The organism is Flavobacterium sedimenticola (assembly GCF_030053345.1).
GTDB classification, from domain to species: Bacteria; Bacteroidota; Bacteroidia; order Flavobacteriales; family Flavobacteriaceae; genus Flavobacterium; species Flavobacterium sedimenticola.
In genome coordinates, this window is the sequence record NZ_JASGBP010000005.1 from 57672 (window position 1) to 173014 (window position 115343).

108 protein-coding genes and 4 tRNA genes (2 of these 112 cut by a window edge) are annotated in these 115343 nt (G+C 40.9%); 15 read left to right on the forward strand and 97 right to left on the reverse strand.

Going from position 1 to position 115343, the window contains the following annotated elements; all coding sequences use genetic code 11:
• Positions 1-718, reverse strand: the beginning of a protein-coding gene (locus QHT84_RS09235; protein ID WP_283239276.1) for a tetratricopeptide repeat-containing sensor histidine kinase. 1292 nt of this gene lie to the left of the window's left edge; only the first 718 of its 2010 coding nucleotides appear in the window; it begins with the start codon at positions 716-718; its stop codon lies off the left edge, out of view.
• Positions 719-1049: 331 nt separating this feature from the next.
• A complete protein-coding gene (typA, locus tag QHT84_RS09240; RefSeq protein ID WP_283239277.1) occupies positions 1050-2846 on the reverse strand; it encodes a translational GTPase TypA in 1797 nt (598 codons plus the stop codon).
• A gap of 165 nt (positions 2847-3011) precedes the next feature.
• On the opposite strand from typA, the gene QHT84_RS09245 reads away from it, so the two are divergent.
• Entirely contained in the window at positions 3012-4730 is a 1719-nt protein-coding gene (locus QHT84_RS09245) for a PAS domain-containing sensor histidine kinase (RefSeq protein WP_283239278.1), read from the forward strand.
• Between the two features lie 7 nt (positions 4731-4737).
• Positions 4738-5151: a response regulator gene (locus QHT84_RS09250; RefSeq protein WP_283239279.1), complete on the forward strand. Its 414-nt coding sequence runs from the start codon at positions 4738-4740 to the stop codon at positions 5149-5151.
• 55 nt (positions 5152-5206) lie between these two features.
• Here the strand turns inward: QHT84_RS09250 and rpsT are convergent, their stop codons facing one another.
• The 5 genes from rpsT to proS form a co-directional block, all read right to left on the reverse strand.
• Positions 5207-5458, reverse strand: coding sequence for a 30S ribosomal protein S20 (rpsT, locus tag QHT84_RS09255; protein WP_131475973.1), 252 nt, complete (start codon positions 5456-5458; stop codon positions 5207-5209).
• A 150-nt stretch (positions 5459-5608) separates the two neighbouring features.
• A tRNA-Glu gene (locus QHT84_RS09260) sits at positions 5609-5680 on the reverse strand.
• Positions 5681-5702: 22 nt separating this feature from the next.
• Positions 5703-5774 (reverse strand) — tRNA-Glu (locus QHT84_RS09265).
• A 22-nt stretch (positions 5775-5796) separates the two neighbouring features.
• A tRNA-Glu gene (locus tag QHT84_RS09270) sits at positions 5797-5868 on the reverse strand.
• Positions 5869-5950: 82 nt separating this feature from the next.
• The gene (gene proS, locus QHT84_RS09275) at positions 5951-7429 is read right to left on the reverse strand and encodes a proline--tRNA ligase (protein WP_283239280.1); all 1479 of its coding nucleotides are present in this window, start codon (positions 7427-7429) and stop codon (positions 5951-5953) included.
• Between the two features lie 100 nt (positions 7430-7529).
• Here proS and QHT84_RS09280 point away from each other — a divergent pair, with 100 nt between their 5' ends.
• The 3 genes from QHT84_RS09280 (at position 7530) to rimO (ending at position 11473) form a co-directional block, all read left to right on the forward strand.
• Positions 7530-8480, forward strand: coding sequence for a hypothetical protein (locus tag QHT84_RS09280; RefSeq protein ID WP_283239281.1), 951 nt, complete (start codon positions 7530-7532; stop codon positions 8478-8480).
• 69 nt (positions 8481-8549) lie between these two features.
• The gene (locus QHT84_RS09285) at positions 8550-10046 is read left to right on the forward strand and encodes an OmpP1/FadL family transporter (protein WP_283239282.1); all 1497 of its coding nucleotides are present in this window, start codon (positions 8550-8552) and stop codon (positions 10044-10046) included.
• Positions 10047-10171: 125 nt separating this feature from the next.
• Positions 10172-11473, forward strand: coding sequence for a 30S ribosomal protein S12 methylthiotransferase RimO (rimO, locus tag QHT84_RS09290; RefSeq protein WP_283239283.1), 1302 nt, complete (start codon positions 10172-10174; stop codon positions 11471-11473).
• Here the strand turns inward: rimO and QHT84_RS09295 are convergent.
• The 32 genes from QHT84_RS09295 to idi all read right to left on the reverse strand — a co-directional run bounded on the left by QHT84_RS09295 (position 11470) and on the right by idi (position 42521).
• Complete coding sequence (locus tag QHT84_RS09295; protein ID WP_283239284.1) at positions 11470-12336, reverse strand: TorF family putative porin; 867 nt, start codon at positions 12334-12336, stop codon at positions 11470-11472. The genes rimO and QHT84_RS09295 overlap by 4 nt on opposite strands.
• Positions 12329-14428, reverse strand: coding sequence for an ATP-binding protein (locus QHT84_RS09300; RefSeq protein WP_283239285.1), 2100 nt, complete (start codon positions 14426-14428; stop codon positions 12329-12331). Before QHT84_RS09300 ends, QHT84_RS09295 begins: the two co-directional genes overlap by 8 nt.
• A 97-nt stretch (positions 14429-14525) precedes the next feature.
• The gene (locus QHT84_RS09305) at positions 14526-16706 is read right to left on the reverse strand and encodes a B12-binding domain-containing radical SAM protein (RefSeq protein ID WP_283239286.1); all 2181 of its coding nucleotides are present in this window, start codon (positions 16704-16706) and stop codon (positions 14526-14528) included.
• Positions 16707-16734: 28 nt separating this feature from the next.
• Complete coding sequence (locus tag QHT84_RS09310; RefSeq protein ID WP_283239287.1) at positions 16735-17448, reverse strand: DUF4369 domain-containing protein; 714 nt, start codon at positions 17446-17448, stop codon at positions 16735-16737.
• An 82-nt stretch (positions 17449-17530) separates the two neighbouring features.
• Positions 17531-19393: a M61 family metallopeptidase gene (locus QHT84_RS09315; RefSeq protein WP_283239288.1), complete on the reverse strand. Its 1863-nt coding sequence runs from the start codon at positions 19391-19393 to the stop codon at positions 17531-17533.
• 95 nt (positions 19394-19488) lie between these two features.
• Entirely contained in the window at positions 19489-19770 is a 282-nt protein-coding gene (locus QHT84_RS09320) for a TIGR03643 family protein (RefSeq protein ID WP_283239289.1), read from the reverse strand.
• Between the two features lie 53 nt (positions 19771-19823).
• A complete protein-coding gene (locus QHT84_RS09325; protein ID WP_283239290.1) occupies positions 19824-20099 on the reverse strand; it encodes a TIGR03643 family protein in 276 nt (91 codons plus the stop codon).
• Between the two features lie 99 nt (positions 20100-20198).
• A complete protein-coding gene (locus QHT84_RS09330) occupies positions 20199-21029 on the reverse strand; it encodes a sterol desaturase family protein (protein WP_283239291.1) in 831 nt (276 codons plus the stop codon).
• A 36-nt stretch (positions 21030-21065) separates the two neighbouring features.
• On the reverse strand, positions 21066-21668 hold the full coding sequence (locus tag QHT84_RS09335; RefSeq protein ID WP_283239292.1) for an alpha-ketoglutarate-dependent dioxygenase AlkB family protein: 603 nt from the start codon (positions 21666-21668) through the stop codon (positions 21066-21068).
• Between the two features lie 66 nt (positions 21669-21734).
• Positions 21735-22442: an aquaporin Z gene (gene aqpZ, locus QHT84_RS09340; RefSeq protein ID WP_283239293.1), complete on the reverse strand. Its 708-nt coding sequence runs from the start codon at positions 22440-22442 to the stop codon at positions 21735-21737.
• A 180-nt stretch (positions 22443-22622) separates the two neighbouring features.
• Complete coding sequence (locus QHT84_RS09345; protein WP_283239294.1) at positions 22623-23957, reverse strand: DUF6986 family protein; 1335 nt, start codon at positions 23955-23957, stop codon at positions 22623-22625.
• A gap of 140 nt (positions 23958-24097) precedes the next feature.
• Positions 24098-24946, reverse strand: a complete 849-nt coding sequence (gene uraD, locus QHT84_RS09350) for a 2-oxo-4-hydroxy-4-carboxy-5-ureidoimidazoline decarboxylase (RefSeq protein ID WP_283239295.1) — start codon at positions 24944-24946, stop codon at positions 24098-24100.
• 6 nt (positions 24947-24952) lie between these two features.
• Positions 24953-26365, reverse strand: a complete 1413-nt coding sequence (locus tag QHT84_RS09355) for a urate hydroxylase PuuD (RefSeq protein ID WP_283239296.1) — start codon at positions 26363-26365, stop codon at positions 24953-24955.
• Positions 26366-26370: 5 nt separating this feature from the next.
• The gene (alc, locus tag QHT84_RS09360) at positions 26371-27387 is read right to left on the reverse strand and encodes an allantoicase (protein WP_283239297.1); all 1017 of its coding nucleotides are present in this window, start codon (positions 27385-27387) and stop codon (positions 26371-26373) included.
• On the reverse strand, positions 27369-28694 hold the full coding sequence (allB, locus tag QHT84_RS09365) for an allantoinase AllB (RefSeq protein WP_283239298.1): 1326 nt from the start codon (positions 28692-28694) through the stop codon (positions 27369-27371). Before allB ends, alc begins: the two co-directional genes overlap by 19 nt.
• Positions 28695-28788: 94 nt before the next feature.
• Positions 28789-29793, reverse strand: a complete 1005-nt coding sequence (gene moaA / locus QHT84_RS09370; RefSeq protein WP_283239299.1) for a GTP 3',8-cyclase MoaA — start codon at positions 29791-29793, stop codon at positions 28789-28791.
• Positions 29783-30697 (reverse strand): bifunctional molybdenum cofactor biosynthesis protein MoaC/MoaB, encoded by a 915-nt coding sequence (gene moaCB, locus QHT84_RS09375; RefSeq protein WP_283239300.1) that lies wholly within the window; start codon positions 30695-30697, stop codon positions 29783-29785. Before moaCB ends, moaA begins: the two co-directional genes overlap by 11 nt.
• A 3-nt stretch (positions 30698-30700) precedes the next feature.
• Complete coding sequence (locus QHT84_RS09380; protein WP_283239301.1) at positions 30701-31144, reverse strand: molybdenum cofactor biosynthesis protein MoaE; 444 nt, start codon at positions 31142-31144, stop codon at positions 30701-30703.
• A gap of 3 nt (positions 31145-31147) precedes the next feature.
• Positions 31148-32221: a HesA/MoeB/ThiF family protein gene (locus tag QHT84_RS09385; protein WP_283239302.1), complete on the reverse strand. Its 1074-nt coding sequence runs from the start codon at positions 32219-32221 to the stop codon at positions 31148-31150.
• Positions 32222-32230: 9 nt separating this feature from the next.
• Positions 32231-32482, reverse strand: a complete 252-nt coding sequence (locus tag QHT84_RS09390; protein WP_283239303.1) for a MoaD/ThiS family protein — start codon at positions 32480-32482, stop codon at positions 32231-32233.
• A gap of 3 nt (positions 32483-32485) precedes the next feature.
• Positions 32486-33229, reverse strand: a complete 744-nt coding sequence (locus QHT84_RS09395; RefSeq protein WP_283239304.1) for a sulfite exporter TauE/SafE family protein — start codon at positions 33227-33229, stop codon at positions 32486-32488.
• Between the two features lie 35 nt (positions 33230-33264).
• Complete coding sequence (locus QHT84_RS09400; protein WP_283239305.1) at positions 33265-34434, reverse strand: molybdopterin molybdotransferase MoeA; 1170 nt, start codon at positions 34432-34434, stop codon at positions 33265-33267.
• Positions 34431-35342: an XdhC family protein gene (locus tag QHT84_RS09405; protein WP_283239306.1), complete on the reverse strand. Its 912-nt coding sequence runs from the start codon at positions 35340-35342 to the stop codon at positions 34431-34433. The genes QHT84_RS09400 and QHT84_RS09405 overlap by 4 nt, the downstream gene beginning before the upstream one ends.
• A 10-nt stretch (positions 35343-35352) precedes the next feature.
• The gene (locus QHT84_RS09410) at positions 35353-37602 is read right to left on the reverse strand and encodes a xanthine dehydrogenase molybdopterin binding subunit (protein ID WP_283239307.1); all 2250 of its coding nucleotides are present in this window, start codon (positions 37600-37602) and stop codon (positions 35353-35355) included.
• Complete coding sequence (locus QHT84_RS09415) at positions 37599-38999, reverse strand: FAD binding domain-containing protein (protein WP_283239308.1); 1401 nt, start codon at positions 38997-38999, stop codon at positions 37599-37601. The genes QHT84_RS09410 and QHT84_RS09415 overlap by 4 nt, the downstream gene beginning before the upstream one ends.
• A 6-nt stretch (positions 39000-39005) precedes the next feature.
• Positions 39006-39485: a nucleoside deaminase gene (locus QHT84_RS09420; RefSeq protein WP_283239309.1), complete on the reverse strand. Its 480-nt coding sequence runs from the start codon at positions 39483-39485 to the stop codon at positions 39006-39008.
• Between the two features lie 166 nt (positions 39486-39651).
• A tRNA-Thr gene (locus tag QHT84_RS09425) sits at positions 39652-39725 on the reverse strand.
• Between the two features lie 79 nt (positions 39726-39804).
• On the reverse strand, positions 39805-40071 hold the full coding sequence (locus QHT84_RS09430; RefSeq protein ID WP_283239310.1) for a hypothetical protein: 267 nt from the start codon (positions 40069-40071) through the stop codon (positions 39805-39807).
• Positions 40072-40125: 54 nt separating this feature from the next.
• Complete coding sequence (locus QHT84_RS09435) at positions 40126-41088, reverse strand: type I phosphomannose isomerase catalytic subunit (protein ID WP_283239311.1); 963 nt, start codon at positions 41086-41088, stop codon at positions 40126-40128.
• Positions 41089-41108: 20 nt separating this feature from the next.
• Positions 41109-41558: a peroxiredoxin gene (locus QHT84_RS09440; RefSeq protein WP_283239312.1), complete on the reverse strand. Its 450-nt coding sequence runs from the start codon at positions 41556-41558 to the stop codon at positions 41109-41111.
• Positions 41558-41968, reverse strand: coding sequence for a 6-pyruvoyl trahydropterin synthase family protein (locus QHT84_RS09445; protein WP_283239313.1), 411 nt, complete (start codon positions 41966-41968; stop codon positions 41558-41560). The genes QHT84_RS09440 and QHT84_RS09445 overlap by 1 nt, the downstream gene beginning before the upstream one ends.
• Before the next feature lie 25 nt (positions 41969-41993).
• Complete coding sequence (idi, locus tag QHT84_RS09450) at positions 41994-42521, reverse strand: isopentenyl-diphosphate Delta-isomerase (protein ID WP_283239314.1); 528 nt, start codon at positions 42519-42521, stop codon at positions 41994-41996.
• A 161-nt stretch (positions 42522-42682) separates the two neighbouring features.
• Between idi and QHT84_RS09455 the strand changes: the two genes are divergently transcribed.
• Positions 42683-43774 carry a bifunctional methionine sulfoxide reductase B/A protein gene (locus QHT84_RS09455; protein ID WP_407649241.1) on the forward strand — a complete coding sequence of 364 codons (1092 nt, stop codon included), beginning with the start codon at positions 42683-42685 and terminating at the stop codon, positions 43772-43774.
• Between the two features lie 34 nt (positions 43775-43808).
• On the opposite strand, the gene QHT84_RS09460 is transcribed toward QHT84_RS09455, so the two are convergent.
• The 7 genes from QHT84_RS09460 to QHT84_RS09490 all read right to left on the reverse strand — a co-directional run bounded on the left by QHT84_RS09460 (position 43809) and on the right by QHT84_RS09490 (position 53359).
• Complete coding sequence (locus QHT84_RS09460) at positions 43809-45389, reverse strand: NADP-dependent glyceraldehyde-3-phosphate dehydrogenase (protein ID WP_283239315.1); 1581 nt, start codon at positions 45387-45389, stop codon at positions 43809-43811.
• 94 nt (positions 45390-45483) lie between these two features.
• On the reverse strand, positions 45484-47766 hold the full coding sequence (locus QHT84_RS09465; protein ID WP_283239316.1) for a TonB-dependent receptor plug domain-containing protein: 2283 nt from the start codon (positions 47764-47766) through the stop codon (positions 45484-45486).
• Positions 47763-48668, reverse strand: a complete 906-nt coding sequence (locus tag QHT84_RS09470; RefSeq protein ID WP_283239317.1) for a FecR family protein — start codon at positions 48666-48668, stop codon at positions 47763-47765. The genes QHT84_RS09465 and QHT84_RS09470 overlap by 4 nt, the downstream gene beginning before the upstream one ends.
• A gap of 8 nt (positions 48669-48676) precedes the next feature.
• Positions 48677-49201: an RNA polymerase sigma factor gene (locus QHT84_RS09475; protein WP_283239318.1), complete on the reverse strand. Its 525-nt coding sequence runs from the start codon at positions 49199-49201 to the stop codon at positions 48677-48679.
• Positions 49202-49277: 76 nt separating this feature from the next.
• The gene (locus QHT84_RS09480; protein ID WP_283239319.1) at positions 49278-50600 is read right to left on the reverse strand and encodes a hypothetical protein; all 1323 of its coding nucleotides are present in this window, start codon (positions 50598-50600) and stop codon (positions 49278-49280) included.
• Between the two features lie 83 nt (positions 50601-50683).
• Entirely contained in the window at positions 50684-52273 is a 1590-nt protein-coding gene (locus tag QHT84_RS09485) for an NAD(P)/FAD-dependent oxidoreductase (RefSeq protein WP_283239320.1), read from the reverse strand.
• Positions 52274-52306: 33 nt separating this feature from the next.
• A complete protein-coding gene (locus QHT84_RS09490; protein ID WP_283239321.1) occupies positions 52307-53359 on the reverse strand; it encodes a DUF2891 domain-containing protein in 1053 nt (350 codons plus the stop codon).
• A 57-nt stretch (positions 53360-53416) separates the two neighbouring features.
• On the opposite strand from QHT84_RS09490, the gene QHT84_RS09495 reads away from it, so the two are divergent.
• Entirely contained in the window at positions 53417-53656 is a 240-nt protein-coding gene (locus QHT84_RS09495) for a hypothetical protein (RefSeq protein ID WP_283239322.1), read from the forward strand.
• Between the two features lie 28 nt (positions 53657-53684).
• Here QHT84_RS09495 and recQ read toward each other — a convergent pair whose 3' ends face one another.
• Positions 53685-55880: a DNA helicase RecQ gene (gene recQ, locus QHT84_RS09500; RefSeq protein WP_283239323.1), complete on the reverse strand. Its 2196-nt coding sequence runs from the start codon at positions 55878-55880 to the stop codon at positions 53685-53687.
• An 86-nt stretch (positions 55881-55966) separates the two neighbouring features.
• Here recQ and QHT84_RS09505 point away from each other — a divergent pair, with 86 nt between their 5' ends.
• From QHT84_RS09505 to QHT84_RS09525, 5 genes are all read left to right on the forward strand, one after another.
• The gene (locus QHT84_RS09505) at positions 55967-56932 is read left to right on the forward strand and encodes a KpsF/GutQ family sugar-phosphate isomerase (protein ID WP_283239324.1); all 966 of its coding nucleotides are present in this window, start codon (positions 55967-55969) and stop codon (positions 56930-56932) included.
• The gene (gene tatC / locus QHT84_RS09510) at positions 56932-57762 is read left to right on the forward strand and encodes a twin-arginine translocase subunit TatC (RefSeq protein ID WP_283239325.1); all 831 of its coding nucleotides are present in this window, start codon (positions 56932-56934) and stop codon (positions 57760-57762) included. The genes QHT84_RS09505 and tatC overlap by 1 nt, the downstream gene beginning before the upstream one ends.
• The gene (locus QHT84_RS09515) at positions 57746-58099 is read left to right on the forward strand and encodes a carboxymuconolactone decarboxylase family protein (protein ID WP_283239326.1); all 354 of its coding nucleotides are present in this window, start codon (positions 57746-57748) and stop codon (positions 58097-58099) included. Before tatC ends, QHT84_RS09515 begins: the two co-directional genes overlap by 17 nt.
• 72 nt (positions 58100-58171) lie before the next feature.
• The gene (gene lptB / locus QHT84_RS09520; protein WP_283239327.1) at positions 58172-58912 is read left to right on the forward strand and encodes an LPS export ABC transporter ATP-binding protein; all 741 of its coding nucleotides are present in this window, start codon (positions 58172-58174) and stop codon (positions 58910-58912) included.
• Positions 58913-58929: 17 nt separating this feature from the next.
• Positions 58930-59157, forward strand: a complete 228-nt coding sequence (locus tag QHT84_RS09525) for a DUF5808 domain-containing protein (protein ID WP_283239328.1) — start codon at positions 58930-58932, stop codon at positions 59155-59157.
• Between the two features lie 9 nt (positions 59158-59166).
• Here QHT84_RS09525 and QHT84_RS09530 read toward each other — a convergent pair whose 3' ends face one another.
• Positions 59167-59928: a CDP-alcohol phosphatidyltransferase family protein gene (locus QHT84_RS09530; protein WP_283239329.1), complete on the reverse strand. Its 762-nt coding sequence runs from the start codon at positions 59926-59928 to the stop codon at positions 59167-59169.
• A 108-nt stretch (positions 59929-60036) separates the two neighbouring features.
• Here QHT84_RS09530 and QHT84_RS09535 point away from each other — a divergent pair, with 108 nt between their 5' ends.
• Complete coding sequence (locus tag QHT84_RS09535; RefSeq protein ID WP_456071409.1) at positions 60037-61104, forward strand: putative type IX sorting system protein PorV2; 1068 nt, start codon at positions 60037-60039, stop codon at positions 61102-61104.
• Positions 61105-61109: 5 nt separating this feature from the next.
• A complete protein-coding gene (locus tag QHT84_RS09540; RefSeq protein ID WP_283239330.1) occupies positions 61110-62228 on the forward strand; it encodes a lipoprotein N-acyltransferase Lnb domain-containing protein in 1119 nt (372 codons plus the stop codon).
• Here QHT84_RS09540 and QHT84_RS09545 read toward each other — a convergent pair.
• The 29 genes from QHT84_RS09545 to QHT84_RS09685 all read right to left on the reverse strand — a co-directional run bounded on the left by QHT84_RS09545 (position 62208) and on the right by QHT84_RS09685 (position 92604).
• Positions 62208-63602: an exopolysaccharide biosynthesis polyprenyl glycosylphosphotransferase gene (locus QHT84_RS09545; protein ID WP_283239331.1), complete on the reverse strand. Its 1395-nt coding sequence runs from the start codon at positions 63600-63602 to the stop codon at positions 62208-62210. The genes QHT84_RS09540 and QHT84_RS09545 overlap by 21 nt on opposite strands.
• 45 nt (positions 63603-63647) lie before the next feature.
• Positions 63648-64658, reverse strand: a complete 1011-nt coding sequence (locus QHT84_RS09550) for a glycosyltransferase family 4 protein (protein WP_283239332.1) — start codon at positions 64656-64658, stop codon at positions 63648-63650.
• Positions 64630-65970 carry an O-antigen ligase family protein gene (locus tag QHT84_RS09555; protein WP_283239333.1) on the reverse strand — a complete coding sequence of 447 codons (1341 nt, stop codon included), beginning with the start codon at positions 65968-65970 and terminating at the stop codon, positions 64630-64632. The genes QHT84_RS09550 and QHT84_RS09555 overlap by 29 nt, the downstream gene beginning before the upstream one ends.
• Before the next feature lie 4 nt (positions 65971-65974).
• Positions 65975-67048 (reverse strand): glycosyltransferase, encoded by a 1074-nt coding sequence (locus QHT84_RS09560; RefSeq protein WP_283239334.1) that lies wholly within the window; start codon positions 67046-67048, stop codon positions 65975-65977.
• A complete protein-coding gene (locus QHT84_RS09565) occupies positions 67045-68163 on the reverse strand; it encodes a glycosyltransferase (RefSeq protein ID WP_283239335.1) in 1119 nt (372 codons plus the stop codon). The genes QHT84_RS09560 and QHT84_RS09565 overlap by 4 nt, the downstream gene beginning before the upstream one ends.
• Positions 68164-68169: 6 nt before the next feature.
• Positions 68170-68985 (reverse strand): class I SAM-dependent methyltransferase, encoded by an 816-nt coding sequence (locus QHT84_RS09570; protein WP_283239336.1) that lies wholly within the window; start codon positions 68983-68985, stop codon positions 68170-68172.
• 4 nt (positions 68986-68989) lie between these two features.
• Positions 68990-69982, reverse strand: a complete 993-nt coding sequence (locus QHT84_RS09575; protein ID WP_283239337.1) for a glycosyltransferase family 2 protein — start codon at positions 69980-69982, stop codon at positions 68990-68992.
• Position 69983: 1 nt separating this feature from the next.
• Complete coding sequence (locus QHT84_RS09580) at positions 69984-71516, reverse strand: glycosyltransferase family 2 protein (protein ID WP_283239338.1); 1533 nt, start codon at positions 71514-71516, stop codon at positions 69984-69986.
• Complete coding sequence (locus QHT84_RS09585) at positions 71513-72679, reverse strand: glycosyltransferase family 4 protein (protein ID WP_283239339.1); 1167 nt, start codon at positions 72677-72679, stop codon at positions 71513-71515. Before QHT84_RS09585 ends, QHT84_RS09580 begins: the two co-directional genes overlap by 4 nt.
• A 2-nt stretch (positions 72680-72681) precedes the next feature.
• On the reverse strand, positions 72682-73665 hold the full coding sequence (locus tag QHT84_RS09590; protein ID WP_283239340.1) for a class I SAM-dependent DNA methyltransferase: 984 nt from the start codon (positions 73663-73665) through the stop codon (positions 72682-72684).
• 19 nt (positions 73666-73684) lie between these two features.
• Positions 73685-74248 (reverse strand): serine O-acetyltransferase, encoded by a 564-nt coding sequence (locus QHT84_RS09595; protein ID WP_283239341.1) that lies wholly within the window; start codon positions 74246-74248, stop codon positions 73685-73687.
• The gene (locus QHT84_RS09600; RefSeq protein WP_283239342.1) at positions 74248-75648 is read right to left on the reverse strand and encodes a glycosyltransferase family protein; all 1401 of its coding nucleotides are present in this window, start codon (positions 75646-75648) and stop codon (positions 74248-74250) included. The genes QHT84_RS09595 and QHT84_RS09600 overlap by 1 nt, the downstream gene beginning before the upstream one ends.
• Positions 75649-75762: 114 nt before the next feature.
• Positions 75763-76626 (reverse strand): FkbM family methyltransferase, encoded by an 864-nt coding sequence (locus QHT84_RS09605; protein ID WP_283239343.1) that lies wholly within the window; start codon positions 76624-76626, stop codon positions 75763-75765.
• A gap of 1 nt (position 76627) precedes the next feature.
• On the reverse strand, positions 76628-78322 hold the full coding sequence (asnB, locus tag QHT84_RS09610) for an asparagine synthase (glutamine-hydrolyzing) (protein WP_283239344.1): 1695 nt from the start codon (positions 78320-78322) through the stop codon (positions 76628-76630).
• A gap of 1 nt (position 78323) precedes the next feature.
• Positions 78324-79262: an NAD(P)-dependent oxidoreductase gene (locus QHT84_RS09615; protein ID WP_283239345.1), complete on the reverse strand. Its 939-nt coding sequence runs from the start codon at positions 79260-79262 to the stop codon at positions 78324-78326.
• Positions 79243-79941: an acylneuraminate cytidylyltransferase family protein gene (locus QHT84_RS09620; RefSeq protein WP_283239346.1), complete on the reverse strand. Its 699-nt coding sequence runs from the start codon at positions 79939-79941 to the stop codon at positions 79243-79245. Before QHT84_RS09620 ends, QHT84_RS09615 begins: the two co-directional genes overlap by 20 nt.
• Entirely contained in the window at positions 79941-81101 is a 1161-nt protein-coding gene (neuC, locus tag QHT84_RS09625; RefSeq protein ID WP_283239347.1) for a UDP-N-acetylglucosamine 2-epimerase, read from the reverse strand. Before neuC ends, QHT84_RS09620 begins: the two co-directional genes overlap by 1 nt.
• A complete protein-coding gene (locus QHT84_RS09630) occupies positions 81098-82105 on the reverse strand; it encodes an N-acetylneuraminate synthase family protein (RefSeq protein ID WP_283239348.1) in 1008 nt (335 codons plus the stop codon). Before QHT84_RS09630 ends, neuC begins: the two co-directional genes overlap by 4 nt.
• Before the next feature lie 30 nt (positions 82106-82135).
• The gene (locus tag QHT84_RS09635; protein WP_283239349.1) at positions 82136-83047 is read right to left on the reverse strand and encodes a glycosyltransferase family 2 protein; all 912 of its coding nucleotides are present in this window, start codon (positions 83045-83047) and stop codon (positions 82136-82138) included.
• A 3-nt stretch (positions 83048-83050) separates the two neighbouring features.
• Positions 83051-84067 (reverse strand): glycosyltransferase family A protein, encoded by a 1017-nt coding sequence (locus tag QHT84_RS09640; RefSeq protein WP_283239350.1) that lies wholly within the window; start codon positions 84065-84067, stop codon positions 83051-83053.
• A 42-nt stretch (positions 84068-84109) separates the two neighbouring features.
• The gene (locus tag QHT84_RS09645; RefSeq protein ID WP_283239351.1) at positions 84110-85126 is read right to left on the reverse strand and encodes a glycosyltransferase family A protein; all 1017 of its coding nucleotides are present in this window, start codon (positions 85124-85126) and stop codon (positions 84110-84112) included.
• Positions 85123-86283, reverse strand: a complete 1161-nt coding sequence (locus tag QHT84_RS09650) for a glycosyltransferase family 4 protein (protein WP_283239352.1) — start codon at positions 86281-86283, stop codon at positions 85123-85125. Before QHT84_RS09650 ends, QHT84_RS09645 begins: the two co-directional genes overlap by 4 nt.
• A gap of 11 nt (positions 86284-86294) precedes the next feature.
• Entirely contained in the window at positions 86295-86996 is a 702-nt protein-coding gene (locus QHT84_RS09655; RefSeq protein WP_283239353.1) for a class I SAM-dependent methyltransferase, read from the reverse strand.
• Positions 86997-87008: 12 nt separating this feature from the next.
• Positions 87009-88289, reverse strand: coding sequence for an ABC transporter ATP-binding protein (locus QHT84_RS09660; protein WP_283239354.1), 1281 nt, complete (start codon positions 88287-88289; stop codon positions 87009-87011).
• Positions 88290-88340: 51 nt separating this feature from the next.
• Positions 88341-89231 (reverse strand): glycosyltransferase family A protein, encoded by an 891-nt coding sequence (locus QHT84_RS09665; protein ID WP_283239355.1) that lies wholly within the window; start codon positions 89229-89231, stop codon positions 88341-88343.
• A complete protein-coding gene (locus QHT84_RS09670) occupies positions 89231-90040 on the reverse strand; it encodes a class I SAM-dependent methyltransferase (protein ID WP_283239356.1) in 810 nt (269 codons plus the stop codon). The genes QHT84_RS09665 and QHT84_RS09670 overlap by 1 nt, the downstream gene beginning before the upstream one ends.
• Position 90041: 1 nt before the next feature.
• Entirely contained in the window at positions 90042-91322 is a 1281-nt protein-coding gene (locus QHT84_RS09675; protein WP_283239357.1) for an ABC transporter ATP-binding protein, read from the reverse strand.
• A gap of 8 nt (positions 91323-91330) precedes the next feature.
• Positions 91331-91702 (reverse strand): four helix bundle protein, encoded by a 372-nt coding sequence (locus QHT84_RS09680; RefSeq protein WP_283239358.1) that lies wholly within the window; start codon positions 91700-91702, stop codon positions 91331-91333.
• A gap of 44 nt (positions 91703-91746) precedes the next feature.
• The gene (locus tag QHT84_RS09685; protein WP_283239359.1) at positions 91747-92604 is read right to left on the reverse strand and encodes an ABC transporter permease; all 858 of its coding nucleotides are present in this window, start codon (positions 92602-92604) and stop codon (positions 91747-91749) included.
• A 160-nt stretch (positions 92605-92764) separates the two neighbouring features.
• Here QHT84_RS09685 and QHT84_RS09690 point away from each other — a divergent pair, with 160 nt between their 5' ends.
• Complete coding sequence (locus QHT84_RS09690; protein WP_283239360.1) at positions 92765-93502, forward strand: tyrosine-protein phosphatase; 738 nt, start codon at positions 92765-92767, stop codon at positions 93500-93502.
• On the opposite strand, the gene QHT84_RS09695 is transcribed toward QHT84_RS09690, so the two are convergent.
• The 20 genes from QHT84_RS09695 to QHT84_RS09790 all read right to left on the reverse strand — a co-directional run.
• A complete protein-coding gene (locus QHT84_RS09695; RefSeq protein ID WP_283239361.1) occupies positions 93485-95884 on the reverse strand; it encodes a GumC family protein in 2400 nt (799 codons plus the stop codon). The genes QHT84_RS09690 and QHT84_RS09695 overlap by 18 nt on opposite strands.
• A 3-nt stretch (positions 95885-95887) precedes the next feature.
• Positions 95888-96658, reverse strand: a complete 771-nt coding sequence (locus tag QHT84_RS09700) for a polysaccharide biosynthesis/export family protein (RefSeq protein WP_283239362.1) — start codon at positions 96656-96658, stop codon at positions 95888-95890.
• Between the two features lie 54 nt (positions 96659-96712).
• A complete protein-coding gene (locus tag QHT84_RS09705) occupies positions 96713-98659 on the reverse strand; it encodes a nucleoside-diphosphate sugar epimerase/dehydratase (protein ID WP_283239363.1) in 1947 nt (648 codons plus the stop codon).
• A gap of 53 nt (positions 98660-98712) precedes the next feature.
• Positions 98713-99849 (reverse strand): DegT/DnrJ/EryC1/StrS family aminotransferase, encoded by a 1137-nt coding sequence (locus QHT84_RS09710; RefSeq protein WP_283239364.1) that lies wholly within the window; start codon positions 99847-99849, stop codon positions 98713-98715.
• A gap of 132 nt (positions 99850-99981) precedes the next feature.
• On the reverse strand, positions 99982-100527 hold the full coding sequence (locus QHT84_RS09715) for a sugar transferase (RefSeq protein ID WP_283239365.1): 546 nt from the start codon (positions 100525-100527) through the stop codon (positions 99982-99984).
• A 3-nt stretch (positions 100528-100530) separates the two neighbouring features.
• Positions 100531-101451, reverse strand: coding sequence for a hypothetical protein (locus QHT84_RS09720; RefSeq protein ID WP_283239366.1), 921 nt, complete (start codon positions 101449-101451; stop codon positions 100531-100533).
• A gap of 15 nt (positions 101452-101466) precedes the next feature.
• Complete coding sequence (locus tag QHT84_RS09725) at positions 101467-102912, reverse strand: MBOAT family O-acyltransferase (RefSeq protein ID WP_283239367.1); 1446 nt, start codon at positions 102910-102912, stop codon at positions 101467-101469.
• Between the two features lie 8 nt (positions 102913-102920).
• Positions 102921-103976 carry an ATP-binding protein gene (locus QHT84_RS09730; protein ID WP_283239368.1) on the reverse strand — a complete coding sequence of 352 codons (1056 nt, stop codon included), beginning with the start codon at positions 103974-103976 and terminating at the stop codon, positions 102921-102923.
• A gap of 17 nt (positions 103977-103993) precedes the next feature.
• Positions 103994-104599: a sugar transferase gene (locus QHT84_RS09735; RefSeq protein ID WP_283239369.1), complete on the reverse strand. Its 606-nt coding sequence runs from the start codon at positions 104597-104599 to the stop codon at positions 103994-103996.
• Entirely contained in the window at positions 104592-105587 is a 996-nt protein-coding gene (locus QHT84_RS09740; RefSeq protein ID WP_283239370.1) for a sugar-transfer associated ATP-grasp domain-containing protein, read from the reverse strand. Before QHT84_RS09740 ends, QHT84_RS09735 begins: the two co-directional genes overlap by 8 nt.
• Entirely contained in the window at positions 105584-106102 is a 519-nt protein-coding gene (locus tag QHT84_RS09745) for a GNAT family N-acetyltransferase (protein WP_283239371.1), read from the reverse strand. Before QHT84_RS09745 ends, QHT84_RS09740 begins: the two co-directional genes overlap by 4 nt.
• On the reverse strand, positions 106099-107214 hold the full coding sequence (locus tag QHT84_RS09750) for a hypothetical protein (protein ID WP_283239372.1): 1116 nt from the start codon (positions 107212-107214) through the stop codon (positions 106099-106101). The genes QHT84_RS09745 and QHT84_RS09750 overlap by 4 nt, the downstream gene beginning before the upstream one ends.
• Complete coding sequence (locus tag QHT84_RS09755; protein WP_283239373.1) at positions 107211-108425, reverse strand: glycosyltransferase family 4 protein; 1215 nt, start codon at positions 108423-108425, stop codon at positions 107211-107213. The genes QHT84_RS09750 and QHT84_RS09755 overlap by 4 nt, the downstream gene beginning before the upstream one ends.
• Positions 108426-108446: 21 nt before the next feature.
• Positions 108447-109505, reverse strand: a complete 1059-nt coding sequence (locus QHT84_RS09760) for an NAD-dependent epimerase/dehydratase family protein (RefSeq protein ID WP_283239374.1) — start codon at positions 109503-109505, stop codon at positions 108447-108449.
• 28 nt (positions 109506-109533) lie between these two features.
• Positions 109534-110619 (reverse strand): glycosyltransferase family 4 protein, encoded by a 1086-nt coding sequence (locus QHT84_RS09765; protein WP_283239375.1) that lies wholly within the window; start codon positions 110617-110619, stop codon positions 109534-109536.
• Between the two features lie 85 nt (positions 110620-110704).
• Positions 110705-111469 (reverse strand): class I SAM-dependent methyltransferase, encoded by a 765-nt coding sequence (locus QHT84_RS09770; RefSeq protein ID WP_283239376.1) that lies wholly within the window; start codon positions 111467-111469, stop codon positions 110705-110707.
• Between the two features lie 46 nt (positions 111470-111515).
• The gene (locus tag QHT84_RS09775) at positions 111516-112571 is read right to left on the reverse strand and encodes a glycosyltransferase (RefSeq protein WP_283239377.1); all 1056 of its coding nucleotides are present in this window, start codon (positions 112569-112571) and stop codon (positions 111516-111518) included.
• 16 nt (positions 112572-112587) lie between these two features.
• Positions 112588-113715 (reverse strand): polysaccharide (de)acetylase, encoded by a 1128-nt coding sequence (locus QHT84_RS09780; protein ID WP_283239378.1) that lies wholly within the window; start codon positions 113713-113715, stop codon positions 112588-112590.
• 48 nt (positions 113716-113763) lie between these two features.
• Positions 113764-115020 (reverse strand): EpsG family protein, encoded by a 1257-nt coding sequence (locus QHT84_RS09785; protein WP_283239379.1) that lies wholly within the window; start codon positions 115018-115020, stop codon positions 113764-113766.
• Between the two features lie 3 nt (positions 115021-115023).
• Positions 115024-115343 carry the 3' portion of a glycosyltransferase gene (locus tag QHT84_RS09790; protein ID WP_283239380.1) on the reverse strand. The gene runs 847 nt beyond the window's last position, so 320 of the gene's 1167 nt are visible here — the last part of the coding sequence; the start codon falls outside the window, past its right edge; it ends in the stop codon at positions 115024-115026.

Here is a 115343-nt window from a genome sequence, read left to right on the forward strand (position 1 = left end):
GATGCGATTTGCCGATGCTGACGAATAACAATACTTTTTGAATGTTATCCTGAAAACTCAGGTCGGTTTTATTGTAAAAGGTATAGTAGGCTTTGAGGTAATAATGAAGCGCCTGATGGTAATTTTTTTGTTCGAAATACAAATTGGCAATGTTTTGCAACGCATAGGAAATATAGCCTTGATGGTTGTATTTCTCAAAGATGTGGAGTCCTTCGAAATAGTTGTGAATGGCTTGTTTGGTGTTCCCGATTTTGTTGTACATGATACCCAAACTGATGAGCGAAAAACCGCGAGCCGACAAATATTCGTTGGTAACATAGTATCGGGCGTCGAAATAGTCGAGACTTTTGTGCAGGTTTTTGATGGTGGTAAGATAATCGCTTTGCATGGTTTTATAGGCTTCGTTTACATAGTAAACGCCTAAGGCATCGTAGGCTTTTTCGCGAACCAATTTAGAATGACTTTTGGTATTGATAATGGTAACTGCCAGCTGCTTGAACAGTTGGTTGTACTTTTCCCGTTCGGGGGAAGCGCCGGAGAGATTGATGATGATGTAACTGATGGTTTTGAGTTTGGTGGTATCGTGAACGCGACTGTTGAGTACGGTTTTAAGCGAATCGATGTTGTAGTTTTGAGCGCTGACCTGTTGGTTTCCGACAAAAAGCATGCTGCAAAGCAGCCAGAAAGTGGTAAACAGCGTTTTCGGGGAAAAGGGCATACTACAATTTGTTTTGCGTTCTTACAAATGTATTTATTTTTTTTAACGATTAGCGTGCGATAGCGGTTTACGGAAAGTAATGCTTCGTTAGTGCTCACCATGCCCTAGCCCGGATTAGAGCGGCATCCTTTTTTGCCGTTGGCGTTTTTGGCTTCTAAATACATGCTGACAGATTGAAATCCTCGAAGTGGGGACTTACCCAAAAGCGAGAGTTGAAGGGAGCCAAAAACGCCAACAAAAAAAAGATACAGCGGAAAGCCGGAATAGCTACCAAAAAAAAAAATCCCAAACTCGGTTGCGAATTTGGGATAGTTTATGGGGATAAAATCCATTAGATTTTGAAACGCTTGCGGTCGTTTTCGTTTAGGTAAATTTTACGCAAACGCAAGGATTTTGGCGTTACTTCCACGTACTCGTCTTTTTGGATGTACTCTAAGGCTTCTTCCAAGGTAAACTTGATGGCCGGAACGATTTTGTTTTTCTCGTCGGCACCGGCAGAACGGAAGTTGGTTAACTGTTTCGTTTTGGTGATGTTTACCGTCATATCGTCGCCGCGAGAGTTCTCGCCTACTACTTGACCTTCGTAGATATCTTCGTTCGGATCGACAAAGAACTTGCCTCTTTCCTGTAGTTTATTGATAGAATACGGAATGGCTTTTCCGTTTTCCATAGAAATTAACGAACCGTTGATACGACCGGAAATCTCGCCTTTGTACGGTTCGTACCCGATGAAACGGTGCGCCATAATGGCTTCTCCGGCGGTGGCGGTTAACAATTGATTACGCAACCCGATAATACCGCGTGACGGAATATTGAATTTGATAATCATACGCTCGCCTTTTCCTTCCATAGACAGCATTTCACCTTTACGTACCGAAACAAATTCTACGGCTTTACCGGAAACGTTCTCCGGTAAGTCGATGGTTAATTCTTCGATAGGTTCGCATTTTACGCCGTCGATTTCTTTGATGATTACTTGCGGTTGCCCGATTTGTAATTCGTAGCCTTCACGACGCATGGTTTCGATTAACACGGATAAGTGCAATACCCCGCGACCGAATACCATGAATTTATCGGCCGAATCGGTTTCGGAAACACGAAGGGCCAAGTTTTTCTCTAATTCTTTGGCCAAACGATCTTTGATGTGGCGCGAGGTCACAAACTTTCCTTCCTTACCGAAGAACGGCGAATCGTTGATGGTAAACAACATACTCATGGTTGGTTCGTCGATGGCAATGGTTTGCAACGCTTCCGGATTTTCAAAATCGGCTACAGTGTCGCCAATTTCAAATCCTTCAATACCTACGATGGCACAGATATCACCGGCGGTTACTTCGGCCACTTTTTTACGGCCTAAGCCTTCAAAAGTATGCAATTCTTTGATGCGTGATTTGATGACTTTGCCGTCTCTTTTTACTAAAGAAACCGGCATGCCTTCTTTTAACGTTCCTCTTTCCAAACGACCGATAGCGATACGACCGGTGAATGAGGAAAAGTCTAAAGACGTAATTAACATTTGCGGTGTTCCTTCGGACACTTTAGGTGCCGGAACGTGTGCTACCACCATGTCTAATAAAGGCTCGATGTTAGTGGTGATGTTTTTCCAATCTTCGGAAAACCAGTTATTTTTAGCCGAACCGTACACGGTTGGGAAATCGAGCTGCCATTCTTCGGCACCCAATTCGAACATGAGGTCGAATACTTTTTCGTGTACCTCTTCGGGTGTACAGTTTTCTTTGTCTACTTTATTGATAACCACACAAGGTTTTAGTCCTAAATCGATGGCTTTTTGCAGCACGAAACGCGTTTGCGGCATGGGTCCTTCGAAAGCATCTACCAACAAACAAACTCCGTCGGCCATGTTTAATACCCGTTCTACCTCGCCACCGAAATCGGCGTGACCCGGAGTATCGATAATATTGATTTTAGTGCCTTTGTATACTACAGAAACATTCTTGGAGGTAATGGTAATGCCACGTTCACGCTCTAAGTCGTTGTTGTCGAGGATTAAGTCGCCCGTATTTTCGTTTTCACGAAAAAGTTGGCAATGGTACATGATTTTATCAACCAAAGTAGTCTTACCGTGGTCAACGTGGGCAATAATTGCAATGTTTCTGATAGATTCCATCTGTGCTTTTTTTGAAGGTGCAAAGGTACACTTTATTTTCGGATAAAAAACCCTTAACCGATTAGTTTACATTTTGATAAAAAAGGCACGGCATCGTTCATAAAATCCTTAATAAGTTTTGGAGCAAGTTTTAAAACTAATTTGAAAATATATATATTTGAGGTAATGAAAAATAATTCGAATAAAATAACATTACTATACGTCATTATTTTAATGTTTGTGGCTGTAATAGGTCATCAACTATTCTTAAATTACACTACCGATAATCCGGAAAACGTATCGTTCTATTTTTACATCCGGGATTTTATTTTTATTGTGATTTCAGGTATTATTTTAAAAATAATTCTTCAACGAAATGAGGAAGACAACCAATCGGTTTTTGAAAAATTACAGATAACCAATAACGAAATTTTAGAATCTAACGAACGTTACGATATTGTAGCCAAGGCGACCAGTGACACTATATGGGATTGGAAAATTGAGGACGACAGTTTTTTATGGAATAAAGGAATACAAGGCGTTTTCGGGTATAAAAAAGAAGATGTCGGCAAAACCTCAAAATGGTGGTTTGAGCGCATTCATCCGGAGGACAGCTTGAAAATGTCGGTAAAACTCTATTCCTTTTTGGAGCAAAAAACCGAGAAATGGCAAGACGAATACCGCTTTCAGTGTGCTGACGGCAGTTATAAATACGTGTTTGACCGAGGCTTTTTGGTTAAAGATAAAGAAGGGAAACCCATCCGAATGATTGGAGCCATACAGGACATCACCAAGCAAAAAGAAGAGGAGCAGCGTCTTCGATTATTGGAAACGGTGATTACGCAGAGCAAAGACGCCGTCATGATTACCGGCATTGACACCACAGACAATGTAATTCCGAATATCATCTTTGTCAACTCCGCCTTTACCGACATGACCGGATACCAATCGGGAGAAATTGTTGGCCACTCTCCGGAATTGCTTTTTGGCCCTAAATCGGATTTTTTGGAATTTGACAAACTCAAAACGGCTATACAAGCCTACAAAGAGTGCTTTGTAGAAACAATAGCCTATAAAAAGAACGGCGATGAATTTTGGATTAACTTTTCGATGATACCGGTCACCAACAAAGACGGAGAACATTCGCATTGGATTTCGATTCAAAGAGATGTAACCGAAGAGAAAAACAAAGTCAAAGAGCGCGAGCAGCTAATTAGAGAACTAACCCAGAACAACAAAGATTTAAAGCAATTCTCTTACATTACATCACACAACCTACGCGCGCCGTTATCGAATTTGACCGGTTTGTTGAATTTAGTGGAAGACATGTCGATAGAAGATCCGGAATTAAAAGAAATCATAGCCGGGTTTTCAAAATCGACGCATCTTTTAAATGAAACCATCAACGATTTGGTGAAAGTGGTGATTATTAAAGACAGTCCTTCTATTCAGAAGGAAAAAGTACTCATCAAGGAAATTTTTGAAAACGTTTTTAACCAATTGAGTTTTCTGATAGGATTGCATAAACCGATTTTGAAAATAGATTTAGAGGAAGTATCTATTTTAAACATCAACAAGTCGTATTTAGAAAGTATTTTTCTAAATTTACTGACGAATGCTATCAAATACCGCTCCGAGAATAAGCAACTGCGCGTCAACATATCTTCTAAAGTAGTCGATGACAATTTGATTTTAACTTTTAAAGACAACGGAATCGGTATTGATTTGGCCAGAAATAAAGATAAAATATTCGGATTATACCAACGATTTCACAACCACCCTGACAGTAAAGGACTAGGGTTGTATTTGGTCAAATCACAGGTAGAAGCCATGGGCGGCACCATCGATGTGTCGAGTGTGGTAGGCAAAGGGACCACTTTTACCATTACTTTTAAAAACCAGTAAATTGTATATGCTCGAAAAAATATTTTGTGTAGATGACGATCCGATTACATTGATGCTTTGCCGAAAGGTTATTGAAAGAGTTGCGTTTGCCAAAGAAGTGCTCACTGCAAAAAATGGCGAGGAAGCCTTTGCTTATTTTAAGGGTTTAGCCCAACAACATCTTGAAAATAAAGACATGGCATATCCCAAACTGACGTTACTGGATTTAAACATGCCGGTTATGAACGGTTGGGAATTTTTAGACCAGTATTTGGCCTACGGGTATCAAGATCTTTTTAAAGAAGCCAAGTTTATTGTGCTGTCATCCACTATAGATCCTCAGGATGTTGAAAAGACCAAAAACTATCCGATGGTAAGCGATTTTCTTTCAAAACCCATTACCCGAGAAGTCTTGGAAGAGCTCAAATTGAAAATGAAATAAATAAAAAAAGCACTCTTTAACAGAGTGCTTTTTTGTATTGGATAGCGTTATATTACTATAACTTAGCAACGTGTTTGGTTAATTTCGACTTTAAATTAGCCGCCTTGTTATCATGAATGATATTTTTCTTAGCTAATTTATCAATCATCGAAATAACAACTGATAATTTGGCAGAAGCTTCCGATTTATCTGTAGCCATTCTTAACGCTTTGATAGCATTACGTGTGGTCTTGTGTTGGTATCTGTTCAACACTCTTTTCTTTTCGTTGCTTCTGATTCTTTTTAAAGCTGACTTATGATTTGCCATTTTCTTGTAATTTAATTGTAATTAATAAAAATTATTAGTTAAAAAAGAAAAACCTCCCACAATTAAAAAAATCACTTTGGTTTTAACTAATAAAACAAAAATCCGAGACACTGAATTGCTGTTTTATAAAACTAATTTACAACTAATTTGTAGCCCGTAGGGGAATCGAACCCCTCTTACCAGGATGAAAACCTGGCGTCCTAACCGATAGACGAACGGGCCATTAAGCCTTGATGTTTTTTTGTAGCCCGTAGGGGAATCGAACCCCTCTTACCAGGATGAAAACCTGGCGTCCTAACCGATAGACGAACGGGCCATTAAGCCTTGATGTTTTTTTGTAGCCCGTAGGGGAATCGAACCCCTCTTACCAGGATGAAAACCTGGCGTCCTAACCGATAGACGAACGGGCCATCTTTGCTTAAAATTGCGGTGGCAAAAATACAACTATTTTTCAATCCCGCAAGGCTACAACTATTTTTTTTATCTTTTTTATTAGTAGGCTTTGGCAAACAACACTCTGCCAACAGATTTGGCTCCCGAGAAAACACAAATACCTTCTTCTTCTTTTCTGTTTAAAGGAATACAACGAATGGTAGCCTTAGTCAAATCTTTGATTTTTTCTTCCGTCTCCGCTGTCCCGTCCCAATGGGCAGATACAAAACCGGTTTTGGTTTCCAGCACTTCTTTAAACTCCTCAAATGAATTCACTTCGGTAATATGTTTGTCTCTGAAACGCAGAGCCTTATCGAACAAGTCTTTCTGAATTTGTTCCAACAATCCACTGACGTGCGAAACAGCACCATCTTTGGCAATAATCTCTTTGGTTAACGTATCACGACGTGCTACTTCGAAAGTACCATTCTCCAAATCTTTCGGGCCGATAGCGATACGAACCGGAACACCTTTTAATTCCCATTCGGCAAACTTAAAGCCCGGCTTCTGAGTAGTGCGATTATCGAATTTCACCGAAATCCTTAATGATTTAAACTGACCCATTAATTCATGAGCCACATTGGTAATCGCGGCCAACTCTTCCTCCGTTCTGAAAATAGGCACAATAACAACTTGAATAGGCGCCAAATTAGGCGGTAAAACCAAACCATTATCATCGGAATGCGTCATAACCAGAGCGCCCATTAAGCGAGTAGAAACACCCCAGGATGTTCCCCAAACGTATTCTTGCTTTCCTTCCTGATTCGCAAACTTTACATCGAAAGCTTCGGCAAAATTTTGACCTAAAAAATGAGAAGTTCCCGCTTGTAAAGCTTTCCCGTCTTGCATTAATGCCTCGATACAATAGGTTTCTTCGGCACCTGCAAAACGCTCCGATTCGGTTTTTAATCCTTTAATCACAGGAATTGCCATAAAATTTTCAGCAAAATCCGCATATACATGCATCATTTTTTCAGATTCTTCCAAAGCTTCTGCTTTTGTGGCATGTGCTGTATGTCCTTCTTGCCATAAAAACTCAGCCGTTCTCAAAAATAAGCGCGTGCGCATTTCCCATCGAACCACATTAGCCCATTGGTTAATTAACAATGGTAAATCTCTGTAAGATTGTACCCAACTTTTATAGGTGGACCAAATAATGGCCTCACTGGTTGGACGCACAATGAGTTCCTCCTCCAGCTTAGCATTGGGATCGACCATTAATTTTCCCGGGCGACTTTCATCATTCTTTAAACGATAATGAGTGACTACAGCACATTCTTTGGCAAATCCTTCAGCATTTTTCTCTTCTGCTTCAAACATACTTTTGGGCACAAAAAGAGGAAAATAGGCATTACTATGACCGGTTTCTTTGAACATTCTGTCTAATTCCGCCTGCATTTTTTCCCAAATGGCATAACCATAGGGTTTAATTACCATACAACCTCTCACTCCGGAATTTTCAGCCAAATCAGCTTTAACTACCAGTTCGTTATACCATTTGGAATAATCTTCTTCTCTTTTTGTTAGGTTCTTACTCATATTGAATAATTTGGCATAAATATTGTTTAACTTTTTTTAACTAAATAGTTCCGCAAAACTAACTATTTTTGTATAGTCCAACAATAAAAATGCTATTGATATGAAAAGTTATTATCCTTCCCGTAACCAATTATCCTTTTTTTCCCTTTTGGGAATGATGGCCATTGTACTCGTCTCATGTGGTTCTTACCAAAACAGTTCCTATTATGATTCTGATGGAGTTTATGGAAACTCTGAAACCCAAAAAAGGGAAACCGTATCCAATTCCCAGAGTAATAAATATCAAGAATATTTCAGCGATTTAAATAAAGAAGCAAAAGCATTTACAGATGTAGAAAATTACAGCACTGTTGGCAACGACTCTATCAATAAATCAGATGTAAACACCGATAACGCCGGTTGGGGTAGTAACCCGCAATCAGTAACCATAAATGTTTACGACAATAATTGGGGGTATGGATATTGGAACAACTATTGGTACGGAAATTACTGGGGTTGGAACAGTTGGTACGGACCTTATTGGAACTGGGGATGGAACAGTTGGTACGGTCCCGGATGGGGATGGGGATGGAATTGGGGCTGGAACTGGGGCTGGGCCGGTTGGTATGGCCCGGGTTGGTACGGCTTTAACAATTGGTATGGTTATCCTCATTATTATGGTCATTACAACGGAGGAAGAAGAGGCGGTTCTTATGGGTACTACGGTAACCGATTTGGGGTAAGAAACGGTACTCGAAACAGCATTTACAACAATACCGGTGTGAGAAGTAATAGTTTCAACGGAACAAGAAGTAACTTTAACGGTACTCGAAACAGTAATTTCAACGGTACCAGAAATACCACAACCCCAACGAGAACAAACACCAATAGCTCACCAAGGCCAAACAGCAATTACAACTCCACTACGCAACCCCGAAATGTAAGAACTGAATCCAGCACTCCTACCCGTTCTTACACACCAAGTGGTAATTACGGTGGCGGAAGATCCAGTTCCGGAGGCGGATTCGGCGGCGGTGGCGGAAGGTCATCAGGCGGTGGCGGCAGAAGATAAAAACACAACGCCTATGCTTTTGTTCACAACAGCATAGGCTTTTTTTTGAATACAAATTAAAAAGCAACTATGAAAAAGTATTTACTATTATTATTAACCGGAATTTCGTTCAATTCAGCTTGGGCTCAAGAAACAACTGCCGACGATGTCATACGATTAGCCGTAGACAATTTGACAGGAACAGCACGCTTTAGGGCTATGGGAGGCGCCTTTGGCGCAGTAGGCGGCGACATGTCAGCTATTAATGTAAATCCTGCAGGATCGATTTTTTTCAACAACAATTTCGCAACTGTAACCGGGTCACTTTACAATGCCAAAAACAAATCGCTTTATTATGGGACAGCTACCCATGAAACAGACAGCACTTTAGATCTTAATCAAATTGGGGCCGTATTTGTTTTCAAGGACACAAACAGTAAATGGAACAAAATAGCATTTGCTTTGAATTATGATAATGTAAACAACTTAAACAACGCCACGTTTTCGGCCGGAACTAATCCATACAATTCTATTGGCAATTATTTTGTCAATATTGCACAAGGAATTCCGACTAATACGCTATCAAACTATAGCTTTTATGACTTAAATTTTTACGAACAACAAGCGTATTTAGGTTATGATACTTATATCTTTGATCCGGCTGTTGATACTCCAGGCAACACTTCTTACATTTCCAATATTCCCGCAGGCGGTAATTACTATCAGGAAAATCAGGTTTTGTCAACAGGTTACAACGGTAAACTGTCGGGCAACTTTTCTGCAGCCTATAAAGACATCCTGTTTTTAGGAGGAAATTTAAATTTTCATTTCGTAAATATTGAAAAACTGTTTTCGGTTTATGAAAGTAACGAAAATGCATTGAATCCGGGACGTTCCACAATCACCGAAGTCTTATTTGACAACCGACTATGGACCACCGGCTCAGGATTCTCTTTCAATTTGGGGGCTATTGTAAAACCTATTGAAAGTTTACGTGTCGGACTCGCTTATGAATCGCCTACATGGTTGAGACTAACTGATGAATTGCAGCAAGGCGTCGGTACTAATCGCATTGAGTCCAACGGAAGTAATTTTGATTCCTATTCTTATCACGACCCCATTACCTACTTGCCGTATACAGTTCAAACACCCGGAAAATGGACAGGTAGTTTGGCTTACATTTACAAGAAAAGAGGTTTAATCAGTGTCGATGTATCTACTAAAGACTACAGTAATACGCGAATCAAACCTAAAAGAGATTATAATGATATCAATCGTTTCATGACTAATGCCCTTGATAATGCTATTGAAGTTAGAGTAGGTGCCGAGTATAAAATCAAACAAATTAGTTTAAGAGCCGGGTACCGTTTTGATGAGAGTCCGTATAAAGTAGACCAAAATTTTGGTGATTTAACCGGTTATTCCGGAGGAATCGGCTATACTTTCGGCGAAAACAGAATCGATTTAGCGTATTCGTACGACCACAGAAAAATGAATCAGGCATTTCTTTCTTCCGGCATGACCGATCCGGCAAGAATCAGCCGATACAACAACAATATTACCATCAGCTACTCAATCAATTTTTAATCATAAGTGGTAACCTCATTCAAAACCATCTCTGCGAGATGGTTTTTTTTATTTTTAAAAGTCGAAAACTTATTGAAAATAAAAGCGTAATTTTGCACACTTTTCCATAAATGACGGATAAATCTATGAGGACTAAATCTTTAAAGAAAAACAAAATCAATGTAATCACCTTGGGTTGTTCGAAAAATACCTACGACAGCGAAGTTTTAATGGGACAACTTAAAGCCAGTGGTAAGGATGTGGTACATGAGCAAGAAGGCAACATTGTAGTCATCAACACTTGTGGTTTTATTGATAATGCCAAAGCAGAATCGGTAAATACTATTTTAGAATACGCCGACAAAAAAGAAAAAGGCATTGTTGATAAAGTTTTTGTGACCGGCTGTTTATCAGAACGATACCGACCGGATTTAGAGAAAGAGATTCCCAATATAGACCAATATTTCGGCACAACCGAGCTACCGCTATTACTCAAAGCATTAGGCGCCGATTACAAACATGAATTGCTGGGTGAGCGTTTGACTACCACACCTAAAAATTATGCTTATTTAAAAATTGCCGAGGGCTGTGATCGTCCGTGCAGTTTTTGTGCTATCCCCATTATGAGAGGAAAACACGTTTCGCAACCTATAGAAAAACTGGTCAAAGAAGCCGAAGGCTTGGCTAAAAACGGGGTTAAAGAACTCATCCTGATCGCTCAAGATTTAACCTATTACGGTTTAGACTTGTACAAGAAAAGAAATTTAGCCGAACTGTTAGAGAATTTGGTAAAAGTGGAAGGTATTGAATGGATTCGATTGCACTATGCTTTTCCGACCGGTTTCCCGATGGATGTGCTCGATTTAATGAAACGCGAACCTAAAATTTGCAATTACATCGACATTCCGTTGCAACATATTTCCGACAATATCCTGAAATCCATGCGCCGCGGTACAACACAAGAAAAAACCACCAAACTCTTAAAAGAGTTCCGCGAAAAAGTACCCGGTATGGCTATTCGTACTACTTTAATTGTGGGCTACCCCGGAGAAACTCAGGAAGATTTTGAAACCCTGCGCGATTGGGTACAAGAAATGAAGTTTGAGCGCCTGGGCTGTTTTACCTATTCACATGAAGAAAACACACATGCTTATCTATTGGAAGATGATGTTCCGGAAGAAGTAAAACAAGCGCGTGCGGCTGAAATCATGGACTTACAATCGCAGATTTCCTGGGATTTAAACCAGGAAAAAATTGGTCAAACGTTTAAGTGTATTATCGACCGAAAAGAAGGCCAACACTTTGTAGGCCGAACTGAATTTGACAGCCCGGATGTGGACAATGAAGTGTTAATTGATGCCGCCAAATTTTATGTAAAAACAGGTGATTTTGTACAGGTAAAAATTATAGACGCCACCGAATTTGATTTGTACGGCGAACCGGTTTAATAACTCAAACTCACGGTAGCCACCAAAAAATCTTTACCGAAAAGCTCCGTGTTTTTTGTGGCTGCGTTATGGGTATACGTCAACGAAACCGGCATAGTAAGTCCATTTCCAAAATCGACTTCTTTTCCGGCGCCAATTCCTAAATTCACAAAAGAAACCTTATTGTAATCGGCATACGTATAATAGGCCGCCTTGTTATTTAAAACCGCTCCTACTACCGGCAAAACTTCAAGATTCCGAAGAACTTTAACTTTGGTGTTTTCAAAAAAAGTAAACGTATAACCCAACTCAAGATAAGTGGTGAAATTTTGTTTCGGGTTTTCGCCGTTAGCATCATACCTGAAATCGTTTCCGGCGACCAGCGTACTTACCGTAGCATTAAAGGGAAATCGATAGCCTTCGGAAAAATCAAAATACAAAGTAGCGTCAACGGTTTTACAACTATCATTGCCGTAATTAAAATAGCCGTTATTAACCCCTTCTACTCTACTCACAGAAGGCCAAAAATAATCCCAAAGTTGTATTTGAAAAAAGTCGTTTACCTGATAGCACAAGTAAACATCAATTTCCTGATATCCTTTATAGGCCGAAACACCGTCGGGGTAAAAGTAATCTTTCTTAAAATTGGTAGTACCCCAAAAACCCAAAGTAAGTTTTGGTGTAACCGCATACTCTAAGCTCGGCTGAACTGCTATATAATTGCCACCCCAACATTGACCACGCCAAAGATAACGACTTATTAAATCTACAGTAATCGTCCATTTTTTTTCGGTAGCTACGGAATCGGAGACCGATTCAGGTACTTGGGAAAAACCGGTAGCTGTTACCAATCCGAACAGAAAAATCCAGTAAAATCTATTCATTTTCTTTTTCCAAATATTTGTTTATCAATTCAAACAAACGCGCTCTGTTTAATGGCTTTGTGATGTAATCGGTAAAACCGGCTTTCTCAATTTTAGCTTTATCTTCCGAAGACGAATAGGCGGTTTGGGCAATAATGGGTAAATGCGGACGCATGGGTCGTATTTGATCCATCGCTTCAAACCCGTTCATTATGGGCATTTTAATATCCATCAATACCAAATCTATTCCGGGGTTTCCCAAACAAATTTCGACCGCTTCTTGACCGTTTATAGCTCTGATGATATCGAAGTTTTTGTTTTGCATCATTTTTTGGAACAGCAAGAAGTTGATATTATCATCTTCGGCTATTAAAATAAGTTTTCTTTCTGTTTTGACTTGCTCTTCATCGTTTACAGGGCGAACCATAATGTGCTCTACTTTGGCGTATTCGAGCGGTGTAGAGAAATAGAATGTTGATCCCTCACCCACTCTTGACTCCAATGCTATTTTGCCTCCCAGCAATTCGACATAGGCTTTGGAGATAGCCAATCCCAGACCTAAACCTCCGGCTTTGATGGAGACATCGCTGTCAACTCTTTTGAATCGGTCAAAAATATTTTTATGTTGGGTTTCATCGATACCCAATCCGGTGTCTCTAACCGTGAAATGAATTAAGCTATTCTTTTCGTCAATCTCATAACCAAAAGTAACCATTCCGGCATCGGTAAACTTGATGGCATTGGTTAACAAATTAATGATGACCTGCTTTAACTTAATTTCATCCGTAATCACATTAAATTGGGCCGGCATTGAACTTTTAATCAATATAAATTCAATCGCTTTATTAGAAATGGTAACCTTAATGGTTTCATACAATTCGTTGACACATGACTCTAAATTAACCGGTGAATAGTTGGGCACAATTTGATTCGAATCAATCTTAGACATTTCAATCAAATCATCAATGATGGAAACCAAATTTTTACCGCTTTTTTCAATTACGTTCAAATACTCTACCTTCTCCGTCTCATTGATATCGGTATTCAGAATCAAATCCGTGAATCCATTGATGGCATTCATCGGTGTTCTGATCTCGTGTGATAAATTGGCTAAGAAAGACGACTTTAACCGATCACTTTCTTCGGCTTTGATTTTAGCCGTAATCAATTCGAGTTTCTGATTGTTATTTTCCTCAAATAAATTACCAATGTAACTAAACTCTCCGTTCGATTCTTTTAGCAATTTAATGGCTTTTTTGTTGCCGGTTTCTAAAACGCGGCGAACCAAATCGAGCGGATAGTAAACAAAACGTCGGGTGTAAATCAAATTCAGCAACAAAATGGCAAAAAAGGCAACAATAATGAGGTATAACATATTGATGGTATTCTCAAAATACACTTCAAAATTTCGTTTAAAAATTAATTTGCCGATGACTTTACTTTGGGAATCTCGCAACAAAAAAACACTGGAAATTGTCTCTCTTTCTGTTTTTACATCAAAATCAGGAGCTTCTAAAAAAACCTTAGCGCTGGTAATATGCGCTAAATTTTTGATGAATTCTGCATCCATTAAACGAACAACAAAAAAATAACCCGATGCTTTAGACTTTTTTTTAAGCGGATCATCGGAAGGATGAATAGCTGCTCCGGTGACTTCAACAACGCCTTCCGGTATTTTCAAATAAAACTTTCTTATACCTTCGGTTTTGAGGGCTTCCATCACCTGTTTCGGGATAAAATCGAGTGTTTTGATACGAGGTGTGGGAGTTCTGATGATAAATTCTTTGTTTGCACCATAAGCACCTAAATAGTCTGCATCGTAAATTTCGAGCTCGTTCCCAATGGTCTCATTAAACCATTCGGAATCCTTGGTTTTAGTAAAGTTAACAAACTCATCCCAGTTGGTATCGTTGTTTATTGCCACCAATACCGGTTTGGATTCTAAATCCAGTAATTTGTGGATTTCGTTGTCAAATTGCTCTACAGAATCCTTATACACTTGCCCTTCTGCTTTTTTAGTATAATAAAACAAAGCAGAATACAACAGGATAAAAAAGATACTGGAAGAGATAATCAACCAGAGAATTTTAGGAAATGTTTTTTTAACTGTCATTCAGTTTGCCTAAAAAATGAGAATAAATTTAAATTAAAAAGTTAGAAGAGAAAGAATAAAGTTAGTGAAAAAGTCATTAAGATTTCTTTAAGTATTGTTAAATGACTAACAGTAATCCGTACTCTCTGAGCAAACGCATTGGTTTTGAATGCCAAAAGAATTCAAAATCTGTGAAACGGGATTCAAAATAAGCTTTCAATTCGGCATAATTCATCGGTTTCAAACGCTGCTGTGTTAATGAATCCAAAACATCAAGGAGCTGATTTCCGAGTTCGGTTTCTGTTGTCACTTCAAACATTCCTTTTTTATCATAAAAAGTCAAACGGAACATCGTTTTGGATTGCCCTTTTTTCGATCTTATAAAAGACTCTACCGAGGGTATTCTTCCCAACCAAATTATCTTGGCAGTAGGCTTCACGGTACTCAATTCGTTTTGGTCCAAACACTGACGAATAAAATTCGGAGTCACTTTGGTTTTCGGAATTTTAAAATCAAACCATTCCTGCAAATCATAATCAAACCCTATCCCATGCATGTAATTGAAAAGCGACTTCCTCAAACCGAAACTGAATCGGTCGTGATGAATTCCCGTTTGATCTTTAAATTGGATGTCGTTGTTGGCAAAAGTGATGGGCTTCATCTCCGGAATTACACCAAACTGTTCCGGGAACATGCCAACCGGACTATGAGCAGTCATGGCAAACTGATGCCAAAACCCCGATTGTAACACTCCGATTTCAAACAACTGACGCACCATTTCGAGACTATCGATGGTTTCTTGTACGGTTTGTGTTGGGTAGCCATACATCAAATACGCATGAACCATAATCCCGGCTTCGGTGAAATTTCGGGTTACCTGAGCTACTTGTGCTACGGTGACGCCTTTTTGAATCAGTTCCAACAGTCGATCGGACGCCACCTCTAATCCGCCCGAAACCGCAATACACCCCGAAGTTTGAAGCAAAACACACAAATCCCGGGTAAAACTTTTCTCGAATCGAATATTGGTCCACCACGTTACCGTGAGTTTTCTACGCAAAATTTCCAAAGCCAATTCGCGCATCAAAGCCGGCGGCGCGGCTTCATCTACAAAATGAAAGCCCGATTCTCCGGTTTGTGCCATTATGGTTTCCATACGATCTACCAATAATTTAGCCGCTATCGGCTCGTACAGTTTAATATAATCGAGTGAGATATCACAAAAAGTACATTTTCCCCAATAACAACCATGCGCCATAGTGAGCTTGTTCCATCTTCCGTCACTCCATAAACTGTGCATCGGATTGGCGATTTCAATAACCGAAATGTATTGCTCCAAATACAAATCGGAATAATCGGGCGTGCCCACTTCGCTTTGTTTATAATCGGGTCGAATAGTATTACTTTTGTAAACCACTTGATGGTTTTCGAGAACCCATGTTCGTTTGAACTCGTTGGCTTCCGGATTTTGAATATGATGGTGCAGAAGTTCAATCGGTAATTCACCATCATCCAGCGTAATAAAATCGAAGAATTCAAAAACACGATTGTCTTTTATCTCGCGAAGTTCCGTGTTGGGAAAACCGCCGCCCATAGCGGTTTTGATTTTCGGAAAATGGGCTTTGATGAATTGAGTACAACGAAACGCACTGTATAAATTTCCGGGAAACGGCACCGAAAAACAAATCAATTTCGGGTTTATGGTCTTGACTCTTTCCTCTAAAATTTTCAGTGTGATTTTGTCAAAATAAGTTGGGTTGCGTTGCAAATTAGCATATAGTTCGTCAAACGAATTGGCACTTCTGCCCAGTCGTTCGGCGTAACGACTGAACCCGAAGTTGGCATCAACACATTCTACAATGAAATCGGATATATCCTCAAGATACAAGGTAGCCAAATGCTTGGCCTTGTCCTGCATCCCTATAGAGCCAAAAGCCCATTCCATATCATCCAGTTGCGCAAAGCGCGAGGCTTCGGGCAAAAAATGACCACTGCAAATTTGGCGCGCTAAGGTTTGATTTTGACCTTGTAAAAAAGCAATAACCGCATCAACGGTTTGAATGTAAGTCTCTTTGAGATTAAAAATCAGCGTGGCATTCGCCGATTCCGGCGGCCTACATTGGGCAAACAAATCGGTTAATCCATTACGGGAAAAGACCGTTAAAATTACTTCTATTCCCAAATCCATTTGGAAAGAAGGAATCCTTTTAGCATTTAAAAATCCTTTTAAATAGGCCGTGGCCGGATACGGAGTATTGAGTTGTGTAAACGGTGGCGTTATGAGAAGGATGTCTTTCATTTGTATATGGGTAACAAACAAAAGTACTTTATTTTTCGGCTTTTTGGCGTTGGGTTATAAATTCGTTGAGCTTTTTACCGTAAAGCGATTGCGCTACTTTGGGCGACATGGCCTTTTGAATAGTATCCAAATATTTTAAATTGATATCATAAATCTCCGCTAAAGCCACGTACGGAGCCACTTCATACTTCCCATTATTCACTGCAAAATTGGTGGTATACAAATAACGGCGTAACGTAATCCCTTCCTGCTCCTTCTCCATTTTGGCCACAGCATCCAGTTTTCCTTCTTTGTATGCTTTGAACTTCTTTTCAACTAAACTTAAGTTTTGATCCGTATAGCGGGAAATCACCTTGCGGTACTCTTCGTATAAAGCCTGATTTTTAGAGCCGGTGATTTTGGCATCAGCGGTAAAATAATCGAGCGAAGTCTCAATATTCATATTGCCTTTTTCGGCAAAAAAAGAAATATTGTTATCCAATGAATTAGTGACACCTCGGTCTAAAAATAAGTACAACATCTCGGGCGAATCTAAATTAAAGGCACTGGTAAAATGGGAATCTCCGTCAATTGTAATGGTATCAATCGGCACTAAAACAGTATCTTTAATCCTTTGAATATACAAGGTTCCGTTTTTTAACCCTTTGATATTACCCGACAATACAAAGTTTTTATCCGACTTTTTCTCAGAACATGACACTAACAAAATTAGAGAAAACACAGGGAAGAGCAGATTTCGCATGGTTGTAATTTTTGGCAATAATACTAAAAAAACCTCAATCGGGCTTCCCGATTGAGGTTTAAAATATATCTACGTGAACGGATTATTTTCCGGTCAACCAAGCTTGGTTTAATTTTTCTTTAGCGGTATCGGTTAATTGGTAACCTTCTACCTCATCCATGGCTAATTTTACTTTACCGGTAAGGGTTTGCTCTTTTCCGCCACGTTTTATTTTGATGGTAATCGGATCATCAGCTTTCCATGTCTGACTCGTCATAATCATGTCGTAAATAGTGTCTAAATTGTAATTCGTACCATTAATAGCCACAATAACATCGCCTCCTTTTAATCCTAAACCGGTCATAAAATCATTCAGTTGTGGTGTATCCAACACGCTGATTTCTTTAGTAGCCCCGTTTACCGTGATATACGGCGTGGATTGATCCTTTAAAAACGGATTTACCGGCACGCCTAGTTTGGCTTTGTTAACGCCCACTTTGGCAAAATACTCATCATACGGAATAGGTGTGGTTCCGGCCACATGCGTCGCTAAAAAGGCTCCGACTTCAGGATAGGTAAGCGCCGTAATTTTGGCAAACAATTCATCATCATTAAACGGCTTGTTAGGCCCGAATTCTTTAGACAATTTTTGCATCAAATCTAATATCCCTCGCGCTCCGTTGCTTTTTTCTCTGATAATAATATCAATACACATTCCTATCAGCGCTCCTTTCTCATATACATTCAAATACTGATCTTTATACGGTTGTACCAAAACATTGGCACTCATTTCGGTGAACGACATGGTATCATTCATCGCAGCCGCATTATTGATTTTGCTTTGCATTCTTTGGTAAAATTCATCGGCATTAATAAGCCCTTGATTCACTTGGAATAAATTGGCAAAATACTCCGTAACGCCTTCGTACATCCACAAGTGCTTCGACATTTTCGGATTGTTATAATCAAAATACTGAATCTCTTTAGAATGTATGCTCAATGGGGTTACGATGTGGAAAAATTCATGAGAAACCACATCTTTAATTTGTTCCCCTAAGGCCGAAGCCGGCATCATTTCGGGGAAAACCACCGTGGTGGAAGTATGGTGCTCTAAAGCTCCGAATCCTTTTGCATCGGGTTTCGACATATCAGACAAATACAGTAAAACCGTGTATTTTTTGTTGTTGTTGATGGGACCCAAAAAGGCTTTTTGGGCGCGCATGGTTTTCTCTAAATCGGCCAAAAGCGATTTTGCCGTATGCACTCCGTTAGCCGAATACACACTGAACAAAATTTCCATACCGTCAACGGTAAAGGTAACATAATCGGGTTTGGCATACATAATCGGATTGTCCACCAATTCGAAATATCTATCGGTTTTGAAGTTATCAATCGTGTCGCTTTTGTTTAAATCTACCAAAGACGTCGAGCCAAATAATGTAGCCGGATGTTGTATGGTAACATTGTACGGAATATCTAACTTCCCTTCAAAATACCCGATGAAACCGTGGTTGTTGAGCATGAAATTTTTCCCTGCATCGATATTCGTTCCTGCCGGTGAGAAGATTTCGTCTTTCCCGAATCCTCTCCCGGTTTCGGTATCGTAGGTATCATTTACCCAATAGGTTACTTTAGCCAAAGTATTGGAATTGCTTATTTTCCAAGAATTCTCATCCGTTTTGGTCACCATCAACTCCTTGCCGCTTTTACTGTACGCCTTTACATCTTCGATTAACTTTCCGTAATTGTCAGCCGAATAAGTTCCGGGTACTGTTTTGGGGATGTGAAATGTGGTTTCTGTGGCCGTGATGGTCGGCGGTGTGATAGTAACCATTAACTTATCGTCTTTCACTTCGTTTAAATTGATGGCCACTTTAACTTCCTGGACCGTTGCTTTTTTTTGAGCCGAAACATTGTAGTTCAACACCGAAGCAATGGTGAAAGCAAATAAAAATAGTTTTTTCATTTCGGATGATTTAAAATTTTGTCATAAGTCCCCAAATGTAAGCAATAGTTACATGAAATGTTAATTTTTTAGAATTGATTAACTAAAAGAGCGCTTTACCTTTTGGAAATTTTATTTTGAGAGATGGCTTTTTGGCGGGAACATTTGAAACGACCGGTTTCTTGGCCTCTCAGTTTGGCGTGTTTGGTGGCTCTCCCCTGCACTCTCTGGCGCCACAACCGCCAACTCGATGGTTTCAGTTCGCGACGCATCAAGGCTATGGTTTCTTGTTCCGATAACCCAAACTGATACGTAATCGCTTCAAAAGGCGTACGATCTTCCCATGCCATTTCGATAATTCGATCTATTTGATTGGGTGTAAACTGCAGCGATTTCATCTTTCAAAAATCGATAATAAATAAAAAAACTCTTGTTGAACAAGAGTTAATTTTTAATCAAATTTATTTTTGATATAGTATTTGCTGTCTAAATCGTCGTCAAAATCATCAATAATTGGCTTGGGTTTGGGCTTACTTCCCGTAGCCTTCTTTTTCCAAAGCTCAAAATTATCTTTGGATAACCTTTTGCGCATTAATTCGGTTACTTCATTTTCGGTGAGTCCGAATTCTTCTTTAATCACTTCAAAAGGTTTGCGCTCCTCTTGAGCCATACTGACAACTCTTTCAATTTGTTCGCTGTCAAGTTCTACTCGTTTACTTTTTTTCATTACTGTAAAAGTATTTTAATAAATAGATTTCAACTAGTGTATTGGTCAACCAATATTACTAAAAAAAATAATTAGTTGTCATTTGAACCCTTATATTTTTTATTCTTCAGATTGCGGCGAGCGGTATTTTTGAAAAGGTATCGCCAGCAAATTGGCCAGTTTATTGTGCTCCTCCGGCTTCATGTGTGTGTCAACCCCATATACAATTTGCTCGCGATCAAGCGTTCTGAAGGTCCCGAAAAGACGATCCCAAACCGAAAAAATATTGCCATAATTGCTGTCAGTAAATGGTAAAACATAATGATGATGCACTTTGTGCATATCAGGAGACACCAACACATAGCTTATGATTTTGTCTGCTTTTTTCGGCAAGGCAATATTGGCATGTGTAAACTGAGTGGCAACGACTGACAATGTTTGATACAGAAAAACCAACCACATCGGACAGCCTACTAATAAAACGCCAATCGTTGTAAAAACAAACCGAATTACGCTTTCACCGGGATGATGGCGGTTTCCCGAAGTGGTGTCAATCCAAGTATCGGTATGATGAATGAGGTGAAAACGCCATAAAAAACGGACTTTGTGTTCTACTAAATGGGCCAAATACGCACCAATAAAATCCAATAATAAAAGTCCGGTAACGGTAAAAAGCCAGCTGCTCATTTCGGGCAACCAATGAAGCAGACCAAACTGATGGTCAACCGTCCATTGCGCGGTACGGATTAAAATAAAGGCCAAACAAAAATTAACCACAATGGTGGTAAGTGTAAAAAATATATTAATGCCGGCGTGTTGCCATTTGTTGTACTTAAACTTCACAAAAGGCACTGCCGATTCTATGAGCCAAAATAAGGCAATGCCGCCGGCCAAAATCAGAGCCCGGTGTGAAGAAGGAATACTTTCAAAATAAGAAATGAGGGTTTCCATCGCTCGTTTTTATTTCAAATATAATGAAATCTCCTTTTACTTAAGGATGCGAAACGTGAGATTGATTCTGGGGCCGATTTCTTTGGACGTTTTCGGAATTTGATGTTTCCAAAAATGCTGTGTCGTGCCTTTCATTAAAAGTAAACTGCCGTGTTCTAATGTAATTTTAAGCTTTTCCTCTTTTATCGTATTGTGCTGCAAATGAAAAACGCGTTCGGCCCCGAAACTTACTGAAGCGATAACAGGGTTTCTTCCCAGTTCTCGTTCGTTATCGGCATGCCAACCGTTGCTATCCTTGCCGTCGCGGTAATAATTGAGTAACACAGTGGTAAAGTTTTCGGGGCACACTTCTTCGATTTTAGTTTTGATAAACATTAATAAGGGATTCCAAGCATGAGGCTGCATGACGATGTTAGAATACGAATACGGTTTCCCTTCATTTCCGAAAAGAGCAGTCAATCGGGGTTGCGGATGGGTTTTACCATACACCGTGATATGATCTTGTTGCCACGGAATATCATTTTTCAATCGTTCCAAAAAATCATCGGCCTGAAGTGTCTCAAAAAACTCAGGGAAATATACAATTTCGGCATCCGGAACGGCAAAATTGATGGCGTCTCTGGGAAAAAGGGAACTCATTTCACAAAAATAAAGAGAAAAGAATAAAAGGCATTCTTTTCTCTTTAGCAAAATCCAAAAAATCAATTATAACGTTTCTTTTTTATCTAATAACAGTCTGTAAATAAACCCGCCCAACAATGCCCCGGCTATCGGCGCGACCCAAAAGAGCCACAACTGCGATAATGATTCGCCTTGAGCAAAGACAGCCTGGGAGGTAGAGCGTGCCGGATTGACCGAAGTATTCGTTATGGGAATACTGATGAGATGAATTAACGTGAGCGCTAAACCAATGGCAATACCGGCGAATTTGCCGTTGGCCAATTTATCGGTGGCACCAATGATGATGAGTACGAAGAACATCGTTAACAGAAACTCCGCCAAAAAAGCCGCTTCCATCGAATAGCCATCGGGTGAAAAGGCACCGTATCCGTTGGTGGCAAACGCACCGGGTTTGGTGTTGTCAATCGCAAAACCGGCTTTCCCTGAAAGAATAAAAAGTAAGGTTCCGGCAGCCACAATGCCACCCAAACATTGCGCCACAATATAAGGGAATAATTCTTTCCCCGAAAAACGACCACCGGCCCAAAGTCCGAACGATACCGCCGGGTTAAAATGGCCGCCCGAAATAGGCCCGACGGCATAAGCCATGGTTAAAACCGTTAACCCGAAAGCCAGGGAAACTCCGGCAAATCCGATGCCTAAACCGGGAAATCCGGCCGCAAACAAAGCGCTGCCACATCCGCCAAAAACAAGCCAATACGTACCAAAAAATTCTGCGATTAGTTTTCTCATACATGTAGTTTTAAATCATGAAAAATCATGAATGGTTAGTCTTACTAAATTTACTTAAAAGTACATTGCGCATCACAGCGAAATCACAAACTTATTAACAGCGAGACTGTTAATTAAATACCAAAAAAATACCCAAATCACTTTCACGATTTGGGTATACTATTTAACGGGTAACGCTACTTACTTTGCTTTTCGGTTCTCTAAGATTTTCTTGAAAGAACGTCCTCGAATTTCTTCCAATGTTAAACCCGTGGCCAATACTTCCTCTTCGGTAATCGCACCACTATTCAGCGCACGTAAAAAATAATTCAACAATCCTTGTCCGGTAGCGGCATCATCAAAAACATCGCCAATTAATGTCGCTCGGGCCGCCTTTTCCACAAAAGTTTTCAAACGCTCTACGGCATCGTCATAACTTTCTAAAAAGAAGGCATACACAGCCGCATAACGCATTGGGAATTGCGCCGGATTCAAATCCCAGCCTTGGTAATAGCCGTTCCACAACGAATGACGAATATGGTCGTATCCTTTTTTCCAGGCGCGGTGCACCACCTGACGGTTTTCTTCTTCCTGCTCCGGAGTCAAATCGCCTCGGTGCGGACCAATAGGCATCGTATTCGTAGCGCCGTCACTCAGCCAAATGCCGGTATGGGCTAAGGCCACTTTTGTCATGTGATGCGCAAAATCGCACACCGGATGGTCCATTTCCTGATATTTGGCGGTAATACTGCAACTGGCCGTGTAATCATAGGTTCCGAAATGCATCGCAATACATCTTCCCTGTGCCGCTTTGATAAACTTATACAACGGATTGGTGCCGTCAATGGCCATGATGGCTTGCGTGGTTTCCACCATCATTTCCATCTTCAAAACACCTTTGGCTAAGCCTAATTCTTCTTCCAAAATTGTAAAGAAATGTGCCAACGTTTCGGGTTGTTCCGGGATGGTTACTTTGGGTAACATCACCACAAAATTATCGGGCAAGGCTCCGCCGGTTTCCTTTACCAAAGTCGACAGAAAAATATCTAAAGTGCGCAAACCGCGTTCTTTCATCTCTTCGGTAAACGGCTTAATCCGAATGCCTATAAACGGAGAAAGGGTCTTGTCGCGCATGCCTTTAGCCACTTCTTTAGCGGCCGTTACCGCTGTTTCATCTTCTTCTTCGTTACTGCGGTTGCCGTATCCGTCTTCAAAATCAATACGAAAATCCTCGATGGCTTCAGTTTTAAGCTTGGCCACCACTTTGTCGTAAATGCGTTTGCTAAAATCGGAACCGCCGGTTAACCCGAAAGCCTTACCGAAGACTTCGTGATTGGGTGCATAGGTTTCCAGAATTTCCAGGGCACGACGCCCTAAAGCTATCGGCGCATCCGATTTGAATAAATTGGCACCGCCATACAACGTATGTACGGGTTGACGTTCGCTGCGGTCTCCGGGATATATTTCGTTAAATGTATTGTTTGCTTGGCTTAAACTTTGAAACAATTGCTCTTTTTTATGTTGCGGAATGGTCATCTTACTTATTTTGAATTATACATTATACATTTTAAATTATTTTTAAAAGCTAATCCCGCTATACGCTGCAATCTTTGTCGTCGGACACCGCCGCCAAAGGATTTACGCTGCTATCGGGGCTAAGACATTTTCATGTTAAATCAACTTCCGCGGTAGGTACTGTACCCGAAAGGATTTACCAACAACGGCACATGATAATGGGTTTCGTCGAAGGTGGTGAATTGAATCGCTACTTCCGGATAAAACGTTTTCAGGTTTTGACGGGCATAATAACTTCCGGTATCAAAAACCATTTTGTAGGTATCGGGCTTCAAATGTCTTTCGGGCGGCAATAAATCGGGTATGCGACCGTCGGCATTGGTGATACCTTGCGCCAGGGTTTGCCAAACACCGTTTCTTTTAGCTTGCAAACGAATGGAAATCGCTTTGCCCGGCAAACCTACCGAAGTGTCCAACACATGCGTCGTAATCTGACTCACTTTCAAAAAACGAAAATCACCTTCCGACAGTAATTTTTTAAATCGGATGATACTGATTTTTTGTTGCTCGCCCATGGCAATACGTACTTCTTCCTCGGGCGTATTTTGCAATCGATCAACCAAAATGTGCAGCATTTCCTCAGCCGATTTTCCGGTGGCACAAACGATAAAAATAAAACCGTTTTTGGCTTCATAATCGGTATTGGCTTGGGCCAAAGCTTGTATCGTTTCTTGAGTCGCAACAGTCACTCCGGCCTGTTCTTTCCCCGCGAATTTTTCGGTCAGGCTTTTCACATCACCAATTTTCGGATGACGGGTAAACGATTCGCGCCAATCGGCTTCATTGCATTCGTCATACCATAGGGTTGCCGCGCAATCTACCAATTGTTTCTCCGACGCAAACGGAAAATGGGACATCATCCCATCGACCCAGCGCGTCGAACCGCAACAGTCAAACAAATGTTGACGCGCGGTTAGTTTGTCGAGCGTATTAAATTCTTGTAAAGTCATACTATTTTATTTCAAGCTGGCGCCTTGTTCTATCCAACAGCGAATGAGATTTCGTTCCTCATCGGTCATGTTGGTTTTGTTATTTTGCGGCATCGTTTTGGTAATCACTACACGCTGCATAATCAAATCTTTTTTCTTAACGATATCTTCTGGCGTGTCATACATCACGCCATTGGGAGCCACTTTGTAGGTGTCATCGGTTGGTGATGACGAATGGCATTGCGTACAACGTTTTTGTATAATTTCCTGAACTTGCGTTATGGTCACTTCTTCTTTACACGCATTCGGATTGGTGCTCGGCGCCGAAATAAAACAAGCCGACAACAAAATCACCACCGAAACCGGTAATATCCAAACGTTGAGCTGTTTCTTTTCTTTTAAATTCAGATAGTGCTTCACGCCTGCCGCACCCAAGGAGATAATCGCTAACATCAACCACGGATACTCATACCCAAAGGTAGACGGAAAATGGTTACTCACCATCACAAACAACACCGGCAGGGTAAAATAGTTGTTGTGTAACGAACGTGCTAAGGCTTTTTTCCCTAAAGTCGGGTCGAGCGGTTGACCCAATTTCCCCGCAGCTACCATGGCTTTCTGCGCCGGAATAATCACGAAAAACACATTGGCGACCATCAAACTGCCTATCATGGCTCCGAAGTGAATATACGCCGCTCGCGCACTAAACACATGACAATAAAACCACGCAAAACCAACCAATAACGCAAAACCAACCAAGGCAAACGCTACTTGGTTTCGGATTAAAGCTGATTTGCACATTTGGTCGTAGATTAACCAGGCCACTACAAACGAACCGACTCCGGTAAGAATGGCCTGCGTCACTGTAATATCGAAAACATTCTTGTCGATTAAAAAAGCCGAAGCGTTGAAATAATACACTACAAACAGCAAACAAAATCCGGAAAGCCACGTAAAATAGGCTTCGTATTTGAACCAATGCAGGCGCTTCGGAATCGTTTTGGGCGCGATTTTATATTTTTCCAAATAATAAAACCCGCCGCCGTGGACGGCCCACAAATTTCCGGCCAATTCGTCGCGTACCTCCTCGGTGCGATTCAAAGCATTTTCCAAAAACACAAAATAAAACGACGCCCCAATCCAGGCTATACCGAAAGTAATATGCATCAATCGAATGACAATATTGAGCCATTCCATCATGTGACTTTCCAAGGGCGTGCCTTCAACCAAAAAATAGGTGTTTACCAAAATGCCGACTATAGCCAATAAAATTCCGGTGTAGATATAATTTTGGCTGGTTTTTTTTATTTCCTGAGTTTCTTCCGTATCATCATCGGCTTTACTGACCTTAATTTTCGGCATTTTATAAGAGATATAGCCCAGCGTAATCAAGACGCTGAAATAAATCACATACAATATGCTAAGTATAAATGTATTCAAACTGTTTATTTGTTGATTTTACCAAAAAGTCGCAAACGGCTCACGCCGCCATCGGGAAAAATAGTCAAACGAACGTGGGTAACCGCTCCGATTGCTTGCACTTCCGAACGGAATTCGTGAATGTAATCGGCGCTTAGTTTTTGTTGCGGCAATAGTGTTTTCCATTCGGCATTTGTCAAATCGTCACCCGAAGAAACACAGCCTTCAAGGGAACAACTGTCGGGATAATTGCCTTTGAAGTGGCAGGTGTCTACTATAATTCGGTTCACAATTCCTTGGTGCGCTAATTTTAAAATCACCCAATCGCGGTTGTTCGGGGTTCGGTTTCGTTTGGTTTCCCAACCGTCGCCCATATTCACACCGCGTCCCGGCATAATCAAATTGCTCATGGCGCTAAAAAACATATCATTACACGCAATCGCCTGACCGCCATTAATGGCTGCCGCCAAATCCAATTCTTGCGATGCATCGAAAGTATCCCAATTTTTAAACACCTCGCCATACACTCGGAATCGGGCTACGCCACCATCGGGATAAATGTGTAAACGCAGGTGCGTGTAAATTTCATGGCTCTCACATGCGTAAAAGTTTTGCGAACCGGCATCCAAAGGCGATTTCGGCAAGATTTCTGTCCATGCCAAACCATCCCAATCGGTAATCCCATCGGCATTTTCCAAATAAATCGCTTCAATCGAAGCATGCGGCGGATGATTCCCTAAAAAGAAATTGGTATCGATGTCAAAGCCTTTGATCTTCCCCGAAGTGGCCAACTGAATAACCGCCCAATCGTGACCCGGTGTTCTTTTGCGACGGCTTTCCCAACCGTCCATCCATTTGCCGCGATCAGTATATTTATCGGCAATAAAGACCCCGCGGGTCGGTTTGATTAAATTTTCCTTTTCGGCAAAAAAATCATCGGTCGCATACACCACTTTTCCGCCCAAACCCTCGGCGGCCAAATCGGTTAGCTGTGTAAATGCGGGGGATTCCTTGATGATTTCGGTTACTTTTGTAAAAGCCATTGTCCTTTATTTTTATTTTTTATAAATTTATTTTGATACACCGTTTCGCCGTTAACGATGGTCTCAGCCACGATGCCGCTCAAGTTTTGTCCGATATACGGACTGATTTTATATCGAAAAAAAACACCTTCTTCCCTGATGATTTCGCTGTCATTAGGATTCCAAATAACCAAATCGGCATCAAAGCCAACCGCAATAGTGCCTTTTTTCTTCGCCTTACAAAAAGCGGCAGGCTTAGCGGTAACTAACGGTATAAACTGTTCTAAAGTCAGTGTCTCTTTCATCGCTGTCCACGAACCACTCAATAAAAACTGAATTCCGGCTATGCCGCCCCAGGCCTTTTTTAAGTTACCGCTTTCCATTTCTTTGATGCTTGGCGGCGCCGGCGAATGATCGGTGGTTAGAAAATCTAAAACACCCGTTGAAAACGCCTGTTTTAATTGGTCGTTGTTGGCTTTCTCCCGAATGGGCGGCGCACATTTGTAAATACAACTCGCATCAGGTATGGATTCCGCATTGAAATAAATGTATTGCGTACAGGTTTCAGCCGTGATGGGCAAGCCTTCTTTTTTGGCGGCTTCAATTTGAGCCAACGCCTCGGCGGAAGCCACATGTACGATATGTACCGGGCAATTGTGTTCGCGGCATTTTCGAATCATTAAAGCAATGGCATCGTTTTCCCATTGTTTCGGGCGACTGGCCAAATAGTGCTGATAACTTGTTGGATTTTCATTAAAACCACAGTCGACCTCAGTATCATACAACTCACAATGCGCTAACAATGGCACCTTGTATTTTGCAATGATGGGCATGGCTTCGTCTAAATCTTTCTCGGTAACGTTGGGGAATTCGTCAATTCCGGAATGCGTTAAAAAACACTTCACGCCTACTACTCCGGCTTGCAACATCGCTTCCAAATGCGTCGCATTGCCGGGAACCAATCCGGCATAAAACCCCACGTTGATATTCATTTTACCTTGCGTGGAAGCTAATTTATCTTCAAAGGCAGCCAAGGTAGTCGTAACCGGACTCGCATTCAAAGGCATATCAATAATTGTGGTTGTTCCTCCGGCGGCGGCGGCTTGCGTGGCGGTTTCAAAACCTTCCCATTCGGTACGACCGGGTTCGTTGACGTGCACATGCACATCAATCACGCCGGGCATAATGACTAAGTCGCCAAAATCTTCAGCAGTGTCACGTTTATTGAAATGAATATTGGAAATGGTTCCGTTTTGAATATGAACGGTGGCCGGTTGTAATTTTCCGTCAACCCAAACGTTTTGACTATATAGTATTCTTTCTTGCAATGTTATAAAATTGTTTTTTTCGCATAGGCGAACCTGCAAATATAAATTTAATTAAAAAATTTACAAGTTTTATTAAAAAATATTGATTTGAAATTTAACCGCCGATGGCAATCATACTGCGGTTTTGAGAAAACAGCTCCGGATTTTGAAATTTGAGGTCGTCATCCATACCGGCACGGACTGCTTTTTTGGATTGAAGATTGTGTTGAAGTAAGGGCAAAATAGAATCTCCGTTGCGTAGGGTTGGCAACAAAGGGGTCTCGGAATTGGAGAACAAACAGTTTTTCAGTTTCCCGTCGGCCGTAAGCCGAATACGGTTACACGTACTGCAAAACGGATTGGTCACCGAACTGATAATGGCAAAACTGCCCGCATATGAAGCAATTTTGAAATTTTTAGCGGTGTCATTCGGGGCATCGGTTAAGCGCTCGATTTCGGAAAGAGCGTATTCCGTTTGAATGGTATACATGATCTCGGCATACGAAACCAATTTGGATTTATCCCAGTGATTTCCGTTGAAGGGCATGAATTCAATAAAGCGGATTTTGAGGTTTTCGGTTTTCGTTAAACGAATAAAATCGAGAATTTCATTGTCGTTAAAGTCTTTAATCAATACCACATTCAGTCGGACTTTAAATCCTTCCCGAAGCAGTAACGTCATGTTTTCCAATACGGTATCAAAATAGTTTCGCCGGGTAATTCGATTGAATTTTTCTTTCACCAGACTATCAATACTGATGTTGATGGTGTGAATCCCTGCCTCTTTGAACGTTGGGATAAAATCGGGTACCAAAATCCCATTGGTGGTAAGGGATAAATCGACGCCGAGTTGCCCCAATTTCTGAAGGATTGTTTTGGCATCTTTGCGAACCAAAGGTTCCCCGCCCGTTAGCCGAATTTTGGTGACGCCTAAACCGACAAATGTTTGGGCGATGAAAACAATCTCTTCTGCAGTCATCAAATGCGGTTTGGGTGTTAAGGCAATGCCTTCCTCGGGCATGCAGTAACTGCATCTCAAATTACAATGTTCGGTAATTGAAATGCGCAAATAGTTGTGTTCACGCCCATGAGAATCCAGCAAGTTGCCCTTATTTTCCATGATCGTATCCGTTCAGCAATTTAAACAAATGCAACACCGACGGAAACACGGCATCAATGGATTCGGAAGCACCGCCCACCGAACCGGGTAGCGCCATAATCAAAGTATCGCCTTTAAACCCAACAACGCTGCGCGACAACATAGCATAAGGTGTTCGCTCTTGTCCGTAAGCGCGAATCGCTTCTTCAATCCCCGGAATGCGTCGGTCTAATAATGGGATCACCGCTTCGGGGGTGACATCGTTATGAGACAATCCGGTACCGCCGGTTAGGACTATCAAATCGGTTTTGTGTTCAATCAGATTTTGGATATTACTTCGAATATCCGAAATCTTATCGGGGATTATATCGTATTGGGAAATAACCAATCCCAATTGCTCGAGTTTTTCGGTAATAATCTTACCCGAAGTGTCTTCTTTGGTTCCGGCCGAAACACTATCGGAACAAACAAGCACCGCTACATTCAAGTTAGGATTTTCTTTGGTGCCAAAATCGGATTTACCGCCTTTTTTATGTAATAATTTGATTGTGGCGATTTCTACGTTTTTGTCAATGGGTTTCAACATATCATACAACGTCAGTGCTACTATAGAAGCGCCGTGCATGGCTTCGACCTCAACGCCGGTTTTGTAAATGGTTTTGACACATACTTCGATTTGGATAAAATCCTCAAAACACTCGAAGTGAATACCCGTGTACTCAATCGGCATCGGGTGACAATCCGGAATGGCATTAGCCGTGTTTTTTACGGCAAATAAACCCGCGGCACGAGCCACTTCAAGCACATCGCCTTTGGGTACTTTTTTATCCAAAACCGCTTGTATTGTTGCTGCAGAACCAACTTTGACCAAAGCTTGCGCAGTGGCTGTGCGGAGTGTGGTTATTTTATGGGTAATATCGACCATAATTTAGGTATTTTTTTTCCAGACATAGGTATCGTCTTCAAAGATTTCTTTTCCGAAAATCGGGACTTTGGCTTTAATTTCCTCCACTATGAAGGTTATAGCGTCAAACACCGCTTTGCGCCTTGAAGCCGACACAAAAACAAACAAACAAATTTCACCGGCCTTGACAACACCCAAACTATGGTGAATGTGCATGCAGGTCAAATCATATCGGTCAAAAGCCACTTCCCGAATGTCGTGGAGAACATTCTCGGCCATGGCTTCATACGCCGTGTATTCGATGGCTTTTACTTCTTTTCCGTCTATGATATCGGCCCGTACTTGTCCCAAGAAAATTTGATGCGCGCCGATACTGGTTTTAGTTTGGTGTTTGGCTATCGAATTCCCGATGAATTCCGCTGCAATGGCTCCGCTATGAAAGCAGTTTTTTTTAGTTTTTTCTATCATTATTTAGTGGTCTGCATTGATTTTAAGTAAGGATTCCACCCCATTGGACAAATGAGCCACATTGGTGAAACCGTTTTGTATTAAATACTCACCGGTTAGTTTACTGCGATTGCCTTCTTGACAAAAGAGGATGATTCTTTGGTTTCGATCAATAGTCTTCAGAAAATCTTCCAACTGTGCCAAAGGCACTTTTCGAATACATTCTATGTCCAATTGCGGTTCTTCATAACGTTCTCGAATATCAATAATCAAACTGTGAGTTTGTGTGGCTTCCGCCAAAAAATCATTGGCCGAAACCGCTCCGATACCACTGTTCAGTAACTGATGGAAAACGGCTAATCCGTTTTGCATGCCAATGGTTTTTTGGGCGTCTTGTACCGAACAGTGTAAGGTCTGAGTAGCATTGTTCAACATGTTGACCAAAAGCAATGTTCCGCTCAGCACGTCACCGATTCCCAAAATTATTTTTAAGACTTCATTGGCCTGCATCACCCCCAATACGTTAGGGACAACGCCTAAAACACCGCTGTCATTACAGTTGGTTGTGAAATGGTTCTTGCGCTCCGGAAACAGGCAACGATATGTTGGTCCATTCGCATAATTAAAGACCGAAAGTTGCCCTTCAAATCGGTGAACAGCTGCATACACCATCGGAATATTTTTGACCAACGCAATATCGTTGATCAAATATCGCGTGGTATTGTCGTCGGTACAATCGACTATAATATGATAATCGGAAACAATTTCAAAAGCGTTTAATGTTGTAAAATGTATTGGATACACCTCGACATTAACCTCCGGGTTTTGCTTCGACATGACCGCTTTGGCCACAACGGCTTTATTTTTTCCAATATCGTTACCGGTAAATAAAAATTGCCGGTGCAAATTGGTTTCCTCAATTAAATCGCCATCGGCTATGCCGATATGCCCGACGCCGGCGGCTACTAAACTTTGCAAAACGGGGCAACCCAAACCACCGGCACCAACGACTAAAACCTTAGCGTTGGCTATTTTTTCCTGACCCGAAAGACCAATTTCGGGCAGTTGGATTTGTTTGTGGTATCGGTTGTTTTGCATGGTGTTGAATTATCCTCCCGAGAATGCCGGCAAGAGTGCAATTTCATCATTTTCTTTTAGTTCCATGGACAAATCGGAAACCAGTTGTTGATTGACGGCAAACAAATAATTGACCTCTCTCATATCCGGAAAAGCATCTTCGAGCGCCAATTTCAAATCATGAAGTGACGGAACATCGCCGTTGAATTCGGCTAAATCAGCTTCCATATCAACAATATCGCTGATAATCCCGTAATACCGTATCGGACATTTGATTCCCATATTTTATGTGGTGTATAATTTAAAAACAGCTATCCCCAAAACCAAGGCCAAAACATTGCGCAAGACTAGGGTATTCATTTTTTTACTTCCAAAATAACCGCCTAAGATACCGCCAACCAAAACCACGCCGATAAACGGAATAGATGATTGTGGTAAAATACCGCCTTGCGAGACAAAACCGAAAAGGCCTGAAACTGAGTTTACCAAAATAAACAAGGCCGAAACGGCTGCGGTTTGTTTTATGGTAGCCCAACCCAACAATAGCAAAACCGGACTCAAAATAATTCCGCCGCCAATACCGATTAACCCCGACAAAAACCCTATTACAGCACCGATGAATAGTGCTAACGGCAGATTTACCGGACGTTCTTGGTTTTGAATGGCACCCAATAGTCCTAACAATCGGGCTATGGCAAACAACAACACGGTTCCTAAAATAATTTTGTACCAATGGGTTTCTATGGTTATGGTTCCACCTAAAAACGAAAACGGAACCGAAATAATGGCAAAAGGATAAAACAGTTTCCAATGGAATTCTTTGGCTCGAAAATAAAAGTAAAAAGAAAGCCCCGAAACTAAGATATTTAATACCAAAGCTGTAGGTTTCATCACCGCAATCGAAAAACCAAAAATACTCATTAAGGCCAAATAACCACTGGCACCGCCGTGCCCTACACTGGCGTACAAAAAAGCTACAACGGCCAAAAGCAGAAGCAATAAGGGTAACTGAGTTATTTCGCCGCTCATCATTACGTTTAATTCTTTTGAGTAGGGTAAATATACTAAATAGTATACAGAACTACTTTATCGTTTTGATGAACTTTATATTTTCCTTCCGGTAGATAGACTAAGGCATTAGCCTGTGCAAAAGAATTCAGCATCGCCGAATCCTGGTGGGATAAAATAGTGACCTCATCATTGGAAACCAACGCTTTTAAAAACTGCGCTCTGGGATTGTCTACCGAGAAGTCATGAGTAATTGTTTTCTGTACATCCGAACCGTACCCTCCTTGGCTGCCGCAATAACGTTGTAACGTAGGCAATACATACACATAAAAACACGTGAGACTCGCCGCCGGATTGCCGGGTAGCGCCAAAATGATTTTATGATTTAGCTGTCCGGCATACAATGGCTTTCCCGGTTTTTGATTGACTTTGTAAAACAGGGTTGTTACGCCTAACTGTTCCAATGCTTTGCCCACAAAATCGTAATCGCCAACCGATATCCCGCCGGAAACCAAAACCACATCATTCTCGTTAATGGCTTGTAATAAAACAGCTTTTGTGCTCTCAAAATCGTCGGCAACCTGATAGGTATTGATGGTTTCAAAATGAGCATCCCACAAAGCCGTTTGCAACATCAGGGTGTTGCTGTTATACACTTTTCCTTCAGGCAATGCCTTCCCGGGCGCAACTAATTCATTACCCGTCACTACAATAGCAACACTTGGTTTTTGATACACTTTGACCCGGTCAACACCCAAACCGGCTAAAAAACCTACAGCCGCCGCATTGAGCAACGAGCCATCGGCTAACGCTTTTTCATTTTGAGCAATCTGTGCGCCTTTTGGTCGGACATTGGTTTCGGGTTTTATATTTTCTTGAAGTTGTAGGGTACCCTTTTCTACCGTTACTTTCTCGATTGGAATGACGGCTTGGGCTGAATTTGGGACAGCGGCGCCGGTGAAAATCTTTACCGCTTGCCCGGGTTGCAGTGCTATGTTACATACATCTCCGGCTTTGACTTCACTCACTATTTCATACGGCAACGAATTGTGTAAACACAAAGCAAATCCATCCATGGTAGCTTGTCGAAAGGGCGGCATATCGATAGGTGACACCACTGTTTCGGCCAAAACATGATAACGCGCTTCCCATAAAGAAACTTCAATTATTCGTTTAGGAAAATTGAGATTTTCAAGTATCGAAAAGGCTTCTGCAACTGTAATCATCGGTTTTGGTTTCGGATTTGTATGAGTTGAGCCGCAATGCTTATGGCGATTTCCTGTGTTGTTTCACTTTTGATATCGAGACCGATTGGTGCAAATACCTCAGCAATTTGAGCTTTGTCAAAACCATCGGCCTCGAGGTTTTGAAATAGCGTTTTAATTTTGGCCACACTACCCAGCATACCAATATATTTAAACTTTTTCCCCAACAAACGTCGAATAATAACATCATCGGTACGATATCCAAAAGACATAATTACCACGTAAACCTTCTTGCCTTCGGGAATGTATTGGTCAATCGTTTCAAAATCGATGACCTGTTTGGACTGCACAAAAGTGTTGGCATCCATCGTATTCAAGTTCTCGCGATGGTCGAGTAAATGCAATTCGAAATCCAATTTCGACAAGACTTCGCTTAGCGCCAATCCTACATGACCACCACCGATGATATACACTTTTTGCGTCAAACAATTAGCTTCGGTATAAAGCCATTGAAAACGTTCGGGTTTCTCTAAAGTAATGCCATGGTTGGAATAATTAATGGTCAACGGTTCATCCGACAATATTTTTTCGGTTACCGAAAAAAAACGCGTATCCAAATCGTAAAAAGCAATCGTTTGTTCTCCTGAACAAATCATACCCGATTGGTCTTTGGGTGCCGATTTATCGTGGATTTGATGTTTTACAAAAGGAGTAAAAGGAGGTTTACTCAGTAGGCTTTCGGCCAATTCCACCATTTTATGTTCCATAATACCGCCGCCAATGGTGCCGTACATTTGCTGTGGAGTGACCACCATTTTAAAGCCCTTTCGTCCGGGACTACTGCCATTATTGGCAACAACCACCATCAGGATTAAGCGGCTTTCCTCCTGTAATACCTGTTGGAGTTTTTTGTAAAAATCGGTAACCATAAACCCGAATTTATGATTTTTGATATAAATCCATCAACACTTTTTCGGGTGTGTAAGGTGCGTTGACCGCGAGATTTGCTTTTGGATTAAAGGCTTTCACAGCGTCACGAATCGCAAAATAGGTTCCGATACCGTACATCAACGGCGGTTCCCCTACGGCTTTCGATTTTTTGATAGCCAATTCGTGTCCTTCGGTTTCCAGATGTTTGATGTTAATCACTTTCGGCACCGAATAAATATCGGGTACTTTATACGTTGACAAGGCATTAGACACCAATCGCCCTTGCTCGTTATAGATGATTTCTTCCAGGGTCATCCAACCGATACCTTGCACCAATCCGCCTTCAATTTGACCGTTGTCGATGGTTGGATTCATACTTTTTCCAAAATCGTGTACGATATTGACACTATCTACTTCGTAGGTTCCTTTCAAACAATCGACAGTCACTTCGTGAATGGAAGTGCCGTATACATGATACGCAAACGGATGTCCTTTTTCTTTGGTTTTATCGTAATGAATGGTTGGCGTGGCATAATGTGCGTTTTCCGAAAGGGCAACACGCTGCGTAAACGCACGGAGGATTAAATCCTTCCAAGTCATTTCGGTTTTGATTTCATTGGCATACACCCACTCCTCTTTTAATTCGATGATTTGGTCGGTGTATTCTTTTTGAGCTACTGCTTTCAAACGTTCCAACAACGCATGACACGCCATCTGCAGCGCTTTCCCGTTTAAATCGGCTCCCGCACTGGCAGCGGTTGGCGACGTATTGGCGACACGCAAGGTATTGGTGGATTCGATTCGGACTTTATCGGCTTTTATACCAAAAGTTTCCACCACAATTTGCAGCATTTTGGTATTGACGCCTTGCCCCATTTCGACCGCACCGGTACTCACTACCACGCTTCCGTCGTGATAAATGTGCACCAAAGCCCGCGCATGATTCATCATGGTATTGGTAAACGAAATTCCGAAACAAATGGGTTGAATCGCTAAGCCTTTTTTGAATCGGGTATTTTTCATGTTGAATGTTTCTACTCTTTTCTTTTGTCCGGCATAATCATACTTTGTCATGCAGGTTTCCCAAGCATTGGTGGCTTCCACCAGAGTCAAAATTTGACCATAGGATAGCTCATCGCCTTCTTTGACCAAGTTGGCTTTTTGAATCTCGGCCGGACTGACACCTAACGTTTCGGCAGCTTTAACTATAGCGGCTTCAATAGCAAATTTGCCCTGCGGTCCGCCAAATCCGCGGAACGCCGTATTAGGCGGCAAATTGGTTTTACAACTGTAGGCCGTAGCCATGACATTCGGGATAAAATAGGAATTGGTCGAATGGAATAAGGTTCGCTCCATTACCGCAGGCGATAAATCGGCTGCTGCACCCGCATTTTGGTAATGGGTCACTTCATACGCTACAATTTTTAAATCTTTGGTCAACCCGATTTTAAAATCGGCGGAATACGGATGACGTTTCCCGGTCATGCGCATATCGTCCATACGATGCATCGCCATTTTTACCGGTTTTTGCAATTGTTGTGCCGCCAAAGCGACCATCACAGCCCAAGGCGTAGCTTGGTCTTCTTTCCCGCCGAAACCGCCACCCAAACGTACGGTGTCGATTTCCACTTTATGCATCGGAATATTCAAAACCTGAGCCACCATGCGTTGCACAGCGGTTGGTCCTTGGGTGGACGATGATATGATGAGGCTACCGTCTTCTTTAGGACGGGCATAAGCACCTTGTGTTTCGATGTATAAATGTTCTTGTCCGTTGACATCGCTGCGCCCTTCGATAATATGGTCGCATTGTGCCCAAGCTTCGGCCGTATTGCCGAGTTTAAAACTACGTGGCGGAATGATGAGTTTGCCTAGGGCTTGTACTTCTCTCGGATCGACTATTACGGGTAATTCTTCGTAATCCACTTGAATTAACTTGGCAGCCATCCGGCAATCGTGTTCCGATTTTCCGACAATCAAGGCAATAACTTGTCCGCGAAAATGTACCTCATCTTCGGCAAACAACGGTTCATCGGGAATAATCCCGCCAATTTGATTTAAACCGGGCACATCTTTGGCTGTGAGAATAGCGACTATCCCTTTATGATGTAATGCTTTTTCAACATCCCATTTTTTGATTTTGGCATGCGCTACTGTCGCATCAAAAGGAACTGCGTACAGCGTTCCTTGTATTTCTCGGATGTCGTCGAGGTAAATCGACTTTCCTTTTACGTGATTGTGAGCATCTATGTTAATCATATTAAATCTTCCATGGTAAAGGTTTCCGGAAATAGTGTTAAGAAATGAGCTAAAAACAACTGACGTCCCAATAATCGTTTGTAGGCTTCCGTCCCGCGGGCGTCACTGATGGGTGACAACTCGGTTTGAAGAATCGTTTCGGCCTCTTTTACCGTGGCAGTATTCAATTCTTTTCCAACCAAAAACTGAGCGGTTTCGGCTAAATATTTCGGAATAGGACCTACACCACCCATAGAAAGACGGGCTTCTGTTATAGTGTTACCGTTCGTTGCAATCGTAGCAGCCGAATTCACACTGGCAATATCCAAATATTGGCGTTTGCATACTTTCTCAAAATGGAATCGGGTACCGTGGTTTGGTACCTCGAATTCAATTTGCGAAATGATTTCGTCTGTTTTCTTATCAAAGGTCTTGTATCCTAAATAAAAGTCTTTTAGTGCTACTTGTCGGCTGTTATTGGTTTTATTAGTGAGGATTAATTGGGCTTTCATCGCCAAAAGGATAATTGTGAAATCACCTATGGGCGAACCGTTGGCAATATTCCCGGCGATGGTGGCGATATTTCGGATTGGCGTTGACGATAATAACTTCAGATAGTGGTACCAATTCGGAATGGCTTGTAACAATGTTTCATTCTCCATTAATTCGGTTACGGTTACCGAAGATTTCAGGATACAAGTATTGCCGCTGAAGGTAATACCGTTGAGTTCTTTTTTGTCAAATAAATAGTCCAAATCCATCTCGTGTAGTTGATCGTGCTTTTGGACATACAAATCGGTCCCACCGCCCACGGCAACCGCTCCGGTGGTCGCATAAGCCGTTTGAATTTGCGCTAAGCGATCCGGAATTTGCAAAAAATACTCCGGAATGAAGGCATGAGCCACCAACCATTCTAAGGGATTCTTTTGATCTTTAGTTTCTAATTTCTCTGTCAATTTTACCGCTGCTCTTTCGATTGATTTGTAACCGGTACAACGACAAATATTCCCATCGATGGCGCTGATAGCCTTTTCAACAGTGGCATCCTCGCATGTCAGCGCAAAGCCGCTCATCGAATTCACAAAGCCGGGTGTACAAAAGCCGCATTGGGTTCCCGAGCAATCGACCATCGCTTGTTGGGCTTGGTTTAATGTATCGGGCAAGTTGGTGCCTTCTACGGTTACGATGTGCTTGCCTTGGGCATTTGCTAGAGGTGTCAAACAAGAAGTCGCGCTGATGTACTCCACTTTTCCGGCTTTGAGCGAGCCGATTAGAACCGTACACGCACCGCAATCGCCCTCGCGACAACCGATTTTGGTACCACGCAGGTTTTCTTCATACCGGATAAAATCGAGCAATGTCGTACTTGCAGCCTTATTCGTTGAAATCAGCCTTTGGTTTAAGAGAAATTGAATCATACCGATTTAGTATTCTATTTTATTGATGCTCTCTGACCAGAGCTTAAAAGCTTCCAAGGCTTCATCGCGCATCATTTGCTCAGTTTGCAATTTACGATTGGTAAAAGGCAATTCCAACTCTTCATAAATGAATTGGTCATCAAATTGGATATCGGCCGCATCTTTTTTGGTGTTGGCGAAATACATTTTGTCGGGACGCGCCCAATAAATAGCCCCCAAGCACATCGGGCAAGGTTCGCAACTGGTATAAATTTCACAGCCGTCTAATTGGAAAGTGCCTAATGCTGCACAGGCATTTCGAATGGCTACTACTTCTGCATGTGCCGTCGGGTCGTTGGTAGAAGTTACACCATTGGCTCCGCGGGCAATAATTTTACCGTCTTTGACGATTACTGCACCAAAAGGCCCGCCTTTTCCCGATTTTACATTCTCGATAGACAGGTTGATAGCCTCTTGCATAAATTCACTTTGTTTTGTCGTACACATAAATTTTTGATTTAATAATTACTTTTTGGGGAGAAAAGTCTCTGCATTTCAATTCTTTGACAGCCTATAAAGATACAAATAGAAATGATTTTGCAATGCGTTTTTTGAAACATTAACGCCCATAAAAACGAAAAACCACCACTTTTCAGTGATGGTTTTCGAATTGAGCCGATAGAGGGACTCGAACCCACGACCTGCTGATTACAAATCAGCTGCTCTAGCCAGCTGAGCTACACCGGCGTCTCAATTATGACTGCAAATATATTTTTTGAATTTTAAATTCCAAAATATTTTGCTGTTTTTTTACTGCTTTTTTGAATTATAAGGCGTTGATTTTTTCAACCAATTGATTAGCAGTTTGTTCTAACTCGGCGTTAATTTGCTTGAAATGGGCCTTTTTGTTCTCCACATTTTTGGCGTTTACTTTAGTAATCAAAGCATCAAAAGAAGCGATGGCTTCATCAATGATTGCATTGCTTTGATCTGACGGTTTTCCGGTAGTGGTCATTTCATGAATGTAAACCGCTTCAATAATATCTCCTAATACAAAGTTGATGTCTTTTTTTAAATTCTTAACACTTGCCATGTTCTTATTATTTTAAAATTTCGACAAAAGTACGGCAAAACTTTAAAACCGCAACTACGAAATGTAAATTTCCAGTAACGAAGCTTGTCCGCTCAACTGAAAATCGGTCAGTGCTGCCGGCAATAGCACCGTGCTCCCTATACCGTAGCGATAGGAATCGCCATTCACATTGAGACTGAAATCGCCTTCCACACACATGAACACACAAAACGAGTCGGTTGTTTTGGTCTTGGAAAAAGTATCATTGAGCTTGATGAAATTGGTGGTAAAATAAGGACATTGTATCACTTGATTGGACACATTTTCCTGTTTTTCATACCACCGTTGGGCTTCTGTTTTCTCATAGTTTAAAGCTTCCAAAGCCAAATCCACGTGCAACTCACGGGTATTTCCGTTGGCGTCAACGCGGTCAAAATCATATACGCGATACGTAATGTCAGAAGTTTGTTGGATTTCGGCAATTACAATTCCGGCTCCGAGCGCGTGAATCGTTCCGGTGTTTAGCATAAACACGTCGCCGGGTTGCACTTTTTTGGTATCCAGAATAGCCAGAAGGGTTTTGTTGTTTAAATGCGTAAGATATTCTTCCGGAGAAGATTTTTCTTTGAAACCCACTATTAATCGGGCATTCTCATCGGCTTGCAACACATACCACATTTCGGCTTTACCAAAAGAATTGTGCCGCTTTTGAGCCAATGCATCATTAGGATGCACCTGAATGGATAAATCTTGCCGCGCATCCAAATATTTGAATAATAACGGAAATTGTTTTCCGAATTGGGCATACACTTTTGTCCCTAAAATTTCATTCGGATACTCATCGATTAATTCATTGAGTGTTTTTCCTTTAAAATGTCCGTTCGCTACCACACTAACATCATTCGCAACAGTAGAAATTTCCCAACTTTCACCGGTAATTTCAGAAGCTATGGACTTGTTCAAAAGGGTTTTCAATTTGGTTCCTCCCCAAATCCGCTCTTTCAGAATCGGCTCAAATTGTAACGGGTAAAATAGCATGCTTTGATTTTTTGACAAACTTACATTGTTTTCAGCATTTGCAGTGCTTTTTGAATGTGAATTTTCCCCGACATGCTATTGAATACCAGTTGTACGATTCCTTTTTTATCAATTACATAGGTGACTCTGCCGGGTAGTAAACCGAACAAATCATTGGGAACACCAAATAATTTTCGCAACTTCTTATCGGAATCCGACAACAAGAGGAAAGGCAAACGATATTTCGAGGCAAATTTTTGATGGGATTTCGCAGAGTCGCTGCTTACGCCGATGACTTCAGCCCCTAAGGCTTTGAAATCTTCATACTGATCGCGGAACGAACACGCTTGTACGGTACACACCCGAGTATCATCTTTAGGATAAAAATAAATGACGAGTGCTTTCCCGTCATAATGCTTACTGTCAAAAGGATTGCCGTGACTGTCAACAGCAATAAAATGAGGCAGTGTATCTCCAACTTGTAATCCCATCACGATCCTTTATAGGTGACAAAATTTCGGGGAGTTTCGTATAAAACCACTTCCAAATCTTTATCCGAATCGATATGAGGCCGCAATTTGTTCCAAATGACAACCACTATGTTTTCGGCCGTCGGATTCAAATGAGTAAATTCAGGCACATCTAAGTTGAGATTCTTGTGATCGAAAGCATTTTCGATGTGTTCCTTTATCAGATCCGATAAAATCTTTACATCGATGACATAACCGGTTTCCGAATCAATCGCGCCCGTCACCGAAACAATCAACTCGTAATTGTGTCCGTGAAAATTAGGATTGTTACACTTCCCGAAAACAGCATCGTTTTGTTCCATCGACCAGTCTTTGCGATACAATCGGTGAGCAGCGTTAAAATGGGCTTTGCGGGAAACGGTAACTCTCATTGGGTTGTAAATTATACGTTGTATATTAAAGTTTGTGCTCTTCTAAATAATGATAAAACTCATCAAAGATAATCTTGAACCAAACGGTGTAACTATCCGGATTTTGAATCATGTCTTGGCGTACGGCTTCAATACACATCCATTTCCAACTTTCCACTTCTTCCGGATTAATGTTGGGTTCATCATTGTAATATCCAATCATGACATGATCGAGTTCGTGCTCGGTCAAACCGTTGTCAAAAGGAGCCTTGTAAATAAAGTGAAACAATTCTTTCAGTTCGGTTTTAAAACCCATCTCTTCATACAATCTGCGGGTTCCGGCCTCGATGTTGGTTTCGCCTTCGCGTTGATGGCTACAACAAGTATTGGTCCACAATAAAGGAGAATGATACTTGTGGTGCGCGCGTTGTTGCAACATGATTTCGTTTTTGCTATTGAGCACAAACACCGAAAAGGCTCGGTGCAATACCGCTTTTTCGTGCGCTTCCAATTTATTCATTAACCCAATCGGTTCATCTTGTTCATTAACCAAGATTACTTTTTCTTCTGTCATAGCCTACAATAATCGTTCAAAAATACGAAAAAAAATCAGCACCTATAATTCCGCCCGTAGAACAACCGTTAAACTTTCCTTAAATCACGGCAATTTGTAATCTACCGGACATTTCGACTCGTATTTAGCTGTAAATTTGTATTGGATTTAAAACAAGTACTATGTCAAAATCTGTGATTATCTTTATCGTTTTATGGCCGCTTTTCATGTTACAGGCGTGCGGTCAAAACAATCCTAATAACACCAAAACTTCTGCTATGGAAAATGTGATTTCAAAACCGGAAAACCCGTATTATTCGAATACCGATACAACCAAATTGGTTTTAACCGATGAACAATGGCGCCAAGTATTGTCGGCCGATTTGTATGCGGTAGCACGACAAGCCGATACCGAAAGAGCATTTACCGGAACCATGTGGAAAAACGAAACCAAAGGCACTTATTACTGCGCCGCATGCGGATTGAAACTTTTTAAATCGGATCAAAAGTTTGTGAGCAGCTGCGGATGGCCGAGCTTTTTTGAACAAGACAATAAGAAAAGTATATGGTTCAAAGACGATTACTCCTATGGGATGCATCGCATAGAAGCCCTTTGCGGACGATGTGACAGCCACTTAGGTCATTTATTTGATGACGGTCCGGCGCCCACCGGCAAAAGATATTGTATGAACGCTATTTCGTTAGATTTTGTACCCGATGCTGCGGCATCAAAAGGCAATACCGATACTATTGTACTTGGTGGTGGCTGCTATTGGTGTGTGGAAGCCGTATACGAACAATTGGATGGTGTGGAAAAAGTCGTTTCGGGTTTCTCGGGCGGCACCGTAATCAACCCAAGTTATGAAGAAGTGTGTACCGGAACCACCGGCGCGGCGGAAGTAGTGGAAATTACGTATGACAAATCGAAAACCAACTTGGATGAAATTTTTAAAGTATTCTTTACGGTTCACGACCCGACCACTTTAAACCGTCAAGGCGCTGATGTCGGCACGCAATACCGTTCGGTCATTTTTTATAAAAACGAGGAACAAAAGAAAGCCGCGCAAAGCGTCATAGCCGAGTTGAACAAAGAAGTATACAACAACCGAATCGTGACTACTTTGGAACCCTTTCAAGCTTTTTACAAAGCCAAGGATTACCACCAAAATTACTATCAAAACAACCAAAAGCAACCGTATTGCCAATTGGTCATCCAACCGAAATTAGAGAAATTTGAAAAAGTTTTTAAAAACCGATTGAAAAAGAATAATTGACAAAAAAAGCCTCTCGATGGAGAGCCTTTTTAATTTATAAAATGTAATCGGTATTGATAAAATTCGACTCTTTGCTATTGAGCAATTCCTGCAAAATAGCATTGTTGTAGGCATTGTCTTTAGACGCTACAAAAGTCCGAATGGAAAACGAACGCAAGGCATCGTGGATGCTCAACGTAGCCACCGCCGAGTCTTTTCTTCCCGTAAACGGATACACATCGGGGCCGCGCTGGCAAGCGCTGTTCAAATTTACACGACAAACTAAATTGACCAGGGTATCAATTAACGGCGCAATGGTTTTGATGTCTTGCCCAAACAAACTCACCTGTTGTCCGTAATTGGATTCGGCCATATCATTCAAGGGTTCCTGAATATCTCTAAAAGTTAGAATCGGAATCACCGGACCGAATTGCTCTTCGTGATAGACGCGCATGGTTTTATTCACCGGAAACAAAACCGCCGGAAATATATAATTTTCGGTTCGCTCACCGCCTTTGGCATTGAGGATGTCAGCGCCTTTTTGTAGAGCATCATCGATTAATTCCCGAATGTAAGCGGGTTTTTCTTTTTCGGGTAACGGCGTTAAAGCCACGCCTTTTTCCCACGGATTTCCAAACGGCAACGCATCTACTTTGGCTGCAAATCGCCGATTGAACTCGCTCGCAATCGATTCGTGCACATACAAAACTTTTAAAGCCGTACAACGCTGACCGTTAAACGATAACGTTCCGGTAATGCACTCTTGTATGGCCAAATCCAAATCGGCGTCGGGTAAAATAATCGCCGGATTTTTGGCTTCTAATCCTAACACCAATCGCAATCGGTTTTTATTGGGATGCAAATCCTGTAACGCTATGGCCGATTTACTGTTGCCTATCAACGCTAAAATATCAATCTTTCCCGATTGCATAATCGGAGCTGCCACGTCGCGACCTCGACCGTACACAATATTGATGACGCCTTTCGGGAAACTGGTTTGAAAGGCTTTCAGCAACGGAGAAATCAACAGCACTCCATGCTTAGCCGGTTTGAAAATAACGGTATTGCCCATTATGATGGCCGGAATCAATAACGCAAACGTTTCGTTCAACGGATAATTATACGGTCCCAAACACAGCACTACACCCAGCGGTCCGCGACGCACCATGGCGTTTACACCCTGACTTTTGGTAAAACGTGCGCTGTCGCGGTCTAATTGTTTGTAATCTTCAATGGTATCGTAGATGTATTCAACGGTTCGGTCGAATTCTTTTTCCGAATCGACCAACGATTTCCCAATTTCCCACATCAGGTATTTGACTACTTCGCTGCGTGTCGCTTTCATTTGGGTGACAAAATTCTCCATACACTTGATTCGGTCACCTACTTTCATCGTTGGCCACAAGCCTTGTCCGTTATGATAAGCCGCCACAGCCGCAGCTACAACTTCTCGAGCTTCGGTTTCACCCATGGCGGGAATAGAACCTAACAGGGTTGGTGCATACGATTCGGTAGCGGAAATGGTAGAAAAAACTTCGGTAATCGGCCCGGTCCATTTTTTAAGTACACCATCAACTAAGTAGGTATCTTGATGCACTAACGTATCGATTTGAAATTCGGTTGGTATCGCCTTCATAAAAATGATTTTTTATAAAATTACGCTTTTGCCGAAAACCACCGACCATGGCTCAGATAAAGAAATTAACTAAAACGATGTAACTGAAAACTTTTTAAAAAGAAACTCTGAAAAATACATTCGGCATGATGCCCAAGGAATAAAATTCGCGTTCCGCATAGCGCGGATTGGAAAAATCGGACAAGTTAGCGTATTGTCGCTCCAACTCTTTACTGATGAGAACATTGCGATTGTAAAGATTGTAAACCGAAACCCCAATTTTAAAATGAGTGCCTTTTACCGTTTGAAGTTGATAAACCGCCGAAACATCCAAACGATGGTAGTCGGGTAATCGCTTGGCATTGTACGCCGAAATTTCTCCGTTGCCATCAATCGAACTGAACGGTTTTCCGCTGTGCCAAAACCAACCGGCGGTAAACAAAAAGCGGCTCCATTTTTTATTGAAAGCCAAGGTAAAATGATGTTTGATATCGGCATTGGAAGAAAAATACGCTCCGTTGTTTAAGGTTTGAAAACGGTTTTGTGAATCTTGATAGGTATATGTAATCCAAGTACGCCAAGTGGCAGCGCTTTTCTGCAACAGCACATCAACACCTTTCGTAAAACCTTTCCCACGGTGGATGTTGTTGTCATTCTGACCCAAAAATCCCAACGTAAACGACGTAATTCCGGTAATATTTTTATAATAGGCATCAATATCCAACAACCAATTGTTTTTCTTGAAAATAAATCCACTGCTGAACTGATTGGACTTCTGAACCGGATATTCCGAGTTATCGGAAAGTACCCAAACATAATTCTCTAAACTCAAATCGTTTGCAGCATCTTCGCGAACCTGACTTAACACTTGACTTCTGCGCTCATAAGAAGCTTGCCAAATCAGCGGCTCAGCGATGTTCTTTTGCAATAAAAACCGCGGTTCAAAACTCGAAACGTTCATTTGACTGTAAAAATTGTAACGCAAGCCCGGTTGAAAATGCCAACTGCCTTTGTTTTTCTTGTATTGAACAAAACCGGCATGTGTAATGTTGTACAAGTGTTTCAAACTCAAAACAATGCCCAAATCCTGATTGTAACTATTGAATAAATGTGAAATGTCGTTTCCGAAAACCTGATAGCCGAATTCCAATTCTGATGCATTAGCCATTTGATAGGCAAAATTCATTTCGACACCCGAATCTACTACCCTATTGAGTTTTTTAAAGGCTTCAAATTTATGGGTTTGATACGCTTGTTTTTTGAGATAATCAAAACTGTACAACGAATAGAAAATATTGGTTTTCTGAGTCAATTTCGGACTGTATTTCTGAATCCAATGCACACTGAAACCGTAATTCTCAATGGTCATTTTTTGGTTGCTGATGCTATCCGTTTCAATGACATTTTGATAATCCAAATTGTTTTGGATAACCAAACCCGATACGGAAATCAAGGTTTTATCGCTGGGTTTAAAGTTGAGTTTGGCCGAATAATCGTGAAACCTGAATTGGTTATCACTACCGAAATCACTGAAATTGGTGTTTTGAAAAACTTTATCCTCCAACTGTGTAAAAGTAGGTGATTGCCACCACTCGGTGATTGATTTTCGTCCGGAAAGTTGCAATCCCAGTTTCTCTTTTACCAAGGGTATTTGCACATATGCATCTGCGTTGAGCGCATTGATTCCGGCGTTGGTTTTTACTTTGTCCGCAACGGCAGCTGTCGATTGAATGTCGATAATCCCCGAAACCCGTTCACCAAACTTCGAACTGACTCCTTTGTTGTAGTAATACACTGTTTGCTCAATATTGGGATTGATACTCGAAATCATGCCAAATAAATGTCCGGGATGGTACAACCGAATCCCATCCATCAAAATCAAATTTTGATCGGCTGTTCCGCCACGAATATACAAACCAGTAGCGGTTTCATTCGGACTTTTCACCCCCGGCAATTGCTGCAACGATTGCAAAATATCAGCATCAGTTATACCGGGAAGTGTTTGTACTTTTTGAGGAGAAATAACATAATACGGATTAGTTTTGCGAATACCTTTGGCTAAAAACTCTTCGACTAAGACTTCTTTCAACGGAATGATTTCCCGTGTCTCCGATTGATTAATCGAATAAAAGCGTTCGTTGATTTGAATCACTTCCAGGGTGGATTGTTGCTCAATTTCGGTATTGATTTCGGCTAAAGTATAGTGTTTTTTAACCAAGGTAACTCGGTGGGAAACCACCAGTGAATCGATATAGGAATATTTAACCGCAAATGCTTTCTCGATATCGGAAAGCACTTGAGTAAGAGGCGTGTCGGTATAATTAAAAGACTCTTTTTTTTGTGACCACGACCATGACATCCAGCACAAAAAGAAGCCCAAAATCATTATTTTTTTCATTCCGAAATAATAATTTTCCCGCTACCGGTTTTACTGAATTTTAAATGCAATGGCAAACAAATGGTTTGCAATGCCACCGTTGGCTCTTTGTGGGTAAAAGTACCCGTAAATTTAATGCTCTCTATGCTTTTCGGGTATTCGACGGTAACGTTATACTGTTTTTTGAATTGGGCGATAACATAACGCATCGGTACCTTTTTAAAAGTGGACTCCCCTGAAATCCACGATGGTTTCGCATCAGAGACTTCGGCCCAATTTTCCGTGGTCCCATTGTAAAACCGCACGCTTTCACCCGGCGTCAGAATGGTGGATTTATTTTTCTGCGTCACTTTTACCTTGCCTTCATAGCATTTCACTTCAAAGAAATCATCAAAAGACATAACATTGAATTTGGTTCCCAAAACGAGTACTTTACCCAACGAAGTTTCAACGGTAAACGGACTGCCTTTTTCGACTTCAAAAAAAGCTTCTCCTTGGAGTTGTATAGTTCTTTGGTACGCAAAAAGATTACCATACGTTAACGTCGACTTGGCATTTAACAACACTTTAGAATGATCGGTCAGGGTGATTGCCTTGGTTTGACCAAAATCGGTGGTAATATTATTTTGAGCCATCAAAAAGTGATACAATCCGAAGCAAAGCAGTACAGTTGCGGCAATTGAGACGTAGCGCCAAAGCGGAAATACTTTGGGTTGTGGTTGCTTTTTGTTGGCCAGTTTTTGTCGGATGGCATTAAAATTTTGCTCCAAATCGGGCTGCTTTATTTCCAATCCGTCGAGGGTGTTTTTTATTTTTTGATAGGCTTCAAAATCTTCCGACGAAACCAATTCTTTTAATTGCGCATCGGTGATTTTATGGGCTAACCAATCGGATAAATAGGTTTCATTTTGCGCTTTCATCATACTTAATTTCAAACGTTTTTCACTACTTTTCTCAAAGACAACAAAGCCAAATGCATGCGCTTTTCCACCGCTTTTACCGACAAATCTAAAGCGGCGGCGATTTCGGTATACGATTGATTGTCAAATCGGTTCATTAAAAATACAGTTCTTTGCTTTTCAGGCAATTCATTGATGGCTTTTTCCAATTGCGTTTTCAATTCGATTTCTTCCATCAAAAAATCAGGGGACTCTTGATGTGCCGTTTTGGGTTGAAATTGCAATTCAAAATGGTTCACTACCTTGCTGTGCTTGATTTTATTTAAAGATAATCGAATGGCCGTAGTATATAAAAAGCTTTTGGCTTGTTCCGGCTTCAGGAGGCTGCAATTCTCCCAAAGTTTGACAAAAGCACTTTGCGCCACATCTTCGGCATTTTCGATATCACCTCTGAATTGGTAGACCAAAAAGTTGCGCAACACTTTAAAATTAGTGTCAAACACCGAGCGAAATACCGCTTCGGAACACAGTTTATCTTTCTGACTTTCTTCGTTCATAGCTTAAATTACAGACACAACCTTAGTAGTAAGGTTGTGTCGTAACATTCATTTTTCCCAATTTTTATGCTAACTTTTAATTACAATTGTTGTTAATGGCGGCTTCAAAAGCGGCTTGGCTAGCTACAATTACAGTTATCGGCCCCGTAGCGGTATTGAAAGTTACCGTCAACGGATATACAAAAGCCGGAATGTTGGACTGTGCCGGAAAATAATATTGCAAAATATCGCCGTTGCTATTAGCCGTTACCAAAGCACCCTGAAATTGTATTTGTACCGGAAAAGCAATATTGAAACAAGTTCCTAATAGCGTTCCGAAATTATCGGAAGTGGGATTACAATTGGGAGTAGTCCATTGTTGCGTGGCATTACAATCAAAGTTGGTTCCAATTCTGACTACGAAATAATCTGCTGGCGCTGCCACAGTCTGGTAATTCGGAATGGTTACCGGTAAACTCGATAACGGGTAAGAACCCACCAATACGCCTGCAGAATTGTAAACATAAAATTCGTTTGAGGTGGTATTGGCATAATCAAAATCGATGGTTAACGGATAGGTACCGTTTGCATTACAAGTTCCCGGAGTAGCTGTTACATTGGTGATGTTGCATACCGGAGCACAAGGCACCAAATCGTTTTGAGTATAACCGTCACACTCCGCCAAGCACATGTTAGAATACTCCACAACGCCATTAGGGGTTTGCACGCAAACCGGATTGTAATCGGCCGTACAAATACAAGAAGTTGTGTTGCCGTCACATTCGTCATATAATTCGAATAATTCATACAAGTCGTTAACCACAATCACTTCGTTATTCTGAGTCACACTGATAGGAAACACAATGTCTACCAATGCACCGTTAATTAACAAAGATTCTAATTCAGCTTGGGTATTCACCTCTATAGTTACGCCATTATCATTGACTACCGAAATAGGAAATACGATTTGTAAACAGCTAAATTGTAACACATCATCATTTATCGGACTGAATCCGCAATCTTCAATCAAAGCATAAAATTCGGCTTCATTATCAATCGTGGTAATGGCTCCTTCCTGCTGCACCTGGAAAGGGAAAGCTATACCAACAATAAATAAAGTTTCGGTTTCAGCCGTTAATATATCTAACAAGCCTTGATACGTTGCTACGGTAATCACCGTTCCGTCGTTATAGGATAAGGTTATCGGATAAACAAACTGAAAACACAAGAATTGATCTTGAGTGACATTGGCATTTCTGTCGTTGATGTTATTGGCTTTCTTAATTTCGTTTAAAGTGGTTCGCAACGCGATACTTTTGGAAGTCACAATTTCGCTTTCCACCGGATCGTTATCGGAACAAGAATAGAAACCTGCTACCGAAACGATTAATAACAAGAGTAAAATTTTAAACTTTTTCATTTTATTTTTGATTTAGTGTTTTAAGATTAGACAACGCAAATGGTCACCACCCTACTTTTTTTAAAATAAAAATGAAAATTACTTTATTTTGAGAGACTTTCGGCAATTTTAAGGGCACATTTTTCGCCGTCGATGGCTGCCGAAATGATACCACCCGCAAAACCGGCACCTTCTCCACAAGGATACAACCCTTTGATTTGCAAATGTTCTAGGGTTTCATGGTCACGCGGAATTCGCACCGGTGATGACGTTCGGCTTTCGGGCGCATGCAGAATCGCCTCATTAGTCATATACCCACGCATCGATTTCCCGAACTGCACAAAACCTTCGCGCATGATTTGGGTTAAAAAACCGGGAAACACCTGACCCAATTCTACCGAAGTAGTTCCGGGTACATAAGACGTTTTAGGAATGGAAGAAGAAACTTTATTTTGAGTAAAATCGACCATCCGTTGTGCCGGAACTTTTTGCGTTTGCTTCGCCAGTTCGCTTGCGCTCGAGCCACCTGCCAAATGCCATGCTTTTTGTTCGATGGCTTTTTGGAATTCCATTCCGGCCAGCGCTCCGAATCGGGCAAAAGGCTTAAAATCTTCTAATTTTAATTCGACTACTATGCCGGAATTAGCAGTAGCTTGATCGCGTTTGGAAGGCGACCAACCGTTGGTGACTACTTCGCCCGGACTCGTCGCACAAGGCGCAATCACACCACCCGGACACATACAAAACGAGTACATGCCGCGACCGTTGACTTGCTTCACTATGGAATACGGTGCCGGCGGCAAATACGCGCCTCTGAAATCGCAGCTGTATTGAATTTTATCAATCAACGCCTGCGGATGTTCGGCGCGAACGCCCAAGGCAAATGGCTTGGCTTCGATTAGGATTTTTTTTCGGTCTAACAATTCAAAAATATCCCGAGCAGAATGTCCGGTGGCTAAAATGACTTTGTTGGCCGAAATCGTATCCCCGTTTTGGGTGACAACGCCTTGTATTTCATTGCTTTTAATAAGGAAATCACTTACCCGGGTTTCAAACAAGACTTGTCCGCCGCATTCGATAATTTTTTCTCGAATATCCTGAATAATCTGCGGTAATTTATTGGTCCCGATGTGCGGATGTGCTTCGACCAAAATATCGGGCGTAGCGCCGAAAGCCACTAACAATCGTAAAATTCGGTCCACATCGCCACGCTTTTTAGAACGTGTGTAGAGTTTGCCGTCAGAATAAGTCCCGGCACCGCCTTCTCCGAAGCAATAGTTGGAATCTTCGTTTACAATGTGATCGCGGTTGATGGCTTTTAAATCGCGTCGGCGACCGCGAACGTCTTTTCCTCTTTCAATGACAATCGGTTTTAAACCCAATTCAATCAATTGTAATGCAGCGAACAATCCGGCCGGGCCGGCGCCTACTACAATCACTTCTTGCGCATTGCTGACGTTAGGATAATCGGGTAATTCGATGGCAGATTCCGAATAGGGTTCTCCTTTCAGAAATACATTCGCCTTAATATTGAATTTAATCGCTTTTTGACGCGCATCAATAGAGCGTTTAAGTACAACCACTTTTTGAATTTCGCTGACGGCTACCTGAAACAATTTGGCCACATGCTCTTGGAGCAAGAGTTCGTTGTGGGCGGTTTCGGGTGTGACTTGTATCAGTAATTCGCGTGGCATGATTTAATTTTCAGCAAAAGTACACAAATGGAATTACTTTTTTTCTTCAAAAGCATGCAGGGCAAACGAAGCCAACCAATGTTCTCCTTCATAATTACCGTCGACTACCGAAGGCAGGGAAAAGTTGAAATGCAAATCGGCTATCGCTTTCAAATGCGAGAACGCTCTCGGATAGTGTTGAATCAAACCGTATAAATTCCACGCTCTGCTGAAATTGAGTCCGTCCAGATGTACCAAATGGCCGTCGGTTCGATCGGATACCCGTGCCACGTCCCAAGTAAATTTCTTGGAAAACAATGATGGTGCAAACTTTTTGAGCCACATCAGAAAATCGGCTTTCGGCAAAATGCGTTGCATCAAAGCCATTTCTTCCATACACGGCGATAGGAAATCCGTTCCGCTCGGTTCCCAAGTAAACGGACAATTCTCATCTTTAAAAAACAAACGAACAGCATTGTCGCGGATACTTTTTTGGAAGGCTTCATTTTTAGAATAAACGGCATAATCCCAGGCAAAAATAAGTCCGAAAGCCGTGTTCGTGTGCGTGCCTACCCTGACCGGATAAAGCAGCTTGGGCAAAAACTCAAGGTATCTTTCAATAATAAGATTCGAAAGCGGTTTTAGATTTTGAGCCATTTCCTGTGCAAACGGTTCGTTGTAAGTTTCCAATTCGAATTGGAGTTTGAGCAACCAATTCCAGCCATACATTCGTTCGAACGATTTCTCATGTTTCTTGTTTAAGTAATCGATTTCAACCTGAATATTTTCTTTTGATAAATTGGTTTGTAATTTTTGAATGATGAGCTCTCGATAGGCCAAATTGTGGAATCGCTTCAATAAAAAAACCAAGCTCCAATGACCGTGCACCGAAGAATGCCAATCGAAACAGCCGTAGAAAGTAGGATGCAACTTTTTTGGCGATTGTATTTCGGTACTGTCCAACAGCATTTGTCCCAATTTATTGGGATATTCTTGCTGCAGGCATTTTAACGGTAAAGAAGCCAAATGATTGGCTTGTTCGAGTTTGAGTTCCTGCGCACAGACGGTGCCGCCGAACCAAACCAAAATATAAAGAAGATATTTCATGGACTTGCTTTTTTCAAATGTAGCAAAAAGTTATCTTTGTCTATCTATCCAAAATTAATGTCACGACAAATTAAACTCATTTGGGATTTCCGCGGATCGGCAGCGGCCAAGACGGCCGAGCATCATGAAATTCATTTAAAAGAATACATCGCTATTGAAAAGTTACCGATTACCATTACCGGTTTTGAGCTTAAAAACGACATGCATGCGATTGCTTATATCGTGGTGAATGACGAGCAAATGATACCGCTACGGGATGCGTTAAAACCACACCGGGGCGAATTATATATCCCTTAAAAAAAAGAGAAGCGATGGCTTCTCTTTTTTAATTGGCTACTTCGCTGATGAACTTGATGCGCATCAGTCGGAGTTCTTCAATATCGTAATCGCCGTCGAACTCTTTGAGCGCTTCTTCGATTTTATCAGATTCGGAATCCATAAAGTAATCATGGATTTCTTCTTGTTGTTCTTCGTCTAAAATTTCGTTAATCCAATAATCGATGTTGAGTTTCGTTCCCGAATACACAATTTGCTCCATTTCTTTAAGTAAAGCATCCATCGACAAGCCTTTGGCCTTGGCGATATCTTCTAACGACAATTTGCGATCGATGTTTTGAATGATGTATAACTTGTTAGAGGAATTGGCTCCGGTAGATTTTACCACCAAATCATCCGGGCGAACAATATCATTCTCTTCAACATATCGTTCGATAAGTTCAACAAAATCTTTCCCGTATTTTTTAGCTTTGCCTTCCCCTACGCCGTGTACATTGCTCAGCTCATCGATAGTTATAGGATATTTTAAAGCCATATCCTCCAAAGACGGATCCTGAAACACGACAAATGGCGGGACGCCCAACTTTTTGGCCACTTTTTTACGCAATTCGCGCAACATTCCCATCAAGGCTTCATCGGCAGTACCGCTCGATTTAGCTGCTGTTACGATAGCATCATCTTCGTTTTCACTGTATTCGTGATCTTCCGACATTAAGAAAGAGGTTGGATTCTTAATAAATTCATGACCGCGTTCGGATACTTTCAAAATACCATAGGTTTCTATGTCTTTGGTCAGTAATCCATCTACCAAAACTTGTCGAATTAAGGCCATCCAGTAACGTTCATCATAATTGGCGCCGCAACCGAAGAATTGTTGGGTATCGGTTTTGTGGGCTTTTATGGTAGCGTTCACGCGACCGATTAGCGTAAAGACAATTTCTTTGGATTTATAGAGATGTTTGGTATCACGCACCACTTCCAAAAGGGTTTTAACTTGCTCTTTCGCTTCGACTTTGGTTTTCGGGTTGCGAACATTGTCGTCCATATCGGCACCTTCGCCGTTTTCGCTGTCGAATTCTTCTCCGAAATAATGCAATAAGAATTTACGGCGCGACATCGACGTTTCGGCATACGCGACAACTTCCTGCAACAACGCAAACCCTATTTCCTGCTCGGCTACCGGTTTACCCGACATGAATTTCTCCAGCTTTTCTACATCTTTATACGAATAGTACGCCAGGCAATGGCCTTCGCCACCGTCGCGACCGGCACGACCGGTTTCTTGATAATAACTCTCCAGTGATTTCGGAATATCGTGGTGAATGACAAAACGTACATCGGGTTTGTCAATGCCCATCCCGAAAGCAATAGTAGCCACCACCACTTCCACATCTTCCATGAGGAACATGTCTTGGTGTTTGGCGCGTGTTTTGGCGTCTAATCCGGCGTGGTAGGGAACCGCGCTGATACCGTTAACTTGGAGTACTTCGGCAATTTCTTCTACCTTTTTGCGACTCAGGCAATAAATAATACCCGATTTCCCTTTGTTTTGTTTGATAAAGCGAATGATATCCGCTTCGATATTTTTGGTTTTGGTGCGTACTTCGTAAAATAAATTCGGACGATTAAACGATGCCTTAAATGTAGTGGCATCGGTCATATCGAGGTTTTTCAGAATATCTTCCTGCACTTTAGGCGTAGCGGTGGCGGTTAAACCAATCACCGGCACTTCGCCCAATTGTTTGATAATGTGTCGAAGGTTGCGGTATTCCGGTCGAAAATCGTGTCCCCATTCGGAGATACAATGCGCTTCATCGATAGCCACAAAGGAAATCGGAACCGTTCGAAGAAACTCAACATACTCTTCTTTGGTCAACGATTCGGGAGCGACATACAATAATTTGGTGATTCCGGACGTAATATCTTTTTTAACCTGATTGATTTCGGTTTTGGTGAGTGATGAATTCAGTACATGCGCGATACCGTTTTCCGAAGACAAACTTCGAATGGCATCCACTTGATTTTTCATCAAAGCGATTAGGGGCGAAACTACAATGGCAGTTCCTTCTTGTATGAGGGCCGGCAGTTGATAACATAATGATTTTCCGCCACCGGTGGGCATGATAACGAATGTATTTTGCTTCGCAATAATACTTTTTATGACTTGTTCCTGTAATCCTTTAAATTGGCTGAAACCAAAATACTTTTTTAATTCTTTATGGATGTCAATTTCGTCTAAATTCATTCTGTGTTAATCGTATTTTTACATAAATTTGCAAACATAAAGATACGACTTTCTTTGATTCACACAAATTTTATATTATTTCAATTTTGATACCAAAAGAAACCATTTTAGCCTCTGCACAAAAGACCATTTTATCCGAAAGTAATGCCATTGCAAAGCTGGTTGATTTTATAAATGATGATTTTGTAAAAACGGTTGAAATCATTTTTAATACCCCCGGAAGACTGGTGATTACCGGCATCGGCAAAAGTGCTATTATCGCGCAAAAAATAGTAGCTACGTTAAATTCTACCGGAACACCGTCGTTGTTTTTGCATGCTTCGGAAGCCATTCACGGCGATTTGGGTATGGTGCAACCCGGCGATGTGGTGATCTGCATTTCCAAAAGCGGAAACAGTCCGGAAATTAAAGTCTTGGTTCCACTTTTAAAACGATTTGGCAACAAATTGATTGCCATCACCGGGAATACGACTTCCTTTTTGGGCAAAGAAGCGGATTATGTGTTGAATACGTATGTAGAAAGTGAGGCCTGTCCGAACAACTTAGCGCCTACCAACAGTACCACAGCGCAACTCGTAATGGGTGACGCGCTAGCCGTTTGCCTGATGGAGATGCGCCATTTTACTGCTGAGGATTTTGCCAAGTACCATCCCGGTGGTGCATTGGGCAAAAAACTTTTGTTGCGTGTAGGCGATATGCTCGATACGACACACAAACCGGTAGTGACTCCGGATTCGAGTATCCAAAACGTGATTATGGAAATTTCCGAAAAACGTTTGGGCGTGACAGCGGTAGTAGAGCACGATAAAATCATCGGAATCATTACCGACGGCGACATTCGACGAATGCTCAATAAAACCGAGACCATTTCGGGTTTAACCGCCAAAGATATTATGACAGTTAATCCTAAAATGATTAAGCCAACCGACTTGGTGAGTGACGCTTTAAATCTACTCGAAGACTTCTCCATAACGCAATTAGTGGTTGCCGACCAAGGCAAATACATCGGCGTGATTCATTTGCATGACATTTTAAAAGAAGGTATCGTATAATGGCAAAGCAATCCAAGAAACCTACTAACGAGATGTCCTTTTTAGACCACCTGGAAGAATTGCGATGGGTGCTGGTCAGGAGTTCTGCCGCCATTGTTATCATGGCCATTGTTACCTACTTTTTTGCCGATTACATTTTTGATGAACTGATTTTCGGACCGACCAATCCAAATTTCATTACGTACCGATTCTTTTGTAAAGCTTCTCACTTTCTGGGTTTTGCCGACAGTATCTGTATCACTGAGCTGCCATTTATCATTCAAAACACTCAAATGGAAGGACAGGTGAACATTTTCGTGTGGACGTGTATCACCGCCGGATTCATTTTAGCTTTCCCTTACATACTGTGGCAATTTTGGAAATTTATTAGTCCGGCTCTATATGAAAAAGAACGCAAAAACGCCAAGGCCTTTATTTTTGTGGCCTCCATACTCTTTTTCTTGGGAGTCCTTTTTGGTTATTATGTCATCGTACCGATGTCGGTTAATTTTCTGGCTACTTTTTCGATTAGTGATGTCGTAAAAAATCAATTCAATATCGACTCCTACATTGGCATGGTAAAAACGGCGGTGATTGCGAGCGGATTGTATTTTGAATTGCCCATTATCTTATACTTTTTAACCAAGTTAGGATTGGTTACCCCCACTTTCTTAAGAAAGTACCGAAAATATGCTGTAGTTATCGTATTGATTATTGCGGCCATCGTAACACCACCCGATGTAGTAAGCCAGATTACGGTAGCGATTCCGATGCTGTTGATTTATGAAGGAAGTATTTGGATTTCAGCTGTAGTCGTAAAAAACAAAAAACAAAATGAGCAAGTTAGTTGAAGAATTTAATGAGTACCGTTCGCGCATGAACGAGAAGTTATTGGCTGACAATAACAAAATTGTAAAACGCATTTTTAACTTAGACACCAATGCCTATGCGGAAGGTGCTTTGGATGTTAAAACCAAAGAATTATTAGGTTTAGTAGCTTCCACCGTTTTGCGTTGCGACGATTGCATCAAATATCATTTGGAAACCAGTTACAAAGAAGGGGTGACCAAAGAAGAAATGATGGAAGCTATGGGCATTGCTACCTTAGTGGGCGGTACGATTGTGATTCCTCATTTGCGTCGTGCTTACGAATTTTGGGAAGCGTTGGAAAGCAATGCATCAATTTAACAATGGGTTAATATAACAATTAAAACAATTATTGTTACATTGCTACATTAATACATTTACACATTTAGTATCATGAAGTTAAGAGCCGAAAATTTAGTCAAAACCTACAAAGGCAGAAGTGTCGTAAAAGGGATTTCCGTCGAAGTAAACCAAGGAGAAATTGTTGGTCTTTTGGGGCCAAACGGCGCCGGAAAAACCACGTCTTTCTATATGATTGTGGGTTTAGTGAAACCAAATTCCGGTAAAATCTATCTTGATGACATGGACATTACCGAATTTCCGATGTACAAACGTGCTCAAAACGGCATTGGTTATTTGGCCCAGGAAGCTTCTGTGTTCCGAAAATTAAGTATCGAAGATAACATTCTGAGTGTTTTACAACTCACCAACTTATCCAAGGCCGAGCAAGAAGCCAAAATGGAAAGTTTGATAGACGAGTTCAGCTTGCAACACATCCGAACCAACAGAGGTGATTTGTTATCGGGTGGCGAACGCAGAAGAACAGAAATTGCCCGCGCTTTGGCTACCGATCCGAAATTTATATTGCTCGACGAACCGTTTGCCGGTGTTGACCCGGTAGCTGTGGAAGACATCCAGCGTATTGTTGCCCAACTGAAAAACAAAAACATCGGTATTTTGATTACCGATCATAACGTACAAGAAACCTTAGCGATTACCGATAAAACCTATTTGATGTTTGAAGGCGGAATTTTAAAGGCCGGAGTGCCCGAAGAATTGGCTGAAGATGAGATGGTTCGAAAAGTATACTTGGGTCAAAATTTTGAGCTGCGCAAAAAGAAATTACATTTCTAATTTCAAAACTGCTTATCTTGAAAAACCCTAGTAAAGATACCCTGGAAGAATGGCGAACCAATCCGAAATATTGGAAATGGAAAATGTTTTACTACAATAAAGAAGACGACCGACTGCTGGTAGACAAACCCAATCCAATGTTAGGTACTACTTTAAATTTTGCTCACAGAAAAGCCTATCTTTTTCTATTGGGAATCTTGCTCTTTTTCGGATTTATCGGTTTGACCCTCACACGCAATCCATAAAAAAGCTTCCTAAACGGAAGCTTTTTTATGAGTCATATTATTGAATACTGAGAGTAAAACATATACGACTATGATTAACGGCACGGCTAAAATCTTGAGAAAAATCAGCAGTAAAACCGAAATGGCTAAAAAGGAAATCTGCAATTTGTATTTGGCAAAACTAAATTCTTTAATCTTTAACGAAAACAATGGAATCTCGGCATTCATCACAAAGGCGCTCACTACAGTGACCGATAACAGGAACCATTTATTCATTAATAAATTGACAACTTGATACGGACACTCCACGGTATTCCACAACAAAGGTAAACTCACCACAAAAAGGGCGTTTGCGGGCGTAGGCAAACCAATAAAAGAATCTGTTTGACGGGTATCGATATTAAATTTAGCCAAACGGTAACAAGCTCCAACCGTAATGAGAAATCCCAATAAAGGCCATACATAAATTTGATGTTGCAGCGTTTCAATATTATTCAGTGACGGATTAAAACGGGTATTTGACTCTGCTAAAACCAACATTTTATACATTACAAAACCGGGAACCACACCACTGGTTATCATGTCTGCCAACGAATCTAACTGTACCCCTAGAGGTCCGGCTACATTGAACTTTCGGGCAAAAAAACCATCAAAAAAATCAAAGAAAATACCCAAACAAACCAAACTGAAAGCCCAATAAAAACTATACTCCGACACAAATACTAACGCCACGCAACCACACAATAAATTCAGCATCGTAAAGAAGTTGGGAATCCAGGCTTTTATATTCATAGGTTAGGTTGTTAATGTAAAGAAATACAAATTTAATACAATAAGTTGCAGACTTCTGCGTTTTATATTCAAGATTTTTATGTGATATTTGTAAAAAGAAAAATTGCCTTGAAAAAAACAATCCCTATTCTGCTACTTTTAGTCAGCCTCTATACTCATGCTCAGGCGGTTAGAAAATACTCTAACGAATTCATGAACATTGGCGTAGATGCAGCAGCTTTAGGCATGTCGAATGCGGTTACCGCTTTTACCGGTGATGTGAATTCGGGTTATTGGAATCCGGCCGGATTGCTTAAAATAGAAGATCATGAAGCCGCGTTAATGCACGCCAGTTATTTTGCCAATATTGCCCAATACGATTATGCGGCCTATGCCAAAAAAATTGACGACCAAAGTGCCTGGGGAATTTCCCTGATTCGTTTCGGAGTCGATGACATTCTCAATACGACTCAATTAATTGACAGCGAAGGTAACATCGATTACAATCGTATCAGTTTATTTTCTACTGCCGATTACGGGTTGACTTTTTCCTATGCGCGCAAAATGAAACTCGAAGGATTCCAATATGGTGTGAATGCCAAAGTGATTCGCAGAGTCATTGGCGATTTTGCCAATTCCTGGGGATTTGGTATCGATGCCGGATTACAACTAGACCGTAACGGCTGGCATTTCGGACTCATGCTTCGCGATATTACCACTACCTACAACGTTTGGGCTATTGATGAGGATAAATACAACCAAATCAAAGATGCTGTGGAAGGACAAAACCAGGAAATGCCCGAAAGTACCGAAATTACCTTACCCAAAGCCCAATTGGGAATCGCCAAAAAATTTGAATTTCACTACGATTATACCCTTTTGGCCGCGGTAAACCTTAACATGCAATTTGCCCAAACCAATGATATTATTTCAACCTCAGCGGTGAGTATTGATCCGGCGGTTGGTTTTGAGTTTAGCTACACCGATTTGGTTTTCTTACGTGCCGGTGTGGGTAATTTTCAGAATGTAGAACAAATTGACGGCACCACCAAAGTGAATTTCCAACCCAACATCGGATTGGGCTTTAAATACAAAGGAATTCAGGTAGATTATGCCTTAACCGATTTGGGCGATCAGAGTGCCGCACTGTACTCTAATATCTTTTCGGTAAAAGTAGATTTGAGTATTTTTAGATAATTTTTATGTGGAAAAAAGCACTAATTCTTTTACTACTTGCCTATCATACGGTCACATTTTCACAGAATCCGAAACTGAGTAACCAAACCCAAGTAAGTATATTTACCTGTGGCAGAGGGGAACAACTATACTCCACTTTTGGTCATACTGCCTTGCGTGTTAAAGATGAAGCAAACCAATTGGATGTGGTATTCAATTACGGCGCTTTCGACTTCAGAACTGAAAATTTTTATTTAAAGTTTGTCAAAGGCGATTTGCAATACTTTATGAGTGTGACTTCGTTTGAAGATTTTATGCTCGAATACCAAACCGATGAGCGCGAAGTTATCGAGCAAACCCTGACGTTATCGTTGGCTCAAAAGCAACGTTTATTTGACCAACTCAGCGCTGCTTCCTATTCATCCGAACGCTACTATACATATAAATTTATCGACCGCAACTGTACCACCATGGTCGCCGAAAAAATTGGCGAACTGGCCGGTAAACAAGCCATACAAAAAGTAGATGATACTACTATCAGTTACCGCGAGTTGTTGTATCCGTATTTTGAAAATTACTTTTGGTACAAACTCGGCATCAATATTATTTTTGGAGCTAAAACCGACAACAAAGCCGAAAAATTGTTTTTACCGGTAGAGTTAATGCACAGTTTGGATCAAGCCAACGCAAACGGAAAACCGTTGGTTCGCGGAACTCAAACCCTACTGACCGGTACCGAAAAAAAAACGCCTTTCTCCTTTTGGAACAGTAGCTATCCGATTATTCTATTTTTGGGTGTACTGATGGTGATCAACAAAAAATGGTTGTTCCTGGGTTATCTTTTTGTGAGTGGTATTTTGGGATTGTTTCTGTGCTTGGTCGGATTGTATTCGGAGCATCAGGAAGTACTGTGGAATTACAACGCACTGCTCTTCAGTCCGCTGTTTTTATTGCTGCCGTTTGTAAAAGAACGTTTTCGGAAGAAAGTCATCAACGGGTCTTTAGTCCTATTGGCTTTGTATAGTCTTTTCATGCTTAACAAACCGCATTTGCTGTTAATGCTGCCTTTTATCGTTGTAACGTTTTTTATGTTGTGGAAATTGAGCGGCCGAAAAAGCTTCAAACTACTGCCCTCTGTAAAATAAAACCGTGCTGAAGGTTTTAAACATAATATTGAAGTCGAGAAAAAGACTGCGATGCTTGATGTAATACAAATCGTATTGGAGTTTAATCAAACTATCATCAATAGTTTCGCCGTAAGAGTAATTCACTTGTGCCCAACCGGTCAATCCGGGCTTGATAACGTGGCGGGTTTCGTAAAACGGCATGACCTCGGCAATTTCATTCACAAAAACGGGGCGTTCCGGTCTCGGACCAATCACCGCCATATCGCCTTTCAAAATATTTAAAAACTGAGGGAATTCGTCTATCCGTGACTTTCGCATGATTTTCCCGAAAGGCGTCACCCGAGAATCATTGGAAGTGGCAAAAACAGCGCCGCCCTTTTCGGCATTTTTAATCATGGTTCGGAATTTCACTATGTTAAATATTTTGCCGTTTTTCCCGACGCGTTCTTGGGTGTAAAACAATCGGCCTTTATTACCGAAAAGATTCCCGATTGAAACCAATGGAATTAAAAACGCACAAACCGCCAAACCTATCAAAGAAATGCCTATTTCGAGTGAGCGAACTACAATTCGGTATAAATGATTTTGATTGCTTCGGCTGAATGGGAAATAACGGTAAAAATCGCGGGATACATATTGTACCGGGATGCGTTGTGTAATGGCTTCGTATACTTGGGTATATTCTCTAATGATATGACCACTTTCGAGTAAGTGTATCAACTGGTTGTACAGTTTTACTGTTATTCCGTCGGTATTTTGCGAGGCAATGACTATTTCGGAAATGGCATTTTTTTTAACAAAGGCAGCCAACTCATCGATAGTGACATTTTTAACGGATTTGACTTCGGTTTGCGCATTGTCACTACTGTCCGAATTCACAAAACCCATAATCCAATAATGCGGATCGGCGCCCTGCAAACCACTGATTAACTCATGAACCTGATCTTTATCACAAATCAGAATTACCTTTTTCAAAAAACGATTGGAAGCGAAAAATCGAACATAAATCATCCTCCAAACAAACAACGCCACAAAGATGGAGATGAAAAAATAAAAGATTTGCAAACGGTTCGTTGGTAAAACCGGCGTATACAAAGGCGTTAAGAGATACAACAATACGGTAGTAGAAGAAGTCAGAATAATACTTTTAATTACCTGATACTGATTACTGGCTACCTGTAAATTATACATTTCAAAAACCGAACCGATGAAATTGAGATACAAGCCCAATACAATAGTCCAATAAAAATTAGAAGCCGAAATGTTGAAATAATTGAACTTAAAAACAATTCCAACCACATACAAAGAAAACAGTACTGAAATCACATCAAAAATCCGCAATAGGACTTTTCGCTCCGAAACTTCAAAATGTATGTTTTTAAATCGTCTCACTGTATAGCTCCCATTTTTTGAAGTCGCAAGTTAGTAAATTCTGGGCTACTTCAGTAAATCTATCCAATCGTTTTTAACCACCTCCCAATCAAAATTCCGGACCGTTTTTTTGGCATTCTCCGTGATGGTTTCCGCCAGTTTTTCATCTTCGAACAGGCGCTCAATTTGTTGGACCATGGCATTGACATCATTATCGGCTACCAGCAAAGCATTTTCCTCATGTTGCAACAAAAATGGAATTCCGCCTACCTTGGTTGAAACCACCGGCAAACCTAAGGCCATCGCTTCGATAACGCTGATTGGGGTATTGTCAAAATGCGTAGTATTGATAAAAACATTAAAATCTTTTGACACCGCTATCCACTCTTCTTTAGACAGTTTCCCGGTGAAAGAAACCGCGACCTTGTGCTTTTTGGCAAATCGAACGGTCTTTTCAAAACTATCATCTTTTTTGGGTCCAATCATACAAAGCTGGGCTTCGGGGAATTTTTGTTTGATTTGGATAAATACTTTAACAGCCATCAAAGGATTATAGATTTTGGCAAACGACCGAACCCAAAGCAATTTGGGTACTGTAAACGTTTTGACACTTTGGGGATACAGGGTAAGCTCTATAGTGTTGGGAATGTATTTCAAATTCCCGTAACCATTCTCTTTAAACGCTTCGTACAAATAATACGATGGCGCAATATTGATATAGGCATGCTTAAACAGCATTCCGGAGAAAAATTTTGACCGCACAATTCGATTCGGCAAATCGCCTCCGTGGAGTTTAGGAATGTACTTTACCTTTAAAATTCGACACAGTTGTGAGACAATAAAGGCATACCAAAAGTTTTTGGTGCTGTAAGTATCTATTAGGACATAATCTACCTTTTTGGCATACGTAATGGTCATGATGATCATTTCGAGTAAACGAAAGAACTTGCTTTTTTTTGACGAAGCATAATACACCGTGAAACCCTCTGCCTCTAAAAACGTCCCGAGCGTTTCTATGGAAGTGGAAGTATAACCGTGGTCGGATAATTTATTCCCTATGTACAACAGGTTTTTCATCCATGTATACTTTTAATAGTGATAACGAATATACAAAAGCTGACGCAGCAATCCGCATGGCAGCGTGATTTATTGTCAATAACCAGAAAAAGATAAAGCAAAAAAGATAAATATGTTGCTTGTTGTCGAGATACAAAAACATAGGGGTAAAAAACACTATCATCAGCGCTATAATTCCCATGGCTCCATGCTCAGCCAAAGTTCTTGAAATTTCATTGTGTGATGTAATAATCAAACCACCGGTTTCCTCTTCGCGCACTTCCAAACTTTTCCCAACTCCAATGCCAAATACCGGATTGTCTTTAAAAACTTCTATTTCACTATCCCAGATTTCTTCTCTACCGGTAAACTGACTTTCTTTAACTCTACCGGAGGCGTCTTTGTTGGCGTACCGCTTATCTATCAATCCTCCGGTTTGAGTAGAGGTATACATCCAACAAAAAATAAATACGATTGAAAAAATAACCAACAATACATTCATCCGATACCTTCCTTGAGTGGCTGTGTTCTTGTAAAGAAAAAACACCAAAATTAAAATCATAACCATCGCCGTTATCATGCCGCCTCGAGAAAAGGTGAGCAAACCTCTGTAACTGATATTGAAGACTAAAATTAAATTAATGATAAACACCCACTTATTCTTGGATTCGAGTATTAAGCGGGAGAAAAAAATAAACACTCCCATACCCATAATTGTTGCTACCTGGTTAGGGCCAAATCCTCCGGATGTTTCCATGTTGGAACCGGTGCTGACAAGTATTTTCTTTAAGTCGGGCGTATACAGAATCAAATACATCGTAGTCGACACTATCGGAAGTCCGATGGTCAACAAAATATTATTGAGCTGACTAATCAAGATCTTTCGATTGTAACAATAGATGGAAGCCACACCCAAACAAGCGGGTCCGGAAATATTAAATGCAATAGAGTTTTGAATATTTGATTTCAGATTGAGGGTTTCCGTAGCCACAATAACACCGGGAAACATCAGTAATAAATAAAACCAAAACGGAATACTGTTTTTAGAAAAACCGCTGTAAAACATGCCCCACAACATAAATATCATTACGCCGTATTTTGAAAATTCGTAGAGAATATTTCCTCCTGTCATCCTCAAGAAAACCTCACTCCCTACTAAATATCCCGCCACAAAAAGGACTTCATTATTTCTGTTTCTGGATCGGAAAACAAAAAATACACCCAAAACGACGATGGCAAAACCATAGAGTTTAGAAAAAGAAGGATTAGCATAAATCAGATAACCGATAAACACATGCAATAAAATCAACAGTATGTAATTTTTATCCTTCATTAAGCTATAAGGTTTGTAACCAATTTAAATATTTTTTGATAACGCCGTCTTCGGAATGATGTTCAATTATTGTTGCAAACAAATTATTACCTAAGACTACTCTAAGTTCATTTTCTGTAATAAGTTGCCCCAAACAATGGTAAAAACCATCGGTATCATGGGCATCCACAGTAAAACCGTTTTCTCCGTTCTTGATAATCAACGGAATTTCACCCACATTGGTCGATACTACGGGTTTCTTGTGCAATCCGTATTCTATTAACGCTACCGGCAATCCTTCTGATTTTGAAGTTAAAACCGCAATATCCGATTGCGGAATAATGGCGGCAACATCATTACGTGAGCCATAAATATAAACGGTTTCTTTTAAATTCATAGCATCAATGGAATCGAAAAGCCTGCGGGAATAGTCATCTTTAAAATCTTTTCCCACCAAATGAAATGTCCAGTCGGGATGGGTAGCTTTTAGTTTTTTGGCAACTTCTAGCAGAAAAAAATGATTCTTTTGATCTCTCAAATTGGCCAAACACAAAATGCGCTTTCCCGGAGTTCCTTTCAGCGTAGTTTCAGCAGAAATTTGGACTTCCTCATTAGTGAAATTGGGCAAATAAATCACTTTTTTACAGTGTAATTCTTTTTCGGCCCAATTTTTCAATTTGTAATTCACGACAATAATTCCCTTGAAAAAATAAGAAGCACCCTTCAGTACTATCGATTTTTGGGTACTGATAAACTCACTCAACCCATTGTGATCATGCCAGATAATTTGAATTTTGGGATACATCAACTTCACCAACACCGCAATAAAATAAGAGCTGCTGTGTGGTTGTAAAAAGGTTACCTGATGCTGTTTACAATATTGTTTCAGTCGGAACGCTGCTCTAAAATCAAGCGTTTTTCTCTTTTGTAAGAAAAGATACGAAACCGATGCCGCCAGTTGGGCTTTTAATGGCCCTTCGGCTCTGGTAGCGACCAAACCCGAAAATGCTGTTTTTTTGGAAAGCGCATTCGCATAATTGACGGCCATTTTTTCGGCACCGCCAATTTCGAGTGAATCTATGATTTGTACTATTCTCACTGTTGTACTAATTGCTTGATTTGTTCTTCAAATACATCCATAGTATACTGTCTAGACCAATCTACAGCATGACGAACTTTACTTTGATACAAATTAGGTTCACTACACAATGCCGCAATTTGATTGACATCCGTATCGAGATTAAAATCTAAAATAATGCCTCTATTCCCATAATCCAACATAAACGGCACACATGAAACTTTGGAGGCTATCGGTAAACAACCCCAAAACATTCCTTCGGCAATTACTTTGGGCCAACCTTCACTCAGCGAAGGTAAAATCACAAAATGACTTTTCTGATAGGCTTCTTTCAAGGTTTGCTGATTTTGATTTCCTTTCAAAAAAACAACATTTTCCAAATTGTTGGCCGCAATATAGGCTTCCAATTGGTTTCGCTCCGCGCCTTCTCCATACACCTCCAGCGACACTTCATACCCTTTCTTTTGTAACGATTCAACCAGGCGGACTGCATACAATGGTTGCTTTCCGTTAGAGAGCGTGCCCACAAACAAAAAACGCAACTTTCCCGTTAGTGATTTCGGACTGACCGCTTCTTTATCTTTTTCAAAATAGCTGGCGGTAAAAAACGGCTTGATATTTTGGGTACTGTTTTCCCATTCGCCGTACACCAAAACCTGCATGTTTTTGGTTAAAAAAGTGTTGCTTAAAATCCATTTTTGCAAGCGATAACTCAAAGGTTGCCGGGCATTCGGGTCCCAATTTCCGGCATACTTGGCGGTTTTGGGCTTTGACGGAAAAAACAACTGAACCAAGCATCCCAACAACCCCATATTTCCGGGACAGCGCAGGTGAATGTGATCGGCTTGTGCCATAGCTTTGTATAACGTTACCATGATTTTAGGCAACTGCCACAATGCTTTCAACCGACTTCCCAGGGTTATGAAATGAAAAGCCGGAACCGCAGTAAAATGAATGGCATGGTGTTGGTAAAAATCGTGTATGCTGTTTCTTTGAATATTTTCTAAAGGTGCTACAATCGTCACGTCGGAAACAAACTTGAGCCACAAATTCATTTCACGTACGTAAGGTTCATAGCCAAAATAGTGGCCTGACTCTTTACCATGAATAACATGGGTAATTATGGCCAACTTCATATAGGCTTACTTTTTTTGCATTAACATGGTTACATGCATGCATTTAAACAAATGACTATCGGATTTTGACGATAATTCCCAATCTTTTTTATGCCATTTTCGACCGATACTTTGCTTTTTCTCTTCAGACAAAAACGGAATAAAATTCATAATAAAATACCATTTAGCCTGACCTAAAAGCCCGTGACGTTCCACTATTTTAAACGTATTGGCAAATTTGAAATAGGTCTTACGGGTAAAAGGCCATTCCCAATCTTTATCCGATTGAAAGGGACGGTACAAAACCCTCATGATTTTAATAGGCAAACTGGTTTCCAGCGGATCATAACTGATGATGACACCGTTGGGAGCCAATTTTTCATTAAGTTTAGCAATCAAAACATCCGGATTTTGAAAATGGTGTAGCACTCCGTAAGCATAAATAATATCAAAATCTTTTTCCGCAAACTCCTCCGACAAGAAATCGGCAGCTATGGCTTCGGCATTGGGAAACGGTTTTAATCTTTCGTTGAGTTTGGCTATGGCCATATCGCTCAAATCGAGTGCAATAAATTGTTTGCTTTTTTCGGCCAAATACAAACTCCAGTGATTTCCGGCATAACAGCCCAAATCCAATACTTTTTTATCGGATAAATCACCAAACCACGTTTTGTGAATTTCGTACGATTCACTCAAAATACCGATGTCTTTTCGGATTTTTTTCAGGGTTTTTTCTCTGAAATAATACCAAATCTTAGTCGGTAAGTTTTTCTTATCGCTCTTGTAATTATAAAAATCTTTTTGCTTTTTGTTGATTTCAATAATTTCTTCTTGAGTTTTCATACGTCTAACGCGGTTTTTTAATGAATAAAGAAAACCAGCCGGCCAGTCTTCCTAAAAATTCCGTAAAAGCTTCTTGCCTTTTATGGGTCGTAAATATATTGCTAAATCTGATAAATGCCAATACTAAAGTGATGGTATTCCATTTCAATTGGGCTTTAAATGAAGGATTAGGGTACTTTACCCGCCAAACATACCAACCGTTTCGCACCGACATTTTGCCGTAAGTAAATTTATTGGGTCTGCCCGATTGATCGTGGTAATGGCCTAAACGAGCACCGGTATTTACAAACAGTTTTCCGGTTTTGGAAAGCCTGAGTGTGAAATCGGCATCCTCATACAATCCATATCCTTCGAAATAAGTAGAAAACTGAAAAGATTCGAAAACACTTTTTCGGAAAGAGGAAACACCACCCATTAATTGCTCAACCGGGTATATTTTTCCGGATGGCGGTAAAAAACTTACACTTCGGCCATGGGAAAATTCGGGAAGAAATCCCGGCGGCCTGTCGGTATCCAATCCTAATCTTTTCCGAAGCACAAACCTACTCCCGTCTTTTTTCTTCCAACCATCGTAAAAAAACTCGTAAACCGTAGGTTTATAATCCTCCGAAACCTTTTCCCAAATTACTTCATTGGTAATGTAACCACCCACTCCCAAAGCTTCAGGATGCAGCTGGTACGTATGAAGTAAGGCTTCAAAGTAATGGGGCTCCAATAGGGTATCATCGTCTAAAAAACAGACAACCTCTGAAGCAGCATCTACTTGGGCAATCCCGAAATTGCGTTGTTTGGTTAAACCTCTGTCTTCTTTGCTAACCAAAAAATACTTCAGGTGATTAAAGGAATGTTGCGCCAACATTTGCTCGGTAGCATTATCGATAGAGCCATCAACAATCAAAATTTCATCGGGATAAACGGTTTGCTCCTTTACCGAATGCAATAATTTCAGTAAAGGCTGCGGTCTCATGTACGTACAAATGATAAGTGTAAAACGCATCTTATTCCTTTTTTAATTGTTGGGCCCAATATACACTCGCGTTCCATTTTTGGTTAAACGTTTTGATACAATGTATCGGATTTATAAAGAAACGTTTGGTGATGTTTTTAAAAAACAACGTTGTTTTATAGCCGCGTAACTGCTCTTTCGTGTCGTATAACAATCGAAACAACATGAGTGTCGGCGATGGTTTGGGTAAAACTTTCTGCTGCTGCCAACGTAAGACCGGTTGGGTTCTGAAGCCCCCTATCGGCGCTTTGAGATGCAGAATTTTGGAGGTAGAAATATACAAAATATCATAGCCATTATATCGAAGTTGCATGCCAAAATCATTATCTTCTCCAAACCCGAACTCATAGCCCATTCTGAAACGAATATCGCGTACACAACTCGATTTGACAAAAGCATGTCCGGCACCAAAAACCGGAAATTGTTTGGGCGCTTGCGTCTCAACTTTCTGATTCGGTAAATGACAGGCTACCAAAAACACTTCATTACCCGTAGTTGTAAAATGGTGTAAGGCTTTTGCAAGCAAGTCATTTTCAAATACGATATCATCATCGGCCATAAAACAAAACTCGCTTTCCACTAGTGCCAAACCCATATTTCGGGCATTACAAGCACCGCTTTGATGCGTAAATTGGTGTTTGATAGTAAAAGGCCATGACTCTTTTTGAATAAAATTCAAGTCAGAAATACTATCTGGTTCCGGATTTTGCTCGATAATAATCACATTAACCGGCAAATGCGTTTGAGCGGCCAAATTGGATAACACGTTTCGAAGAAAGTTTTTCCGACCCATCGTAGGAATCAGTACATCTATCGTTCCCGATGAAACTATATTCTTTACAGAAGTTGAGTAAACCGACTCCCATGGATTGCCCGAAACCCTCCGCTTTTGATAGCACAAACAACGCAATAGCGGGAGAATGGCCCATCGTTTTTCGAATAAAATCAAATTAAAAAACAACAAAAACACCCATCGGGTTTTATAGTGCTGTTTGGTGAATCGAAAGAGTTGAAAAAGAGTTGCTTGTGGTGTTGGCTGGCTTATAGAGGCAGCTGATAACAATTGCGGTTCGGAATAGCAAAAAATACCTTGCGGCATGGCGCGTTTGGCCAAAGAATTTAAAAAGTAATCAAAATTTGATTCGGGTTTACACAACGTAACATTTAAAACGGAAGCATGTACAGCACCAACCACGCTGCTCATTTGCCAAGTAGCGTATCGAACCGTTTTGTTGACCTGAACATACGGAGAATCTTCGATATACCCCAATTCGCGTCCCAAATACTGGCCTTTGGGTTGGTAGGAAAACAAAAATCGGTGGTGGTGAAACAGACTTTCTATCCGACCGATATTGAGACTTTCAGCCAACGACTCGTGACACCAAACCAAGATTTCATCGGGATATTGAGAAGCCAAACGCAGTATTCCATGGGTGATATTTTGATTCACTTCGTGTGAAATGGTATGTCCCGCCGAAGAAATCGCTTGAGTTATCCTATAGTGATTGTGATACAGAATAATCATGGCCTAGAGGTTTTAAATTTTGCTAAAACCGCATCATAAAATGCCTCATTTTTACGAGCAACCACCGCTATACTGAATTGCTGTATGACTTTGTCACGAGCATTTTGACCCATTTGATTTCGCAAAGCCGGATTATCCAACAAAGCGACTATTTTGGCGGCGAATTCGGCATGGTCTTTCGGATGTACCACATAACCATTCACGCCATCATCAATTATTTCCGGAGCCCAACCTATGTTGGATGCCACTATGGCTTTTCGCATGGCCATGGCTTCAATCCAGGAAACAGGTAGCGCTTCGGCGAAAGTGGGAAACACACAAACGGTTGCGTTGGCAAGGTATCCTTTGATTTGATCATACGGAACGCTCCCCAAATAATTCACATTCGCTAAAGCATCAGCGTCAAACAAGGATTGCATCATTTGCCAAGTAGAGCTGTTTCCGGTCACAATATCGGAAGCATTACGGCCTATAAGCATCAGTTTTGCCCTAGGATATTGGCGATGCACTTCATTAAAAATGAAGGGCAATTCGAGTAGTCCTTTTTTTCGGATGAGCGTACCGAAATACAATAGGGTGGGCTCGTCCGAAGAAACGCTTGCCAAATTGTTGTTGAACTGTTCCAAATCAATTCCGTTAGGAATTATGGTAAACGTATTCTGGAGTTGAAATAATTTTGATGTCACTTCAGCCACATACTTGCTCACCGAAGCATGAGCATCGGCGCGTTGCAGTGCTTTTTTTTCACGGCTATAATTGAGGTATTTTACCGGACGCCGGTCTAAGTGACAAAAATAAGTGTCACTACCATGGAGTTTAATAACAACAGGACAATTCAAACGAAGACGGTCACTGATGCCGGTCCAGTCGGCTACTTCAACCAAATCGATTTTTTTTTCGCGAACTAAAGTATTCAACAGACGCTGTATTTTTTTTTGCGTCAAGTAGCGCGATAGCCCTTTGAACTTCACATTCTTTACTTTGTAAAAGGCAATGCCGCTATCTGTAAATGTTTCGTCTTGATCTTGACCATAAATCACCACCGTAATCTCATGTCCTAATTGTTGCAGCCCATTGGCCAAATTCATGATGCTTGTCCCAATCCCTGCGGCAAAATTGGCTTTAGGGTGCGGATATTCCGAAGTGAGAAAAGCTATTTTCATGATTATTTTTTTATCCAAACACAAGCAATGTTTCTGCCGTTAGGCTGATTTTCGGCTATAAATTGAGCTTCCTTTTGCTGGTAGGTCTCGATTAAATCACTTTTCAAATAACCGTAAAACCCGTAAGATCGCATTCGAACCAAATCGAAATTTTGGAGTTGCGATTTTAAAAATTGTAACGAGATACCTTTGTTAACCGAATCGCTTTTGGTTTCCACATGAATGTCAGTAACACTCCAGATATCATCGGCCGTCATCCTTTTTTTAATAGTCTTTTCGGCCAACAACTGATCGTTAATTAAGTCGATATAGTCTTTTCGATGCAACAATCGTTTGATGAATTTCAGCGTCGATTTCGGAATGAAATCGGTTAATTTTCGCTTCTTAGGTAAAGCCGAAAGTATTTTTTCGTATTCCTTTTTGCGTTGCAAATAGCCCTCAGAATTGATGTAGTCGCCATTCGGATCCTGAATATGAATCAGTATTCCGCCCGAATGCAAAGCTTTGTCCACCTGCTGTAAAAAGGTGGCCAAATCAGGTATATGATGCAACACCGAACTGATGATAATCACATCAAACTGTTCTTGTACATCGCTTAAATAGCCATTAATGGTTCGGTATGTTTTTCCCCAAGTCTTGGCTTTGGCTTCAGCATGCTGCAACATCACAGGTGACGTATCCAACAAGGTTAATTGGCTGATGTACTCCCCTAATTTGGAGTGTAATACCATTTGTGTACTCAATCCGGTGCCACAACCAATATCCAATAATCGTAATGTTTGGGATTCGGGTTCTTTACAAGCTAAAACATCATCCACCAATAAATTAATTTGTTCTTGCAAACTGCCCCACATATCGGTATGCATGGCATCGTAATGTTGGGCTTCAAAATTATGAAACACAATATTGATGCGCTCCTGAAACTGCTCGGGCGACAATGTGCTTCCTGTTTTTTGGAGTAAAGGCAAAAGCGATTGGTAGGACATGGAGGATGTAGTTTTAAAATTAGTTCGCTTTGTTTTGAATGTAATAGGGCGATAAATCTTTAGCAATGATAACCGTAGCTGCAGGCAGTACCGTTTGATGGTCGGGAATATTTTCTGTGACTACAGTATTGGCTCCGATGGTGACGCCATTCCCTATGGTAATATTCCCAAAAACTCCGGCGTTCGGCCCCATAAAGACTTCATTCCCAATGGTTGGGACACCTGCTTTTTTGCCGTAATTGCTCACCCCTATGGTGATTCCCTGAGAAATATTACAGTTATCGCCAATGACACTGTCGCCATGAATAACAATACCGCCAAAATGACCAATGTAAAATCCTTTTCCTATTTGGGTGCGATACGAAATATCAAAACCGTATTTTACACGTAAGCGACGGTACCAAAGGAAAAAGAAATAAAACAACAAACGATTTTTACGACGGTAATGTTGCACCAGTCGAAAAATGGTCATGAACTTCAACCCGGGATTAGGTTTGACGTAAAAAACGGAAAACAAAATCCCCACAGAGATTTTAGAAATTCCGCAGCGTTGGTAATCCGAAAGGATGAGTTCTTTTACCATTAGTTTTGTATTAGCTGTTGTATAGCGGTCCAAATTCGCTCAGAAGCCAAAGTGGGTGGATGCTGATTGATTTTTTCAAACCACGCTTTTGCATGGGCAACAGTAGCACTGCTGTTGCCGTTGAGCGTTTGCGCTATAAACTGTTCCATGCTTTCCGGGTCATTAATCCAAAAAACGGTTTCTTTATTGGGCATCGACCTGAAATGGATGAATTTATAAATGGTATGAACAGACCAATGCGGTGCCGAAGCGTTTTTTACTTCATAATTAACATAACCGCAAGGTTTGTCAAAAGCGGCGTAATCAAAGACCATCGAAGACCCTAAATTAATGACTAATTCGGTATGCTTTATGGTATTCATTTGTAAAATCAAATCGTCTTTGGTGGGCAAAATGGCATGCCAAGCCTCACCCTTTTTTTCCCATTTGGGATTGATTGGTGTGATTAAATCACTGTATTTTGAAAGTACTTTATCAAAGCGATTGGAAAAATCTACCGGACATCTTCTGAAAATGATACCCAAACGGTGTCCTTTTTCATTAAGCTTTTTCACGGCTTGAGCCATGTCTTCAAGATAAGTGGGATCGTTGGGCGAAGTGGTAATATCATCTCCCGAAAAACAAAGGTATTTTTTGCTGTTATCCAAATGATATGCGGCAAAAAAGGCCTCTTTCGACATCAAGTAATCGGCTTCAAAATGAGGTTCAAACTGCGGCGTTCCCGATACTATTATCTGACTCTCCTTGACATACGGATAGTAGTATAACAATTCGTTTTTCATGTGTTCGCTCCACACAAAATAGTAATCGGTTTCGATAATTTTAGTGGCCTTTGGTAAATTATCCCACGAAAAAATAAATGTAGCGGTAGGAATTCCTAAATCTTGCGCAGCCAATAGTGGCGCAACCGCTAACATCATACGCTGATTGGTACAAAAAACCATGGCCGGTTTTTCGTGTTGTAATGTAGCCAAACTATCGTGATACAATTTTGTTTTACGCTCTTGTTGGGCAATGTTCTTTCTAATCTTGACCAAGCCTTCTTCCGAATTGTACCGCAAAACCAAGCCTTTGATGTAGGTGCTTTTGAGAGCTGCTTTTATATTTTTATACGAAAGCGGAAAGCGGTAATGATTGTAAATTGGATCCTTTGATTTTTTGATATTGAGATTTAACTCGATTTGGGTCTGCGCGTTTTTTAATAAGTCCGTCAGTGGATGCGCCTTAGGATTCGTAAAGCGAATTTCCTTGAAGCCTAAGTCGGTTAAATCAAATGGAGTATTGTTCCAAAAGGTAATATCGAACCCTTTTTGAGTTCCGATTTTGTGAAAGTTAGTAAAGGAAAAATTTCTCAAACCTACACCATCCGGTAGTAGTATGAATATTTTTGGGTTTTGCATGCTGGTTTTTCAATTCAAGTCTCAAATATCTTTATTTTCGAGTTAATATGAAAGCAAATACAGCCTAAATTCAGCCATCGACTAGTATTTCAAATAATAATTGAATGAAATTGTTTACAGCAATGATTGGTTGATTCCGATAGTTAATTCACCCGAATTAAAAAAATCGAAATGATACCTACGCAACACTTCGTAAATAGCTTCGCGGCAATCAAATTCGTCATGAATTTCGATGGCAATACATTTGGTCTTGGCTAAATAAGAAACATCGGATGCCGCCGAAAGCAATACTTCTTTTTCCGACCCTTCGATATCTATTTTAAGGATATCAATACCCTCAAAGTTGTTTTTCTCGAGTAAGTAATTGATAGAATAGGCCTCTAGATCGGTGACTTCCGAAACGGCTTCCACCCGAAACGACCAATCGTTTTGATCGCGAAAATCACGCACTATTTTCAAATGGGCATTGGTGCTCCAAACACCACCTCTAACTTTGTCTTTGGCTTCTATTCGATTGACCGAAAGGTTAAAAGAAAGGGTTTCAAAGTTGGAGTTATCGGGTTCAATGGCAATGAAATTTGAGTTCGGAAAGTAGGTGGAAAAATAAACCGTTGTCAAACCGATATTGCTTCCGGCATCAATAAAATTCAAGGTTTTAGTTTTCGGAAAAAACTTTTGAAATGTGGCTACGACCGGCTGGTATTCCCGGTATCTGTAAATCTGGCTGAATACATCTAAATCGCTCGACGGTCGCTTTCTGATTTTCAACGTGACCTTAAAATCGGGGTAATAGGCCACATAATCGTTTGGATTGTCTTCTTTGAGAAATCCGTTAAAACTGATAAGATGGAAATAGAATTCGTTGATACTTCGCTCCTTCTCGGTCGTTTTCAGATGCAAAACACGCTTCAGCAAATACTGCAAAACCAACAAGCCATTGCGAAGATTCAACCGGTGTAACTGTGTAATTTTTTGCATCTTAGTGTAAAATTTGAGCCGCATTAATCCATTGCCAAATATGGAAACTGCTCTGATTATCGCCATTAAAAAAATGATTCAGCTCGGATTCCAAACTTTTTTTATCAAACCATGGATTGTTTTTTAAAACAGCAACTTCTGCGGTAACCCAATCTTTTAAATCTTCCGAAAGCCATTCTCGTTGCGGGGTTTGCAACGGTCTTTTGGGTGCTAAAACCAAATCCTTTTGCAGAAATTTTTCGGCTATTTTTCGCAACATCCATTTTTGTATGCCATCTTTGATTTTAAAATCGGTTGGACGACTGAAAACGTATTCCACCAATTCGTAATCCAAAAAAGGTTCCCGCAATTCGGTACCGTACATCATGGAAACTCGGTCGTTAAAACGAAGCGCTCTTGGAATTTTAGTACGGAATAAATCGCGGTACTGCAGATTGAGCAAATTATCTTCAAAAGGTTTTGGGTAATTGGTTTTACGGTACTCTTTGGCAAAATCACCATCCAAAACCTGGGTTCTGAAAGGGGATTTGGCAACACCTTGAACGATACTGTTAGAGTTAGAAAGATAATAATCATAACCGGCCCAAGCTTCATCAGAACCTTGTCCGTCGAGTAAAACCTTCACTCCTTTTTCACTGGCCGTTTTAAAAACATTAGAATAGGCTATCGTGGGAATACCACCGTAAGGTTCGGCTTGTAACTTGGCAATTTTAAGTGATAAATCGGGTACTTCATGAGCCGAAAGCGGACAAATGTTAAGGGTATAGGGTCGGCTCTCCACCATCAATTGCACCCAAGGTAATTCATCGTATCGCGCGTCATGGGTAATAAAAGTAAACGCTTCTATGGCCGATTTGTCAATATCTTGTTGGTCAATCAAGGCCAACAACGTACTCGAATCCAAACCACCGCTCAGGTTAAAACCCACAGGGACATCTGCTTTGAAACGTAAATGAATAGCCCTGAGCAATAAATCAGTGATATAGGCATCTTCGTTGGGACTGAATTGATGCTGTAAACGGGCAATGCGCTCCTCAAAATGATACCATTTTTTTAACTTCAGGTAGTTGTTTTTCAGGATTAACAAATGACCCGCTTCCAATTGTTGAATACCGCTCCAAAACGTCTCATTCGGCAAACCGTAACTGCCTTCGGAAAAGAAGTTAAGCCATACCGTATCATTTGGTTTTTTGACTACACCAGCGGCAAACAACGTATTGATTTCGGAAGCAAAATAGAAATGATGCCGGTCGAAATAGTAGTAAAACGGTTTCACCCCAAATCGATCTCGAGCGGCAAATAAAGAGCGTTCTTTGCAATTCCATATCGCGAAAGCAAACATGCCGTTGCATCGTTCCAGACAATTTTCGCCCCATTCGCGATAGGCATTCAGTAACACTTCAGTATCTGATTGAGTTTTAAAAACGTACTTCGACTGTAATTGTTGGCGAAGTTCTAAGTAGTTGTAAATCTCACCGTTAAAAACCATCACATAATGGCCGCAATCACTAAAGAAAGGCTGGTTAGCACCTTCAGACAAATCAATAATACTCAGTCGATTATGACCCAAAGCCACTACATTTTCAACAACCCAATGCGCTGTGAAATCGGGGCCGCGATGCTTTTGAGCATCGAGCATTCGTACTAATTGCTGCTGTTGGGCGTCAGGTCCAATGATACCGGCTATTCCGCACATATTATACTGTCATTTTTATGAATTTAGACACTATGAATTCTTCAGTCATCGCCATCGATTCATAGGTGGCGCCGGCAATATGCGGTGTAATAATAACATTATATTCTTCATTGGCCAATTGTACCAAGGGATTGTATTTAATTTTTTCTTTGCGGTATTCATCCGGTAAAACATCGGTAGCAATACCGCTAATTTTATTTTGCTTCAACATTTCAGCGATGTAGTTTTCATCCCAAACTGCCCCGCGAGAGGTATTAATCAAAACGGCATGCGCCGGGCAATGCTGTAAAAGCGATTCATTGACAAAGTTGACTGTTCCATCATGCAACGGAATATGAATGCTGATGATGTCGGCCCAACCGAAAAGTTCTTTCGGATTTGAAAAACTTTTATAGGTATTGGTTTGAGAAACCAGGTCAAAATAGCCAACTTCCAACCCGAAAGCTCGCGCAAAATGAGCTACTTGTTTTCCTACTCTTCCCAATCCTAAAATGCCGATTTTCTTTCCGCTGAGATTATGGCCTTTGAAAGCGTCGCGATTCCAGTTTCCGTCGCGGACATCTTCAAAAGAGGTCGGAATTTTTTTGAGTAATGCTAACAATAAGGCCCAAGTATGCTCGGCAGTGGAAGGTATCGAACCTAAAAAATCGGTTTCGCCTTGTAGCGAAATGATTTTTCCGCCGCGACTTTCAAAATACGCCACATCAATGTGGTCTAAACCTGTGGTAGCCGTCAATATGTATTTCAACTTCGGTGCCTTTTCTAACACCTCTTGTGTCAGTTTAAATCGCAATCGAACAAACAAAACATCATAATCACCTATCTTGTCTAACAATTCGTCCTTTGACTTGAAGGTACAACAAGTCACTTCAAAATGGTGTTGAAGTTGGGCTATAGCCTTTGGGCTAAAATCTTCCGATTCAGTGAGGAGTATTTTCATGCTTCCAGTCGGCATACAAAAGTTCAGCTATCTTAAAATCTCTCGGAGTATCAATATTGGCAAGCCATTCGGCAGACATTACATACGCTTTTTTACGGGCCACCATAAACGATTTTTCTGTCAAAAAAGCATTGGTTCGTACCGCATAAAAACAACCATTTCGATAGTAAACGGGCGCTAAGTCTTGGCGTCTTGCTGTTTCTCCGGTTGTCATAAACGGAATCAATTCGGCTGCGTTACCCAGAGTATACATCCGAGCCGGATGCATATCATCCATCGGTACCACACTGATTACGCCATCCACATGGTCTTCTTCTTCCAAAAGCGTGATAATCGCATCCAAATCGGCACCGGTACGCAAAGGAGAAGTCGGTTGCAACAACACAATGAAATCAAAATCCTCTTGCAACTCAGCGTAAACATGCGCCACGGCAGTCACCACATTACTGGTATCGGTAGCCAGAGACTCCGGTCGGAGAACGACTTCACAACCATATTGTTGGGCAACCACTGCAATAGCTTCAGCATCGGTGGAAACAATTATCCGTGTTGCTTTTTGCGAGGCTTGAGCGCAGGCAATCGCATGTGCTATCAAAGGTTTATCTCCCAAGATTTTGATGTTTTTGTTAGGTACGCCTTTAGAGCCGCCTCGCGCCGGTATGATGACCAAGGTCTTCATTAATACGTAATCGTTTTGTGAAACTGCAATGGCAATTCCCGGAGTAATTGGGCAATCTTTTCGCCGGCATCACCACCTCCATAAACATCAGACTTGGGTCTTTTCTGTTGGTTCAGTATAGACGCTACAGCCGATACTATTTCATTTTCATCGTAAGTGACATCCACTACGTTTTGTCCGCGATCACGGCGATTTTGACGCGAACCGATATTTACCACCGGCACACCGAGATAGGCACATTCGCGGATACCAACACTGGAATTCCCAATCAGGCAAAGTGAGGCATGCAACAAATTCAGGAAATCATCACCTTCCATATTTTTGAAAAAGTGAACATTTTCCATTTTATATTTTTCGCGAAACGAACGGATTCCGGTGGAAGTACCGTCGGCTCCGGCGTCTACATTCGGCCAAAACCAAAGCGTGGGTTTGTTTATTTTTTGAATCGCCCGCAAAGTGGCTTCGATATGTTTCCGGGAATCCTGATACTCATTGGTTACCGGATGTTGCATCACTACAAGATAACCGCTGCTCAAATCGGGCTGCGAACCCACACCACCGTATTTTTCATACGGATTAAACAATAAGGTTTGATGAACAGCCACTTGTTGCGCAATATCAATAGAAGGGCAACCGGTATTGAACACCATCTCAGGGTTTTCACCGAGTTGTATCACGCGTTGCTTGGCATTTTCGGAGGCTACAAAATGGTAATCGGCCAATTTGGTAATGGCATGACGCACTTTTTCGTCAATGTTTCCGGTGACTTCGCCACCTTGAATGTGCGCTAACGGGATGTTCATGTACGAAGCCGAAATGGCTGTAGCCATCGTTTCAAATCGGTCGGCCACCGTAACCACGATGTCCGGACGCAGGTTGTCGAAAACAGTCGACAATTCTAAAATACCGATACCGGTCGTTTTAGCAGCTGCGGTAAGGTTCTCTCCTTCCAAAACGTTAAAAACTTTGGCGGCAATTTCGAAACCGTCTTTTTCGATATAATTCACTGCGCTGCCATACCGATCGAGCAAAGCTGAAGCCGCTACAATCAATTGCAACTCTAATTCGGGATGCTTTTTTATGGCCGACAATACCGTTTTTACACGGCTATAGGAAGGTCGTGCAGTAATGACTACGGCTATTTTTCGTTTGTTACTCATGATAAATCGTCTTCATTCAAAAAATCCCATTGGGATTTGTCTTTGGTCAATTGTCTTCCGATTACTTTTTCGAAATCGGCAGCGGAAATACCATATCCTTTCGGTTTTTTACTTTCTAAATCGGCAAAAGTAAGGGTATGTCCTTGCGGTAGATTTTTATTAAGGGCCAATGATTTTTCAAAAATACTTTTGAGTTCGTTGAAAGCCGCATTGTTGTTTTTATGAATAGGATATTGCAAAGCCGAATGGATGTCGTGAACGGCTTCGACCAACTGTTTGGTTTCTTCCAAGGTGAGCGAAGCTATGGCATCCGGGCCGAACATGGTACGGTGAAAAACCACATGAAACTCTAGGATTTCGGCACCTAATGCTACGGCAGCTATGCCTGTCGCCATTTTAGCCGAATGATCGGAAAAACCGATAGGTATGTTATAGCGTTGTTTTAATTCGGCTATCACATTCAATCCGTATTGCTCCGGTTGTGTCGGATAGGCCGTAGTGCATTGCAAAATAGAAAATTGGCTTTTTTTGCTGTTCAGAAAAGCAACGGTTTGATCCAATTCGGCAAAACTGCTCATCCCTGAAGAAAGAATAATAGGCTTTCCGGTTTGGGTAATTTTTTCGAGTAACAGGAAATTATTGACTTCGCCCGAACCCACTTTATAAGTATGAACGCCTATTTCTTCTAACCAATCTACAGCCAGATTGCTGAACGGCGAACAGATAAAATCCAAACCCACTTCGTCACAATGCTGTTTGATGCCTTTCCATTGGTCCAGTGTGAATTCCATACGCTTCCAATAGTCGAAACGCGTGGCATCTTCTTTGGAAAACTGTACCCGAAAAGGTTCATGAATACTGCTTTCGGCCTCGGCCAAGTGCATTTGAAACTTAATGGCCTGAACGCCGGTTTTCGCCACGGCATCAATGTAGGAATGTAAAATTCCCAAACTGCCCTCGTGCGCTTGGGCAATTTCGGCTATTAAATAAGGTTTGCGGTTCATCAAAATCGATTGTAACGGAAGTAAAAGTAACTATTTTTCCGGTTTCCAATATATTTTTGTTTCGTTTAATTTAACGTAAGCCTCATAGGCTGTGACCGTCAGTGCGTTTCTGTAGCGGATTAATTTCGGCACAGCCAACAGTAAATCGAGTAATGCCAAAATCAAGGGAGCAATCACTTTGAGTTGGCCTTTGAAAATTTTACCTTTACACTGCATCCAAAGCGAATACGCTAGGAGTCTGGGAATCTTCAACAAGGGCAAAAACAAAAAATAATTGTACCAATCGGCTCGAATAGCTCTGCGGTAGCGAAAGGCAAAAGCGGTATTGTTTTTAGCTCTTTCTTGTAAATCCACCCGGTGTTGTACTAAGATTTGGGGCACATAATGCACTTCCCATTTCCTTTTAAACAATTGAAAAGCCGCAAAATTTTCTTCGCCGTAAAACTCGTACCATTCCGGATAATTCGGAATCTCGTGCCAGGCCTTCATGCGCCAAATATGACCACAGCCGATAAAACTTTTGACTTGATGTGGTCTTTCAGTAGTATTTAGGTAATCGCTTGGCGTTTTACTCCAAAAAATTCGGGCGGCAATCAAACCACAATGGGGATGTTGCTCGAAATAATCTATACTGATGTGCCAGGGATTTTCGGTAAGAAAATGGGCATCATCATCCAAAGAAACCGCATAATCGGCATCGGTTTCGTTGAGCATTTTATTCCGGCAATAAAGATAGCCTTGGGCCATTTCATTGCGATACACTTTGATTTGCGGAAATTGAGTCTGCACCTTTTCAAAAGTACCGTCGGTGGAGCCGTCGTCAAAAACCACACAAGAAACCTCATCATTCCATAAATACTGAATTTTACCCAGCGTAAACAACAAATCATTGCAGCGGTCTTTTGTTGCAATCAGTATGGCTATTTTGGGTTTACCCTGCATGGTTTAATAGTTTTGAGCGACTTCTTTTGGCAAGCCCTTGGCTTTATAAAAATAGCGTCGCACCCACTTTTTATCGAAGAGTTTGGTAAAAAGGCGGTTTTTGATAAAAAAAGAAAAGGTGTTGGGCACATATGACCGAGAAGAGGGTTGCAAAGTCACAACGGGTACTTCTGCCACGGCATTGTTCTGTATGGTTTCTGCCATCCAATCCTCCGCTACATTGCCCATATGATAGGCATAGTTGTCTACCGTTGTCAAACGCCAAAGACCTTTGCTTAGTGGCTTTTCATCGAGATAGCGTTCCGTATCGGCACCCAATTTAAAACCCAAATACGTTTTAATTTCACCGAACAATTCTTTTTTGTAAGTCGCCACAAAATGCCCCGAACCCACTACTGCCCTTGCCTTATTTTGGTCCAACGTAAGTGTCCATTTTAAATAATCGGGATTGTAGTCTTCTCCCCAACCAATACTATAATAAAACTTTTTAAACGCTTCCGGGTTTTGGAGCGGTGTAAATTTTAAATTCGAAGAAAACCAGTGGTCAAAAATTAGATTGCCCGAAAAATATTCGAACATTCTGATTTGCGGCACGATACCGACGACACCGGCTTGCGGAAAGTGATTAAAAACCGATACGGTTTCTTTTTGCCAATCTTTTAAAAATAAAACATCCGCATCGGATATGGTTACCAATTCGATATTGTTTCCGGTTACCCCTTTTAAGATGGCATTTATTTTTCCTAAGTTTTCGGTGTGTATTAACTCCTGAATTTTTTGGGCTTCAAATAGTTGGTTTAAATAGTGTACCACTTCTTTACTGCTGCCGTTATTTACCACGGTGATCATGGTTTTGGAGTGCACCGATTGGATTAATGAATTGAGACAGTGTTGCAATACCGTAAAAGAATCTTTGAAATAGCCTTCGGCATGGGGAATATAAACCGGAACAATTACCTGATGAATGTAATGGCTCTTTTCTAAAGGCTTGTCTTTATGCGGATTAAATCCAACTCTCATGATGGTATTCTTTTGTGGTGCTAATGTATTGAAAATGCTCAGTTAATAATACTTAGCTTCTTCTTTTTTTAACCCTTTGAAACGAAGAAAATTTTTCCAAAAGAGCTGTCGCGAAAACAATATCTTTCCGAAAACATTCATTTTAAACCCATTCAGAAGCGGAGAAAAACGAACGACAACCTCTTGCGGTGCCGGAACTTCTTGCCGTTCCTGTTGAAGCCGATTCAATTCTTCTGTCATCCAGGCCTCTGCTACATTTCCCATGTGATAGGTGTAATTTTCGGCTGTGGAGAGTCGCCAATACCCTTTTCGCACAATAGCGGTGTCAATGGCATCCATTACTTTTTTGCCCAACAAAGTATTGACGTTCCCGAAACCACACTCAGGTAATGCTTTTCGTTTGTAGGTGCACACATAATGTCCGGCACCAACCACTGCCGAAACTTGATCATGATTCACGGTCAAATATTTTTGCAGATGAATCGGGCGCAGTTCCATAGGATTTCCGATACTATCAAGGAAACGGACCATAGCTTGGCTGTTTTTGACTGCGGTAAACCGTAGGGAGCGAGAAAAAAAGCAATCAAAAAAGATATTTTCAGTTAAGCGTTTAAAAGCTCTGGAATTGGGAGTGGTACACACGGCTCCCGCTTTGGGAAACGCATTAAACACCGTATAAACTGCCTGTTGCCAACCGTTCAAGAAAAGCACATCCGCATCGGCTACAGTTACCCAGGGAAAAGATGACCCCATCAACGCTTTATTGACCGCATTTACCTTCCCGATATTGGGCGTGTGCAGCAATTCGTGAATGGAACCTTTCTGATACAAATCGTGCAAATACGACACCACTTCGGAACAAGAACCATTATTAACCACAGCAATATAGGTTTTGGCGTGACATGTTTTCAGTAAAGAAGCCAAAGATATTTTAAACACTTCGAAACTGTCTTTAAAATAGCCCTCATTATCGGGAATATACACCGGAACAATTACCTGATGAAAATAATCCGATAGCGGTAATGATTGGCCTATTTTAGGATTCGTTCCTACTCTCATGGTGTGACATCATTTTCCAGACAATTCCGGTACTTCTGTTGTATGGCCGAAAATTGATACTCGGCTAAATACCGTTGTCGGTTGTTTTGTGCAATTTCGTGAAATGCTTCATTAGGCAACGCATTTACAGCGGCTAAGCTATCAAAAAAAGAGTGCTGATGGTTAATTTGGAACCAAAAATCATTTTTTGTTCCGGCCAATCGCTCTTTCATGGCACCTACCTCGGTAGAAATAATCAGCCTGCCCGAAGCCATGGCCTCCAAACCCACCAATGGTCCTGATTCTTCGTGAGAAGGAATGATTAAAACGGAAATTGGAGCAAAGAACAACTGGAGCTCATCGGGATGTGATTGTCCCAGATACCGAATATTATCGTAGCCTTTTATAGTTTCAAGCACTTCTTGTTGTAATGGCCCATTACCGGAAATCCGTAATTGGCCTTCCGGATAATTTTGAAAAAAACGAATCAATTCGAGGATTCCTTTTTCGGGACTGAGACGTCCCAAATAGCCAAAAACCATTTTCTTTTCCGGAATGGGTAAGGCCAATAATTTTTGTTCTTCCTGAGCACATTGATCGATAATCACATAAGGCAGTGGCAATTGACGATTGAGGTTCAAGGCATTCGCCTGTGAATGATGGATGAAACCGGTCGCTTTTTTCAAAAAATCGAACATTTCAGGTTGTAATGTGCGTATGGTACCGGTAGTTCTAATCCAAAAGGGTTTCTTTTGACGCGCACTGATTTCCAATGCGGTTTTCAAATAAGCGCTGCTGGGTTGCACACAAGCAATAACCACATCGGATTCGGTTATACACCGAGTTACTATAGCTTCTTTTTTCTTTTCAAAATCAAAAAAACTTTTTGAAACGGCATTTTGAACATAGGCATACGGCTGTTGTTTTTTCTTATTTTTGAGATACATCACATACGCCCAAAACCGAATAAAACAAGAACTTTTATAAAGTTCTTGTTGAAAAGAAGTAGCCGAGACTAAGGGTAAATTGCGCAGGGCATAACTTTTTCGGGTAAAATATTTAGTCGATACTATCGAAATTTCGTAGTGATTGGAAAGCGATTGGGCAATAATATTGACTTCGACATCTCTTCCGCCAAAATCGCCAATAGGCCCGAACAAAAGCAATTTCTTTTTCAATACAAATCGGTTTAGGGATTGATTTGATACAGCAGTAAATATTTGTCGTTGTACTTGCCGTTGCCCTCGGTACAATTTTCAAAAATTTCATCAATCGGATACTTCCAATTAAAAGGTTCCAACTCCAAATTAATAGTCCGCCAAAATCCGATAACCCCATTATCTTGGTTGTGGGTTGTATTTTTAAAACTGGTCGTCAGTAAATACTTGGAGCCGCTTTTTTTGATATTTTTAAGCGCGGCGATAATCTGTTGGTTTTTTAAATGCACCAGTAAATCGCGGCATAGTATCAGATCGACTTTGGGTAAATCGTCGTTGATGATATCGATTTCCCGAAAAGCAATATGCTCGGAAGCAAAAGCGGCATTGTTCTTTTTGATTACATCGGCTACAATATCGCCTCCGATGTATTGAATTCCGGTTAAATCTACTTTTTGCATCCAAAAGAAATCGCCGCAAGGCAAATCCAACAGACTTTGAATCTTATATTTTTGAAATAAAACGGGCAACTGTTCGATGAGCGCTTTGGTTTGTTCTAAATCGGATCCCGAACCTGATTTAGAAACATTGTGATCGTTACTGCTCCGGGTATTGAATAAATCGTGTCGGTAAATTTTTGTAAACACACGTTGGTTGTACCAACGACTTTTTGTAAACAGCCGGTTCAACAACAATCGTAAACGTTTTTTGACCGATGATTTCAGTTTTCTCATGTCGTTGTTTTTTTATAGGACATCCCAAGTAGATTTGAGCGCTACATGGCCGTGCAATCTCGGATTGATGTCTCTGATAATATTCATTTGCAAAGCGTCTATAATTTCGATAGCCATGAAATTTTCGGCAGTAAAAACTTTAGAAGTATCGTTATAATTAACAACGACCAAATTGATATTGTATTGGCCTTTCATAAGATTCAACGCATTAATCTTAACTCTGATTATGGCACTGCTGTCTTTTTTATCGATAGTAAAACCCGACAAATACGAAGAAACTACCGAAATGATATTGCCGAAAGGGTCCACAATTTTCAATTCGAAAACATACTGTTTAAAATCGATTTCATGCGTGCCGATGGCCTGTAAGTCGATAACAATATCTTCTCCGGAACGAAAGGCATTTTTGGAATGAAGCTGATCATTATACACTTGACCCGTTACTTCAAACACCTCGTCTCCAAAGCTTACCATGGCGTTGCCGGATACAGCCTTGTTGCCCAATTCCAAATATCGGGTAATGGAATCGGTAATAGTCCCATCAAAAATGACACTGCCTTTATCGATGACCAAACCATGCGTACACAAACTCTGAACTGCCGTCATGTTGTGACTCACAAATAAGACTGTTCTTCCTTGACCTTTGCTAATGTCACCCATTTTGCCCAAACACTTTTTTTGAAACTCGGCATCCCCAACAGCTAAAACCTCATCTACAATTAAAATTTCGCTTTCCAAATGGGCCGCTACTGCAAAAGCCAAACGCACATACATCCCTGAAGAATAGCGCTTTACCGGGGTATCAATGTAGCGCTCTACGCCCGAAAAATCGATAATTTCATCCAGTTTACGGGTAATTTCTTTTTGACGCATCCCCAAAATGGCGCCATTGAGATAGATGTTTTCTTTACCCGAGAGTTCCGGGTGAAAACCTGTTCCGACTTCGAGCAAGCTGGCAATTCTGCCTCTCACTTTAATCGCTCCGGTTGTGGGTGCGGTGACTCGGGACAACAGTTTGAGCAAGGTACTTTTACCGGCGCCGTTTTTCCCGATAATGCCTACGGCTTCACCCTGATTAATTTTGAAATTAATATCGCGTAAAGACCAAACAATATCGCTTTCTCCTTTACTGCTTCGATCATTAGCTTCTCCGATTTTCAGAAACGGATCTTCTTTTCCTCTGACCTTAGTGAGCCAAAAACGCTCTAAATCGCGCGAAACGGTACCCGTACCAATCTTTCCGAGTTGGTACATTTTGGATAAATTTTCGACTTCTATAACGGTTTGACTCATGTAATTCGGTAATGAATGAACTTAAAAAAGTAATATTCAAAAATAAGGACTCTAATTTATTTTCAAGGTACTAAATACGATTCTTTTCAGGAATAGTAGATACCGATACGGTAAGGCCAATCGAAAGTAAATTTTAGAAATCGTAAAAAAATAACCGAAGGCTTTCTTGTTTTGCAGGAAAGCTTTAGACAATTTTTCGACTAACTGTATGCGTTGTGCTTTGTTGAAATAGGCGTTTTTATGTTGGAGCAAGTAGGTGTAGAATTGTAAGGCCGCTTCGGCTTTGAGTTTGAAATTATCAGTACTCCCTGAGATACTGCTGCTTGACACTCTGATTTTGACGATGGCTTCATTAATAGAATATATCTTTTTAAAATCGGAGAACTCTAACACCGCTAAAATATCCGAATACCAAGCTAATGGAAGCTCACGGAACCCTATCGTCAAAACACGATTTCGGTTAAATATATATTCGCTCAGAGAACTTCTCTTGCCGCTGAACAACAAATCGACAGCATTTTCCAACGGGTCATGTTGGTACACCGGAGAAGTAACACCGTCCTTTTCATCAATCTTAACGGTAGCAAATCGAACCACATGGGCTACTTTTTGTATGGCTGCCAAATGGTCATAAAAAGTCGCCACTACATGGCTGTCTAATACATCATCATCCCCTAAAATCATGAGCCATTCTTCGTCTTGTATCATAGACAAACAACGATTCCAATGTCTCACCAATGATGTTTTGCCGAGATTGTCTTCAAATTTTTGATACACTATCGGAAAATGCCTTTCGTATTGTTGAATGAGCGGCTCAGGGTCAACAGGTCCGGCGTCATTCCCAATGTAAACGACAAACCGTTTATTGGTTTGAGCGTGCAGCGACTCAAGCGTCGCCTCAAAAAATTGAAATTTGTAATACGGAATGACAATGGCTAACATTAGGTAAACAAATGCTTGATAAATTTAAAAGGTCGCAGTAGCGTATGTCCCAGTTTATATGTTGTACTTTGATAAACATACCGCACTTTACTGTCAATTTCAGCATTCACAAATGAATTGCCGTCGAACAGGCTCGCTTTTTGACGTGCAAATTCGACATCCGCAGCGATAGCAATGAGGTACAACGGTGGAATGTGTTGTGTTTGCACTTCGCTGTAATTACCGGTAAATATTGCTATCTTTTCTGACGCATCATCCTGAATCAGGGAATTGCCATTAACATATTCCTGTGTCAGCAACTGCAAGTTGGCAAAATGAGCGGCGATTAAATCGACGAACTCCTGTTTGTACAATTCTTTGACATGAAACTTGTTTTTAAAATTTCGGGCATCGGAATAGTACAATTTATCAGGTGTAGAAATAATCAACATCCCGGAAGGTTTTAACACCCTTTTAATTTCGGAAAGCATTTCACGATGCTTATCGTGATGTTCGATGGTTTCAAAACTAACGACCACATCGACCGAGTGATCCTGTAACGGAATGGCAGCGGCGCTACCCTCCTGAAAGGAGAGATTCTCTCTTTTGTATTTTGCTTGGGCTTTGGTCACCGTATCGGCATCAATATCAACTCCGTATACACGGGCAGCGGTTTTGCTCATAATGGCGCTACCGTAACCTTCACCGCAAGCGATATCCAGCACGGTTTTATCAGCGATGTAGGGTGTGAGCAGACTATAGCGATGCAAATGCTCTACAGCGTCTCGGGTATAAATATAGGTTTCTAATCGTTCGCCTGTCCAACTCATGTTATTGCCATTCTAATAAAGGTCTGACTACACCCGGAATTCTTCCGGTGTATTTCCCTCTGATATCGGTACTGTCTAATTCGTCAATAATAGTAAATCCTACGATTTCCATTTCGTGCAATTCGACCTGAAAAGGTTCATAACGCATAATCGCAAAACTACAGGTATAGCCTCCGTCGGCTAATAGGTTTCCGGGAATGCGAATGGTTCTTGTATAGATTCCTTTTACAGATGGTTTGAGTAGGGTTTCTGAATCTTTGTCGTGTGAGCTGAAAATATGAATGTTATGATTGTTAAACAGATTCAATCCGTGGGTAAACAACGCACCCTCTTTGGTGATTTCATAGGTAAATTCAATCCTAACTTCATTGGAGATAAGATGATTGAGCGCGATTTCATTATGGACATCCAATACTTTAACTTCCAATAGGCGCAAAAAATCGGTTTGCGGGCCATCTTGATGAGGCCACACGCGATGTGCATTATCGTTGGATGCTTTCAAATAATATGCTACCGCTCCTTCAACAGCGCCATTATAACTGATACTGCCGTTTTCGAGGACAATCCCTTTAGAACACAAACTTTGAACCGCGGCCATATTGTGACTCACAAATAAGACCGTTCGACCTTGTCCTTTGCTGATGTCACCCATTTTGCCCAAACACTTTTTTTGGAACTCGGCATCTCCAACAGCCAGTACTTCATCGACAATCAAAATTTCGCTTTCCAAGTGTGCAGCTACGGCAAAAGCGAGTCGCACGTACATACCCGATGAATAACGCTTTACAGGGGTATCGATATACCTTTCTACTCCGGAAAAATCTATTATTTCATCTAGTTTACGGGTAATCTCTTTTTTTCGCATTCCCAAGATAGCGCCATTGAGATAGATATTCTCTCTACCGGTTAATTCGGGATGAAATCCGGTACCTACTTCGAGCAAACTGGCGATTCGTCCTTTGACTTTGATTTCACCGGTTGTCGGACCGGTTACCCGGGATAACAGCTTTAATAAGGTACTTTTGCCGGCGCCGTTTTTACCGATGATTCCCACGGCTTCCCCTTGGTTGATTTCGAAATTGATGTCTTTTAATGACCATACAATATCGCTATTTCCTTTACGGGTTCTGTCATTGGTTTCACCAATTTTCAGAAACGGATCTGCTTTCCCTAAAACTTTGGTCATCCAAAAACGTTCTAAATCGCGTGAAATAGTACCCGTACCAAACTGTCCGATTTGATAGGCTTTGGAAAGATGTTCTACTTGAATAACGGGTTTCATCTAAAAGTTTAAGGTTGAGTCTTAGGCTCCAAAGATTTAATTAATTTATGCAATTCTAATAAACTTTTGTCAATCATTTCATTTAGTGCTCTAACCTTTGATTCTTCAAAATAGTTGACATTACAGCCATAAATCAAATGGCTTTTTGTCTCAAAAATACTTCCTCTTGCAATGGTATAAAACTTTTTTTTATCCAACGACGTGCTTCTACCAAATCCTTCGGCAATATTGGCAGAAATAGATAAAGCAGATCGTCTGATTTGACTCGTTAATCCATAATCTTCGCTTCGAGGCAATGCTGCAGTCAAATGAAAAACACGCTCAGCATTTTCCATCGCCAATTTCCATACATTCATATCCTCAAAACTATAATAACTCACAACAAAAATTTTAATTTTCTCATCCTCAGACTAAGCCTCATCCTCTATATCGTATCAACAAAATTCTTTTCGGTTTTATTAAAAATAATAATCCCTAAAAACAAAACCACTAAGGTAAACACCGCCGAATAGCCAATGCTCCATACCGTGAATTCTCCTTTCCCCAAAAAGGCATAGCGAAAGGCTTCGATAATTCCGGTCATCGGGTTGAGCTCAATATATTTCTTGAATGATTCCGGAGCGGCGCTTAAAGGATAAATTACGGTGGTGCCGTACATCAATAATTGCACGCCGAAGGTGATTAAAAAGCTTAAGTCTTTGTACTTCGTCGTGATAGCCGTGATAATCAAGCCTGCGCCTAAGCCCAATAACGCCATCATAAGGATCAAAACCGGGAAAAAGAAAACCGCATAGGTCATTTCGAAAGCAGCACCATTGAGACTGAAATAAACCATTACTCCAAAAAACAATAACAACTGAACACCAAAACGAACCAGATTACTTACGACTATACTCAAAGGAATAATCAATCGAGGGAAATACACCTTTCCGAAGATATTGGCATTATCCTTAAAAACCGTACTGGTCTTGGTCAAACAATCGGCAAAATAGTTCCATGCCGTGATCCCCGACAAGTAAAATAAAAATTGAGGTAAACCATCGGTACTGATTCCTGCCAATTTTCCGAAAACCAGAGAAAAAACAATGGTTGTAAAAATGGGCTGTATAAAAAACCAAAGCGGTCCGAGAATGGTTTGCTTGTAAAAACTCACAAAATCTCTCTTGACAAACAAAAAAAGTAAATCTCTGTAATGCCAAAGGTCTTTGAACTTAATATCAAAAAGGGAGGTATGTCCTTTGATAATTAAATCCCAATCTTGCGACTGATGCTGGTTTTTCATTAATTTGTGAGGTTAGAAATTGTTACCATTAGCTCTCTATGTGCAAATATATAAATTAGGCTTCCCTGGAAAAAGAATTGACAGATTTAATTTGGGAATTCGATTTAATTTGTAAGAACCATTTTTATTTCCCTAATTTTGAACTCCTAAAACCTGCATTTTGATTTCATTTTTCAAAACCAAACCGGTGTTGGCCGACTTGATTCCGGATAATCATGTTGATATTCATTCGCATTTGATTCCGGGTGTTGACGATGGTGCTAAAAACATAGAAGAAACCCTATCGTTACTTCAAAAAATGGCAAACATTGGTTTTAAAAACAGCATTACCACACCCCATATCATTACCAATATTTGGAATAATACGGAAGCTGATATTGTAAAAAGACACCAAGAAATCCTGCCTGTAGTTCAAGCGCAAACCGGTATTAATCAATTCAATGTTGGTATTGAGTATATGTTGGATGACCATTTTTTGAAGCGTTTGGCTGGTGAAAAACTACTGACGTTAAAAGACAATTACATCTTGGTAGAAATGTCTTATTTGAATCCGCCCATACAACTGTTTGAAATCATTTTTGAAATTCACTTGGCCGGCTACAAACCTATTTTGGCACATCCGGAGCGGTATTTATTTTACCACCGAAACACCAAAGAGTTAGACAAATTAAAGAATACCGGGTGTTTATTTCAGCTTAACCTTTTGGCAACGGTTGACTATTACGGTGCTACGATTACCAAAATGGCTGACAAATTACTGCATTCCGATTATTACGACTTTGTAGGCAGTGACATACACCATCAAAACCACGTGAATGCTTTTGACAGAAAGGTACAAGTTAAAAATACCGCAGCACTCGAAAAAGTGATACAGAAAAATTTATTTTTTCTTGAATAAACCGCTAAACCATGATTTCTTTTCATTCTCTTCTTCTAAGCCATAGCCATAGCCATACCCGTAGCCATACCCGTAGCCATACGTTTTTCGCCACACGGTATCGTTCAATAAGATAGACATATTCGGTAGCTTTTTCTCTTCATAAAAACTTCCGGCGATTTTGAGTAAACGTTTATCGAGGAAGTTAGCTCGTACAATATAAATAAATGCATCGGCATATTTGGCCACCAACAAAGTATCGGTCACCAAACTCACCGGAGCCGTATCTACAATAATATAATCGTACTGTTGTTTTAGCGTTTCAAACATGGTGGCTACTTTCGGACTCAACAATAAATCGGCCGGATTAGGCGGAATAACGCCCGATGGAAGTACTGAAAAATTTTCAAAATCCTTCAATTGGATAATGTAATCCTCTATCTTTTCGTTGGGTTTGGCTATGTAATTGGTAATTCCTTTAGCCGGAATATCCAAATACTTGTCAATTTTAGGATTTCGAATATCCAATCCAACCAAAAGTACTTTTCTGCCGGTTAAGGCAATGGTGCTGGCCAAATTGATGGCTATAAATGTTTTTCCTTCTTTTGGCACCGTAGACGTTACAAATATGGTTTTGGCTTGATTTTCGGGAACGGAATTGAGCATAAACTCTAAATTAGTACGCACAATTCGGATGGCTTCGGCCGAACTCGAGCGGCTGGTAGCCGAGATGATTTCATCTTCCGAATCCGATTTCGGCACATCGCCCAAAAACGGTATGGCCACATTATCTTCAATGTCTTGTCTGTTCTTGATTTTAGTATCCAATAAATCCATCAAAAAGATAATCAGAAACGGTATTAACAATCCTAACGAAAAGCCAACCAATAAAATAATATTTCGGTTAGGAGAAACCGGACCTAATTTGGCCTTAGCCTCATCGATAATTTTGGCATTCGGTGCCGTAACAGCCAATGAAATCCCTACTTCTTCTCTTTTTTGCAAGAGATAAAGGTATAAGGTTTCCTTGATGGCTTGTTGTCTTCCGATAACTTTTAACTCTCTGGACTGGCGTGGAATTTCAGAAATTCGGCCGCTTATCAGATTGTCCTGCTTCTGAAGATCATCTCTTTTAATTTTTAGAGACGTTATTAATCGAACCAAACTTTCTTTGACACTTTTACGCATGTCATCAATGCGGTTATTCAAATTGATTAAAACCGTATTTTTCGCCGTGGCTCCGCCATTGAGCAATCGGTTTCTCTCGATGATGTAGCCGTTGTATTGGTTGATTAAATCCACGGCGCTGTTGTTAGGCGCGCTGTTTTCCGTGGGAATAATGTTAGACGGAATAATATCGTCTTTGGAAGAACTATTCAAGTAGTCGAGCATCGAAGATACCACTTTAATACGGGTTTCGGTTTCGATAAGCGCTTTTTCAAAATCCACGGAATTCTTGATAAACAAATCGGCGTCCGAATTGATATTCGTTAATTTGTTGGAAGTCATGAAATTTTCACCTTCTTTCTCCACATCGCCCAATTCCTCCGAGATAAACTTTAACCGTTCGTCAATGAATTTTTGGGTATTGCGCGAGATAAAGTTTTTGTCATCGATAGCATCCTGATTGTAAATGGCAATTAAGGTATTGAGGAAGTCTTCCGCTTTTTTGGGAAGCGCATCGTTGAGGGTGAGTTCCACTACACTTGATTTTTCACTAAGTGGCGCAATTTTCAGGCGATTGCTGTAGCCTTGTACGATATTGTCAAGACCATTGATTTTAACCGTTACCGAAAAATCCTTGTCGTTTTTTTTGTTCTCCAACATTTTTCGGGTCACCACCATTTTACAATTCCCCAATCGAATGATGGAACCATACCTAAACGTGTTGATGACTTTACCGTCGGGTGTGGCCAATTCGAAAGTGGTATCTGTTTTGGAATTAACCACATAGGATTGATTTTTGAGGTAAAACGAATCGTCCGATTCAAAAAAGGAAACATCAATAGGTTTTTTATCGTAGAGTTCCACTGTTTTTACTCTTCCCTCTGTAAAATAAGTAATATTCAAATTCAGCTTTTTTACGGCCGATTTGATAATGGATCTCGATTTTAAAATTTGAATTTCGTTATCTACATTGCTTTTAGAAGATTTCAGTAATCCCAAATCGGCAAAGGCGGAAAGCTCCGACTCTAAACCTCCTTTTTTCTCATCACGTACTAAAATAGTAGCTGTGGCTTGGTACTGCGGTACGGTGTAACGCAAATACAAATAGGCAAAAACAATGGAAATGATAATCGAAAAAACAAACCAAATCCAATGTTTTAAATACCGGTCAAACTGTTCTCTTAGATCAAGGCTACTATCCTTATCCTGGTTTGAAAAAGAGTTGTTGTATTTCATAAACTATCTGACTAAAAGAACGATTATCGTGGTTAATAAAGACAATGAAGAAATAATGACAGGCGCATTCGGACCGACTGCGGAAGCATTAACCCTGGTTTTATTGGGTTCCACCACCAAAACATCATTCTGCTTCAAAAAATAATACGGGGAATTGATAAAATCGGCCTGGGTCACGTCGACTCTGTTGTACGTCATTTTACCTTCCACTTCTCGTATCAACAGTATGTTATCTCTTTTTCCGTAAATGGTTAAATCGCCGGCCATTCCCAAAGCTTCCAACAGGGTAATTCTTTCGCTTGAAATTTTGAATGTCCCCGGTCTGACTACTTCACCCAAAACCGATATTTTATAATTTAATATTCTGAGGTTTATGGTAGGGTTGGTAATGTACTCTTTGACCTCTCCGTGCAATTTGGCAATCGCCTCTGATCGTGTCAGTCCGGCCAATTTAATTTTTCCGATAACAGGAAACTCTATATAACCGTAAGCATCAATCAAATAGGTTTTAATCCCGTCCTGGTTTTCATTAATTTGATAATTTCCTTGAATTTGCGGCATGTTAAACGGAATGGTTAACTCCGGTTGATCGGCCGAAACAATAATACTCAACAAATCATCATTTTGCAATTTCGGTTCATAATTGGCCACTCCGTTTTGGGTAGTAACGGCATCTACATTCTGAAGATACGCAATGTCTTTTCGGGAGGCACACGAAACCAATGAAAGAGCAAAAACAAACAATCCGGCTCTCAATATCGTTTTAAAATTCATAAGGTAAATTTTGCAGGTAAATATAGTAAAATTATGATTGTTGACCCGAAAAAGCTATTTATCAAGCGTAGCAAAAATAGAATTCATGCTTTTAAATTCCGGTACAATTTTCTTCATCAAGCTAACAACTTCTTGATTGGATTGCGTTTTGGCGGTTTTAATCAGATCGGCAATCATAATACTGATTTCTTCAAAATCGTCAAAATGATCTTGACCGATCAGTATTTTTTCGTTGTGTGTCGGAAGTGTTTTTGAAGTATCATTGAGTAGTTCTTCGTAGAGTTTCTCTCCGGGTCTGAGACCGATAATTTTGATTTTGATTTCATTATCCGGAGTAAATCCGGCCAAACGAATCATCTTTTTAGCCAAATCGATAATTTTTACCGGTTCACCCATATCAAAAATATAAATTTCACCGCCATTACCCATCGCTCCGGCTTCTAATACCAATTGGCAAGCTTCCGGGATAGTCATGAAATACCGAATAATTTCGGGATGCGTTATGGTTATCGGACCGCCTTCCTGAATTTGCTTGGTAAACAATGGCACTATAGAACCGTTCGAGCCCAAAACATTCCCAAATCGGGTGGTGATGAATTTAGTCGGGTTGCTTTTTTTCGTTTGAATCAGATGGGAATTGAGCGATTGAACGTATTTTTCGGCTATCCGCTTACTGGCGCCCATAACGCTGCTCGGATTAACGGCCTTATCGGTAGAAATCAGTACAAACTTTTCTACTTTATACTTGCTGGATAAATCCGCCAGGTTCTTGGTTCCGATAACATTGGTATAAATGGCTTGGGAAGGATTTTCCTCCATCAGTGGCACATGCTTGTACGCCGCGGCATGGTATACGAAATCGGGTTTAAACAGTTGAAAAACGCGTTCTGTTTCTTCGTAATCCCTAACGTCGGCTAAGATAGTTTCAATAGTCACCTTTTTCGAATACTCCGAAACTTCGAGTTGAAGATTGTGCAAGGGAGATTCCGCTTGGTCCAATATAACTATTTTAGCCGGACTGAAGTGGATAACTTGTCTCACTATTTCGCTTCCGATAGAGCCGGCTCCGCCAGTGATGAGAACTGTTCTACCGTTAATTTGGGATGAAATTGATTTACTATCCAACACTATAGGCTTTCGGTGTAATAAATCTTCAATCGCGAAACTCTTTACCTGATTTGAGATGTGTTTTTGATCCTCCCAGTCGGCAATTAACGGTACGGAATACACCTTAAAATTGTACTCCAAACACTCTTCAACTATAGCTATCGTTTCTTCTTTAGACAAACTTTTTTCAGCCATAATTAAAGCTTCCGCACCCAGACTTCTCAGAATTACGTGTATGTCTTTGGACTGATTGGCAATCGGTAAATCTAAAATACTTTTAGATGTTTTGACCTGATTGAATTTGTCGACAAAAGCAATGAGCTTAAATCGCGCCGGTTTTTCGGTTTTTAGCGCATTGGCCACCGAAATAGCATTGGCGTCAGCACCATAAATCACGGCCTTGATAAGGTTTTTGTTATCGTCTTTTTGCAAAAATTTTTCAAAGACGTTTTTTACCATTATTCTGAAAAGAAACAATAGTAAAAAAGACGTAATATAAGTGATGAACAAACCGGTGGTCAAAAACAACTTGACATCAAATACGACAAGCGTGATGAAATTAAGCGCCACCAAGGCCACATAAGCCGAGGTAGTTGCCACTAACAGTTTAATGCCGTCAATAAAAGTAGAATGCCTGATGATACCGGCATAGGTTCGATACACCAAAAAGAAAAAAGCATTGGCCAATACCACAAAAGCGTATTGTAAAAAGCCAACCAAAGCACCATTAAAAACAACAGCCAGGTTGTAAATAATGATTGAAGTTATACCACAAGCAACAGCCACAATAAAAACATCAATAGCAAAGATTATCCACCGAGGTAAATAACCGATGTTTTGAAATTTTTTATTAAAAATGCTGCTTTTAATTTCTTTGAAAATAGAATTATCCATCATGCTTCCTGTAACCTCTCAAAATTAAGATAATTTTAACGTATTAAGCATATTTATTTAAAAAATTGATACAGTACATCCCCAATTCTGTTTCGATCTGAATCCGTCAAGTTAGACCCCGACGGCAAACAAAGCCCTTTATTAAAAAGCGCTTCAGCAGTATTTTCCCCATAATAGGGGCAAGAAGCAAAAACGGGTTGTAAGTGCATCGGTTTCCAAAGCGGTCGGGTTTCAATATTTTCACTTTCGAATGCCAAACGCAATGCTTCACTTGTTTTGGAAGTTTTTTCCGAAGCTAATGTAATACAACTCAACCAGTGATTAGAGTAATAATCCGCGTTAGGCTCCGAGAAAACTACCGCTGCTTCCACCGAAGCAAAAAAATGTTGATAAAAATTGTGCATCGCTCGGCGTAAATTCACGTGGTCCTGAAGCACTTCCATTTGTCCTCTGCCGATACCGGCCGATATATTGCTCAAACGGTAATTGTATCCTATTTCTGAATGTTGATAATGAGGCGCTTGATCTCTTGCTTGAGTAGCCAAAAAAACCGCTTTCTCTTTGATAACTTTGCTGTGCGTCACTAAAGCACCGCCACCTGAAGTGGTGATGATTTTATTGCCGTTGAATGACAAAACGGATATGGCGCCAAAAGTTCCGCACATTTTTCCTTTGTACCTACTGCCCAACGCCTCAGCACTGTCCTCGAGCACGGGAATTTCATAACGGTTCGCTACAGCCTTGATAGCATCCACCTGAAACGGCATGCCGTACAAATGCACCGCTATAATCGCTTTGGGTTTCTTGCCTTTGGCCATTCGGTCCTTTATAGCGGCTTCCAGGGCTACCGGACACATATTCCAAGTATCGGTCTCACTATCGATAAAAACCGGAGTGGCTCCTAAATAAACAATGGGGTTAGCGGATGCCGAAAATGTAAAACTTTGGCAAATCACCTCATCCCCCGACTGAACGCCCAATAAAACCAACCCCAAATGTATCGCACCCGTACCCGAACTCAAGGCGGCAACCTGAACATCATCTCCTAAAAAACGCTCTAAATCTTGTTCGAATCCGGTTACATTTGGACCCAGCGGGGCTACCCAATTGGTATCAAAAGCTTCCTTAACGTATCGTTGTTCGTTTCCTCCCATGTGTGGCGAAGAAAGCCATATTTTAGTTTTAGTCATAATCTCTCAAATTGAATGGGTACGCGACAAAGCTACAACAATAATCGATTTTGCAAAACTAGCGGTGGAGCAATCGGCTTTACAGTAGCGCATCCCGAATAGCGGTAAATTTATGTTAGAGTCTTTACGCATTTATCTAAAGATGGTTTTCCACAATATCCACAAATCGCCCACAAAGGAGCGGTGGTAATAATAGTTCAAATTCATCTTCACTTTATCGGGAAAAATAACAGTATCATTGTATTGCTGAGGGTTTTCCTGTTGCGCCAGCATCGCTTCTTCATTGTAATATTTAATAGAGGCTTCACAAGTCAGGCCGGGTTTGAGCAACAAAATTTTTTGATTCTCTCCATCCAATTTATCATAGTATCCGGGCACATCAGGTCGGGGACCCACAAAACTCATATCCCCTTTCAAGATGTTAATCAGTTGCGGGAACTCATCAATCTTATGCCTTCTTACAAATTGCCCGAAGGACGAAACTTTACCGGTTGCAATATGAAAAGTTCTTAATTTAAGAATCGTAAACTTTTTACCGTATTGCCCTATTCTTTGCTGCAAAAACAAGCCCGTCGAACGGGTATCGAGTGCCGACGCAATCCAAAAGACAAAAAGAAATCCGCCCAACAAAAGCAGGAGTAGCGTGGCCAAGGTTATATCGAAAAGGCGTTTCAACACGTACTAAGGAATCGATTCAGATTGCTGCTGTAAATACTGTGCTACTTGTTTGGCTACCTCCTGATGCCCGTAACAACTCCAATGGCTATCCTTGGGCATTTGCCAGGATTTGTAATCATCGGTTTGTAACTGAAAATAATGAAAGCCGTTTTTACCGGCCATATCAATGACTTTAGGATCGGTATCGGGACTAAAAACCAAGACAATATTTTGGATTCGGTATCTTTTTCCGGTCTCAACCAATAATTCATTTATAAGATTGTAATCTATCTTTTTCCCTTTAAGCAATACTCTATTGTTGGTGGCATCATCGTTATTGCCCAACTTAAACAGGTAGTTTCGGTATAAAAAATAAATAAACTTGAAATTATAAATCGCTTCTTTTACTTTACCGGAGGTAGGCTTGGCATACTTAATTTCTCCGGTTTTCAGAGTTAGTTGTACCGTGAACGGATTTCTTTTGATTTCGGTTACACTTTCGATAAAATCGCCGTGATGCACATACAACAATTGGTATTTCGGGTGTAAGGATTCTAATGATTTCGCCTTTTCCATCATCTCTATAAATGAGGCTCCGGCGCGAGCCGACGGATAAAAATTATAGCCTGTACCCAGCTGCGACAAATAATTGGCTTGATGGCATTCGGGCGGATTCATCGTATTAGCGATGTACGAATCACCGATTACGGTAATCAAATTTTCGAGAGATTGAGGCTCGTAACCGAACTCTCCGTATTTATTGATAACCCATTGATGTGTGGGTCCCATATGGCCCATTTGATTCGGATAGTTTTTAATCAAATGGTCTTTATCCAAATAAAATTGGTGTACATCAATACTGAGCGAAAAAACGCGAACGATAATTTCACCGATAACAATTCCAATGGCGCAAAAAAGCAATAATGATTGTAAAAATTTCTTCATGATGACCTATGGCCGCTAAAATTGAAAATAGATAAACTCTTGCTCTTCACCTCCGAAATAGAAAATCGCAATAATCAACACATAATACAACGACCATCTCATTACTTTAGGGCATTTCATCGGCAAGCCTTCTAAAGCATAATGGCGTTCTCTACCCAACCATTCTACAACTACAAAACCTATTACCAAATAGATAATATCGAGCGGAAAAACCGTAGGTTTGGAAAACAACGAGGATGAAAACAAGTGACTGATATAAGAAAAAGCCTTTCCGATATTGTCGGCTCTGAAAAATATCCAAGCCAAAACCGTCAGCAAAAAAGTAAGGATTACCGAAAACAATTCTTTTACGGTAGGGAAATAATGCCCTTGGGCCACCACATCTAAATGGTTTCTGTTAGTTTTAAAAACAATCGAAGGCATGATATAGAGAGCATTCAAAAGTCCCCAAACAATGAATGTCCAATTGGCGCCGTGCCAAAAACCACTCACTAAAAAAATGATAAAGGTATTGCGCACTCTAATCCAAGTACCGCCTTTGCTCCCACCCAAAGGAATGTAGAGATAATCCCGGAACCACGTTGATAACGAAATGTGCCAACGACGCCAAAACTCGGCTATATCCCTGGAGAAATACGGAAAGGCAAAATTTTTCAGTAAATCGATGCCAAACAATCGAGCCGTTCCCAAGGCAATATCGGAATAGCCCGAGAAGTCGCCGTAAATTTGAAAGGTAAAGAAAACAGCGCCCATCAACAGGGTACTGCCCGAGAGTGTTGCATAATCGGCAGTATCGTTAAATATCATATTGGCGTAGCGGGCACAATTATCGGCGATGACAATTTTTTTAAACAATCCCCATAAAATTTGACGCAATCCGTCTTTTGCTCTATCCAAATCGAAAACCCGCTCTCGTTTAATTTGAGGTAACAAATGAGTGGCTCTCTCGATAGGTCCGGCCACAAGCAACGGGAAGAAGCTCACAAAAACCGAATAATCCACAAAATTGCGCTCCGGCTTTATTCGGTCGTAATAGATATCGATAACATAAGACAATCCGTGAAAAGTGTAAAAGGATATGCCTACAGGAAGAATCACATTTAGTGTCCACGGATGGATTTCAAACCCCAAATTGGCCAAGCCGTCGGCAAAAGATTGCGCAAAGAAATTGTAGTATTTAAAAACCCCCAGAAAGCCTAAATTTACTCCGATACTGAGCCAAAACCAAAACTTCTTCCGTGCTATGGTTTGTGAATCCGACATCTTAAGACCAGTAAAATAGTCTAAAACCGTAGAAAACATCAGCAAGAACAAAAACCGCCAATCCCAACACGCATAAAAAAAGTAGCTCGCCAACAACAATAACACGTTTTGGTGGCGGTAGCTTTTTTGCGCCACAAACCAATAGGCAAAAAATACTATCGGGAGGAAAATGGCAAAACTGACGGAATTAAAAAGCATGATGGTTTTTATTTAGACAACAAATCGGTTTCCTTCAAAAGAATGGGCCGTGAATCAACATCACGAAGGAAAATATAATCAGCATCATAATAATGTCTGCCCTTAACGATTTCGGAAGTCCTGTTAGACAAAAATTTAATAGTATCCTCTATCAAATCAAATCCGACTTGGGCCATAATGCCGGTGTAAGCCATATGGCGAATATTAATCTCGGTCACTTTTAAGTTCCCTTCCGCATCTTCTTTTAAGTCAAAACTGTAAACCCCATGCGCTTTAACACCCGTTTGCTTTTCAATAAAATGCATTACCTCTTCACAAAATTCGAGCAGCTGTGTTTCATTAATAAACTTACCGTAAGAAGTATTTCCGGTTACTTTGGAAGGCGCAATATCAGCCATCACATAGGCCGCGCAATGCAAGCCGGCATTTTTAATCAACGCACCGTCGAGATAGAGCATTTGATTGGCAAGATGCCTACCGGTAAGAAATTCACTGACTGTAAATTCAGCTACCTCTTTGTGAATAAACAGCCAAGCTTCCAATTCTTTAACCGAATTGAGTTTCAAGGAACCCAAACCTCCCGAACCTACAGAAGCTCTAATCCAACAAGGGTACCCTATTTCATGCTCAATAAAAGACAAATCTTGGGTGCCTTGCCAAAGGGTTACCGTCTTAGGAATATAAGGCGTACCCTGAAGCAAATCGGCCATTTTGGCTTTGTTCATCAAATAATTAACATGGACCAAAGGCGGAATCAACACCGGGCAAGGATACTGACCGTGTTGTTCGAAATAAATGCCCCAAGCCGTCACTTCGGCCTCGGGCTGAACAAATGCAAAATCAATCTGATAATCTTCAATAATCTTTAAAAGTGTCGGCCAATAATCATCAGAACTCGCTCTCGGAATCACTATAGATTCATCGACCAAATCTTGCATGTAAAAGCCAAGGGCTTTGGTATTCGAATCGACACCAATCAGTTTGGCGTCTTTATATTTTGCTCTTATGGCTCCCGCAATTGATCGTGGCGTTGGGCCACCTATACCGTTTATTAATATATTCATCGTTGTATTTTTTTGCTTTAATTTGTTCCGTCAAAAGGCATCATCGGTCGTTCTTCTGATTGATTGATGCCTTCTGTTTTTAGTACTTTTAATACTGTTAACCAAAGTATTTTAAGATCCAGGGCTAAGGATACATGTTCGACATAGTAAACATCCAAGGCAAACTTTTTGGTCCACGAAATAGAATTTCTACCGTTTACTTGTGCCCAACCGGTGATACCCGGTCTTACTAAGTGTCTTTTATTTTGTTCCTCCGAGTACAGCGGGATGTATTTGAATAATAATGGCCTCGGGCCTACCAAACTCATATCGCCTTTTAAAACATTAATCAATTGAGGCAATTCATCGATAGATAATTTCCGAATCCATTTTCCAAAAACGGTAATTCGCTCTTTATCGGACAGCAACTGTCCATCTGCATTTTTTTTATCATTCATGGTTTTGAATTTGATGATGGTAAATGCTTTTTGGTCTTTTCCGGGGCGCACCTGAAAAAAGAAAGGCTTTCCGTTATTTTGAAGCAGTAAAATCAGCCATACAACCCATAAAACCGGAGATGCCACAAGCAATCCTATAAGCGCAATTAAAAAATCCAATCCTCTTTTTATATACTTCTTATACATACGAAACCAGCATTTCTTTAAGCCCTTGGTTCACCGGTAATTGCCATACCAATTTACACCAGTCATGATTGCCTTCAATCAAACCGGGACCATCCGGAGTGACTACAATATCCCAACCAATAGATCTGTTTTGCGGATGCAGCAACGCTGCGCTTTGCACTAATTGCAGGCATTCTTTCCAAAAGGGCACCACAAATCCTTCAATAGGGGTTTGGGTCACGGGATGAATCTTTTCTGGCTTTTTGGTAATATCCGAATAAACGCCGGGACCGTTTACTAAACCGGTAGCCGGATCAATCGGAGCGGCAACGTTTCCGGCCGCCATATTATCTACCTTACAATTGATGGATATTCGCAATCGACAACCCAAAATATCAACCTCATTGTGTTGATTTAACTGTGTAAAAATCCGCACCGTATTCACGGCCGAAGGAGACAACTGCATCAAATCGGGATGCTGCTTGATGTAGCTCTCCGCCAAATCAAATTGGTGTTGTATCATATAATCAATCAGAGAATCCGGCGAAAAATCTTTAGCCTTCACAAAAGCAACGCCTACCCCGCACTTCCCGTCGGAAACCTTCAACACAATCTCTTCATTTTTCAGGATGTCTTCGGCCAGCGCTTTATCGTTCTGTAAGGTGGCTAAATTGTATACCCGATGTTTGAAAAACGGTGCGTACCGACTGTGAAACAAGGTTTTGTCGTCGAGAATATGACGCTCCCCAACGGGATTCATCTTTTTTTGATATTCATACATAAAACCCGTACCCGCCCATTTCTTTCGCTCTTCTGACGGCTTTTCAAAAAATCGAAATTGAAAATATTCGAGTAGGGAAATATTGTATCGGAAGGAAGCAAAAACCATATCGCAAACGATACGGAATTTAGAAATGTTGCGCTGCTGAGCGGTATAATCTAAGAACAAAAAGAATTTCTTACGATCTAATTTTTTCAAATAATAAATAAAATACAGTAATCGGCTCATAATGGTTGACTTCTTAAAATTTTGAGTAACGGCAATCCCAAAAGACGGGACGGTACTCCATAGGAAACGAGTTCAAAGCCTACGCTTTCCGCTACGGCTTGTGAGGCCTTATTCGTGTCATCGGTAACATACCAAACTCCTTTTTCTTTGGCTTCAGCCGGCAATCGCAGGATTGCATTTTGCATCATTTGTTTTCCATAGCCTTTACCTCTGAACTCTTTGTATATTTTAACGTACGTGATTTGAATATCGTCTTTATGCATAAAAGGCCATCGGTAATAAGCAGGCACCAGCAAAAGTGACCCTATCAATTGGGTGCCTTGATACGCTAAAAAAGCACTGTAATTTTTATTTTTAAAAATGCCTGTCAGCTTAAAAAAACTGTACAACGCATACTTAAACCCATAGCCTTTGGGATACCAGGAAAAAAGGGTAGGTTTCCACTCGATCAGGGAAATCAAATGGGATTCTTCTGCCGCTACAGCTTTCGGTTTTAATTTATAAAGGAGTATCAATGCTGACGAATTTCATTACACAAGGCGATACTGGACATAAACTCGACATCGGGCCATTTGGCCACAATTTTTTTCAACAAAGTGTTTAGCGCTGAGAGGCCTGTCTTTCTGTTATTCGGATCAATGTGTCCGCAAAAATTCACTCTGTGCGAACTGATAATAGCAGGTTGATGCAGTCGAAAGGCAGCTTCGATACTTTGCATGGCTTGCGCTACCGCATTATCGTTTTCCGTAGGTTCAAAAACCACATTCCGCACCATTACGGTCAAATTACCATTGCTCCTTTTACCGGTAAAATTCACTGTCGTTTTATATTTCCCGAATCCTTCATGTTGCTTATGAAGTAAACCACGATCAACAAATCGGATGTCCAATGCCCCTAATTGATTTAAAATTGCCTCTGAAATTTTGGACGTTGGCGGCATAAAATGTTCGGCTTTATAACCGTACACTGCTTCAAACATCGAAAGGCCGTCTTTTACAATGTCATATAAAGCCTTATTTTCTATTGGATCCCAAAAGTCAAAAGCCGCGGTGTAATTGATGGTGGGATACGGATTGGTCGATTGGGCCGCATAAGATCGGTTTTGTAAAGCTGTCAGTATATCCGAATCTTTACGGGCCAACTTTTCGGTAAAAACTTTTAAATTCAAATGTTCTCTGCCGTGAAATTGCGGCTTCATCAATCCTTTTGCTATACCTTCTTGCCACAAGTTCCAGGTACCTTCGTAGGCTTTGGCTTGTTGCTGGCTGAGTTTTTGGTACGTTACAGGCAAGGATTCATGGCGAAACACTTCGTATCCTTCGGCTGCCATTTGCTCAAAATCGATATTAGAAGACAGCGCAAAAGGGGTAAATACCGCATAATGACCATGCTTATCTTTTACTGATGTTAATGTGTCGTAAAGCATTTCCAAATCCTCCTTGGTTTCCAAAGTATCAAAACGATCAAATCTTGATTTCGCTTTGAGTCCGGCCTGAGTCATTCGTTCCAAAGCTTGCTTTGAATCCAATCTCACATTACCGTAATCGTCCACGGAGAAAACAACAATCTTACGATTGGTTTTCCAACCATAAAGGTTTTTGATATGATTCAGTAAAAATTGCTTCATGACAGTGTGTTAGCTTCGATAAAATCTAAAAATTGGGCATATACTTTTTGGGAATCTCCTTTGGCTAGAAACAAAGCTTTAGCATTTTGACGCATTTCCTGATAGCGTTCCGGATTATTTTTGAGTGTCAGTATAGCCTCTGCTAAAGCTCGGGCATCGCCGGGATTATGATGAAATCCTACAGTATTGTCGACAATGATGGCTTTCATTTCGCTTTCCAGTGAGTTGATAATGGGCAAGCCGCAAGACAATAAATCGAACAACTTATAGGTAACCGATTGGGTAGCTCCTTTCACATGCTGCGTTAACCCCACATGAGCGGTGTAATATTCCAGCATCAATTGCGTCTTGGAAAGTCGACCCAAATAGGTCAAATTAGGCAACACTTGAGCCGCATTTTCAACAAGGGGTTGCTGCGGTCCTAAACCGGCTATGGCGAATTGAATATCGGTTTCATGCTGCAGCAACTGTGCTGCTTCCAAAATACACGGAATATCGTAAGAGTATCCCAAACTACCGGCATAAATCACTTTGAATGTTGATGGCTTTTCGGGAACCGCTTGAGCCGCTTCCGACAATTGCTGGGCCACGGTAGGACCGTCAATAGCCGGATAAAAGCAAGCTGTAGTTATGGCAGGTTCGTATTTTTTTGCCCAATCCAAGTATTGGTTGGAAATGGCCGTGACAGCGGTAGCGTTTTGAAAGACAAACTTGGCCTTTTTATTTTGGGGTGAAAAAATAAGTTTCGACAGCGGCTTGGGAAGCTTTTGCAACTTCCGTTCGAACAATTCGGGCCACGGGTCAATAATATCAATGATAATGGGGATGTCTTTGCCTTTACACCATCGCACCACTTCGTAGGCCGTTGATATGGGCGGATACGCCATAACGACTACATCGGGTTTTTGGGGTGCCGATTCCATAGCCTTAACCACATCTTTACCTAAAACAAAATGCGAATACAGCCTTGGAATACCTATATTTTTTTGGTACGATTGGGATCGGATAAACGTCAAGGTCAATCCCTCCTGAACAGGAATCGTAGTACTCTTATCAAACCGCTGTGACTTGGTATTGTGTTTGAAGGTGGATGCCCAAAATACAACGTGGTGATTGCGTTGCAACGCTTCTTTGACCAAAGCGTTATAACGCGTATTTTGATTGTCGTCAATCGGGGTGTTTTCAAAAAAGGAGACCAACCAAACAGTCATGAACAATACGGTTTAATGAGGTTAGGCTTTCGAATCTCGATGCAGCCAAGCAGCGTAAATTTCTTCGAAAGTAGTTTGCAATGATTTGGTAATGTCCCAATTCGGGTAATGGGCTTTCATCTTTCTCAAATCGCTGTAGTAACAAATATGATCCCCGATACGATGGGTTTCATCGTATTTGTACTTCATGGGTTTACCACTGATGTTCGAAATAATATCAAAAGCTTCCAAGATAGAACAGGTGTTGTCTTTGCCGCCTCCTAAATTGTAGACTTCGGCAATGCGCGGTGCTTTGATAAACTCTTCAATAAATCGGGCAACATCATACGAATGTATGTTGTCGCGAACTTGCTTCCCTTTGTATCCGAAAACGGTATATTCTCTTTCCTCCAAATTACATTTAACCAAATAGCTCAAAAATCCGTGCAGTTCTACGCCACTGTGACTCGGCCCGGTTAAACATCCGCCACGCAGCACGCAGGTAGGCATGTTAAAATAACGACCATATTCTTGTACTGAAATATCAGCCGATACTTTAGAAGCACCGAATAAAGAGTGTTTGCATTGATCAATCCGGAAATTTTCGGGTATCCCGTGCTCGTAAGTCGCATCGGCATAATCCCATCGGGTTTCGAGTTCTTTCATGGCAATCTCATTGGGAGCATCACCATACACTTTATTGGTTGACATGTGCACAAACGGAATGTGCGTACTGTACCTGCGGGTCGCTTCCAATAGGTTAAAAGTCCCTACGGCATTGGTGTCAAAATCGTCAAAAGGAATAGCAGCCGCACGGTCATGACTGGGTTGAGCCGCCGTATGCACAATGGCATCCGGGGCGACTTGAGCCACTAAGGCTATGACTCCTTCTCGATTGCGAATGTCTAATTCGTGGTGGTGAAAATGAGGCAAACTCGTTTGCAGTCGGTTTTGATTCCATCGGGTATCACCACTTTCTCCAAAGAATACGGCGCGTTGGTTATTATCAACTCCGTGAATTTCCCAACCTAATTTGGAAAAGTGAACACAAACCTCGGAACCAATCAATCCGGAGGAACCGGTAACCAGTAATTTTTTCATTGCTGCTTTATTGTTTTTCTAAATAATACTACGAATTATGCTTTGATAGGGTCGCATACTGTTGGCAAAGGTCTATATATTTTTTGGCTCGAACCTCAGCCGAATCAAATTTTTCTAATTCTTTTTTTCCGTTGTCCGTTAGCTGTTTCCACAACGAACGATGCGCCAATAAGTGCTGTATTGTTTTGGCGGCCGACTTAGGGTTCTTCGCCTCAAAATACAGTGCTGCCTCGCCGCAAATGCTTCTGGCAAAACCCAAATCCGTCGTGATAATGGGTTTCTCGGTAATCATGGCTTCGGCATAAGATGCCGAAAAACACTCGGCTAAAGTAGGCAAAAACAGCACATCACATTCCCGATATAAACTCGGACATTCCTCCGGTTTTATTGGGCCTACATTAATAATGCCCGGATGCGCTTCTATATGTTGCTTGAAATCGTGCGCTGCCAAAGTGAGTACAAATCGAACTTGGGAAAACCCGTTTTTTTCTAATTCTTTGGCTACCATGGGAATCAACTCCAGATTTTTATGGCTGTAATAGCTGGTCAATGTCAGCAATCGAATTTCGCCTTCTTCCTTTTCCGGCAGTCGATTCGGAAAGGTTTTGGTCGATAGAAAATAGTTATTAAACGTATTGGTAACCGTATGTACGTTTGACGTGTGCAACGCCTTTCGCACCCTGACATTTACATCATCGGTTTGAACCACATAGGCGGTGGCATCGCGTTTGAAATAATAGTAATGCACCATTTTTTTCAGACGCAATTTGATTTTGGCTTTCCACGACAGCTCTTTCACAAAAGGCGATTCGGGATAGATATACAAAGGCAAATTAAATCCGATAATTTGCGGGGCGACCGAATGGAAATAAGACGGCCCGGAAGTCGCTATGATAATATCCGGTTGAATTTTGGCCTCTAGTGGTGCCAAAGTACGTTGAATGGTTTTTACTTTTTTGAAATGGATAATTCCGAAATCAAAAAAAGAAAACGAAAAATTGGCCGGAAACGCTTCCGGTACCAAAGATTTCGCAACTCCCGGACCGACCCAAACGTGATACTCATGTTCGGGAAACTTCCGACATTCATTGATAAAGGACAAAGCCACCTGCACGGCACCTCCAAAACGTTGATGCGCTGTATTGATAATAATTTTCAGACTAAAAAGATTTCAAAATGATACAATAAGAAAAAACTGGCTATCGTCTCAGATACACATTTTTAATATAGTGCCGATCTACCTCAATGAGGCTTTGCTCGTTACGTTTCAACCACGGTTGAAGATCGGAATTGAGGCCGGCCTTTTTTACAAAAAACGCAAACCGATTGCCCTGTTTGGGAAACAGAAACATTACCATACTATGGATAGGCTGCAGCATTTTTATCATTACCTTTTTCCAGGAAGACTTTCCTTCTCCGTCGGGATAGTAAGTCCCGTATCGGAATTCAAAATCGTGATGGTAACAAGGATCATAACACTTTATGGTTTTCTTAATCTCTTCCTCGGTCCATCTGAAAATATAATTCGGAATATCGGTACCGTTGACGCCGCTTCCGGGGAAATTTCCCTTTACTTCATATTCTTCAGTCAATCCGATAAACTGGGTTGCGCGCATCAAAAAAGAATCGCGAGCTTCAATTACCAAAAAGCCTTTTCTCGATACTCTGTACAATTCGGTGATTACTTTATGCGGCAATCGGGTGTGATGAACAGAGGCATGCATAATGCAGTAATCGTAAGCGTTGTCTTCAAATGACAGGGCTTCCGCATTTTCCTTCAGTTGTTTAAAACTTCCCGTAATTCCGGGTCTCAAATCCATGCCCGACATGGTGACATTGGTATACGAAAGCAACTCAAAAACCTTTTTATCACTGGCTCCGGCACCGCAAATCAAGATGGATGCGTTTTGATCTTTTATAAATTCTTTAATATTTTTCACGTAAAACTGAAGTCCGGAATCCATAGTATTAGTTTAAAAAATTAAGCAATAGTACATCGTATCAGAAAACCTATCGGGTCATAAAATTGAAATATTGAGTCGCAATAGCAGGAGAAGCAAACTGTTTGATTTTCGCTTGAGCCGAAACACCAAATTGCTGTCTCACTTCTTGATGCTGCATTAAAAGCAGCAACTTTTGCCGGTACAAATTGTCATCGGCTAAAGGTATTAAAAAACCGTTCTCCCCGTGGTCAATTAAATCGGATGGACCGGCAGTGCAATCAAAAGAAATACAAGCACAACCCGCTCCCATCGCTTCGCCCAGCGCATTGGGAAATCCTTCTGAAACAGAAGTAAACGCAAAAACAGCAGCCTCTTGGTAAAACTTTTCGATGTCTTTTTGATTCTCAAAAAACCGAATAACGGAAGCTTTGGGACTTTGCGCTGCTTGCTCTTTTACCAAATTCAGCATCGGTCCGTCTCCCAAAAACCAAAGTTCCCAATCGCCAAACGCTACCTCATTGAAGTACTGCACCAACAGCAATTGGTTTTTGGTTGGAATAAATCGGCCAACATTCAAAATCACATTTTTCTTAGGAAGGCTAGGTAAATCAAACGTTTTTATCGGGTTTCCTATGACCGTAATAGCAGGGTGTTTGGTTTTTTGAAACAAATACTGCTGTGCTTTTTCGGTTTGAGCGATAATTCCGCTCGCTAATTTGTATACCAAAGGATTAATGGCATCCAAGAACCGACCGTAACTGATGCCGGGACGACTTCGCTCCGAAATAAAAACGTTAATCCCTAAGCCTATCGAAGCCAACAATACAAACGCATTGTATTTCCCGCCAAAAGAAAGGGCTGCCTGTGGCTTAATGAGGCGCAGCGTTTGTCTCAAAAAGAATAAAATTTTAAGCGTAAACGTAAAACGTCCGAATCTTTTATAATCGAAAGTCGGCTGATGCACCGTAATGTCTTTATCGAGTGCGTAATACAAATCACCTCCGGTCAGAATAATCAGATGCACCTGTACCCCATTGCTGTTTTGAAAATGATTGGCCAAGGTAGCCATAACGCGTTCGGCACCACCGGCGGTAAACGAAGGAATAATTAAGGCAATTGGCATTAATTGTTTCAAATGATTACAAACTTGAGGTTAATGTGGCTAACTCGGCAGAGGACATGAACTCAACATCGGGCCATTTTTTTAGGATTTGCCGGAGTAACAATGCGGTCTTTTTTAAATTTCGATCCCTGTTGGCCACATCATAAACCCCTACATAGTTCAACCGATGGGTATCAATCACGGCGGGTTTGTTCCAAAAAAAAGCATTGGATATGGCGCTGAGGCAATGCCCTACATCATCAAAATTATCATGGGTTTGACTGGGTTCAAACTGACAATTGCGCACCAAATTAGGCAACGGAAATCGGGTGGAATGTCCCCAACTTCTTCGCACCAACGGATGAGACGCGGCAGCGGAATGTCCTTTGGGCAACTTATGGTATTTCATGCCTTGCATAGCGATAATACCATGATTTTGTAAAAGTGGAAATACCGTAAAATCGAGGATATAATTGTTCGGAATCATCGTTTGAGCGGGAAAACCGAAAATGGTTTTGAATAAGGCTAAACCTTCCGAAATAAAGGCTTCCTGATAGGGCAACGGTTGTTCCTTTTCCCAATCTAAGGATGCCTGTAGGTTGATACTCCCGGGTATTTTTCCGGGTACACTCCAGGTTCCCAGGGCAAACGCATCCAACAGGTTTTGGTTCCCCGATTGCAACGCCTGTAACCAAACGGGAACATTAACATGCTCCCTGCCGTGAAACTGCGGGTACATGAGCTTATCTTTTATGGCTTGTTGCCAAACGGAAAATACGGATGTATGCGGACTGTATTTTTCTAACGTTTGGGTAAACGGTTCGTAAAAATAGTGTTGATAATCGGAGGCTTTTATTTTTTCGAAATCGGGATTCGCTACCACGGTATTAAATGTAAATACCGGTGCATTGCTGTTTTTGTCTTTAAACGAAGCCAGCAATTCAAATAAAAATTCTAAATCTTCAGCAGAAGCCAACGAATCGTAACGCAAATAAGGATTGGTATAATAATCCGGAAATCGCTTTTGGTAATCGGCATACCTCCCTATTTCGGGCAGTCGTAAGCTTCCCCAATCATCGCTTTCAAAAACCACAATCTTGCGATTGGTTTTATGACCCAATCGATTCACCAAACTGTGCTTTATATGGCTTACAACATTAGGCATCGAAGTATCTCTTTTTACCGGTCACCACAATCAAACTAAACCTCATTTTTAATGTCCTACGATAAACTCGGACAAACTCACATCCGAATGAAAAAATAAGAGTGACGGTGACGGGCTAATCAACAGTAACGGATCTACCGTATAAAATCCGGCACGGAAAACCACGATAACATGGAAAAGTAAAACAGCGGTAAAAACTTTATTCCAAACCTTTAGTTTTTGGGTTTGGTCAACGGTTTGCAGTTGCAGGATACGGATAAATATCAACAGATAAAAAACATAAACAAACCTTCCCATCGAACCCAGATTGAAGGTAAATAGGGTTATCAAAAAGAAGAAATGGTACATTCGGTCAAAAATGGGATGGCTTACTGTTTTATTCCAACTGTTGAACTGAAAAAAATCAAAAATAAAAAACAAGATGAAAAACAAGTTCAGCAATTGCACGCGTCCCTGTACATACCAATTGGTGGCTTTGACTTCTTCAAACCGTTTTTCTAACTGCTCTTCATCTAAATAAGAGGCCGAAGCATTGCTGACCGTTTCACTCTCGAAAACTTTGATACTATTGGTAATAAAATCCAACGTATTCGAAGTAGAAGACAGCACGGCGAAAAAAACGCCAATCACCACCATATACTTAAAAACGATTCTGTTGATACGGAGAAAAGCAGCCAATATTGCCACAACTACCGGAAAGATAAACGTGTAATGAAAAAACACCGAAAAAACCGTATAAAACAAATACCGGATATTTCCCGTGTTAATATATTTTAAAAGCATCCAGGCAAAAACAAACAAAGCAGGCCAAAATCGAACTCCGGTGACTCCCACATAAAAAGGCACAATTAAAACCAGACCCGTAAAAAACAATTTCCAAGGTCTGGAATCACGTCTGCCGGTAAATCGGATGACTTCGTCTAAAAATTTAAGGATGATAAACGCGTAGATTACGGAAACAATAGCAAAAAACCAACGTGGATTTTCGGTAAATCGGGAGACCAAAAACCCCAGGGTTAAAGCGTATAAATCGGGTTTGGAATTGTAGGTATTGCGCTGGAGTAAATTAAATCGGGTATTCTCATTAAACAAATACTGAACCAAGTGAGAAAAATCATCCCAAGTATACTGAACCAAGGCACCAAAATCATCGCGATAACGCGTAACATCGCCCGAATAGAAAAAAACCGAGTAGCCATACCAAAAGGCAAAAATCAAAAGGCCGTAGCGGTATTTCGATTGGAAAAAATACTTAATCCCATTGTATAATCCTGTCAAAGGAAAAAGGAAGAATAGTAATGGCATACTTTACGTTTTAGAGTGTATCAAATGTAACCATTCTTGTGCTATGATGTCGGGCATAAATCGGGTGACCGTTTGTTGACCGTATTGCGCCATTGGGAAGCGCTTGGTTTCGTTTTCAAGTAACGCTGCTAATTTTTCAATATACGATTCCAAATCAAAAGGATGCACCAACACCCCGTTTTTGTCATCTTCAATGATAGAGGAAACCGAGCTAAACGAGTGAAAAGCTATCGGAACCACGCCGTAAGCTTGCGCTTCCACCAACACCATTCCGTATCCTTCGAACGAAGAGGTCATTACCAAAACTTTGGCTTTTTCCAAAA

Coding starts and splice junctions, on each gene's coding strand:
- QHT84_RS09465 (WP_283239316.1), bottom strand. CDS start 47,766: ATGAAAAAAATAATGATTTTGGGCTTCTTTTTGTGCTGGATGTCATGG.
- rpsT (WP_131475973.1), bottom strand. CDS start 5,458: ATGGCAAATCATAAGTCAGCTTTAAAAAGAATCAGAAGCAACGAAAAG.
- QHT84_RS09305 (WP_283239286.1), bottom strand. CDS start 16,706: ATGAAAGACATCCTTCTCATAACGCCACCGTTTACACAACTCAATACT.
- QHT84_RS09580 (WP_283239338.1), bottom strand. CDS start 71,516: ATGATTATTCTGTATCACAATCACTATAGGATAACTCAAGCGATTTCT.
- QHT84_RS09660 (WP_283239354.1), bottom strand. CDS start 88,289: ATGAGTCAAACCGTTATAGAAGTCGAAAATTTATCCAAAATGTACCAA.
- QHT84_RS09310 (WP_283239287.1), bottom strand. CDS start 17,448: ATGCGAAATCTGCTCTTCCCTGTGTTTTCTCTAATTTTGTTAGTGTCA.
- QHT84_RS09735 (WP_283239369.1), bottom strand. CDS start 104,599: ATGTATAAGAAGTATATAAAAAGAGGATTGGATTTTTTAATTGCGCTT.
- QHT84_RS09470 (WP_283239317.1), bottom strand. CDS start 48,668: ATGATGAAAGCGCAAAATGAAACCTATTTATCCGATTGGTTAGCCCAT.
- QHT84_RS09750 (WP_283239372.1), bottom strand. CDS start 107,214: ATGAAGCAATTTTTACTGAATCATATCAAAAACCTTTATGGTTGGAAA.
- QHT84_RS09530 (WP_283239329.1), bottom strand. CDS start 59,928: ATGAATATAAAAGCCTGGATTCCCAACTTCTTTACGATGCTGAATTTA.
- QHT84_RS09315 (WP_283239288.1), bottom strand. CDS start 19,393: ATGAAAAAACTATTTTTATTTGCTTTCACCATTGCTTCGGTGTTGAAC.
- QHT84_RS09585 (WP_283239339.1), bottom strand. CDS start 72,679: ATGAAAATAGCTTTTCTCACTTCGGAATATCCGCACCCTAAAGCCAAT.
- QHT84_RS09390 (WP_283239303.1), bottom strand. CDS start 32,482: ATGGGAATCAAATGTCCGATACGGTATTACGGGATTATCAGCGATATT.
- QHT84_RS09700 (WP_283239362.1), bottom strand. CDS start 96,658: ATGAATTTTAAAACGATATTGAGAGCCGGATTGTTTGTTTTTGCTCTT.
- QHT84_RS09415 (WP_283239308.1), bottom strand. CDS start 38,999: ATGATTCAATTTCTCTTAAACCAAAGGCTGATTTCAACGAATAAGGCT.
- QHT84_RS09555 (WP_283239333.1), bottom strand. CDS start 65,970: ATGAAGGATAAAAATTACATACTGTTGATTTTATTGCATGTGTTTATC.
- QHT84_RS09575 (WP_283239337.1), bottom strand. CDS start 69,982: ATGCGTTTTACACTTATCATTTGTACGTACATGAGACCGCAGCCTTTA.
- QHT84_RS09540 (WP_283239330.1), top strand. CDS start 61,110: ATGTGGAAAAAAGCACTAATTCTTTTACTACTTGCCTATCATACGGTC.
- QHT84_RS09670 (WP_283239356.1), bottom strand. CDS start 90,040: ATGAGTTGGACAGGCGAACGATTAGAAACCTATATTTATACCCGAGAC.
- QHT84_RS09475 (WP_283239318.1), bottom strand. CDS start 49,201: ATGAACGAAGAAAGTCAGAAAGATAAACTGTGTTCCGAAGCGGTATTT.
- QHT84_RS09590 (WP_283239340.1), bottom strand. CDS start 73,665: ATGTCCTACCAATCGCTTTTGCCTTTACTCCAAAAAACAGGAAGCACA.
- QHT84_RS09330 (WP_283239291.1), bottom strand. CDS start 21,029: ATGGAAACCCTCATTTCTTATTTTGAAAGTATTCCTTCTTCACACCGG.
- QHT84_RS09410 (WP_283239307.1), bottom strand. CDS start 37,602: ATGATTAACATAGATGCTCACAATCACGTAAAAGGAAAGTCGATTTAC.
- alc (WP_283239297.1), bottom strand. CDS start 27,387: ATGGCTTTTACAAAAGTAACCGAAATCATCAAGGAATCCCCCGCATTT.
- typA (WP_283239277.1), bottom strand. CDS start 2,846: ATGGAATCTATCAGAAACATTGCAATTATTGCCCACGTTGACCACGGT.
- asnB (WP_283239344.1), bottom strand. CDS start 78,322: ATGTGCGGAATAGCCGGTATCATTGGACCTGACGCCCAACAGCAGCAA.
- QHT84_RS09445 (WP_283239313.1), bottom strand. CDS start 41,968: ATGAGAGTTACCGTTTCCCGCAAAGCCCATTTTAACGCTGCTCACCGA.
- QHT84_RS09755 (WP_283239373.1), bottom strand. CDS start 108,425: ATGACTGTTTGGTTGGTCTCCTTTTTTGAAAACACCCCGATTGACGAC.
- QHT84_RS09730 (WP_283239368.1), bottom strand. CDS start 103,976: ATGAATATATTAATAAACGGTATAGGTGGCCCAACGCCACGATCAATT.
- QHT84_RS09485 (WP_283239320.1), bottom strand. CDS start 52,273: ATGCCACGCGAATTACTGATACAAGTCACACCCGAAACCGCCCACAAC.
- QHT84_RS09495 (WP_283239322.1), top strand. CDS start 53,417: ATGTCACGACAAATTAAACTCATTTGGGATTTCCGCGGATCGGCAGCG.
- QHT84_RS09280 (WP_283239281.1), top strand. CDS start 7,530: ATGAAAAGTTATTATCCTTCCCGTAACCAATTATCCTTTTTTTCCCTT.
- QHT84_RS09490 (WP_283239321.1), bottom strand. CDS start 53,359: ATGAAATATCTTCTTTATATTTTGGTTTGGTTCGGCGGCACCGTCTGT.
- QHT84_RS09430 (WP_283239310.1), bottom strand. CDS start 40,071: ATGGCAAGTGTTAAGAATTTAAAAAAAGACATCAACTTTGTATTAGGA.
- QHT84_RS09395 (WP_283239304.1), bottom strand. CDS start 33,229: ATGAGCGGCGAAATAACTCAGTTACCCTTATTGCTTCTGCTTTTGGCC.
- QHT84_RS09635 (WP_283239349.1), bottom strand. CDS start 83,047: ATGCAGGGTAAACCCAAAATAGCCATACTGATTGCAACAAAAGACCGC.
- QHT84_RS09440 (WP_283239312.1), bottom strand. CDS start 41,558: ATGGGATTACAAGTTGGAGATACACTGCCTCATTTTATTGCTGTTGAC.
- moaCB (WP_283239300.1), bottom strand. CDS start 30,697: ATGGTCGATATTACCCATAAAATAACCACACTCCGCACAGCCACTGCG.
- QHT84_RS09770 (WP_283239376.1), bottom strand. CDS start 111,469: ATGGATTCCGGACTTCAGTTTTACGTGAAAAATATTAAAGAATTTATA.
- QHT84_RS09460 (WP_283239315.1), bottom strand. CDS start 45,389: ATGAAGGCGATACCAACCGAATTTCAAATCGATACGTTAGTGCATCAA.
- tatC (WP_283239325.1), top strand. CDS start 56,932: ATGGCAAAGCAATCCAAGAAACCTACTAACGAGATGTCCTTTTTAGAC.
- neuC (WP_283239347.1), bottom strand. CDS start 81,101: ATGAGTAACAAACGAAAAATAGCCGTAGTCATTACTGCACGACCTTCC.
- QHT84_RS09725 (WP_283239367.1), bottom strand. CDS start 102,912: ATGCTTTTTAATTCCGTCAGTTTTGCCATTTTCCTCCCGATAGTATTT.
- QHT84_RS09325 (WP_283239290.1), bottom strand. CDS start 20,099: ATGAAAAAAAGTAAACGAGTAGAACTTGACAGCGAACAAATTGAAAGA.
- QHT84_RS09320 (WP_283239289.1), bottom strand. CDS start 19,770: ATGAAATCGCTGCAGTTTACACCCAATCAAATAGATCGAATTATCGAA.
- aqpZ (WP_283239293.1), bottom strand. CDS start 22,442: ATGAGAAAACTAATCGCAGAATTTTTTGGTACGTATTGGCTTGTTTTT.
- moaA (WP_283239299.1), bottom strand. CDS start 29,793: ATGGAAAATAAGGGCAACTTGCTGGATTCTCATGGGCGTGAACACAAC.
- QHT84_RS09695 (WP_283239361.1), bottom strand. CDS start 95,884: ATGAAATACAACAACTCTTTTTCAAACCAGGATAAGGATAGTAGCCTT.
- QHT84_RS09515 (WP_283239326.1), top strand. CDS start 57,746: ATGAGCAAGTTAGTTGAAGAATTTAATGAGTACCGTTCGCGCATGAAC.
- QHT84_RS09455 (WP_407649241.1), top strand. CDS start 42,683: ATGTCAAAATCTGTGATTATCTTTATCGTTTTATGGCCGCTTTTCATG.
- QHT84_RS09655 (WP_283239353.1), bottom strand. CDS start 86,996: ATGAGAAAACTGAAATCATCGGTCAAAAAACGTTTACGATTGTTGTTG.
- QHT84_RS09705 (WP_283239363.1), bottom strand. CDS start 98,659: ATGGATAATTCTATTTTCAAAGAAATTAAAAGCAGCATTTTTAATAAA.
- QHT84_RS09405 (WP_283239306.1), bottom strand. CDS start 35,342: ATGGTTACCGATTTTTACAAAAAACTCCAACAGGTATTACAGGAGGAA.
- recQ (WP_283239323.1), bottom strand. CDS start 55,880: ATGAATTTAGACGAAATTGACATCCATAAAGAATTAAAAAAGTATTTT.
- QHT84_RS09640 (WP_283239350.1), bottom strand. CDS start 84,067: ATGAGAGTTGGATTTAATCCGCATAAAGACAAGCCTTTAGAAAAGAGC.
- QHT84_RS09775 (WP_283239377.1), bottom strand. CDS start 112,571: ATGCCAATTGCCTTAATTATTCCTTCGTTTACCGCCGGTGGTGCCGAA.
- QHT84_RS09420 (WP_283239309.1), bottom strand. CDS start 39,485: ATGTGTACGACAAAACAAAGTGAATTTATGCAAGAGGCTATCAACCTG.
- idi (WP_283239314.1), bottom strand. CDS start 42,521: ATGACAGAAGAAAAAGTAATCTTGGTTAATGAACAAGATGAACCGATT.
- QHT84_RS09645 (WP_283239351.1), bottom strand. CDS start 85,126: ATGAGAGTAGGAACGAATCCTAAAATAGGCCAATCATTACCGCTATCG.
- uraD (WP_283239295.1), bottom strand. CDS start 24,946: ATGACTTTACAAGAATTTAATACGCTCGACAAACTAACCGCGCGTCAA.
- lptB (WP_283239327.1), top strand. CDS start 58,172: ATGAAGTTAAGAGCCGAAAATTTAGTCAAAACCTACAAAGGCAGAAGT.
- QHT84_RS09300 (WP_283239285.1), bottom strand. CDS start 14,428: ATGACAGTTAAAAAAACATTTCCTAAAATTCTCTGGTTGATTATCTCT.
- QHT84_RS09250 (WP_283239279.1), top strand. CDS start 4,738: ATGCTCGAAAAAATATTTTGTGTAGATGACGATCCGATTACATTGATG.
- QHT84_RS09295 (WP_283239284.1), bottom strand. CDS start 12,336: ATGAATAGATTTTACTGGATTTTTCTGTTCGGATTGGTAACAGCTACC.
- QHT84_RS09720 (WP_283239366.1), bottom strand. CDS start 101,451: ATGAAGAAATTTTTACAATCATTATTGCTTTTTTGCGCCATTGGAATT.
- proS (WP_283239280.1), bottom strand. CDS start 7,429: ATGAGTAAGAACCTAACAAAAAGAGAAGAAGATTATTCCAAATGGTAT.
- QHT84_RS09785 (WP_283239379.1), bottom strand. CDS start 115,020: ATGCCATTACTATTCTTCCTTTTTCCTTTGACAGGATTATACAATGGG.
- QHT84_RS09710 (WP_283239364.1), bottom strand. CDS start 99,849: ATGACTAAAACTAAAATATGGCTTTCTTCGCCACACATGGGAGGAAAC.
- QHT84_RS09685 (WP_283239359.1), bottom strand. CDS start 92,604: ATGAAAAACCAGCATCAGTCGCAAGATTGGGATTTAATTATCAAAGGA.
- QHT84_RS09400 (WP_283239305.1), bottom strand. CDS start 34,434: ATGATTACAGTTGCAGAAGCCTTTTCGATACTTGAAAATCTCAATTTT.
- rimO (WP_283239283.1), top strand. CDS start 10,172: ATGAGGACTAAATCTTTAAAGAAAAACAAAATCAATGTAATCACCTTG.
- QHT84_RS09380 (WP_283239301.1), bottom strand. CDS start 31,144: ATGATAGAAAAAACTAAAAAAAACTGCTTTCATAGCGGAGCCATTGCA.
- QHT84_RS09760 (WP_283239374.1), bottom strand. CDS start 109,505: ATGAAAAAATTACTGGTTACCGGTTCCTCCGGATTGATTGGTTCCGAG.
- QHT84_RS09595 (WP_283239341.1), bottom strand. CDS start 74,248: ATGGTAAAAGAACTCATCCTTTCGGATTACCAACGCTGCGGAATTTCT.
- QHT84_RS09335 (WP_283239292.1), bottom strand. CDS start 21,668: ATGAGTTCCCTTTTTCCCAGAGACGCCATCAATTTTGCCGTTCCGGAT.
- QHT84_RS09605 (WP_283239343.1), bottom strand. CDS start 76,626: ATGCAAAAAATTACACAGTTACACCGGTTGAATCTTCGCAATGGCTTG.
- QHT84_RS09630 (WP_283239348.1), bottom strand. CDS start 82,105: ATGAACCGCAAACCTTATTTAATAGCCGAAATTGCCCAAGCGCACGAG.
- QHT84_RS09740 (WP_283239370.1), bottom strand. CDS start 105,587: ATGAGCCGATTACTGTATTTTATTTATTATTTGAAAAAATTAGATCGT.
- QHT84_RS09345 (WP_283239294.1), bottom strand. CDS start 23,957: ATGACCATTCCGCAACATAAAAAAGAGCAATTGTTTCAAAGTTTAAGC.
- QHT84_RS09665 (WP_283239355.1), bottom strand. CDS start 89,231: ATGTTAGCCATTGTCATTCCGTATTACAAATTTCAATTTTTTGAGGCG.
- QHT84_RS09675 (WP_283239357.1), bottom strand. CDS start 91,322: ATGAAACCCGTTATTCAAGTAGAACATCTTTCCAAAGCCTATCAAATC.
- QHT84_RS09780 (WP_283239378.1), bottom strand. CDS start 113,715: ATGCCTAATGTTGTAAGCCATATAAAGCACAGTTTGGTGAATCGATTG.
- QHT84_RS09570 (WP_283239336.1), bottom strand. CDS start 68,985: ATGAAAACTCAAGAAGAAATTATTGAAATCAACAAAAAGCAAAAAGAT.
- QHT84_RS09285 (WP_283239282.1), top strand. CDS start 8,550: ATGAAAAAGTATTTACTATTATTATTAACCGGAATTTCGTTCAATTCA.
- QHT84_RS09550 (WP_283239332.1), bottom strand. CDS start 64,658: ATGAAAAACCTGTTGTACATAGGGAATAAATTATCCGACCACGGTTAT.
- QHT84_RS09615 (WP_283239345.1), bottom strand. CDS start 79,262: ATGAAAATACTCCTCACTGAATCGGAAGATTTTAGCCCAAAGGCTATA.
- QHT84_RS09480 (WP_283239319.1), bottom strand. CDS start 50,600: ATGAAAAAGTTTAAAATTTTACTCTTGTTATTAATCGTTTCGGTAGCA.
- QHT84_RS09385 (WP_283239302.1), bottom strand. CDS start 32,221: ATGCAAAACAACCGATACCACAAACAAATCCAACTGCCCGAAATTGGT.
- QHT84_RS09245 (WP_283239278.1), top strand. CDS start 3,012: ATGAAAAATAATTCGAATAAAATAACATTACTATACGTCATTATTTTA.
- QHT84_RS09435 (WP_283239311.1), bottom strand. CDS start 41,088: ATGCTATTTTACCCGTTACAATTTGAGCCGATTCTGAAAGAGCGGATT.
- QHT84_RS09600 (WP_283239342.1), bottom strand. CDS start 75,648: ATGCAAAACCCAAAAATATTCATACTACTACCGGATGGTGTAGGTTTG.
- QHT84_RS09565 (WP_283239335.1), bottom strand. CDS start 68,163: ATGAAGTTGGCCATAATTACCCATGTTATTCATGGTAAAGAGTCAGGC.
- QHT84_RS09620 (WP_283239346.1), bottom strand. CDS start 79,941: ATGAAGACCTTGGTCATCATACCGGCGCGAGGCGGCTCTAAAGGCGTA.